Consider the following 115,343-nt stretch of genomic DNA (forward strand, 5'->3'; position numbering starts at 1 on the left):
TGGAATAGCTTTTCACATCAGGATTGTAATCCGATGGGGAAACCAGACCATTGAGCACGCCAGGCAAGACCTGATCTTTATAACCAGAGCGGAAGATTTGCGAGAACATGGTTGTCCAGTTGCCTTCTGTGTAGGTCACATAAGCAGTGTGCTTCCAACGCAGACCTAAATCACCGGTAAAGGTGAAACGACCGACTTCGCTTTCGCCATAAGGTGCATTCGCAGTTGGGCGGGATTTTTTCTCCAGCAGATAAGAGCCGTCAATCGCCGCTGTCCATTTGCCATTCCAGATGCTGCCATTCGCATTCGCACCGACTTCCAGACCACGGGTGATACTTGAACCTGCATTCACCCAGCGCTGGTCGATCTGCACAATCGCACCGCTGGCGTCACGGATAAACTGTGCGCTGAACAGATTGTAGTTTTGCAGCATGGTGGTTAAATCCAGCGAGGTAATGGTGTTTTCCTTGCGGATTTCCCACAAATCCATATTCGCGCTGAAACTTTTACTTGGTGCCCAGACCACGCCGACAGTCGCTTGTTTCGCGGTTTCCGGTCCCAGATTGGCTTTGCCGCCGGTCAGGGTATTTGGTGTGATGATGCCGCAGCCGGATTTAGTGCTGTCTGCTTTCAGGCCAGGGCACGTCGCTGGATCGACCAGATCTTTACCAGCGTATGGCGACTCGGTAATGCCGTTAAACAATTGGTTGAATGAAGGTGCGCGGAAGCCGGTGTTATACGAACCACGGAACAATACCTGTTCGACCGGTGTGTAGCGGAACGCGACTTTCGGGTTGAAGGTATTGCCGAAACCCGTGTAGTGATCCTGACGACCAGCGAGCGTGACTTCCATGTTTTTAAAGACCGGTACCAGGAACTCTGCATAGATCGCGCGGATATCGCGGCTGACTTTAGGCAAGGCATTTGCATCATCAAACGGTGCATTCAGAATCGCAGGGCGGGTATTGGCGGCGCGTGCATCGCCGTTAAACGTATATTCTTCTTTACGCAGATCAGTACCAACCGCTGCCATGACCGCACCGGCAGGGAGCTTGAAAATTTCACCAGAGATTGCCGCATCAGCTTGCGTCAACGTGGTTTTACCGCCGTACAGCACCACTCCTTTGGCTGAAGTGCTGGCGATCAGATCCAGCGCGGCCTGTGATTGCTTCTGGCCTGGCAACAGGAAAGGATTAATGATGCCGGTGCCGAGTGCATTCGCCAGCGCGACCGTGTAGTTATAACCGTTGCCCAGTGTTGATTGTGATTCGCTGTAGGCACGTGACAGACCGACGCGGTAATCCCAGTTACCGATCTGACCATCGGCGCCGATTTGCAGGCGGGCGGCATCGGTGCGGGTGCTGATTTCACGGTTGCCGCATTCCATACAACGCCAGCGATAAGCGATAGGCGCGCCGTAGTTGGATTTAATGCTAGGCAAAACGGCAGCGATGGAATTGAATACCATGTCATACGCAGCGCCGGTCTTAGGATAGAAAGATGAGACCGGGAAATTGCTGCCTGGCGACACCTGATTCGGAGAGAAGCTTTTCGACACATCGACGCGGGAACCGACCAGTTCAGCGAACACCTGATGTTCACCGACTTTGAATGTGGCACGCGAAACGAAATTATCGTTGGTCACCGGTTGTTGCAAGACGGCGGCGCGACCGGTATCCCAGGCGCACGCATATTTGGATGAGGCGACATCCCAGATTTTGTAATCATAAGCAGCCATACCGTCGATGGAGTTACAACCCGCGCCACCCGGCAGATTCAGCACGTTGACTGCATTCATCGCCTGGTTTGTGCCCGGCAGGATAGGCCCGGTATTGCTCTTGTTACTCATGATGGTGTTGGCCAGCGACGTGGCAAACACGGTCGCAAACGGGGTACCGCGTGTATCGACCGACAAACCACGATTCGGCTGGAAGGTATTCACAAACGAACGCTGATCGCCGCGCAATGCCTGATTCTCGCTGTGGGTGCCGGTAATCAGCACGTTGTAGCCATCGGTATCAAGATTACCAAAGCCGCCGACCATCGATACACGATGGATGTCGGCGCCGCCTTGTTGCGTCAGATCAGTGAATGCCTGTGCTTCGATGCCGTTGTAGTTTTTACGCAGGATGAAGTTAATCACACCGCCGATCGCATCGGTACCGTAAGTCGCGGATGCGCCGTCTTTCAGAATTTCAACACGCTCAACCGCCGCCATAGGAATCGAATTCAGATCGACTGCGGAACCTTTCATGCCGTGTGTGGCGATACGGCGGCCATTCAGCAAGACCAGCGTGCTATCGGAACCCTGACCACGCAAGTTGGCGGACGTGGCACCGTTATTGCCGCGCTGCGCACCAGAGGTAACGTCGGCGTTACTTGCCAGATTATCGGAACCATTGCCATTGATATTGAGTGTTGAGATCAACTGCTCGGCTGTCACGATGCCTGAGGCTTCGAGCTGTTTGCGGGTGATGACTTCGACGGGTAACGCACCTTCGGCAGCGATACGCTTGATGCTGCTACCGGTAATTTCGATACGTTGCGTGACATCGGCAGGTTTTTCCTGCGCCACCGCAGATGTCGCAGAAACGCCAGTCACGCCAATAATGGCGATGCAATGGGCAATGGTTTTCAATTTCACGGGTCTCTCCTCAAATAATTCTGTTCAATGTGCGGTCAGGATGTGGGGCAATCGTCACGGGTTCAGAATGACAAATACCTTTAGCTGCAACATCCGGAAACAAGGCTCTTTTCTTTTTGCACCAATTTGGTTTCATGGTGTCAGGCAAAATCGTTATAACGATATACGCGTTGAGATTCAGACTAGGGTTTTCACTTTGCCGGTGACAAATGAAAAATTCTACGCGGGTAATAACTAAAAGATATAGATCAAAATACCGCTCAATCAGCCTGCATGGCACAGGCTGATTGAGGGGGCTTGATGCTGAAAATTAATTTTTTATGTGCTTAAAAAAACAGCAGTCTGAGGCTCAAAAAAACCACATTCCGTGCTGTTTTTTTGCTGCTGTATCAGGGGAACTGCACGCTTGCTTGCTGACTTTCCTGTCCTGAGCGACTGATCGCCATCACGGTAATTTGCCGGATTGCACCAGCCTGGGGATCGGCGCTGGTATCGATGCTCAGTTTTGTCGCAGGTTGGACTGAGAATAGCCATTGCTGATCGGTGCGTTTCCAGATCGCCAGCAACTTCGTGTTGGCGACATCGGCGAGCGCGACTTGCAGCGTTTTTCTGTCATCGGATAATTGCAACTGCGGCGCAGTGATATTGCTGCTGTTGAGCCACGGCATCGCCGGGATCAGCGCCTGCGAGGTGTATTTCTCAGCCATCAGACGCTTGCGTATGTCTTTGCGGTTCTGGTTCAGACTGATGACGCTGAAATGGATATGGCCGTTACCGCCGCGCTCACGCACAGCATCGACCTGATTCAGAATTTCTTCGGCAGGCCAGGATTTCTCGCTGTGATCAATGCGGCTGGTATATAAGCCAGGCCAGATCTGACGGCGTTGTACGTTCTGAGCTATCCAGTAGTCATGCAACACCTTGAATGCCTGCGGCGTCTGATTGATGGGCCAATACAACTGCGGCGCCAGATAATCAAACCAGCCTTTTGCCATCCAGAGTTCTACGTCGGCATACAGTTTATCGTACTGACTGAAACCGGCGATGCCCGCTGGTAAACGATCAGGGCGGCCGATGCCGAACGGGCTGATGCCAAATTTCACCCAGCTTTTTTCCTGATGCACGGTGGTGTAAATCGCTTCCACCAGATGGTTGACGTTGGCGCGCCGCCAGTCAGCGCGCATCAGATTGCCGCCGCTCTGCAAATACTTGATCCAGGCTTTGTCATCCGGGAATTCGACTTCGCTGCCATTCGCGGCTTTGATCGGATACGGATAAAAATAATCATCAATATGAACACCATCCACATCGTAGCGCCGCACGACATCGCTGATCACATTCAGCGTTTGCTGCATGGCGATGGGTTCCGCCGGGTCCATCCATAACTGATCGCCATACTGTTTCACGGCGTCAGGCGCGGTTTTGCTGATGTGGTTTTTTGCGGCGACGGTTTTTGCTTGCGCGGTGCGGGCGCGGTAAGGATTAAACCAGGCGTGCAGTTCCAGCCCGCGTTCATGCGCCTGTTCTATCCAGAATTGCAGCGGATCGTAATACGGTGACGGTGGGCGGCCTTGCTCGCCGGTCAGAAATTCTGACCACGGCTCAATCGCCGATGGGTAAATCGCATCAGCGGCTGGGCGGACTTGCAGCACGATGGCATTCAGTTTCATCTGTACTGCATTGTCGAGAATCGTGATGATCTCGGCTTTTTGTTTATCGCTGCTCAGGTCGCGGCGGCTGGGCCAATCGATGTTGGCGACGGTGGAAACCCAGGTGGCGCGGAATTCACGCGGTGTCGGCGGCGTTTCGCGACTCAGGGGCAGTGAAGGCGGTGGTGCGTTGGCAATGATGGCTGACGGTGCTGGCGGGGTTTTAACGCTGACGGGCGGCGAGCTGCAGGCGCTCAGTACAGCGATGAGCACGCCTGCCAGCAAAGCGCGCACGATGTCCTGATGACTGCTTTTGAAAAAAGAGGATGAGGCTTGAAGCGAGATCATGCGTCGATAACGGCGAAAACGAAAAGAGCTGTGATGCTACTGCATTCGCCCTGCACAAACCAGCGTTTATCCGCTGTATATGCATACTCCCCCCTGTTTTTTGAAAAACCAGTGAAATGTCTTAATAAAATAAAGGGTGTTTTTACATACCCCGGGGAGTATCTAAATGTCCCTGAGATGCCCCTGAGATGCTGCCGGAATACCGTTCAGCGGTAGCGGTCGGTATGGCGGCAATCCAGATGGGGCATTGTGGCAGACAGGCTGGGGCGTGAGGCACAGGATGGGGTTAATCTCAGCGGCACCATTGTTGCGACAGCACCAGTATCAGCACCAGCGAAATCACAGCAGCCGATGCGCTGATAATCAGGCTGATATGTTCTATCGGCAGACCGCGGCGGCGTTTATCGGCGAAGATCATTAACTCGCCGATGGTCGTCAGGCAGCTGACGGCAGCGATAAAGATCGTCATCAGCATTGCAAACGCCTCTTTGTCGCTGAGCTCGCGACAATGCGCTGAATACAAATGCGCCAGCTTAAAAATTCTGTCATAGCTGACCAATTCAAACAGCAGACCTGCCACGAACAGGGCAATAACCATCAACGGAATAAACCAGGTCAGGAAATACTTATCGCAGACAGCATCGATGACAATGTTGATACGGCGCTTGATGAAAGCAATCATGAGAGTCTCGTTGTTGACCGGGCTGGTTCGGATCGGAGTAGTTTTACGTGTTCTTTATTTGTCTTCTTTATTCATCTTTTTTATTCATTGTTGACGATGCTAACATTTTTCGGTCAGCGCCTAATGTTTCTATGGTGAAATGATCATCTTCGCGCTATGTTTGTCGCCGTTGCAACAACACATACGCATGGCGATAAAGAAGTGTTGCCGTCAGCGGAATAGAAATTCTATTAAGATAGGCGACTGAGCAATGGATTCAGACAAGAAATTCATACAGGAAATCACGATGTTAACGACGGAACAAATCACCCAATTTACACAAGACGGCTACGTCATCGTCCCGGATTTTAAAACTGCAGCCGAGATCGCTGCGCTGCGGGAACGTGCGGCGCAGATTGTCGATGCGTTCGACCCGGCGCAATCCCGTTCCATCTTCACGACCAAAGAGCAGGAACAACATATCGATCACTATTTCTTAAATTCAGCGAATAACATCAGCTGTTTTTTTGAAGAAGAAGCGTTCGATGCGCAAGGCAATCTGCGTCAGGATAAATCGCTGTCGATTAATAAAATCGGCCATGCGATGCACGATCTGGACCCGGTGTTCAGCGCCTTTTCGCGCGGCCCGGCGCTGGCACAGGTGGCGCAGCAACTGGGCTTGCAGCAGCCGCAAATCTGGCAGTCGATGTATATCTTTAAACAGCCCGGCATAGGCGGCGAAGTGCGCTGGCATCAGGATGCAACGTATTTTGAAACCGACCCGGTCAGTGTCACGACTTTCTGGTTTGCGCTTGAAGACGCAACGCTGGATAACGGCTGCCTGTGGGCCGAACCGGGCGGCCATCGCACGGCGATGCGCGAGCGTTTTGTGCGGGAAGGCGATCTGGTGCGCGTGGAAAAACTCGATGCCACACCGTGGCCGGATGACAGCACCGCCGTGCCGCTCGAAGTCAAAGCGGGCAGTCTGGTCTGTTTTCACGGGCTGCTGCCGCATTACAGCGCACCGAATCGCTCGCCGGTATCGCGCCACGCTTACACCTTGCATGTCACGGATGGCACAACGCATTATTCGCCGCAGAACTGGATACAGCGCGACGCCAGCTTTCCGGTGCGCGGCTTCTGATAAAAATCACCATTAAGATAATCAACAATAATCAAAACGAGAGACTATGACGACCGCAAATACGATGCACCCGTTTGACGAAGCAATACAACTGACGCCACAGGGCGATCATTATCGTGGCCAGACTTCTGCGAAATACGCGAATATGGTCGGCCCGTTTGGCGGCGTCACAGCAGCGACCTTGCTGCGCGCCGTGATGGATCATCCAAAATGCCAGGGCGAGCCGCTGGCGCTGACCGTGAATTTCGCCGCACCTGTCGCCGACGGCGCCTTTGATCTGGTGCCCAAGCTGATCCGCACCAACCGTTCGACCCAGCACTGGAGTATGGAATTGCTGCAAAACGACCAGATCGCCGCGACTGCTACTGCCTTGTTTGCGACGCGTCGTGAAACCTGGTCGGCGACTGAAGCGCAGTTCCCCGATCTCAGTAATCTTGGTGAGGGCGTGGCGATGCCTGCAACCGGATTGCCGGTTTGGGTGAATCGCTACGATGTTCGCACGCTGCGCGGTCATCTTGGACTGAACGCGACGGCGCAGGAAACAGCCAGCGACACGGTGACACAGCAATGGATACGTGATGAGCCGCCACGGGTGATGGATTTCTGTTCGCTGACAGCGATTGCCGATGCGTTCTTTCCGCGTATTTTTATCAAGCGCAAACAAGCGGTGCCAGCCGGAACGGTTTCACTGACCGTGTATTTTCATGCGGATGCAGCGACGCTGACTGCGCATGGTACGCAGCCTGTGCTGGGTTATGCGCGGGCGAATCGTTTTTATAATAATTATTTCGATCAGATCGCTGAATTGTGGACGCCGGACGGCGCATTACTGGCAACGACAACGCAGGTCGTGTATTACAAAGAGTAATTCTGCGTGTGCAGAAAAAAAGGCGGCGCCGCGAGAAATCCGGCGCTGCCTTTTTTATGGCGGTGTTGATTGTTGATTGTTGATTGTTGATGCTGAAATCCGTGCAGTCGTTGGCGTCTCAGGGGCGGCCAGCGGCAACCCAGTTCAGCAATTCATCGAGTGCCGATCTGGCTTTTGCGGCGTCGTCATGGTTAATCATGGCAACAACGATCCACTGCTGATCACGGATATCGCGCACATAGCCGGCAATCGCCGTGGTGTTTTTCAGTGTGCCGGTTTTGATGCGGGCACGCAGCTCGCCAGCGCTGCCTTTCAGGCGTTTGCGCATGGTGCCATCGAGTGCTGCGACCGGCATGCTGGAGCTGAATTCAGGGTTCCATAAACTGCGCGCACCGACCGCTAAAATCGCCGCCATCTGATTCGCGCTGATACGCTCCGTGCGTGATAAGCCTGAGCCGTTTTCCAGCACCAGTCCGGCATCATTGATACCTTGTTTTGCCAGCCAGTTTCTGACGCGGGCATCGGCGGTTTGCACGGTGTTGCCGTTAATTTTGTCGGGGGATTCTGCGCCCAGCGTCAGAAATAAAATCTTTGCCATCGCATTATCGGATTGCTTGTTCACGATACGCAGCGTGTCAGCCAGCGTTTCCGATGCACGTTCATGCAAGAGCGTGGCGTTCGCCGGTACCAGTCCGTCGCGCACCTGTCCTTGCCAGCTGCCGCCCATTTCCTGCCACAGCGTGCGGAACATGTGCGCAATGTACTGATTACGCTCGATGATATTCAGGTGGGTGGTGATTTTGCAGCGACGTGGAAAACCGCCGCTGAGCATGATCTCGATCTGATCTTTACGCTGAAATTCAATAACTGGCGATTTCCATTCGCTTTCCCACTCGGCGCAGGATTTTTCATTGAAATGCAGATGATTGGAAAATTTGATTTTGTCGAGTGGCGTCAGCAAACGGGTATCGATTTTTTCTGTGGTCGATTCGATGGCGAATGAGAGCAGATTACTGTGTATCAGCAAGGCATCGGGAATCACGTTGTAATACGCGTCGGGATGCTCATCAAACGGTGGCGCGCCGATATCGAGGCGTTCAGGTTGAAAATAACTGCGATCCAGAATCAGATCGCCATTGATTTTGCGTATGCCTTGTGTGCGTAAAGCGCGCAGCATGACGCTGAATTTTTCCCAGGTCAGATTCGGGTCGCCGCCACCGCGCAAATACAGATTGCCGTTCAGTACCTCTTTTTTGAGCGGCTTATCGGCAAGAAATTGCGTCTTCCAGCGAAACGTTGGCCCCAGTTCTTCGAGGGCAATCAGGGTCGTCAGCAACTTCATTGTCGATGCCGGGCTGAAGCTGGCATCCGCATTTTGCTGTAACACCGGCGTGGCGGTTGCAGAAGAAAGCGGTACCACCACCGCACTCATCGCCGCAGACGGAACCGGCGAATTGCGGAAAGCGTCTTCCACTTTCAGCGGCAGCGCCGTTTGTGCCAGCAGGCTGGTTGAATACAGCGTTGAAGATAATATTCCCAGCAAGCACGTCGTCAGTTTCAGCATGGTGATCCTCTTTCTTCGATGCTGCATTGTAGAGGAATGCAGCAGGCAGCAACAGTCTGCGGACGGCTTGCAAGCTATGACAGATTCGCTCTGACCTATGCCAATTCCTTATTCGCTCCTGTAAAAAACGCTGCTTCAGGACATAAGCCCTTGATTTCGTTATAATTTCGCCCTTCTTTCGTCACCGGTCACCGCCATGAGCTTGCTCGTTAATCAAACTGAACTTTTATCCCCCGCCAAGAATGTTGATATCGGGCGCGAGGCGATCCTGCATGGCGCAGATGCGGTGTATATCGGCGGCCCGTCGTTTGGTGCGCGCCACAATGCAAGTAATGAACTCAGTGATATCGCCGGGCTGGTGCAATTTGCCCATCGCTACCATGCACGTATTTTTGTGACCATGAATACGATATTGCATGAATCCGAACTCGAACCGGCGCGCAAACAAATCCATCAATTGTACGAAGCGGGTGTCGATGCGCTGATCGTGCAGGACATGGGCATACTCGAACTCGACATTCCACCGATACAGTTACACGCGAGTACCCAGTGCGATATCCGTGGTGTGGAGAAAGCAAAATTTCTCGGTGATGTCGGTTTCTCGCAATTGGTGCTGGCGCGTGAACTGACGATAGAACAGATCAAGGCGATCAAAGCCGAGGTGAAAACGCCGCTGGAATATTTTGTACACGGCGCTTTGTGCGTCGCTTTTTCCGGCCAGTGTTATATCTCGCATGCCGACAATGGTCGCAGCGCCAATCGCGGCGATTGTTCGCAAGCCTGTCGTTTGCCTTATACCCTGACCGATGGCGAGGGCAGGGTGGTGGCGTATGAGAAACATTTATTGTCGATGAAAGACAATGACCAGAGCCGCAATCTGGAAGCGTTGCTGGATGCGGGTGTGCAATCGCTGAAGATTGAAGGCCGTTACAAAGACATGGGCTACGTCAAAAATATCACGGCGCATTATCGTATGCTGCTCGATGAAATTTTAGAACGCCGCCCGGAATTTACCCGCGCCTCCAGCGGCCATAGCCAGATCGCTTTTACACCGGATGTTGATAAAAATTTCCACCGTGGTCACACCGATTATTTTGCCAACGGCCGCCTCGATAATATCGGCGCGTTTGATTCGCCGAAATATGTCGGTCTGCATCTCGGTTACGTGACGAAGATAGGCACGACCTGGTTTGAGATCGAAGCGAATGAGCCCATGGCGAACGGCGATGGCTTGAACTACATGCACAAACGCGAAGTCATGGGCATACAGGTGAACACCGTCGAGCACATGGGCAAGAATGAGAATGCCGACGTCTGGCGCATTTCTCCGAATGAAAAAGTCAGCGAATTGATCGGCCTGAAAGTCGGCATGCTGATCAATCGCAATCGCGATCAGCGCTGGGAACAGGCACTGACCAAAAAATCGGCGGAGCGCCGCGTGCCGGTCTGGCTGACGCTCAGCGACGAAGGCGATGGCCTGACGCTGACCACGCATGATGAAGATGGTGTCACTTCATCAGTGCACACAGCGCTGGCGCTGGAACCGGCGCAGCAGGCCGATAAAGCCGAAGCATCGCTGCGCGACAGTCTCGCCAAACTGGGCAACACCATGTTTGAAGCGGCGAACGTTGATCTGCGCCTGCACCAGCCGTGGTTTGTCCCTTCCTCGGCAATCAATGCCTTGCGCCGCGATGCGGTTGCTGCGCATGAGGCGGCGCGCGTCGCGGCATGGCCACGCCAGCCGCGCACACCGGCAGTCGAGCCGCCAGTTACTTATCCTGAAACCACGCTCAGTTATCTGGCGAATGTGTATAACAGCAAGGCGACGGCATTCTATAAAAAGCATGGCGTACAACTGATCGCTGCCGCGTATGAAGCACATGAAGAAGCGGGCGATGTTTCGCTGATGATCACCAAACATTGTTTGCGGTTTTCTTTCAACCTGTGCCCGAAACAGGCGAAAGGCGTGCAGGGCGTTCAAGGTCAGGTTAAAGCCGAACCGATGACACTGGTGACGGGCGAGGAAAAGTACACCCTGAAATTTGATTGCAAGCCTTGCGAGATGCATATCATCGGCGCGATGAAAAAACACATCCTGCAATCGCCACCACCGTCGTCTGTGCCCTACAGCCCTATGGTGTTTCACAAAACCAGACCTGCTGCAAACTAGTTTTTACAGTATGCATTAAGGTATGCGTTAAGCGAAAAAGCGTAAAAAAAGGCTGAACATGTTCAGCCTTTTTTTATACCTTTGCTGGATCAGCGCATGTCGAATAATTCCTGATGAAAGTCATTCGCAGAAAGACCTTTCGCCAACAAATCCTGGCGCAGCGCTTTGCCGAAATTTTTCGGCCCGCAGAACCAGACGCTGGCAGATGACCATGCCGGTACCGTTGTGCAAAGGCGATCCGCGTTCAGTCTGCCATCGGCATCCGAACGTAAGACATGCAAACGCACGCCAGCTTTGTCGGCACTGGCCTGCACCTTCGCAATGAAGCCTTCATCCGGTGCTGCCGTGCTGTAAAACAAATCGATCTCACGCGCGTCGGCCTGCTCTGCCAGTGACTGCATACGGGCGATGAACGGGGTGATGCCGATGCCACCGGCAACCCAGATCTGGCGCGATTTATTATCGTCAAAGGCGAAGCGTCCATACGGGCCTTCCACTTTGACCAGATCACCGGTTTTCAATGTTGCCGGTAAGCTTGCGGTGTAATCGCCTATGCCTTTAATCAGAAACGTCAGCCTGCCATCATCATTCCAGGCTGAAGAAATTGTGAACGGATGCGGGCCTTCGCTGCGGTTAAACGTCAGGAACGCAAATTGTCCGGCGGCGTGGCCACTCCAGCGGTCTTTCAGATTGATCACCACTTTCAGGACGCGATTATCGGTGTGATACTGAATCTCTTCGATCGCACCGACTGCCTGCCGTTGCGCGCCAACTTTACGGAACAGCGACATCAATGCAGCGATGGTGCCACCCGCCATCAGGACTGCCATCAGCGGCGCGATCAGGTGATCCCAGTAGGTGTACTTCATCAATACCGTGGAATGGAATACCAGCACCAGATATGCAATCGCCAGCAAGCGATGCGTTTTAAAGAAATAGCGATACGGAAAACGTTTAATCAGAGCCAGAGCTATTAACAGCACCATCGCGTAAAACGCCCATTCACCGATCTCTTCAGCAAAGTGACGCTGGCTTTGAAAAAACTGAAACAAGGGCATGGTTTGCTCGGCTGCCGGTTTGCGCGCTGGCCGCGTCAGCCAGCCCCAGCCGACCATCCATTTCGGCCCTTTCGCCCACAGCCAGTGGATAACGGCAATCACTAACGCCGTGATGCCCAGCCATTTATGCAGGCGATACGATTTATCCAGGCCGCCCAGCAGGTTTTCCGCAATCGCCGGTCGTATCGCCAGCAGCATGCCTATACTCATCACACCGATGCCGATAATGCCGGTGTAATTCATGACAGAAGTACGTAAGGCGAAGAAATTATAAGGGTCGCTCAGCACCGTATCGGCGAGCAGCCACAGGACGCTCAACAGCGCGATGAGCAGCAGATATATCCTTTGAATATTTTTCATTGTTAACTTTCAGCATCAGACTTTCAGCCAGCCCTGTTTCATGGCATAGCTAATCATTATCAGCATTATTGCGCTGTAATATATGACTTTCCAGACGAGGCCAGGTTTCTCTTGCGGTGCATTGCCGGCACGGGTTGAAAACTGGAAAGTACCGCGATACGAGAACGCGCAAAATGCAAACATGATGAAGGCCACACCTGTGAGTGTTTGCGGCAGTGACTGAGTTTCCCAAGCGGTGTACAAATCGTAAGCGCCTAGCAGGCCGAAAAAAATGAGCCAGAACCAAGCATGTGGTGCAGTGATTTTTTTTGTTTGAGGAGTTGTCATGCAGAGTGCCTTGAGTTTTTTTAATACCAGTGGCGACGCCGCTAAAGCGGGCTGAAGGTCGCCGGATTTTGCCGGACATTGATGCCTGCGTTGATGCACGACGCTGAGCATTCCAGCATCTCGCCAACGACATCGTCTGCGGCATTGTTGGCGCCGGCAGCGGCGGTTGTTACTGCAGATTATTGCTTCAATATACTACCGGGGAGTGTATTTTAAACCCCTTATTCTACGCTGAGAATAAGGGTAAAACCGAAGATACTCCCCTGTTTTTACTCTATGCCGGGCATTTGGCGCGACATATTTATGGCATTTTTTATCTGATGCCGTTTGTGTTCTGCTTCACTTTTTCCACGGCAGCATACGCAGCATCGTGCCATCTTTGACGATGAAGTGATGCCACAATGCCGCCAGAACGTGGAAGCCGACCACAAAATAAATCGCTTCGCCCACGGTTTCATGGATTTCCTTGATGCTGCTTTTCAGTTCAGGATTCGGTGCGATCAGTTGCGGCAACATCATGCCGAAGAAACTGACATCGCGCCCGCCCGCCTGATAAAACAGCACGCCGCTCAAAGGCAAACCCAGCATCATCAGATACAGCACCAGATGCACCAGATGGGCACTACCGGTTTGCCAACGCGGTCCCGGTAAAGCGGCCGGTGCTTTGAAGGTGAACCGCAGCGCCAGACGAACCAGTACAAATAAAAACACCAGTTGCCCTGCCAGCATGTGTACCGACTTCAACGTGTCGCGCAAAGGCTCGCCTTTCGGAATATCTTCCCTGACCTGAATTGCTGCGAGCGCGACGGCGATCAGAATGAACATCAGCCAATGTAAGGCTGCCGAGAGTGGGTGATAACGTGAAGTTTGCATATTCTTTGTACCTGGTGAAACACTGTGAAAACACAGCGGGTTGGGGAAAAGAAATGGAATGAAAGCATAGCGCATGGCATCCAGTCAACCCGGCATCATGCGGCGGTGATTCATACTAACCGACCCGTCAGCGGTATGACCAGTACAAAGCTATGATCTGCATCAATACATGCGGAGTAAAAAGCCCTTGATGAATGAGAAGTATTCGCGTAGCCAATCGTTATAACGTATGTAAAGCGGCGTCGTTGCGCCGGCAGTCTGCACCGACGACCAACCCAGCCGACGCGCAATCATGCGTGCCCGCAGCACATGAAAATCACTGCTGACGATGAGTATTTCATCGTGCGGTGTCACCGCATTTTTTTCCAGCAAAGGCTGGCTGAACAACAGATTTTCATACGTCGTGGTGCTGCGTTCTTCCTGAATGATGCGTCCGGCCACCAGCCCATGCGCGCGCAGGTAATCGCCCATGATCTGCGCTTCGGCACACGGCAGCGTCCAGTTTTTTCCACCCGTCACCAGTACCTTCGCCGCAGGCAAACGCCGCGCCCATTCCAGCCCCAGATCCAGCCGCGCCGCCAGCGTTGGCGATGCACTGCATTTCAATGAACCCGAGCCCAACACCATGATGGCTTTGACCGCCGCCGTATTTTTGTCGGTCAGCCCGGCGGCATCATTGGTGCGTTGTAAGAAAATGAAAAACAGAATCAGGCTCAGCAACCACGCACCAGCCAGCAACTGCGCCAGCATCCAGACTTTCTGTCGCCACACTCTTTGCGAACGCCAGCGCCCGAATTGCTGCCATTTCCAGCGTAAGACAATCAGCCCGCAACCGATGCACAGCGGCAGCACCACCCCGAAATTCACCAGCCCGGTGGACATCAGAAAAACTGCATCAACGACGAGCAGTGCGGCGATCAATAAAGTGACGGTGGAAAATAACTGACGTAGAACACTGGCAGGCATGGTGTATTTAAAAAGGAAGGCGACAGAGGTGTGAGACCTTAGCACGCCGCGTCGGTAATTTCATCCGGAATAAACGCGGTGTCGGTTTGTCGCCTGCGTCGGGTGGCGACATATACTTCAGTTCAACGAAAAATAAAAAGCAATCCGGGATTTATAAATCAGCATCAATAAACCTTCCGTTTTTTATGAGTAGTATTTGTATGTGATTTGACCTGAATTTATTTTTTTTGCCGTCATCAGCGATATTTTCTGCAACCTCAACATTTAGCTATCTCACTAAGGAATTAACCATGATTTCCCGGCGGGTATTTACACTTTCTACGCTGGCTGCGGTTGGCGGTTTGACGACGTTAACATCGTGTTTTTCGGGAGCAGAGGGGCGTTACGACGTTGCGAGTCGCGATCTTTGGCGGCACAGTGCGGCGATGCCGAATGAAAAAGCGGCGCTCTTGCGTGAGCTGGTGCGCTATGCGACGCTGGCACCGTCGAGTCACAATACGCAATGCTGGAAATTTCATATCGACGACAACGCGATTTCGATACTGCCGGATTTTTCGCGCCGATGTCCGGCAGTTGATCCGGATGATCATCATCTTTTCGTCTCGCTTGGTTGTGCCGCAGAGAATCTGGCGCAGGCTGCACTGGCGCATGGGCTGATGGCGCACAGCAGTGTTGATGCAGCGGCGGGGAACGCACTGCGCTTAGCGCTGGAACCGACGCGTGCGCTGGCGTCTCCGCTGTTTCAGGCTATTCCTGCGCGTCAGAGTACCCGTACTGATTACGATGGCAAACCCTTGACGACACAGGAACTCGATTTATTGCAGCGCGCTGGCAGTGGCAACGGTGTGCGCCTGATCTTGCTGACGCAACGGACGGCGATGGAGAATGTGTTGGAATACGTTGTTCAGGGCAATACCGCACAGATGCAGGATCATGCTTTCATTGCAGAGCTGAAGAAATGGATGCGTTTTAATGCGGACGATGCGATGCAAATGGGCGATGGGCTGTACTCGGCTTTGTCCGGCAATCCATCGTTGCCTTCGTCGCTGGGCGGCGTTTTATTTGATTTGTTTTTCACGCCAAAAAGCGAGAACGATAAATATGCGAAACAGGTGCGCAGTTCTGCGGGGATTGCGGTGTTCGTTGCCGATGGCAGCAGCCCTGCCGATTGGCTGGCGGTGGGGCGCTGTTATGAACGCTTTGCGCTGCAATCTGCGGCGCTGGATATACGTAATGCATTTTTAAATCAGCCGGTCGAGGTGTCTGCATTGCGCCCCCAGTTTGCCAATTTTCTTGGTATCGCGCCGCGCAGACCTGATCTGGTGGTGCGCTTTGGCCACGGCCCCAGAACGGCATCGGCTATGCGGCGACCAGTGCAATCGGTGCTGATCTGAGATAATTGAACGCCGTGAATGGCATCATTTCATGACGACGGCACGTTTTTCAAGGACTTTTTTTTGATTGCTCAGCGTTCAATTCGCCGCCTATGAAAAATCTCTGCCTCATATTTCTTATACTGTTTCCCCCGTTCTGACTACACGCGTCAGCGTCGACGATGAGGGTGTTTTGTGCGAACATCACAGTTACTTTTGAAGTTCGCTTGCCACCCTTTTTGAAAGCTTGCCTCAACATGATCAAACGTATTGTGCTTGTGATCGCTGGTCTCAGTGTTTCTGTTTCTGCGCTGGCGATGTGTGAATCCGAAGAAAAATCTGCTAAATATCATGGTGTCTTGTTTGATGCGATGGCGCAGATTGATCGTGGAATGTACGATCAGGTATTGGCGAAGATGGACAAGTCGGGTGTGCAGGGGATGGCACTGTTCGGGCGTCTGACTCATAAAAGTAATGGCGATGCCGATGTTCTGGCGCTGAAGAAAAATTTTCCGCAGAAATTTATTATCGGTACGCCCAAATGGTTTGATTTGAGGGGCGATGTGTCAGCGATGTATCTGCGTCAGACTTTGTCCGGGTTACGGGACGGGCCGTATCAGTTTGTCGGCGAAATCATGTTTGCGCATGGCGATAAATCTCATGGTGAACAAACCACCAGCGGGGAGCGTTACGTTTCCGCTGATAAACCGAATGTCTTGCAACTGATGCAGGAGCTGCAAGCATTGAAGTCACCGGTGATGACGCATTGGGAAGTGTATAACTGGAACCGCGACTGGCCTGCGTTTCATGCCTTATACGGAAAATTTCCACAACTGACATTCATCTGGCCGCACGCTGGCTTTGGCTCGGCGGCGCAGGTAGAAACGGTGTTGTCGCAGCATGAGAACGTTATTATCAGCTTGTCGAAAACGGAAAAAGACCAGCGCAGCCTCAGCAGCGAAGAAAAATCTGCGCAACTTGGCGGCGCGATGATTGATGACTGTGGCGTGATTCTTCCTGAATGGCGCGCCTTGCTTGATCGTTTTCCGACACGCTTTATGTTTGCCACCGATGCACACAAAGATTTTCGCTGGGATAAATACGGTCACATCGTCAGTCGCTGGCGCCATATTCTCGGCCAACTGCCAGATGAACAAGCGCAAATGATCGCCTGGAAAAATGCAGAACGCGTTTATGGCAAGCCGCGCTGAACGATGCGTTTGGATAGTCGGGTATAAACAAAAAAGTGTGAATAAAAGAGGTCGTACGACGGAACGACTTAGGTCGTTCGTGAGCAATGACGTATGCCGAAACGGGTTTTGATGCCTTCAATATACTAGGGGGAGTATATTTAAAGCCCCTTGTTTTACGCTGACAATAAGGCGAAAAACGCAGATACTCCCCTGAAAATGCTGATTACGGGAGTATCACCAGACCCGAATGCTGATGGGAATTGCGGTCGCCGCGACGGTAGCTGCGATACAGAAATTTGCCATCGGTGTGGCTGCTGCACAGCGTGCAGGAATGGCCTTTATCGATATGCTGCAAGCCAGCTTTTTGTAATTCGATGACCGCAATCGCGTTCAGCGTCAGATGGCAACTGCATGTTTTCCCGAAGATACTTCCTTTATTTCCTGTGAGCCGCATGGGGGGAGCCAGACTGCTTTTCGTGACGTACGTTGATAAAGTCATGGATATTACTCAGCACGTACTCAGCACAAACGCTGGAAGTAGATACGGTCAGGCCAAGTACTCATCTTAGAGAAGTCGATATTGATCAATAACCCAATTTTTCCTCGCTAGTCAGAATTGGCTAACAGATAACTCAATAAGTCAAATTAATTTCTAAAGTGAGTCAAAATTGCAACTATTGCCACGAAAAACTTAAATTTAATTGATTTTGTGCAACAATAAAAATGTGTTTTTGGTAATTGTAAATATCAAATGGTCACTTTTATTGATTAACTTATTTTAAAAAATATGTCTATTTTGCATAAAAAAATGATGCCGCTAAGTAGCCGCATTCCTGCAATGGTATCGTCAGCGCTGTTTGTTTTCGTCATTCAATACGCACCAGGCGCATGGGCAAATGTTGGAGGCACGGTGGTTATCTCCGATCAGACAGACTGCTCTGACGGTCACCAATCTGCTGCATGCGGGTGGGATGGGATGCCCGATCTCTCGCCGTCAAATGGCGGTGGCGGCATTGGTGGCGATGGCGGCGGCGGTAGTGACGGCGGTCGTTCGGAAGCGCCAGCGAAGCGGACAGCTCAACAAAAGGCCGCAGAACAAGCAAAGTGTGATGCTCAGAAAAATGATGACCTGACCGATGCGCGCCTCAAGTATACGCAAAGTATGGGCGTTTGCGCGTCAAAAAATAGCAGTTGGCCGGGCATGTTGTATCAGCAGTGGCTGGAATTGTCGGCAACATTAGATTTGCGATATGAGAATGGCACTATAACAATTGGCGGGGTAGGAATGGACTGTGCATCTACAAGCGGCAGAGCATTCGACAATGCGAAGTGGGGTATCAACCTAAAGTATGATTTTTGTTCTGCAAAAGCACAGAAAGACTAGCGATGATTATCCGACGACCATACTTAGTCATATTGGCGATCATATTGGCGAGCAGTGCGCTTCTTTTTTTCACCCGACAGACGGACGATGTGGCGGTGATTAAACAAATGCACGATACTGGGTCAGCTGTTATTTCCGGAAATACTGCATTTCCTTCGATCGCCGTTAAAACCATCAGCACTGAAGGTGAAAGTAAAAAACAACAGCAAGCCCCACTTCCAGAAGTTGGCAGGCACTTAGACTGGAACAAGTATCCCGGCACACTGGATAGCCAAATCCATCGTGCACTAGAAAGTCATAACGGTGAAATGGCTATGGATGTTGCTGAAAAGTTATGGGAGTGTCCATTCGTCGCTCGCATGCTGAATTCAACTGATTTCCCGCAACAACCTCCATCGCAAGATGTCGCAGTTCAGGCAGCAAGACTTAAACGCATTCAAAATGATCAAAGAATTAATGCTGACTGTCAAACTATTGCCGGAGACCCGGATCAATGGCGTTTGCGATTGCTGGAAGTGGCGATAGAAAAGAGGGTCGCTGGCGCTGCGGTAGAAAGTTTTAATCTCGGTGTGCGCAGACCGGAAGTACTTCAGGCCGTTGTGCAAGACGCTCAGGTTGGGGACATCGCGTCGTTGGTTAATGTGGCTTCTCATAAGACTACCGATTTTGATATATCTCCTGATAAGCAGCGTGCGATCCGCTATGCGCTGGTAGTCGCGTCGGAAGACCCTGATGTGGGGAAAATGGTGGGTAAATATCGACGTACAGCTGAAGTATCCTCTGTGTCACTCGGCGGGGAGGTGAAACCAAAATTTGATGATGCCAATCTGAGCGACGATATGCGCAAGGAAGCCAATGCGATCGCAGAACGCCTGGTTAGTCGCATCAAAAGAGGAGGGCAGTAACATCAAGCAAGGCTCCTTTTCACCGGAGCTTTGCTTATCCGTTCAACTGACCACGATATCGCAACGTATCTAATTCAAAGAAAGAAGAATGATCACTATCCAACGAGCTTGCTTAGCCATATTGGCGATCTTATTGGCGAGCAGTGCGCTTCTTTTTTTCACTAGGCAGTCGGAAGACGTATCGGTGACTACGCAAATACCTGATACTCGGTCTGCCGCTACTTTCGGAAATACAGAATCTCTTTCGACCAATACCAGAACTACCACGGCAGAAGATGAAAGTCGAAATAAACCGCAAGCTCCACTCCCTGGAACTGGTCGACACTTAGACTGGAACAAGTACTCCGGCACACTCGATAGTCAGATTCACCGCGTACTCGACAGTCATGATGGACAACTGGCTATGGATGTCGCTGCGAAGCTGTGGGAATGCAAGGTCGCGACTCTGATGCTCGATCCAGCATATTCCTCGCCATTGGAAGATCCTGGGATTCGTGCTGCAACGGTTGAACGCACTCAAAAATATCAAAGGATAAATGCTGATTGTCAAACCATAGCCGGGGATCGGGATCAATGGCGATTACGTGTGCTGGATGTGGCAATAGAACAGAAAATAGCGGGTGCGGCAGTGGAGAGTTTTAATCAAGGTGTGCGCCGACCGGACGTGCTGCAAAGTGTGGTGCAAGACGCACAGGCTGGTGATATTAAATCGCTTACCAATATCGCTTACCATAAGGCTGCAACTTTTGATATATCGGCTGATACGCAACGTGCAAGCCGATATGCGCTTGAAATCGCTTCGAAAGATCCGGTTGTCGGAGAAATGGTACGACCATATTTGCGGACAGCCGAAATAATTTCCGTGTCGGTCGGTGGGGAAGCGAAAGCAAAATTTGACGATGCCAATCTGAGCGATGATGTGCTCAAGGAAGGTAAGGTGATCGCAGAACGCCTGGTCAGTCGCATCAAAAGAGGAGGGCAGTAACAGCAAACCGGGCTCCTTTTCACCGGAGCCTAGCTCATCCTGTAAACTTGCCGTACGACCGATTGTATTGCGTTAGGATGCCGGGAGTATCACCAGCCCCGAATGCTGATGGGAATTGCGGTCGCCGCGGCGGTAGCTGCGATACAGGAATTTGCCATCGGTGTGGCTGCTGCACAGCGTGCAGGAATGGCCTTTGTCGATATGCTGCAAACCAGCTTTTTGTAATTCGATGACGGCAATCGCATTCAGATCCAGATGCCGGTACGACGGCGTGATGAGCTCGGCCGGATGGTCTGCAAACGCGCTGACAAATTCCTGCGCGAGTTCAGCGCTGACTTCAAAACAGCAGGCGTTGATATGCGAACCGATGGCGGCAACCCAGTCTGCCGGGTCTTCCCCTTCGGCGCGCAGTCGTTGCCACAGCGCGCCAATCACACCATAACGCAGACCGCGCCAGCCCGCATGCACAGCGGCAATCGCTTTGCCATCGCGTCGTGCAAACAGCACGGGAACACAATCGGCGGTAATCACGGTGACGGGGATGCCCGGCTGGCGGGTATAAAAGCCGTCGGCACCGCCGCACATTTGTTGTCCGGTGGTGATCTCGACGATCTGCGTTCCATGCACCTGCGTTTTCTCCGGCACGTGATGCCAATAGGGGCTGAGTGCGCTGGGCACCAGATGGCGCGCCGTGCCGAAACCATATTGAATACCGGGAATAGCAGCGAGCAACGGAGAGGTCAGGGACATGGCAATGGTCGTGTGCAAAAAAAAAGGAGTGTTGGAAAGTGATGTCGAAAATGAAGCGTCACAGATCATCGGCTATTTATGGGCTATTTGGGGCGGCATCTGGCGCAGCGAAGCCATTTTAATGCATGCCTGCGATCAACATAAATTGGCGAACCAGATATTGATCTCTGGTCTGGTTCGCTTCTTGCATGCCAGCTTCCTGTTTTTGTCTTTTCTTTTGAATCACTCCGCTGACCATGCCATTTTCCAAGCCTGATCCCTTGCCAGAACACAGCAGCCTGAAGATCGTGGTCGTCAATACTGTGAATTTGCAGGATGACGCGCATCAGCCGGATGCGGATGCACGCGCGGCGCTGGAGGCTCAGCAGGCGCGGTCGCGGGCGCTGCGGATAGGTTTGCTGCAGGCGGGCTACAACATTATTGCCTCGATCCCGGGTGATATTTACATGATAGAGCGCATTGCGCAGTTGCAGCCGGACATGATTATCATCGATGCCGAATCCGACGCCCGCGATGTGCTGGAACACATGGTGTTTGCGACGCGCGATGCGCCGCGTCCTATCGTTTTATTTACCGAAGACGGCAATCCTTCGCAACTGGCGGCGGCGATGGAAGCGGGCGTGTCGGCGTATGTGGTGGCGGGTTTGCAGACGGAGCGCGTGAAGCCGGTGCTCGACGTGGCGATGGCAAGGTTTCATGCGGATCAGAAGCTGCGCACGGAATTATCCGATACCAAGGCGCGGCTGGCGGAGCGTAAAACCATAGAGCGTGCCAAAGGTTATCTGATGGAGCGCCATCATTTATCCGAGAACGATGCTTACCAGCGTTTGCGTAAGCAGGCGATGGAAAAAAACATGAAACTGGTTGATCTTGCCCAGCGTCTGCTGGATGCCTCGGATTTATTGGGATAGCGCCGCAAGGATGTTCTGCTTTGGTGCGCCGCACAACTAAAGTGCGTTGGGCGTTGCTGGCAACCTCGCTTTTTCACCGTATTTCACTCTGGGCGCTTGCTGGCACAGCAATTGCTCATACAAATTCAAGCGCCAACGATGGCGTCAGTAAAATGCAGGACCAATCAACCGGCGAACGAAATTGCCGGGAATACAGCGTTCACCGCTAACGGCGGCGGTGTCGTTCAGACAAAGGTGTCTTTCCATCTGTTTTTTAAAAACGGATGGCAGGCACCTTTTTTGTTTTTTGGGATTAATTTTTATTCGCTGGAGTGCACATGACTAAGCCGCAACAACCTCAGAATCAGGAAGCCCACCATGATGAAGCAACGATTAATTTGCCGCGTCGCAGCTTGTTGCAAAGCGCGGGCGTGTTTGCGGGAGCCAGCATGATGGGCTTATCGACCGGCGGTGTCTGGGCGGCGGGCTCGGATAAACCAGAAAAAACAGAAGTGCGCATAGGCTTTATTCCGCTCACGGATTGCGCTTCCGTGGTGATGGCATCGGTGCTGGGCTTTGATAAAAAGTATGGCATCAAGATCGTGCCGACCAAGGAATCATCCTGGGCGAGTGTGCGCGATAAGCTGGTCAATGGCGAGCTGGATGCGGCGCATGTTTTATACGGTTTGCTGTATGGCGTGCAGATGGGCATAGGCGGTGCGAAAAAAGATATGTCGGTGCTGATGACGCTGAATAACAATGGTCAGGCGATCACTTTGTCGAAAAAGCTCGCGGATCAGGGTGCGGTGGATGGCGCTGGTCTGGCCAAACTGATGGCACGCGAAAAACGTGAATACACGTTTGCCCAGACTTTCCCTACCGGTACGCATGCGATGTGGCTGTATTACTGGATGGCAGCCAATGGCATTCATCCCTTGAAAGATGCCAAGGTCATTACCGTACCGCCGCCGCAGATGGTGGCGAATATGCGGGTCGGCAATATGGATGGTTATTGTGTCGGCGAACCGTGGAATCACCGCGCGATTGCCGATGGCATCGGCATTACGGCGGCAACTACGCAGGATATCTGGAAAGACCATCCGGAAAAAGTGCTCGGCACCACCGATGAATTCACCAAAAAATATCCGAACACAGCGCGCGCGATGACGGCGGCGATACTGGAAGCAAGCCGCTGGATCGATGCGTCCTTATCGAACAAAACCAAAATGGCAGAAACGATCGCCGACAAATCGTATGTGAACACCTCGGTCGATGTGATTAATCAGCGCATTTTAGGGCGCTATCAGAATGGTCTGGGTAAAACCTGGGACGACCCGAATTACATGAAATTCTTTAATGATGGTGCGGTGAATTTCCCGTATCTGTCAGACGGCATGTGGTTCATGACCCAGCATAAACGCTGGGGCTTGCTGAAGGCCGATCCGGATTATCTGGCGGTGGCAAAAGCAGTGAACCGGATTGATATCTACAAAGACGCGGCGGCGATGGCAAAGGTGAATGTGCCTAAAGACGTGATGCGCAGCAGCAAGCTGATGGATGGCACGGTGTGGGATGGTAAGAATCCTGCAGCGTATGCCGCCTCGTTCAAAATCAAAGCCTGACACGCGGTTTCGGGAGGAAAGTATGACGACCTTAGTTCATGATGCAATCGGTTCCACAGAAAAACTGACTACCGCTGAGATCAGCAGCGTCACTTCAGCAAGCGCAGTAACAGCGGTAACAGCCACAACAACGGTAGCAGCGGTAACCGCAGGCACAGTCGCAAACACAGTTGTAGCGCCGGTAAAGCAGGTGCAGCGTTCATTCCGGCCTTTGTTACTCAAAGTATTGCCACCTTTGTTTGGCATCGCACTGATGATGTTGATCTGGTCGATTATCGCGGTGAAAGATTCTTCTTTTCCTTCGCCGTGGGTGACTTTGCAGGAAGCGATCAAAGTTTTTTCTGATCCGTTTTATCAAAACGGGCCGAATGATCAGGGCATAGGCTGGAATATTTATGCCTCGCTGAAACGCGTCGCGGTGGGCTTCGGGCTGGCAGCGATTGTCGGTATTCCGCTGGGTTTTCTGATCGGGCGTTTTCCGTTTTTATCCGGCATGTTTAATCCTGTCATCAGCCTGCTGAAACCCGTCTCGCCGCTGGCTTGGTTGCCTATCGGTTTGCTGGTATTCAAGTCGGCGCATCCGGCAGCGATCTGGTCGATTTTCATTTGCTCGATCTGGCCTATGGTGATCAACACCGCGATCGGTGTGCAACGTGTGCCGCAGGATTATATGAATGTAGCGCGGGTACTGAATCTGTCGGAATGGAAAATCGTTACCCGCATTTTGTTGCCGAGTGTCTTGCCTTACATGCTGACCGGTGTGCGGCTCGCGATCGGCACTGCATGGCTGGTGATCGTGGCAGCAGAAATGCTGACCGGCGGCGTCGGTATCGGCTTCTGGGTCTGGGATGAATGGAATAACCTGAACGTACCGCACATCATTATTGCCATCATCGTCATCGGCCTGGTTGGTCTGATACTCGAACAGATACTGGTTGCTGCGGCACGCGCATTCACCTACGAAGATACGGGAGCATGAACATGGAAACGATGAGCAATGCCGCAGGCAATAAAATGCGCGAAACCGATCAGAAGTACATAGAAATCAATCAGGTCGAGATGCGTTTCGATACGCGCAAAGGCAGCTTTCATGCGTTGCGCGAGATTAATCTGAACGTCGCTAAAGGTGAGTTTGTGACCCTGATTGGTCACTCCGGTTGCGGCAAATCGACCTTGCTGAATCTGATTGCCGGTCTGACCAAAGCCAGCTCCGGCACCTTGTTGTGTGCGCACCGTGAGATTGCCGGGCCATCACCGGAGCGCGGCGTGGTGTTTCAGAATCATTCGCTGCTGCCGTGGCTGACGTGCTTTGAAAATATTTATCTGGCGGTCGAACGTGTATTCGGCGCGTCTGAAAATAAGACCAAGCTGATCAAGCGCACCATGCATGCCTTGTCACTGGTGGGGCTGACGCATGCGGAAAAAAAACGTCCGAATGAAATTTCCGGCGGCATGAAACAACGCGTCGGCATCGCCCGTGCGCTCGCCATCGAGCCGAAAGTCTTGCTGATGGATGAACCTTTCGGCGCGCTTGATGCGCTGACCCGCGCACACTTGCAGGATGAATTGCTGAAGATCGTCGCCAAAACCGAATCTACGGTTGTGATGGTGACGCACGATGTGGACGAAGCGGTGCTGCTGTCGGATCGCATCGTCATGCTGACCAATGGCCCGGCGGCAACGATAGGCGAAATTCTGCATGTCGATCTGCCACGTCCGCGTGATCGTGTGGCGCTGTCACAGAATCCGCAATATGCCGCGTATCGCAGTGAAGTGCTGGAATTTTTGTATCACCGCCAGTCGCATCCTGCCAAAGATGTGGCGTAAGCCCGGCAATCAAAACAGAACAGGGACATACAATGAAAAAGCTCAAACTGGTGATGGTCGGGAATGGCATGGCGGGTGTACGCACGCTCGAAGAATTGCTGAAGATCGCCCCCGATCTGTATGACGTCACGGTCTTCGGTGCCGAACCTTACGCCAATTACAACCGGATTTTATTGTCGCCGGTACTGGCTGGTGAGCAGACCATCAAAGACATTATGCTCAATGATGTGGATTGGTATGAGGAAAACCATATCACGCTGCATCTGGGGAAAAAAATCGTTCGTATCGATCGTGTGAAACGGCTGGTGATTGCGGAAGACGGCACGCAGACCGAATACGACAGACTCTTGCTGGCAACCGGCTCCACGCCGTTTATGTTGCCAGTGCCAGGCAAAGATTTGCAAGGCGTGATCGCCTATCGCGATATCCATGACACGAATGCGATGATTGCTGCTGCCGAGCAGCATACGCATGCAGTGGTGATCGGCGGTGGATTGCTCGGACTGGAAGCGGCGAATGGCCTGAAAATGCGCGGCATGCAGGTCTCGGTTGTGCATTTGCCGGGCTGGCTGATGGAAAGGCAGCTCGACCCGGTGGCAGGCAAGATGCTGCAAAAGTCACTCGAAGACCGTGGCCTGAATTTTTTACTCGAAAAAAATACCGAAGCCATACTCGGCGATGAACAAGGTCAGGTCAAGGCGATACGTTTTACCGACGGGTTGGAAATTCCGGCGCAACTGATCGTGATGGCGGTGGGTATACGTCCGAATACGGCGCTGGCCGAATCCGCAGGCTTGTACTGCAATCGCGGCATCATCGTCAACGACACCATGCAAACCTATGACCCGCGTATCTATGCCGTCGGCGAATGCGTGAATCATCGTGGCACGGTGTATGGTCTGGTTGCCCCTTTGTTTGAAATGGCCAAGGTGTGCGCGAATCATCTGGCGAATTTCGGCATCGGTCGTTATCAGGGATCGGTGACATCCACCAAACTTAAAGTCACCGGCATTGATCTGTTTTCTGCCGGTGAATTCATGGGCGGCAACGATACCGAAGAAATCATTTTATCCGACCCGATAGGCGGCGTTTACAAAAAGCTGGTACTCAAAGATGACAAACTGATCGGCGCTTGTTTGTATGGCGATACGGTGGATGGCAGCTGGTATTTCAAACTGCTGCGCGAAGGAAAAAATATCGCAGAGATTCGCGACACGCTGATGTTTGGCGAATCGAATACCGGCGATGTCGGCCACGAAGGTCATACCAAAGCCGCAGCGATGCCGGACAGCGCCGAGGTCTGCGGCTGCAATGGCGTGTGCAAAGGCACTATCGTCAAGGCGATCAAAGAAAAAGGTTTATTCACGCTGGAAGATGTGCGCAAACACACGAAAGCCTCGGCTTCCTGTGGTTCGTGCACCGGGCTGGTCGAGCAGATCATTATGTTCACGGCGGGCGGCGATTATTCATCAACGCCGAAAGCCAAGGCGATGTGCAGTTGCACCGATCATTCGCACGCTGTGGTTCGGCAAACGATTAAAGAGCAGCATTTACTGACGGTGGCAGCGGTACAGCAATTCATGAACTGGCGCACGCCGAATGGTTGTGCGAGCTGCCGTCCGGCGCTGAATTACTACCTGATTTCCACCTGGCCGCGCGAAGCGATTGATGATCCGCAATCACGATTCATCAATGAACGCTCGCATGCGAATATTCAGAAAGACGGCACTTACTCTGTGATTCCGCGCATGTGGGGCGGCGAAACCAATGCGTCCGAATTGCGCCGGATCGCCGACGTGGTCGATAAATATCAGATCCCGACAGTGAAAGTCACCGGCGGTCAGCGGATAGATTTACTCGGTGTGAAAAAACAGGATTTACCGGCGGTGTGGAGCGATCTTGGTATGCCGTGTGGCCTGGCGTATGCCAAAGGTTTGCGCACAGTGAAAACCTGCGTCGGCAGTGAATGGTGTCGCTTCGGCACGCAGAATTCCACCCTCATGGGACAACAACTGGAACGCGAACTGGCACGCATGTATGCGCCGCATAAGGTCAAGCTGGCGGTGTCCGGCTGCCCGCGTAACTGTGCAGAGGCGGGGATTAAAGACGTTGGCGTGATCGGCGTCGATTCTGGTTGGGAAGTGTATGTCGGCGGCAATGGCGGTATCAAAACCGAGGTTGCGCAATTCTTTGTGAAGCTGAAAACGCATGAAGAAGTGATGGAATACACCGGCGCGTTTTTGCAGCTGTATCGCGAGGAAGGCTGGTATCTGGAACGCACCGTGCATTATCTGGCACGGGTCGGTCTCGACTACGTGAAGAAGATCATTCTGGAAGATGAAGAGCGTCGTCAGGAACTGTACCAGCGCTTGTTGTTTTCTCTGGAAGGCGAGAGCGATCCGTGGCATGCACCTGAAAAAGCGCAAGTCGATACGCGCCAGTTCACCGCATTGACGGTGTGATTTTTTCGTCGCTGCCAGCAAAAAAATTAAAGGAAACAGCATGTCAGAACAATGGAAAATGGTGTGCCGGGTTGAGGATATTCCTGTGCTTGGTGCACGTGTGGTTGAACGCCAGATCAAACCGGATGTGGCGATTTTCAGAAATAGTGAAAACAAGATTTTTGCCTTGCTGGATCGTTGCCCGCATAAAGGCGGCCCTTTGTCGCAAGGGATTGTTTTCGGGGAGCGGGTTGCCTGCCCTTTGCATAACTGGAATATCGAATTGCCGACCGGCTGTGCGGTATCGCCGGATGAAGGTTGCACCCAGCGCTTTCGTCTGAAAGTCGAAAATGAGCAGGTATTTCTGGATGCCGAAGAGTTGCGCACGGCAGCGCCAGAATAAAGAAATACAGATACTCCCCCCTATTTTTTAATATTTATGCTTAATGTCCTTATAAATAAAGGGCGTTGAAAAATACTCCGGGGGAGTATATTTATAGAGTGCAGGCAGCAAGGGGCAAGCATGACGGAAATAAAATCGACCTGTTGCTATTGTGGCGTCGGCTGCGGTGTGCTGATTGCGACCGATGGCGTGCAGATCACCGGTGTTCGCGGCGACCCCGAACATCCGGCGAATGCAGGAAAATTATGCAGCAAGGGCAGCACTTTGCACTTGTCGGCACAGCCTGTGATTCAACAGCAAGTGCGGGCGCTGTATCCTGAAATCCGCACACAAAAAAATTTACCCCGCGTGCGCAGCGACTGGGACAGCACGCTGAATCTGATGGCAGAAAAATTCGCCGCGACGATACGCGAGCATGGGCCGGACAGCGTCGGCTTTTATATCTCGGGACAACTGCTGACGGAAGATTATTACGTCTTCAATAAACTCGCCAAAGGCTTGATCGGCACGAATAATATCGACAGCAATTCACGCCTGTGTATGTCGAGCGCCGTTGCCGGGTACAAGCAGACGCTGGGTGCCGACGCGCCGCCGTGCAGTTACGAAGATATCGATCACGCTGAAGTGATTTTTATCGCCGGTTCTAACACGGCTTTTGCGCATCCGGTTTTGTACCGCCGCATCGAGGAAGCACGCAAAAATAATCCGCAGCTTAAAGTTATCGTTGCTGATCCGCGCCGCACCGATACCGCGCGTGACGCCGATCTGCATCTGGCGATTTTACCGGGCACCGATGTGGCGCTGTTCAACGGCATGTTGCATCTGTGTTTGTGGGAAGAATTGACCGATACCGCGTTTATCGCAGCGCATACCGAAGGCTTTGCCGAGCTGCGGCAAACCGTGCGCGATTACACTCCGGCGATGGTCGCGCAAACCTGTGGCATCAAGGAAGCCGATTTGCTGCAGGCGGCACGCTGGTTTGGCGGCTCGGCAGCATCCTTGTCTTTGTATTGTCAGGGCTTGAATCAGTCCTCATCCGGCACTGCAAAAAATGCCGCGCTGATCAATTTGCATCTGGCAACGCGTCAGATAGGCAAACCAGGTGCCGGGCCGTTTTCGCTGACCGGACAACCGAATGCGATGGGCGGGCGTGAAGTCGGCGGTATGGCGAATCTGATGTCGGCGCATCGCGATCTGAGCAATGCCGCTGACCGTGCCGAGGTCGCGCAATACTGGGGTGTGGATGAGGTGCCGGCAACGCCGGGGAAAACGGCCGTTGAATTATTTGAAGCTGTGCGGGCAGGGCAGATCCGCCTGCTCTGGATCGTCTGTACCAATCCCGCGCAATCCATGCCCGAGCAAAATCTGATTCGTGAAGCGCTGCAAAAAGCTGACATGGTGATCGTGCAGGAAGCCTATACAACGACGGCGACGGTGCCTTATGCCGATGTCTTGTTACCGGCGACCAGCTGGGGTGAAAAATCCGGCACGGTGACGAATTCGGAACGACGTATTTCGCGTGTGAATGCGGCACTCGCGGCACCGGCAGAAACAAAACACGACTGGCAGATTGCGACTTTTTTTGCGCAAAAACTGGCGCTGTTGCTGGATAAAAGCAAGCCGGATTTTGCTTATGAAACGCCGGAACAAATCTGGAATGAACACCGCGACAGCACGCGTGGCCGCGACCTCGATATCACGGGCTTATCGTATGCATTATTAGAAGAAAAGGGGCCGCAGCAGTGGCCATATCCGCAAGGTGCCAGCGTCGGTAAAGCAAGACTGTATGAAGATCATATTTTCGCGACGCCGAATGGCCGCGCGCGTTTTGTGAATACCGTGTATCAGGCGACTGCCGATAAAGTGGACCCACGCCATCCGTTTGCGTTGACGACAGGGCGGCTGCGTGATCAGTGGCATGGCATGAGCCGCACTGGCACTGTGCCACAACTATTTGCACATGCCGCTGAACCCGTGATCCATATGCATCCGCAGGATATGCAGCGGCGCTTCTTGAAAAACGGCGATCTGGTGCATGTCAGCAATCGTCGCGGCACGCAGATTTTTGCCGTCAGCGAGAGCGATGATCTGCGCGCCGGGCAGACCTTTATCGGCATGCATTGGGGTGAGGAATTTATTTCCGGTCGCGGCCACGGACAACATGTGGCGTATGGTGTGAATGCCCTGATGTCGCCAGCGACAGATCCTGTGTCGCGCCAGCCGGAACTCAAACATGCCGCAGTGAAAATTATCAAAGCCGAATTGCCGTGGCGCTTTGTGGTGTTTGGCTGGATGGAGCAGGCGCAGGTCTTTGCCTTGCAACAGGCCTTGCGCCCGTATCTGCGGCAATTTGCGTATGCGAGTTGCGTGCCTTTCGGGCGTGAAAAAAGCGGCTTGCTGTTTCGTGCGGCCGATGATGTCGCGCCTACTGCTGAACTGGTACAGGAAATCGAAAAATTATTCGGCATCGCTGGCGCTGCCGTGCTGCGTTATGACGATCAGCGGCGCGGCACCGGGCGACATATTGCGATTCGTGACGGACAGTTGCAGGCCGTCGCATTGACAGGCGATGTCTCTGCCGAAAGCTGGCTGAAGCCTTATCTGATGGAGCAGGAGCCGGTGGCAAAACTGGGACGTTTGCTGCTGATGCCAGGCGCGAATACGCCACAAGGTTTTCAGGCCAAAGGCAAAGTGATCTGCACTTGTCTGAATGTCGCTGAAAGCCAGATTGAAGATGCTCTGAATGGCGAGTTAACACAGTCCGCCACGACTCCCACAGATGTCTTGGCTGGCCTGCAAAGCCGCCTGCGTTGCGGCACCAGTTGCGGCTCCTGCGTACCGGAAATCCGCCGCATGATTGCATTGAAAAAAACGGAAGTGCTTAGCGTATAAAAACACCGCATGACGACGGAGTGCGTCGTGCGGTGTTTTTAAACTAATGAACGGATGAATGGCGTGCTGTTGTTAACGAAAACGGCGTGTCGTTTCGCGTACGATGAGTTCCACCGGTGGCAGTTCGACATCGACTGGTTTGCCGCCGATCAGACCGAGCAGGGCGGTGGTGGCGATCAGACCCATATCGTACAAAGGCTGGCGTATCGTTGTCAGCGGTGGCGTGGTGTAGAGCGAGCCGGGTAAATCATCGAAACCGATTAAGGAAATGTCTTCCGGTACGCGTATGCCTTTGCGGTACAGACTCAGGCGTACACCGTAAGCGATCAGATCGTTACCGGCGAAAATTGCGCTGAATTGTTGTTGCGTATCAAACAAGCGATTGACGGCCATCAGACCGCTGGCTTCATGGAAATCGCCTTCGACCACGAGACCCGGTTCAAATGGAATATCTGCACTTTCCAGCGCTTGTTTGTAGCCGGTAAGACGTTCATTCGCATCGGTATTATTCGAGGGGCCGGTCACAAAAGCGATGCGACGATGACCCAGTTCAATCAGATGGCGTACTGCCTGATAGGCACCGTTCTGGTTATCGAGTTTAAAACCAATGGCCGTCGGGCTTTTCAGGGAACGCCCGGTCGCAACGATGGGGCGTTGGGTGGCAAATTGCAGCACGGCTTTGTCTTCGATGCGGCCGGATAACAGGATCAGGCCATCGACTTTACGCGCCAGCAGCAATTTGATGCGTGCCGCTTCTTCACTCGCGTTCCAGTGTCCGCTGACGATCACAGAGGCATAGCCTGTGCTGTTCAGACCATCATCAACCCCGCGCAGAATTTCAGAGAAAAACGGGCTGGAAATATCCTGCACCACAATGCCGACGGTCATGGAGCGGCCGCTTTTCAAACTTTGTGCGAGAGGGTTGGGTTCAAAGCCCATTTTCTTGATCGCATCTTCGACCGCTTTACGTTTTACGGCAGAAACCGTTGCGGTGCCATTTAAAATGCGTGATACCGTGCTTGGCGAGACGCCAGCTTCGCGTGCAACATCGAGCAGGGTAACGGGATTGCTGCTAGTTTCATTCTCAGGCACTACTGATTTCTCCATCCTAAAAAAACGACAACTGAAACGATAAGCTGAAACAACAAGTGAAACGACAAGCTTAATGATGATCGCAAGCCGGTTAACACGGTACCGGCTGGTCTGACTTCACGCCAGAAACAGCCTTGATCAGCCACATTATCATCTGAAATGCGCCGCAGATAGTGAAGTTTTCTGCGGGTACTGTCAATGTGGTTTCAGGCGACTTTGCTATGCGGCGTTGCCATCGTATTCTTGTTGCACAAATGTTCAACCAGCATGCGATGGTCTGGCAGGTTGCCCAATGCCCGTTCCGCCATTTGGGCGATGGTATGAAATTCCCTGCGTGCTTCTTCAAAGCGCGGATGCGACACGGGGTTGGCGTACATCTGCGTCTGAAATTCCATGCCGTACAAGACATATTGCCAGCTCGAAGGCGGATACATTTCAAGATCGGTGATGAAGTCCATTCGGCCGGGGGGGCGGCATTTCCACATCGCCAGTTTTTCCTGCAGGCTTTCCGGTATCGATGCTGCGGCAGCGTTGTCATGCCAGAAAGCGTGATCCTGGCGTTGGGTCAGACAATAATGCATCTTGATAAAATCGATGATGCGTTCGTAACGCGCTTTCATATGTGCGTTAAACGTCTTTGCCACCGGCGCGAGATCGCCGTTAAACGGAAACAGATAGCCGATCAGATAAGCGGCGGTTTCTATCAGTCCGACACCGGACGATTCCAGTGGCTCCAGAAAGCCACCGGACAAACCAACCGCAACGCAATTTTTTATCCATTGTGTTTCGCGATAACCGACATTCAGCTTTAACAGGCGCGGCTCCAGATTGTCGGATGCCGCCCCTAAATAATTGCGCAGGATGTGTTCTGCCCGCTCTTCGCTGGTGTGGCGGCTGGAAAAAACATAACCGGTGCCACGTCTTTGTTGCAGGCCGATATCCCAGGTCCAACCCGCTTCATGCGCAGTGGAAATGGTGTAGGACGGAATAGGTGTGGTTTCCGTTGCATACGGAATCTGCATCGCAAGCGCGCGGTCAACAAATAGCACGTCGCTGAGTGAGCGAAACGGGGAGCCCAGCGCTTCACCGATCAGGTTGGCGCTGAAACCGGTGCAGTCAATATACAGATCCGCGCTCAGGCGCTGGGCATCGGTGGTGACAATGGCGGCGATCGCGCCATCAGCATCGAGCTCGGTATTCTTGACGGTTGCCAGCACATGTCTGACGCCAAGTGAACGAGCGTGTTCACCGAGCAAACGGGCAAAACTGCCAGCGTCAAAATGATAGGCGTAATTCATCGGGCCGAGGAAATCTTCATCGCTGAAACGCTTAGGTGCGCGGAAGGCATCGGCAACCCGTTTTTGCATACTGACCGCCTGCGCAAATGGAATGTCGCTGCCGGCAGCGCCTTGCAACCAGTAGCTTAATAATTCAGGTCCGCCGGGGCGCTGACTCGGACTATTAAACGGATGAAAATAATGATCGTGTCCGGGCGTTCCGTGCGGGCGTACCCAGTCTACGAATTTGACACCTTGCTTGAACGTCGCATTGCATTCGCGCACAAAACGCGCTTCATCGATACCGATGGCGGCAAGCGTGCCGCGTATCGAGGGAAAACTACCTTCGCCGACACCAATGATGCCGATTTCCCTGGATTCGATCAGTGTGATCTGTATGCCGTTCTGTGCCTGACTACCCAGCGTGCGTGCGAGAAATGCTGCAGTGAGCCAGCCTGCTGTGCCACCGCCGACGATGAGGACATTTTTGATTGGTTTCATCCTTGTCTCCTGTAAATTTATTCACGCACTGCTGCGCATTATTGTTGTAATAACGTCATACTGAATTGATTTTACGGTATTTTTGAAAACGTTACCATTTTTGATTTGACACGGATTTAAAACGATAGGTATTATGAAAACGATTTCAAATTAATTCAGCTTAACTAGAAATCACGGCCGGATAAATTACATCGATCGACGAGTTCATCGCGACAAACATTAATATCAGGAGACATATGAAAAACCGCATCCATCAAGCCCCGATGCCCGTGGGCAGTCCTATCCAACTGGCGATCCTTACCCTGATAGCGAGCATAGGCTCGGCACAGGCGCAAGAACAAACGCCAAGCGCTGCAGAGAAAAAGGCAGCCAGCGACAGTACGGCAATTTCTGAAGTGATCGTGACAGGCACCAAGCGCGCCACATCCTTGCAGCGCACGCCAGTGGCAATTACTGCCATCGGTGCGGCAGCGCTGGATGATGCGCACGTACAGACGATTCAGGACGTGGTCAATCTGGTGCCTGGCTTTCAGGCAACCTCGCAGGGTGACCATGGTGTGATTACGATGACTTTGCGTGGCGTCGGTAACGACAGCGCAAAGACAGAGTATGCAGATCCTGAAGTCGCATCCTTCGTCAACGGCGTGTATTCACCACGTCCGGAAGGCGCAACTTCTTTGTTGTTTGATCTGGAAGGTATTGAAGTGTTGCGCGGCCCACAAGGTACGTTGTGGGGACGGAATGCGACAGTTGGTGCGGTCAATATGCAAACAGCAAAACCGGTTATCGGTCAGTCTTCCGGGACTTTTGAAGGCGGTCTGGGTAGCTACAAACGCACAGGTGTGCGTGGCGCGTTCAACGTGCCGGTCAGCGACACCATGGCGTTACGCTTTGCTTTCGTGAATGAAAAGCATGATGGCTATGTCGATTATCAAGGTGTGCCAAATATTCCGCTGGCAAGCCAGCAGGCCGCGTTTCTGGCGGGTGGCGGCAAGTTAGCCGATTTCAAACCCATCGATCCTAATCTGTTTGTACAAGATGGCGCTAAATATGGCGCGCAGGATCAGAGTGCAGCGCGGATCAGCGTATTGTGGAAACCGACGCCAGCGCTGAAAATCGATGCTTCCTATGAGAAGTTTATGGATCGCGGTACACCATCCATGAATCTGTTGCAAACGCCACGCGCAGGTTACTCATTGTGGTCAGCGTTGATCGACACTGCACCGGCGCTGAAACGTGATACCGACGCGGTGCGCGGCCGTATCGAATATGCGCTGAATGATTCTATGAATGTGGTCTATGTCGGTGGCTATTCGAAATTCAGCGGCTCGTCGAAATTCGATCAGGATGGCGGCGCGAAAGTACCGACCAGCTTCACAACTAATGGCGTGTATCAGGCGAATAACACGGTGTCGTCCAACTATACCAATTACAGCCACGAACTGAATCTGCAATCGGTCGGCAAACGCGATATCGATTGGCAGCTTGGCTTGTACTATGGTTCAGAAACGAACGATATGCGCTTCGACATTCCTATCATGAATGGTACGCAACAGGGTACGGTCAGCTGGCAAGGTTCTTTCATCCAACCAAAAGAAACCGTGGAATCTTCTGCGGCATTTGGTCAGGCAACATGGAATGTTTCCGATGCGTTGCATCTGACTGGCGGATTGCGTTACACCTCTGATAAGCGTGCAAACATTGGCGGGCGTGGTTATGGCTGGACTGGCAATGCTGCGCTGACACAGGCAGCGATCACACCGAATGTGGATCCACGTGATCCTAATAGTAACTTCGCTGTCAGCTCTCTGAACGACGGTAATTACAGCAGCAACAAAGTCACTGGCTTATTGCGCGCCGCTTACGATGTCAATCAGGATCACATGATTTATGGCAGCGTTTCGACTGGCTATAAATCTGGTGGCCTGCAAGACGGCGGCAAACCTTACGGCCCTGAGACACTGACCAGCTATGAATTCGGTAGTAAGAGTTCGTTCCTGGGTGGCAGCGTAAAATGGAATAACGCGCTCTACTATCAGGATTTCAAAGACTTCCAGTTCAGCGCACCGATCACGAATCCGGATGGTTCGCATGGCCTGGCAACCAGCAATGCAGAAGGGGCGAAGATTTACGGTTTCGAATCTGAATTGGCAGCCAAGCTGACGAAAGAAGATAAGCTGCAGATTTCGCTGGCAATCACCAAGGCAAAACTGGGTAATCTGATCGGTGGTTCTAACGACTACTCTTTGCCAGTGTGTAAAGTGCCAGGCATCAGCAACTGTCTGGACGTCAGCAACAACACCATGCCGCATGCACCAACGTTTTCAGCGCAGGTCATGTATCAGCACACATTTAATCTGAGCCATGGCACTCTGACACCACGCATCAGCCTGCATTATGAAACCAGCAGCTGGCTCAGCGTGTTTAATCTGGGTGAGGGCGACAAGCAAAATGCTTACACTCGCACCGATCTGGGATTGCGCTACGCCGCTTCTGGCAAAACTGCGTGGTATGTCGATGCGTTTGTTCGCAATGCTGGCGACGGCAACGTCAAGACCAGTGCATTGAATGGCTTTGGCCCATGGATGGCGCAGTATCTGCCACCACGTACTTATGGCATCAATGTCGGGCTTGATTTCTGATTGATTTCTGATCAGTGAAAATCTGGGAAAACCTCGCAAGTACTGGCGAGGTTTTCTTTTTTTATTTATGTAAAAATAGCGCTCTTTTACGTATTGAACGGCGTTTTTTCTGACGGGAACTGGTTGCCGCACGTAATACCCCATCGCTGGGATCACAAATGAAACCCGGCCAGGCTTCAAAGTAAGCTCGCCATAGCAAAGATAATTTCGCAGATGACTTCGCAGATAACATCACCAACCCCATCGTCTTTCCCAGCTTCATCCTTAGCAGAAAAATCAACCCGCATCGCATTTTTTATCGCAGGCTTCGGCACTTCTGCCTAGGCACCGATGGTGCCTTTTGTGAAAGAGCGTCTGGCGATTCATGAAGGATATCTGGGCCTGTTATTGCTGTGCCTGGGCGCGGGTTCTATTCTGACGATGCCAGTCGCGGGTGCACTGACATCACGCATAGGCTGTCGCAAGGTGCTGCTATTCGCGACACTGGTGATGTGTGCTGCCTTGCCTTTGCTGACGCAGATGTCATCCGCCATCGGCTTGGGATTGATCTTGTTTATTTTCGGCACGGGTGTCGGTGCCCTCGATTGTGCGGTGAATATTCAGGCGACGATACTGGAACGTGGCAGCAGTCGCCCACTGATGTCAGGCTTTCACGGTTTATTCAGTCTTGGCGGCCTGATTGGGGCGGGCAGTGTCAGTGCTTTGTTGAGTCTGGGCTGGTCTTTGTTCAACGTGACCGTGGCCGTTGTGGCAGTGATGGCGGTGTTGTTGAGCATCAGCGTCAGGCATTGCTTGCCGTATGGCGGAAGGAAAAGCGGTGCTGCCTTCGGATTGCCGAAAGGCGTCGTGTTTTATATCGGTGTTGTCTGCTTTATTTTATTTTTAACAGAGGGGGCAGTGCTGGACTGGAGCGCCGTATTTCTGACCGATGTCCGCGAGATGTCGCCAGCGCATGCCGGACTTGGGTACGCAGCGTTCGCGGCGACGATGACGGTAGGGCGCCTGACCGGTGATCGTCTGGTTCAATTTCTGGGAGCCAGGTTTACGGTGGTGGCTGGCGCTTTACTCGCAGCGGCAGGCCTGATCTGCGCCACAGCGTTGCCATCGTGGGAGTTTGCTTTGCTGGGTTATGCCTTGCTGGGAATAGGTTGTGCGAATATCGTTCCGGTGATGTTTTCTCTTGCAGGCAAACAGAGCGTCATGCCTGAGAGCGTTGCTGTACCGGCCGTTTCAAGTATGGGCTATGCCGGCATATTAATGGGGCCAGCCTTTATCGGTTTCGTCGCACAAGGGATCAGCTTGTCGATTGCCTTGCTGGCATTGTCTGTCTTGCTCATCGGCGTTGCTGCAGGCATTCGCATGTTGCGTATGTTGCCGTAACGGTTTTATAACGGCAGAGAAAAAAGGCAGTGCATCTGAATTCAGTGCAGCGCAGATGTTCAGCGTAAAAAAAAGCATCAGATACCAATTTTCCGGGGCGGTATCTGATGCTAAAAGTCAGCATCGTTGCAGTGAGTAATTTGCTGCGACTGGAGTGCTCGCTCAGGTAAGCTTACTCAGTTTTCTGCAACTGTTGACTCACAAAATTCCGATACCAGTGGGCGCTGGCTTTGAGGGTGCGTTGCTGTGTCGCGTAATCGACATAGACCAGCCCGAAGCGTTTCGCGTAACCGGAATTCCACTCGAAATTATCCAGCAGACTCCAATAAAAATAGCCTTTGACGTTAACACCTTGTTCTATTGCTGCATGGATTGCATCCAGATGCGCATGAACATAGGCAATGCGAGGCTGATCATCGATCTCGCCATCGATGAGTTTGTCCGCGACTGCCATACCATTTTCAGTGATATAGATCGGTGGCAAATTCGTATAATCATTCTTATGGCGCAGCAGTATGTCCGTCAGCCCCAATGGGTAAATCTCCCAGCCCATATCCGTGACACCCATCGCCGCTTGTGGCTTTTTTGGTGGAGAATCGGTGCTGATAAATTCCCGTGTGTAGTAATTTACTCCCAGAAAATCGATAGGCTGGTGAATGATATTCATATCCTCTGCTTCGGTATGAAATTGCGACATGTCCATGCGATCCAGCGCTTTTTGCGGATAGCGACCTTTAAATATCGGATCCATGAACCATTGCACTGAGCGTGCGTATTCCCATTCTGCCTCCGCTACATCGCGTGCAGAATCGGTCGCCGGCATGGCTGGCCATTGATTCAGCACGATGCCTAGTTTTGCAGAGCTAGCCACGCGACGCATGGCTTTTATCGCCAAACCATGTGACAGTAATAAGTGGTGGGACACCTGTATAGAGAGCGCTTTATCCGCAACGCCCGGCGCAAATTGCGCATTGCCAAAACCCAGATTTGCGGTACACCACGGTTCATTATGTGTGGCAATTGAAGCGACTCTGTTACCAAAGCGACGGGCGATTTCTGCTGCATAGTCGGCAAAATGAGCGGTCGTATCGCGATTCAGCCAGCCACCCTGATCTTGCAACGCTTGTGGTAAATCCCAGTGATACAAAGTCAGATGAGGTGTGATGTTTTTTTCGGCCAGCTTATCTAATAAATTGGAATAGAACTCAAAGCCCTTTTCATTCCATGCGCCATAACCCAAGGGCTGCACACGAGACCATGAGACCGAGAATCGATAGGCTTTCACCCCGAGTGAGGCGATGATGTCCACATCTTCGGGATAGCGATGGTAGTGATCACAGGCGATGTCGCCATTGCTGCCGTCAATAATTTTTCCGGGAGTATGAGAAAACGTGTCCCAGATTGATGGGCCGCGACCATCTTCTGCTGCTGCGCCTTCAATCTGGTAAGCACTGGTCGCCACGCCCCATTCAAAGTCATGGGGAAAGTGATTCATTGGATGGGCGTTTGTCATATAAGTGTGTAGATAAATCGGTTATTTGAAAACGTTTTCTTTTGCTTGTTTGCATGGGTGAAACGTAAAACCTACATGCGTTTTTCATCGTAAAACCGGAAAAATGTATCGATATGCGGTGTATTTACCGTCGGGTGATTGTAATTGAAAACGATTTCAAGTCAAATAAATTTTTCGCAAAATGATATTGATCGCGGTGCGCGCTCTGGCGACAGGTCTTTGAACGAAGAAAGTAAGGTATTTGAGTTGAAACAGGGATCTGTACGACCCATTGTTGAAAAGATGTTCAATTTAGCATCTGCTCAGAAACGGGCTTCAAACATGCGGATATGCAAGATTTGCGGTCAGAATATCGATGAAATGGCCGTGATGCGGGACGTTAGAACGGTTTTTCGTCTGTACAAGGAGAACCGTGATTATTTCGTGCTGTTGTCAGCCCTTAAAAAACTTGAATGATGCAGCGTGCTAAAAATGGTTTTAAAAATAAAAAATTATGTTATTCTGTTTATGAAAAGGTTTTCATAAAATTGAATTTCCTTTTTAAAATATAAGAAAACTGCAGCAATTTTTCGTTCCAAACGGTTGTCCGACAGAGCTACCGCACGGTATCAGATGAAATTGGTGACAAGTGAATAAAATGAGAAAGCAGACATGCTAGAGACAAAGTTAAAAAAATCCCCTTTACTGTGGGTGCCAACGACCTATTTCACGATGGCACTGACCTACATGACGCTGACCAGCGTTACTGCCATCATGTTCAAAAACATGGGCATGGATAATGGCAGAGCGGCTGAATATGCGAGTTACCTGATTCTCGCATACACCATCAAGCCGCTGTTCGCCTCATTCGTCGAGATGTACCGTACCAAAAAGGCTTTTGTGATTCTGACTGAAATCGCGATATTTTTTGGCTTTCTGGCGGTTGCACTGGCGATGGCATTACCGAACTATATGGTGTTGCTGATGGGTTTATTCTGGGTCATCTCGTTTCTTGGCGCGACCCAGGATATTGCCGCTGACGGCGTATACGTCACTTCTCTCGATAGCAAAGCCCAGTCTTTATATTGCGGCGTGCAGAGCCTCAGTTGGAATCTTGGTCCTATTATTGCATCCGGTGGCCTGGTGTATCTCAGTGGCAAATTGCATGCAGAATATTTTCATCATGATCCTGCGGTTTTTGGTGCCGATTGGGTGGATGCCTGGCGTGTGATTTTCTTCATCGTTGCTGCGATCACGGTGTTGATGGCGCTGTGGCACTGGCGGATGATGCCGGATGGCGCACGGGCTGAAAATACTCCCACCAATTTTTCTGCGGCAATGGATATTTTGAAAGATTCTTTCGTCAGTTTCTTTCAGAAAAAAGATGTCTGGCTGATGATTGCCTTCGCTTTTTTATTTCGCCTCAGCATAGGTTTTCTGGAGAAAATCGGGCCTTTTTTCATGGTTGATCCTGTCGCCAAAGGCGGGCTAGGGCTCAGTAACGAGCTGCTTGGCATCATCTACGGAACGTATGGCTTACTCGCTGTATTACTTGGATCGTTGTTAGGTGGCTGGTTTGTAGCGCGTCGCGGTTTGCAGCCGACCTTGTTCCTGTTGTGTTGTGCCGTGAATATCCCGAACGTGACTTTCCTGCTCATGAGTATTTATCAACCAGAGAGCTTACTGGTCGTTACTGCAGGTGTCGCGATAGAGAAATTCTTTTTTGGCTTTGGCTCTGTCGGCTTCATGATTTATCTGATGCAGCAATTAGCACCAGGAAAATACACCACAACGCACTACGCATTCGGCACTGGCCTGATGGGACTTTGCATGATGTTTACCGGTGTGATCAGCGGTCATTTACAGCAAATGCTTGGATACAAGAGCTACTTTGTTTTTGTAATGCTGGCGACGATTCCTTCGTTTATTGTCTGCTGGCTGGCACCTTTTCATCAAAAGGAGAGCGGTGCAACCGATTGAATAAAGCGTCGTATGCAGGTTGTTCGTCGCTGTTAATGAAGTTTCAGAGATTATAAAAAATGAAAAACGTCTCGTCCCAACCGGGTCGTTTTAACGCTTCAATATCCCCTCTTTAAGCCGCCTCTGAGCGGCTATTTTTTTTGACCGATGCCTGCCAGGCGACGATCACTTTACTCTTTAAAGATCACTGATTTAAATTGTTTTAGCTTCGGGTGCACCATGGGCACAGTCAGCATCGTACTGCCTATCGCCATCAGTAACAGCGCGGTAAATGTTTCATTGGTGATGATGTGTTTATCCAGCAGGATGTTGGCGAAGATAATCATGATCAGTGCTTTGGTTTGCAGCAGCCAGCCAATAATGGAAGCCTCTCCTTTTTCCCAGTGGAGTATTTTTCCCGCAAGGTGAATACCGGCTAATTTACCGCCAACCGATGCCAGCAATAACAATGCTGCCGCAATGAAGACCGCTGTTCCGCCAAGATCCCAATTGGTGCGTAGACCCGTACTCAGGAAAAATACTGGCATGATGGTCAGTAACACATGCTCACGCAACAGATCCATCTTACTTTGGTCAAACCAGTGTGCATCCATGACCGCACCGGAAAGAAATGCGCCGACCATAAAATGCAAACCTGCCCAATCCGCGGCAAAACTACAAGCGGCAAGCCAGATCAGGCTGACATACCAGCGATCACGTTCAGATAGCTTCACCATCAATTTGCGGAAGCCGATCGTGGCCAAGGCAAACAGAAACAGAAACCCCAGTTGGCGGCCGACGCGCGTCCAGTCCATAAGAATAATCGCGAGGACAGCCCAGATCGCAATATCGTCCAGACTGGCGTAACGCAAGATGCGCTGACCGATTGCTTGTCGCAAAATCGTTAACTTTTCCATGAGCAGAATTAGTATCGGTAGCGCAGTCACCGCGCAAGCCATTCCGATACCCAGAACAAATTGCCATGAATGTGCATTTGCGCCTTGCCAACCGTCAAACTTAAGTAAGCAGATGGCTGCAATGCTGCCAAATAAGAGTGGCATACCGAGTGCCAGACTGCCGGTAACGAAGCTTTCCCGTCTGTGTTCCCAGACTTTCTTCAGATCGAGTTCGATACCGGCGATCATGACAAAAATCATCACAGCCCACCACGCGATTCCGTTCAGCGACTGAATGATTTGTGCGTTAAAAACGAATTGATAATAGTCGGGAAAAATCCGACCAAGGACACCCGGCCCCATCAGTATGCCGGCGATGATTTGTATGACGACCAGCGGTGCAAAGTAATCTGTTTTGCCAAGACGCCAGATTAAATATGGAAGGCTGAAAATGAGCAATATCGCGATTAAAAAAATCTCTGTCATGCTCATAGGTAAGTTCATTGTTATCCTAAAATTGAACGACGATTTTGAGTTTATAAAATTCAAATCTTAATGTTGCAAATAAAATCACTTAAATAAGTTATGATATTATAAATATAAGTTATATTTAAATTCCTCAAAATCAGAATAAAAATCTGTCATGAAGGTTGTCTGCTCGCTATAACAATTGAACCACGGCTATCATTTATGAAATTTAGAAATATCTTATTTTTGTGTATTTTAATAAATACCCAAATGGTGTCTGCAGAAACACCCTTGGTAGATAAAGTTGAAAAAACAACCCAAATTTCGAAAATGCAATTGGCAGAAAATTTGGTAATGCAGCTGAATTTGTTGAACGAATGCCAAAAAACAATTCCTTACCAGCTAAGTAAACTTACGGAGTTGGTTGATTATATGAATCAAACTTACGCAAAGTATCAGCTATTAATCGACCGTGAGACGACACTATCTAAGGCTTCTGCCAATTATGATGTCAGTCAATTAAATTTGGCCAAGAAAGATCTTGATTATTTAGCCGAAAACTTTGGATTCCTTAGTGTTATGTACAGAAATCTTGGTGGTACTGACAAGTTAATGAAATCTGTAAAACGATTGGCGAATCCCTGCCTATCCATCGAGGCAGAAGTTAAATTAATCGCTGCACAGCAGAAGAATCTTGACGATAATGAAGCTTCTGCATATGTCGTATCACGAATAAATTTCGAAAGCTGCATTTCTCCTGGATATCCTAGAATGTCGCTCAGAAATGGCGAGATTGGTACTGTAGGGTTAATGTTTCTTATTGAGCCTGACGGTACCGTTGCACATGCTTTAAATCGAATTTCTTCAGGCTACCCTTTGCTAGACTTTTCGGCTCTAGATAATGCGAAATTGTGTAAATTCAAGCCAGCGACTTTGAATGGAGTTCCCCAGCGAGGCTGGGCATATGCTAATTTTGATTTTAAGCTGCCGGATTGACACATTGAAATTTATTCTTGATGGAAGTTTTTACGAATCAACTCGAATGAATTGCATTTAAGCGCAGAGGTGGAGTCAAAACGCCATGCACGCCCCGCGCCTCGATGCCTAGCAAGAGATAAAGACCTCTACCATCGTGAAGCTGCTTTTTGCCGTTGTAGGTAGTGTCACTTTCTTTTGGCGATCTGAGTGTTGTATCTGATAGAAGCTCTTTCGCCATTACCCCCCCTGGTGCAGTAACTTTTATAAACAGTAACCGCAGAATCAGGTTTACTGCGTTAGTTACTGCATATCAGCATTGCAGTTACTGGTTAACAATGGGCAATAAAAAACCCGCTCTCCTATGAGGAAGGGCGGGTTTTAGTCAAACTTTGTGATGCATTTGCAGTATTCTGGTGGAGTCGGCGGGAATCGAACCCGCGTCCAGAAGCACTCTACAGACAGTTCTACATACTTAGTGCTGCCATTTAATTTAATCCAGACGACGCGGACGCACACGCTGCGGCTGGACGAGTTACCTTTGATTTAATCCCGAGCCAAGTAACCCGATTCAGGACGATTCCCTATGAATGACTCTACTGCTGTTGCCAGCCCGCCCTAGGGAAGAGGCGGTGTAGAGTTAGCAAGCAATTAAGCTGCTAATGCGTACGAGTTATCGTTTGCAGTTATATAGTTCAGATTGTATTTACGAGGTAGTCTGGCCTCGGTATGCCCTGCGCTGCTTTGCAACCCCTGTCGAAACCAGGTCGACCCCAAAGCTTTGCTAGTATAACCTATATGCGGTGTCGCACGAAAAATTCAAGAGGGGATGACTTGTAAATGTTTAGCTCTGATTAATTCCAGTAATTCGAGCGGACTGTCGATGATGGCATCTGCTTTCCATTGCTTCGGCTCGGTGGCACCACAATATCCCCAGGCAGCGGCGATACTGGTCATACCAGCGGCTTCAGCAGCCTGAATATCCCGCAAATCATCACCGATGTACCAGCAATGTTCTGAGCGTATGCCTAGTCGTCTTGCACCTTCCAGTAAGGGAGCCGGATGTGGTTTCGCATGAGGCGTCGTATCCCCGGAAATCACGCAGCGGGCTTCCTGAAGGTCAAGCAAAGAGATCAACGGTTTGGTAAAACGCGTCGCTTTATTTGTCACTATGCCCCATGTCAGGCTCAGGGCGTTCAACCCATGCAGCAGCGTCGTGACATGTTCAAATAAGCGGCTGTGTACCGCCATTGCACATTCATATTGATTCAAAAATTCAATGCGCATCGATTCATAATTCGCATCTTCAGGCGTGATATTAAAACCCGCTGCCAGTAAGCCACGGGCGCCGGCAGAAGCAAATGGTCTTAGGCTGAGATAATGTACGGGAGCTAAGCTACGGCGTACGCGCATAGCATTAATGGCAGCAGCCAGATCTGGCGCGGTATCGGCTAAGGTACCATCGAGATCGAATAAAATTGCTTGAGGATTGTGCATAGGCGAATTGGTAAACGTACAAACGGAACTCGGTGTCCGTTTGTACATGATCAGATTTAGGCTGGCTTGGTGCAGGCAATCATGTAGTTGACGCTGGTATCGTTATTCAATGAATAGATTTTTGTCAGCGGATTGTAGCTCAAACCTTTCATGGCATTTAATTCAAGACCCGCATTGCGAACATCTTGCGAAAGTTCTGCCGGAGTGATGAATTTTGCATAGTCGTGCGTACCTTTTGGCAATAATTGCAAAACGTACTCAGCACCAAGAATTGCGAACAGATACGATTTGACATTACGGTTCAAGGTGGAGAAAAAGACATGCCCACCTGGTTTCAATAGTTTTGTGCAGGCCCGAATGATGGATGATGGATCAGGGACGTGTTCCAGCATTTCCATGCAAGTGACAACGTCGTACTGACCAGCTTCCGCTTCGGCCATCTCTTCGGCGGGGATATTTTTATAACGTACGCTGACGCCTGATTCTAAACCGTGCAAGTCGGCCACTTTCAGTGCTTTTTCTGAAAGATCGATGCCAGTAACAATGGCTCCCTTTTTTGCCATCGATTCGGCGAGTATGCCGCCACCACAGCCGACATCAATGACATTTTTACCTGATAGCGGAACCCGTTGATTAATCCATTCCAGACGCAGCGGGTTAATTTCATGTAAAGGGCGGAACTCTGAACTTGGATCCCACCAGCGATGAGCGAGGTCACTGAATTTCTGAATTTCTGCTGGATCTGCATTTAGTGTCGGCATGATGTGTGCGGATATTTCTGTGTTGAGAGGGGATAGATTAATGGCGTATTGTAGGCGATCCGGATATTTACCGCACTTAGTCAGATCAAGACAAGTACAGTTTCAGGATCTTCTTCGGTAGCTGTGTTTGTTGCAGGGGTATTGAGGTTCTATTTAATCTATTCTTATGGCGTATTTTTGCGGGGTAAATGCAGATTTGGTACGAGAAACAAAAAGTAAAAAACCCCGCCGAAGCGGGGTTTTTACATAATTAAAACGGAGTTTAATTATTTGTTACGTGTACCAACAACTTCGATTTCTACGCGGCGGTTTTTAGCGCGGCCTTCTGCTGTTTTGTTATCAGCAACTGGTTGTTTTTCGCCTTTGCCTTCAGTGTAAACACGGTTAGCTTCGATACCTTTGCTTACCAAGTAAGCTTTAACTGCTTCTGCGCGGCGGATAGACAGTTTTTGGTTGTATGCATCTGTACCAACGGAGTCAGTATGACCAACAGCGATAACAACTTCCAGATTGATCGATTTCAATTTAGAAACCATATCGTCGAGCTGAGTTTTACCTTCAGCTTTCAATACTGATTTGTCGAAGTCAAACAATGCGCTGGCAGCGAAAGTCACTTTTTCAGATGTTGGAGCAACAGGAGCAACAACAGGAGCTGGTGCAGGAGCCGCAACAGGAGCAGGAGCAGCAACAGGAGCTGGAGCAGCTTCTTTTACCAATGGAGCGTCGCAACCTGGCACTGCATCAGCAGGTGTCCAGTAGCCAGTACGCCAGCACAGACCGAATGCATCACGAACAATGACGCCACGACCATCTTGTACATAAGCACTGTGTGGTGTGTTCGCTTTGATGTCTTGTTGTGCGGATGCAGAAAAGGAAGCAACTGCGGACGCTGCGATAACGAGCTTAACTAGAATTTTCATATTTATCCTCTCGACTGAGATTTAATTATCGCAGATAAACTGCGCAAATTACTGCTTAAAACCTGATGATACCACGCGCTTGATGACATTACTATTTCGTCAAACGAACAACGCTGTTATTAATCAATATTTTGCCATAGATAACGTCAATCCGGCATGACTTGTTAAATCGCTAAAGTAACACTTCGTTAAATATGTCGTGCATGGGCAACAATTGCACAGCGGTTTTCAGGTGAAATCCACTTAAGAAATTGCAAAAAAATAACTTGCTTTGATGAACGCACTTATTGAATTTATCGATTTTGGGGTGTTTTCGATTGTCAGAGTCAGTTTGTTGACTTCTTATTGATAGTCGAGATGGCGAAAATTATTCAAGTAATTTGCCTTGTGTTGCTGTCAGGTTGTTTATTGGTAATGAATCCTTAATCTCATGGGAATATTTTCTCGGACACGATCTGACGCCAGAGCTTAGGCTCCGCAATTGCTTGGGGGTATTTGTGTTTTGCTATTTTGTGACGTTTGGCCTGTTGAGCATGGTAAAATCAAGAGCTAAACATTCGAAAAAACGTGCCATTGACTTTCGTATTGCTTCTGTGAAAGCGATGTTTTGCTGACATGGTGCATTACGGCACTACGATTAGCAGCGACTGTTTTTCGTGATGTTATCATTTAACCAAGCTCTAATTTGCCGGCATGCCAATGGATCAATTCGCAAAAGAAACACTCCCGATTTCCCTTGAAGAAGAAATGCGCAAGAGCTACCTCGATTACGCGATGAGCGTGATTGTTGGTCGAGCCTTGCCGGATGTGCGTGATGGCTTGAAGCCTGTGCATCGACGCGTTTTATTCGCGATGCATGAGATGAACAATGTCTATAACCGTCCATTCGTCAAATGCGCGCGCGTTGTCGGTGAGGTCATGGGTAAATACCATCCGCACGGCGATGCTTCTATTTATGACACATTGGTACGTATGGCGCAGGATTTTTCCTTGCGCTACACGCTGGTCGATGGTCAGGGTAACTTCGGTTCCATTGATGGCGACAGTGCCGCTGCGATGCGTTACACCGAATGTCGCTTAGATAAAATTGCTAACGAAATCCTGGCGGATATCGAAAAAGAAACGGTCGATTTCGTACCGAACTATGACGGTAAAGAAAAAGAACCGTCGGTTTTGCCTACCCGTATTCCTAACTTACTGATCAACGGTGCCTCTGGTATCGCGGTCGGTATGGCGACCAATATTCCGCCGCACAACATCACTGAAATTATCAATGGTGCCCTGCACTTATTGCGGAATGATGATTGCACGATAGATGAGCTGATAGAGATTATCCCTGCACCGGATTTCCCTACCGGCGGCATTATCTATGGTGTTTCCGGTGTGCGTGACGGTTACCGCACTGGTCGCGGTCGTGTCGTGATGCGTGCGAAAACGCATTTTGAGGAATTTGGCAAAGAGAATCGTACCGCGCTGATCATTGATGAGCTGCCGTATCAGGTCAATAAAAAATCTTTGCTTGAGCGTATTGCAGAATTAGTGCGCGATAAAAAGCTCGACGGCATTTCAGATATCCGCGACGAATCTGATAAATCCGGTATGCGCGTGGTGATTGAGCTCAAACGTGGTGAAGTGCCGGATGTTGTGCTGAATAATCTGTATAAGCAGACACAATTGCAGGACACTTTCGGTATGAATATGGTGGCGCTGGTCAATGGCCAGCCTAAGCTGCTGAACCTGAAAGAGATGTTGTCGTGCTTCCTGTCACATCGCCGCGAAGTTGTTACGCGTCGTACCGTGTTTGAGTTGCGCAAAGCGCGCGAACGCGGTCATGTGCTCGAAGGCCTGGCAGTAGCATTGGCGAATATCGACGACTTCATCGCTATCATCAAAGCGGCGCCGACACCTCCACTGGCGAAACAGGAATTGATGACGCGCGCCTGGGATAGCTCCATGGTACGTGAGATGCTGACGCGCACTGCTGCTGATAATCCTGGTGGTATTGACGCTTTCCGTCCGGAGAGTTTGCCTAAGCATTACGGTATTCAGCCGGATGGCCTGTACAAATTATCCGATGATCAGGCGCAGGAAATTTTGCAAATGCGTTTGCAACGTCTGACTGGCCTGGAGCAGGATAAGATCGTCAACGAATACAAAGACGTGATGGCTGAAATCGCCGATTTGCTCGATATTCTGTCTAAGCCTGAACGTGTCACAACGATTATTACGGATGAACTGACACTCGCCAGAAATGAGTATGGCGAAGGAAATAAAGACGTTCGCCGTTCTGAAATTACACACAACGCGACCGACCTTGAAACCGAAGATCTGATCACGCCGGTTGATATGGTGGTGACCTTGTCGCACACCGGCTACATGAAATCGCAACCCTTGTCTGAATACCGTGCGCAGAAACGTGGCGGCCGTGGCAAGCAAGCGACTGCAACGAAAGATGATGACTGGATTGAGCAATTATTTGTCGCCAATACCCACGATTACATCCTGTGCTTCAGTAACCGTGGCCGTCTCTACTGGCTCAAAGTATGGGAAGTGCCGCAAGGTTCGCGTAGTTCACGCGGCAAGCCTATCGTGAATATGTTCCCGTTGCAGGATGGCGAAAAAATCACTGTCATTCTGCCTTTGTCGGGTGACAACCGCAGCTTCCCTGAAGACCGTTATATTTTCATGGCAACCAGCCTTGGCACTGTGAAGAAAACACCGCTGGCCGATTTCAGTAATCCACGTAAAGCCGGCATTATCGCGGTGGATCTGGATGACGGCGACTTCCTGATCGGTGCGGCGCTGACCGACGGCAAGCATGATGTGATGTTGTTCTCCGATGCGGGTAAGGCTGTACGTTTCGATGAAAATGATGTGCGTCCTATGGGGCGTACTGCACGTGGTGTGCGCGGCATGAATCTCGATGAAACGCAACAAGTCATCGCCTTGCTGGTGGCGGAAAACGAGCAGCAATCGGTATTGACTGCAACAGAAAATGGCTTTGGCAAACGTACACCGATTACTGAATATACCCGTCATGGTCGCGGTACCAAAGGCATGATTGCGATTCAGACTTCTGAGCGTAACGGCAAAGTTGTTGCTGCGACTCTGGTTGAAACGACCGATGAAATCATGCTGATCACGACCGGTGGCGTTTTGATCAGGACCCGTGTCTCTGAGATTCGTGAAATGGGACGCGCAACACAAGGCGTCACACTGATCGCGGTTGAGGATGGAACTACCTTGTCCGGCTTGCAGCGTATCGTTGAAACGGATGCTGATCAGGATGAAACTGAATCAGGCGCAACGTCTGTCGATGGCGACACTAATGCCGCTGATGACGCGACTGGCGATGTAGCGGAGTAAAACCATGACCACCATCTACAATTTTTCGGCGGGCCCGGCAGTTTTGCCTAAAGAGGTTTTACAGCAGGCTGCTGCAGAAATGCTGGATTGGCATGGCAGCGGTATGTCGGTCATGGAGATGAGTCATCGCGGCGCAGAATTCATGTCCGTCATGGATGCCGCCCAGCGTGATTTACGTGATTTGCTGGCGATTCCGGACAATTACAAAATCTTGTTTTTACAAGGTGGTGGTCTCGGTGAAAATGCCATCGTTCCCATGAACCTGATGGGGCGTCGTCCCGATGCGCCGGTAGATTTCATTCATACTGGCTCATGGAGCGGTAAGTCAATTAAAGAAGCGCAAAAATACGCCACAGTGAATGTGGCGGCATCCGCTGCCAGCAATGGTTTTACGGCAGTTCCGGCAAGAGAAAGCTGGCAGTTGTCGAAAGACGCGGCCTATGTACATCTCTGCACCAATGAAACGATAGACGGTGTTGAATATCATTTCGTGCCAGATGTAGCGGAACAGACCGATGGTGCACCCATTGTGGCGGATATGTCTTCGCATATTTTGTCGCGCGTGATTGATGTGTCTGCCTATGGTGTGATTTTTGGCGGCGCGCAAAAGAATATTGGCCCGGCTGGCCTGACGCTGGTGATCGTGCGCGAAGATTTGCTCGGACATGCTTTGCCTGTATGCCCATCCGCCTTTGACTGGAAAATTGTTGCCGACAACGGCTCCATGTACAACACGCCACCAACCTATGCGATCTATATTGCAGGTCTGGTGTTTCAGTGGTTGAAGCGCCAGGGTGGCGTGGCAGCGATGGAAGCGCAAAACATTGCGAAGGCAACGTTGTTGTATGACTACCTTGATTCCACTGATTTTTATGAAAATCGTGTGGCGAAAGAATGTCGTTCACGTATGAACGTACCGTTTTTTCTGAAAGACGAATCCTTGAATGCTGAATTTCTGACTGCTGCAAAAGCGCAGGGTTTGTTGCAATTGAAGGGGCATAAATCGGTTGGTGGTATGCGTGCTTCGATTTACAACGCGATGCCTCTCGCCGGTGTGCAGGCACTGGTTGGTTTCATGCACGAGTTTGCCAGCGCGCATTCCTGAGTGTAAAAGTAATAGCGTGTAGTCTTCTCCTCAAGCGGCAGCCCTTTCTGAACATGGCATAACCCATCACCTGGAAACCGTGGCGCTGTCGCACCAGATCAAAAGCCTGGTGAGGAATCAAATAATACATAGCGGCAGGCGCGACTATTCACTGTCGTGCGCCGCTGTCACAGTGTACAAAAACGGTTTTTAGGTTAGTTATGAGCGACAACAAATTACTTCCCCTGCGCATTAAGATTGATACGATCGATGCCCAGATTCTCGACTTGCTGAATCAGCGTGCCCGTGTGGCTGAAGAAGTCGGTCACGTCAAAGCCGAAACCAATGCACCGGTGTTTCGCCCTGAGCGCGAGGCGCAGGTATTGCGCGGGGTCGCTGAGCGTAATCCCGGTCCTTTGCTGAACGAAGATATCCAGTTGATTTTCCGCGAAATCATGTCCGCCTGCCGCGCATTGGAACGACGCGTGGTGGTGGCATTTCTCGGGCCGGTCGGCACTTTCAGCGAACAAGCCGTGTACAAGCAGTTTGGCCACGCGATTCAGGCTTTGCCTTGCGTTTCAATTGACGAGGTTTTCCGCGCGACGGAAGCGGGCACGGCAGATTTCGGCGTCGTACCGATTGAAAACTCTTCCGAAGGCGCGATCAATCGCACACTCGATTTATTGCTGCAAACCAGTCTGGCGATCAGTGGCGAACTGGCGATTCCGGTGCAGCACAGTCTGATGAGCAAATCCGGCAACATGGAAGGCGTGAGCCGCATCTGCGCCCACTCGCAGGCATTGGCGCAATGCCAAGCCTGGCTGAATCAGCATTATCCGCATATCGAACGGCAGGCTGTGGCATCGAATGCTGAAGCCGCGCGCATGGCCAGTGGTGATTACACCGTTGCTGCGATCGCCAGTGAAATCGCTGGTACCCAATATAACCTCGGCATTGTCAGCGCACACATTCAGGATGATCCGCATAACCGTACGCGCTTTGCGGTGATTGGCCGTCTGCATACCACACCGAGCGGTAAAGACCAGACCTCGATTGTGCTGGCGACGCCGAATAAAGCCGGTGCTGTTTATGATTTGCTGGCACCCTTATCCAAACACGGCGTTTCGATGACCCGTTTTGAATCGCGTCCCGCCCGCACCGGTAACTGGGAATATTACTTCTATGTCGATGTCGAAGGACACGTCATGGATGAAAGAGTTGCAGCGGCGATGGCTGAGCTTGATGCAAAAGCAGCGTTCTTCAAAGTCCTGGGTTCTTATCCTTGTACGTTGTGAGATCGTGATGGATAAGGTCCCGAATTTTTTTAAGCGTGTTGCGATTTTTGGTGTTGGCCTGATCGGTGGCTCATTTGCGCTGGCATTGAAAAAAGCTGGCGCTGTGCAGCATATCATTGGCGCCGGGCGTAGTCAGGCTTCGCTGGAACGAGCATTGCAGCTCGGTATTATCGACAGCATTGCGACTTCGCCCGAAGCTGCAGTCAAGGATGCTGATCTGGTGTTGATTGCTGCGCCGGTCGCGCAAACCAAAGCAATTCTGGATTCCATACAGCCGTATTTATCGCCAACAACGATTGTTACCGACGCTGGCAGTACCAAATCCGATGTCGTTGATGCCGCAAAAGAAGCGCTGGGCGCAAAGTTGCGCCAGTTTGTCCCTGCGCATCCGATTGCAGGTCGCGAGTTGAATGGGCCAGAAGCGGCACTCGTTGATTTGTATGTCGGTAAAAAAGCGGTGATCACACGCCTGCCGGAAAACAGCGATGCGGATGTGGCGCGCGTTGCCTGGGCATGGCAACAATGCGGCGCGATTATTCATTATCTTGATCCGGCCGGGCATGATGCGGTGTTTGCAGCAGTCAGTCATTTGCCGCACCTGCTTGCTTATGCATTGGTGGACGATATCGCGCGTAAAGAACATGCCGATACCCTGTTTCAATATGCGGCGAGCGGCTTTCGTGATTTCACCCGGATTGCCGGTTCTTCGCCGGAAATGTGGCGCGACATCACGCTGGCAAACCGGCACGCGATGTTGCAGGAACTGGATTCGTACACCGCGCGTCTGGCGGTGTTGCGCCAGCATTTAGTCAATGCTGATGCAGCGGGTATCGAAGGCATTTATGCAAACGCACAACGCGCCCGTCACAACTGGATTTCCGCGATTGAAGCCGCAGAAAAGCAGCAGCGTGAAGGTGGCGATTAACATCGGTAATGTTCTCGGCTTCATCCCGGATGACGACGGACGAATTCTGATCTGTTCAGATTGCCACTGATCGGGGTTCATCTGTCATTCGTCTGTTATTCTTTTAGGATCGATGAAAGGTTGTCCCGGCAAGACATGGCGACGAAGACAGTACGAATAGTACGGCGAGGAGTCATAACGCCGCTGGGGCGGTTTTACATCAATCCTGTCTTTGTCGAAAATAAATTATCTGCATTCCGGATCAGGTTCCGGATGCTTTCCGAATAAGTTCATCACTATGACGCAACAAAGCAAACACTATCCGCCATACATTGATTTGCAGCCAATAATGCAGGTGCAGGGCACGGTGCGCTTGCCCGGCTCCAAGAGTATTTCCAATCGCACCTTGTTGCTCGCAGCACTGGCGCAGGGGACGACGGAAATCAAAGATTTACTGGCGTCCGACGATACGCTGGTGATGCTGAACGCCTTGCAGCAACTGGGCGTGCATTGGGAGCAAGAAGGTGACAGCCAGAACTACACGGTCCGCGGTGTTAACGGTCAGCTTCCCCGCCATCAGGCCGATCTGTTCATGGGAAATGCGGGCACTGCGATTCGCCCATTGGTCGCGACGCTGGCTGTGCTGGGTGGTGATTACACCGTGCATGGCGTCGCGCGTATGCATGAGCGGCCGATTGGCGATCTGGTCGATGCCCTGAATGCCGCCGGAGCGCAGGTTGAGTACACCGGCAATCCTGGCTATCCGCCTTTACACATTCGTCGTGGTCATATTCATGCGCAGCGTTTACAAGTCAAAGGCAATGTCTCCAGCCAGTTTCTGACGGCCTTGCTGATGGCGGCGCCATTAATGGCGAAAGAGCATGACATCGTGATTGATGTCGTTGGTGAATTAATTTCCAAGCCGTATATTGAAATCACGTTGAATCTGATGCAGCGTTTTGGTGTTGCCGTCGAACGCGATGGCTGGCAGGCGTTCACCATCAAACGCGGGCAGCATTATGTGTCGCCGGGCGTGGTGCATGTTGAGGGGGACGCTTCGTCTGCTTCCTACTTTCTGGCCGCTGGCGCCATTGCAGGCGGGCCGGTGCGGGTGGAAGGCGTCGGCCGCGACAGCATACAGGGCGATGTCCGCTTTGCTGAGGCGCTGGAAAAAATGGGGGCAACCATCACCCGTGGCGATAACTGGATAGAAGCCACGTCGAATGGCGCATTGCAGGCGATAGACATGGATTTTAATCATATTCCTGACGCCGCGATGACGATCGCAATGGCGGCCTTGTATGCAAATGGCACTACAACGCTGCGCAATATTGCGAGCTGGCGCGTCAAAGAGACGGATCGTCTGTCGGCGATGGCGACAGAATTAAGGAAACTCGGCGCAACCGTGGAAGAGGGCGCGGATTGCATGCGCGTCACGCCACCGGCGCAGATCTTGCCCGCGACCATCGATACCTATGATGATCACCGTATGGCGATGTGCTTTTCGCTTGCCAGTCTGGATGGCAAGGCGCGGCGCGGCGCAGCGATGCGGATTAACGAACCGCATTGCGTCGCCAAGACTTTCCCTGATTATTTTGAGGTTTTTGCCAAAATCAACCATCAGGAGCTGTTTTAATACTCCCCCCAGTATATAAAAACGGCCTTTGTTTATGCCGACAATAGAGCAAAATTGAAGGATACTCCCCCAAAATGACAAATAAGTATGCCGTAATTACGATTGATGGGCCGACTGCTTCCGGTAAAGGAACCGTCGCCCATCGCGTTGCCAAACATCTGGGTTTTCATTATCTCGATTCTGGCGCGTTGTACCGTTTAACTGCCCTGATGGCGCAACGCAAAAATGTCTCGCTTGACGATGAAACCAGCATTGCTGCATTGGCACGCGCCTTGCCCTGTCGTTTCGTTCACGGCCACGTCATGCTGGAAGACGACGATGTGACTGACGATGTGCGCGCCGAAGCGATAGGCGTTGCCGCATCACGCATTGCCGTGTTGCCGGAAGTCCGCAAAGCTTTGGTGGACTTGCAATTGTCGTTCCGCAATACTCCCGGCCTGGTGGCGGACGGGCGCGACATGGGCAGCGTGATTTTCCCCGATGCCAGTCTCAAAATTTTCCTGACAGCAAGTGCCGAGGCGCGCGCGAGTCGTCGATATAAGCAATTGATTGAAAAGGGAATTTCTGCTAATATGGAAGACTTGGTAAAAGATTTGATGGAACGTGATGCGAGAGACAGTACCCGCGCAGCCGCTCCACTCAAACCTGCATCAGGTGCAATTATTCTGGATACCTCAGAAATTACTGCTGAACAAGCGGTGAATCAGGTGCTGGAATGGTATGCAGAAGCACAGGAAAGCAAGTCGTCTCAATAGTAAGACTGTTTGATTGCTGAATGTGCGAGTAAGTCCCTTTGATAAAGCAAGTTTATTGAAGGGTTGTTCAACCTAACCCGGTAAACAGCGCCTTTGTTCTGTTCCGGCTAACTCAAAAATATTATGTCTACTGTATTCATGTCCCAAGATTTCGCAACCGGTGCAGACAGCTTCGCAGCTTTGTTCGAAGAGTCCCTGTCACGTCAGGATATGCGTTCCGGTGAAGTGATTTCTGCTGAAGTCGTTCGTATCGACCACAACTTCGTGATCGTGAACGCAGGCTTGAAGTCTGAAGCCTTCATCCCTGTTGAAGAATTCAAAAACGACCAGGGCGACCTGGAAGTTAATATCGGCGATTTCGTTTCCGTAGCGATTGATTCGCTGGAAAACGGTTTCGGCGACACTATCCTGTCCCGTGACAAAGCAAAACGTCTGGCATCCTGGCTCGCGCTCGAAAAAGCGCTGGAGTCTGGCGAGATCGTTACTGGTACAGTTAACGGCAAAGTTAAAGGTGGTCTGACTGTTCTGACGAACGGCATCCGCGCTTTCTTGCCAGGTTCTTTGGTTGATACACGCCCAGTGAAGGATACAACTCCTTACGAAGGCAAAACCATGGAATTCAAAGTCATCAAGCTCGACCGCAAGCGTAACAACGTTGTGCTGTCCCGCCGCGCTGTTGTTGAAGCGTCTATGGGCGAAGAGCGTCAAAAACTGATGGAAACCCTGAAAGAAGGCACAGTGGTTACTGGTATCGTTAAAAATATCACTGACTACGGCGCGTTCGTTGATCTGGGTGGCATCGATGGCTTGTTGCACATCACTGATCTGGCATGGCGTCGTGTACGTCACCCTTCCGAGGTGTTGACAGTTGGTCAGGAAATCACTGCAAAAGTATTGAAATTCGACCAAGAGAAAAACCGTGTGTCCCTGGGCGTAAAACAATTGGGCGACGACCCATGGACAGGCTTGTCCCGTCGTTACCCAGCGAACACACGTCTGTTCGGTAAAGTAACTAACCTGACCGACTACGGTGCGTTCGTTGAAGTCGAACAAGGTATCGAAGGACTGGTTCACGTTTCCGAAATGGACTGGACTAACAAAAACGTTGCACCAAACAAAGTTGTTCAATTGGGCGACGAAGTTGAAGTTATGGTTCTGGAAATCGACGAAGAACGTCGTCGTATCAGCCTGGGCATGAAACAGTGCAAAGCTAATCCTTGGGATGATTTCGCGATCAACCACAAGAAAGGTGACAAAGTTCGCGGCGCGATCAAGTCCATCACTGATTTCGGCGTATTTATCGGTTTGTCTGGCAACATCGATGGTCTGGTACATTTGTCTGATCTGTCCTGGAACGAAACAGGCGAAGAAGCAGTACGTCGCTTCAAGAAAGGTGACGAACTGGAAGCCATCGTTCTGGCGATCGACGTTGAGCGTGAGCGCGTTTCCCTGGGTGTTAAACAACTCGAAGGCGACCCATTCAATAACTACTGCGCAATGAACGACAAAGGCGCAATCGTTACTGGTACAGTGAAATCTGTTGAGCCAAAAGGCGCAGTGATCCAACTGGCTGACGACGTTGAAGGCTACCTGCGTGCATCCGAAATCTCCCGCGATCGCGTGGAAGATGCTGGTACACATCTGAAAGTCGGCGACAGTGTTGAAGCGTTGGTGTTGAACATCGACCGTAAAGCACGTGGTATCCAGTTGTCTATCAAAGCAAAAGACAGCGCTGAAACACAAGAAGCAATGCAAAAAATGTCTACTGCTGTAGATTCCAATGCAGCTTCCGGTACTACCAGCCTGGGCGCGTTGTTGAAAGCTAAACTCGACAACAAAAACTAAGCTCAATCTCAGTCATAAGGTTTTATAAATATGACGAAGTCGGAGCTGATAGCTCGTCTGGCGGAGCGATATCCACAACTGGTTGCAAAAGATGTGGATGTCGCTGTCAAAACCATCTTAGATGCAATGACCGATGCTCTGGCAACAGGGCAGCGGATAGAGATCAGGGGTTTTGGCAGTTTTTCTCTGAACAGTCGTCCACCACGGATAGGTCGTAATCCTAAATCTGGTGACAAAGTGATGGTGCCTGAAAAACGGGTACCGCATTTCAAACCGGGTAAAGAATTGCGCGAACGTGTCGATGCCATGGTTGGGCAGCCGATACACGATGACTAGACGGGTCATCGGGCCTCGCGATTGATGCAAATTAAAAAACGGTATATCGGTTTTTCCGGTATGCCGTTTTTTTTCAGTACAATGGTCGCTTTGCAGACACAGTAAAGCAACAGCGTTCGTTAATGCCGCTTTTACTCATTAGGATGTAACCATGAAATATATTTCCAGATTGCTTGCTGCGATACTTTTCGTCATCTTTTTTGGCTTTGCCTTAAAGAATGATCAGATCGTCACGCTTCAGTATTTCTTCGGTTATCAACAATCAGCACCTTTGGTGATTATGCTGTTGGTTTTTTTCGTAGCGGGTGCCGTGTTGGGCGCTCTGGCGATGGTTCCTATGGTGTTCAGACACCGTCGTGATCTCTCTCGTCACAAGAAAACGCTGGCGGAAATTGAGAAAGAGCGTCTGCTTGCCGAGCAGGCAAGTATGCAGGCACCACAACCAGATAGTGTCCGGAACGATTAGTCTTCACGTGCCTGCTTTACCCTGAAATGTGAATGCAGAGAGGAACGAAGCTGGTCTCTCGCTGACATTATTCAGGCAGATACTTACTATCTTGAAAAACATTACAGAAAATAAGAAAAATGGAATTTGAAATTTGGTGGTTGCTTGGCATCCCCTTGTTTTTTACTCTTGGCTGGCTGGCTGCCCGGATCGATATCCGCCAGTTGCTCTCCGAGTCGCGCAGCCTGCCGCGTGGCTATTTTAAGGGGCTTAATTTTTTACTCAACGAACAGCCAGATAAAGCAATTGATGCATTTATCGATATTGTTCGTCTTGATCCTGAAGCTGTTGAATTGCATTTTGCGTTGGGAAATTTATTTCGCCGCCGTGGTGAAACCGAGCGCGCAATTCGTGTGCATCAAAATCTCGTCCAGCGCCCTGATTTGCCTTCCGATCAAAAGACGCAGGCAATGTTCGAGCTGGGGCAGGATTACTTAAAAGCAGGCTTATTAGATCGTGCTGAGGAAACATTTAATCAGCTTGTTTCCGGACCTTTTGAAGTACAGGCTCGCCGTGCTTTGCTCGAAATTTATCAGCGCGAAAAAGAATGGGCACGTGCGATAGACGCAGCATACGCGTTGCAAGAAGCAGGTGCCGGTGGCAGACAAAAAGAGATCGCGCAGTTTTATTGTGAAATTGCGCAGGATGAGCTGGCGCGCTGCAATACTGAGGCAGCGCTTGCCGTATTAGAAAAAGCGCTGGCGATAGACCGTTTGAGTGTCCGTGCCGTGATATTGATGGGCGACGTCTATCAGTCAATCGGTGAAACAGAAAAAGCTGTTACTGCCTGGTTGCGTGTTGAGCAGCAAAGTGTGCCGCACGTGGCGCTGGTTGCGCAACGCCTGATGGATGCATATCGTAAGCTGGAGCGCCCGCAGGAAGGCCTGAATCTGTTGAAAAATTATCTCGAAGAAGCACCGTCTGTGGATCTGCTCGAGGTGGTCTTTAAAGCGACGATAGAGCTTGATACGGTAGCGGCAGCAAATCAACTGGTTAGTGATGAATTACGCAGAACACCAACTTTGCTCGGGCTGGAAAAATTACTGGACGCCCGTTTGATTGAGGTTTCTCCGGAGTTCCGGCCAGAACTGTCGCTGGTCAAAAATCTGGTACATGGTTATGCGCAGAAATTGTCACGCTATCAGTGTTCTCATTGTGGCTTTAAGACGAGGCAGTTTTACTGGCATTGTCCAGGTTGCAGTCGCTGGGAGACTTATCCGCCGCGACGTACAGAAGAGTTAAATGTAATGAATTAATTGTATTCCTCTGCATACGGCATCTTGTTCGTATCAAGGAACGATGGCTCTCGCAGGAATACGGCACTATTTATTTGGGACTGAGATCGCAAAATGAAAATTACTATTATTGGTACTGGTTATGTTGGCCTCGTGACGGGTGCCTGTCTCGCGGAATTGGGAAACGATGTATTTTGTCTTGATGTTGATCAGCGCAAAATCGACATCCTGAACAATGGGGAAATTCCTATCCATGAACCCGGACTGGAAGAAGTGGTAGCGCGGAACCGCGCCGCCGGTCGCATCCGTTTTTCGACTGATGTCGAGGCAAGCGTGGCACATGGCGATATCCAGTTTATTGCGGTCGGCACACCTCCCGATGAAGACGGCTCCGCTGATTTGCAATATGTGCTGGCAGCGGCACGTAATATCGGTAAATACATGACCGGCTTTAAAGTCATCGTCGATAAATCGACCGTTCCTGTTGGTACCGCTGATCGCGTCAGCGTTGCTGTGCAAGAGGAGTTGGCTGCGCGCGCAGCAACTGCAACTTTTTCGGTTGTGTCCAATCCTGAGTTCCTGAAAGAAGGAGCCGCAGTTGAGGATTTTATGCGTCCAGATCGTATTGTGATTGGTTGCGACGCGACACCTCAGGGTGAAAAAGCGCGCGATATGATGAAAAAGTTGTACACACCATTTAATCGCAATCGCGAACGCACTTACTGGATGGATGTTCGTTCCGCCGAATTCACGAAATATGCAGCAAATGCGATGCTGGCGACGCGTATTTCGTTTATGAATGAACTCGCCAATCTGGCTGATCATGTTGGTGCTGATATCGAAGCCGTACGCCACGGGATAGGCTCTGACCCCCGTATCGGCCATAGTTTTTTATATGCGGGCTGTGGTTATGGCGGATCTTGCTTTCCAAAAGACGTACAGGCACTGGAACGTACTGCGCAGGACTATGGTCTGAACCTGTTGATTTTGCAGGCGGTTGAAGAAGTGAATGCGCGCCAGAAGCAAATTCTTGGTGCCAAGATCATGCAGCGCTTTGACAATCAGATTGTCGGTAAACATTTTGCAATCTGGGGTCTCGCATTTAAGCCAAACACGGATGATATGCGTGCTGCCTCATCGCGCGTGTTAATCGGTGAATTGCTGCGCAATGGCGCGACGGTGGCTGTCTACGATCCTGTCTCTATGGATGAAGCTAAACGCGTGTTTGAACTCGATTTTTATGACGCACCGGAATTACTCGCATCGATCCGTTACGCTGAAAACCCTATGGATGCGCTGAATGACGCAGACGCGTTGGCGATCGTTACGGAATGGAAGGCTTTCCGCAGCCCTGATTTTGATCAGGTTAAGCAGCGTTTGAAACAGGCAGTGATTTTTGATGGCCGAAATCTGTTTGAACCCGCGGTGATGACAGAACTTGGTATTGAATACCACGGCATTGGCCGTTCCGTACTCACGCGTAAGTGAGGTTGTTTTTGATGAATGAGCAAGTGAAAAAGCAAATTCTGATCGCTGGCGATGTCATGCTTGATCGTTACTGGTTTGGTGAGGTGAACCGGATATCTCCCGAAGCTCCGGTGCCCATCGTTCGCGTCGAGCGTCGTGAAGAACGTCTTGGTGGCGCTGCAAATGTGGCTTTAAATGCAGTTGCTCTTGGCGTGAACGCAGGACTGATGGGCATCATCGGTGATGATGAGGCGGGCAACAGTATTGAAAATCTGTTGAAAAAAGCCGGTATTTCCAGTTACCTCAGCCGCGATAAGCAGATATCAACGATCATCAAGTTACGTGTGATCGGTCGCCAGCAACAACTGATACGTATTGATTTTGAGGAAAAGCCGACAGAAATTGTTCTCAGAGACAAACTGAATCGTTTCAATGCCTTGCTGAGTGCGTATGACGTCGTCATTTTTTCCGATTATGCCAAAGGCGGTCTGATGAATGTGAAGGCGATGATACAAGCCGCAAAGGATGCTGGTAAGCCTGTTCTGGTGGATCCTAAAGGCAGTGATTTCGCCCGCTATGCAGGAGCAACATTATTAACGCCGAATAAATCAGAACTGAAACTGATTATCGGCGAATGGGCGAACGAGGCTGAACTGACTGAAAAAGCACAAAATTTACGGCGTAAATTAGATTTGCAAGGTTTGTTATTGACGCGTTCTGAAGAGGGAATGACCCTATTTACCGAAGAAGATGTCACGCATGTGCCTGCAATGGCTCGCGAAGTCTTTGATGTTTCCGGTGCAGGAGATACCGTCATCGCGACGATGGCAGTGATGATGGCGAATGGTATGCGTATGCAGGATGCCGTAGTGATCGCTAACAGGGCTGGTGGAATAGTGGTTGGCAAACTGGGTACTGCGACCGTGACAAAAGAAGAATTATTCTCAGAGGTGTAGTTTTCTCTCAATCTGGTGAAAATAAGTCAACCCTTATGTGCTTTTACCGTTAATAATCATGTTTCGTTTTCTGGCATTTTAGAAAATGAAACATGATCATTAAAGTTCATCACTTTTTGGGGAGTCTTCATATGTTCAAGAAATTATTATTGGCAGTGGCTGCAATGGTTGCCACCATGGGTTTTGCGTTTGCCGACGTTGATGTCAATAAAGGCGATCAGGCTGCTCTGGATGGAATTAAAGGCATAGGTCCTGCCAAATCCAAGGCGATTATCGAAGAGCGCACAAAAAATGGCAGTTTCAAAGACTGGGCTGATTTCGAAGCACGTGTGAAGGGAATTGGCGATAAAAATTCTACCAAGCTGTCCGAAGCTGGGCTGACCGTGAATGGACAGGCAAAGCCAGGCGCACCAGCTAAACCAGCTGCTGCAGACAAGTCAGCAAGCAAACCTGCAAAAGCAGCAAAAGAACCTAAAGCGGATGCTAAGCCTGCGGATGCACCTGCAAAAGCAACAAAAGCCGATGATAAGGCGACAGAAAAAACACCGGAAAAACCAGTAAAAGCATCAAAAGCAGAGAAAAAAGCAGCGAAAGCAGAAAAAGCGGATGCTACTGAGAAAGCGGCCGCCAGTGCAAAAGAAGGCAAAGCAAAATAATCTGATTAAATAGTCTTATTTTCAGATCTCGATCTTCACCGTCGTCGCCTGTGTTTTACGTAAAAGCCTCCGATTTTGAATCATCGGAGGCTTTTTTATTAGCTTATGCGAATTATGTATAAGGAATATATCTGTTTCTGAATGCTGTCAGCTGCGATATTTACCTGTGAAAACAGTGAGATAGCGCTGTTTTGTGGTCTGACACGCCGCAATAAGCGCCATGCGTCAGAATTCAAGTGCGTTTAGAATAAGCCTGTGTTTCACGACTATTGATAACTATGTCTTACCTGACTATTGAAGACACGATTGGTAACACCCCTTTAGTACGTTTACAAAGAATACCGGGTGAGGAAAATCGGCGTCGCAACAACATTATATTAGGCAAACTGGAAGGTAATAATCCAGCTGGCTCAGTCAAAGACAGACCCGCATTAATGATGATCAGGCGCGCTGAAGAGCGGGGCCAACTGAAACCTGGTGACACCCTGATTGAGGCGACCAGTGGCAATACTGGTATTGCACTGGCGATGGTAGCCGCCATGCGTGGTTACAAAATGATTTTACTGATGCCGGAAAATCTGAGTATCGAGCGTCGTCAGAGTATGGCTGCATACGGTGCCGAGATCATACTGACACCAAAAACCGGCGGCATGGAGTATGCGCGGGATCTGGCCGAACAAATGCAAAAAGAAGGCAAGGGTTTGATTCTGGATCAGTTCGCGAATCCGGATAATCCTCTTGCGCATGTTGAAGGTACCGGACCGGAAATCTGGCGGGATACAAAGGGAAAAGTCACTCATTTTGTCAGCGCAATGGGGACGACCGGAACGATCATGGGAGTTTCTGCTTATCTGAAACAGCAAAATTCGCAGATTCAGATTATTGGCGCACAACCAGAAGAGGGTTCGCAAATCCCCGGTATTCGCAAATGGCCGGAAGCGTACATGCCTAAAATTTTCGATAAAGCCAAAGTTGACCAGGTGGAATCAGTAAGCCAGGGGGATGCCGAGCACATGGCGCGCAGACTCGCTGCGGAAGAGGGAATTTTTTGCGGTATTTCAGCGGCGGGTGCCTGTGAAATTGCACTGAGAATTGCGGAGACAGTAGAAAACGCAACGATCGTGTTTATCGTATGTGATCGCGGCGATCGTTATTTATCGACTGGTGTCTTCCCGGCCTGAGTCTCCGGCAAGTCTGGGTGCAGATACGCTCAGTTAATTTTGTCACACCCCAAAAAAAATACCGAAATTACTCTCACAAGTAGTTTCGGTATTTTGCTTTATCTGTCGCCGGGGATTGCCCGGAAAGCATTTAAGCTGCGTCTTTTGGCTTGAATTGCTTGTCGCTGATGCGGAATTTCGCACGACGGTCACCCATCAGTTCGCGTAATTCTTTGATGCTGATATCGCTGATTTCATGCATGCGGATCAACAACGAAGCGCCTACAGGCAGACGACGATGTCTGATTTTGCTGATGACCGGTGGTGCAACTTCTAACGCTCTTGAGAGTGCTGCGTCATTTTTCAAATGCAATTGCTTGATCAGAGTATCTAAAAGATTGTTGGGATCGTAGTCGATCTCATCTGATTCAAGCTGGGTTAAATTTGCCATAATTACCTCGCTGTCTAGTCTATTGATGCTGGATTTAATTGCTTCAATGAGAATTAATCAAACGGTAACATTGTAACTTTAAAATAGAATTTGCTTTTAGCAAGAATAGCAAACCATTGTTAAATCCCTATTCACACTTAGCATCAAACATGCATTAGTATTAATAAGACAATATCACTGTAGATTAATTTACAATTAATCGCAACGCTTGTTTTTAAAAAAGCACGCAATGGATGGTTATTTCCGTCTTTTGCATGCTAGCAATTACTTACGAATATAGTATTGGGTAAAAAGTACCTTAAATCAATTGGTGAAAACGAAACATATTGTTAAAAAGTTTTGTTCAAGCTGACATATACCTATTTTTCTTTTGCCGCACTAATGATTCGCCCCAGATCAAACACCGACATGGCATAAAAATAACTGCGGTTATATTGCGTAATCGCGAAGAAATTATCGGTTGCCAGCCAGTATTCGGTGGCTTCGTCACCATTTTGCAGGTCGATAACGCCATACTGTATGTTGCTCGGTGCATCACTGCTTGCCGTGCTGATAAAGGTTTTTAATTCCGCCAGAGAATAGCTGGCACGTAATCCCTGGCTCAGCGCTGTCTGTAATAACGCTGGGTTTGTTTCGCTTGAAATCAGGGTAGCCGGGAAGGTGACTGGGAGATTTCTTTTCCAGCCATGCATCGCCAGGTAGTGAGCAACGCTGCCGATAGCATCGATGGGGGAATCGGTCAGATTGATGCTGCCATCGCCGTCAAAATCGACAGCAAATTTACGTATGCTGCCTGGCATGAATTGCGGCCAGCCTATCGCACCTGCGTAAGAGCCTTTAAATGCAAAGGGATCGACGCCAGATTCTCTTGCCATCAGCAGCATGTTTTCCAGCTCATTGCGGAAGAACTGCATGCGGGCATCTCTCGTTGGCGTGTCAGGATAGTCAAAGGCCAGCGTTGTCAGCGCATCCATGACCCGGAATTTTCCGGTGTTTTTTCCAAAAATGGTTTCCACACCGATCAGGCCGACGATGATCTCCGGTGGTACACCGTATTGCTGCCGTGCGCGCTCCAGCGCATCTGCATATTTATTCCAGAATGCGACGCCAGCCTCGATCCTGTAGGGTTCCACAAAACGGGCGCGATAGGCTTTCCAGTTTTTAGGTTTCCCTGCCGGAGCGGGTCTCATCAGTTGCCTTGCGCTTTCAACGTAGCGCACTTGTTCAAATACGGTTTGTAACTGCGCTTTATCAAACTGATGTTTATCCACCATTTCCGTAATGAATGCAGAGACTTCTTTCCATTCATTGAAGCGAACATTTTCTTGCATCACTGGTGTCGCAGGCGTCGCCGCAGCGTTACGCTTCGCAGACGTTTTGTTTGCTGAAGTTGTCGCGCTTAATGCGGGCAGAGCGATGCTGCTGATGATCGCAGCACAGAAGCAACTGCGGACGAGGTATTGAATAGATTTCACAATGGTCGATGTCAAGTGCGTGTTCAGTAAATTAGCGACAGGCTGCTAACAGGATTTTCAGTTGGCGTATACGCTGGCTTTCCGGAGCGGTGGTTTGTCCATATTTCGCATTGATATAGGTGCGCAGGAATTTTTCCACCGGGGGAATATCTTTTGCTGGCAATGTTTTTTTCAATCTTTGCAGATATGCATATGGCCCTTCATCCACTGCGCGGGGCGGTGTTTTCTTTGCCATTTTTTTGCAGAACGCCAAGTATACTCTATCCATTGCCGGGATCGAAGGTCTGTTCAGCATCAACGGCAGGGCAATTGCGCCGATAATGAGACTGCCCGCGATAAAAAACAGCAAACTGATGCTCGACCAGTCTATGTCTTTAAAACCGAAGGAACTGAGAAAGTTTTTCTGCGTTTGCTGGTTGTAATTGAGTACCCACTGATTCCAAGAGTTATTGATGGCGTCGAGGCGCATGCGCATAGATTGGCTCCATGAATTGCCGGACAAGGCAAAATTCATCAGCCCTGCAAAGCCGCGTTTGGGAATCGCCTGATTCAGATTTTGCATCACCCGCTCCGGCGCGACGGCGGCAGTCGGGTCGACGCGGACCCAGCCCTGACCTTCGAGCCATACTTCTGTCCATGCATGGGCATCGGATTGCCGGACTTCAAAATAGCCATCAACTTCATTTAGTGTGCCACCCTGATAACCCGTCACGATTCTTGCCGGAATACCGGCCAGCCGCATCAGATTAACAAATGCACTTGCATAATGTTCGCAAAACCCGGCTCTGCTCTTGAACAAGAAATCGTCAATACTATTGATGCCGAGCAGAGGTGGTTCTAGCGTGTAAGTAAACGCTTCCTTGCGAAAGTACTGTAAAACCGCATTGATCAGAGCGCTGTCATCGCTGTATTGACGCCTTAGCGTGTCCGCAAAGGCAGCGCTACGCGGGTTGTAACCGACTGGTATTTCCAATGCCCGGTGTAAATCTCTCAGATTGTTTTCGACGAGGTAACGATATTGCGGATAAGACGTCACCTGATAACGCAGACGCTGGCTGATGATGTCATTGCTGCGCAGTTCCATTTGCCGGTTGATCGTGGCGATAGTGTTGCCATCTGTCTGCGGTGCTGCCGCTGGTAAATCGAGAGCAAACAACCAACGCTGGCTCTGTGGTTCCAGGATAATTTCCTGCGTGATCGGTGTTCCAGCGTACTGCGCAATATCGCCGCTATTTTTTTGTAAAAAGCGGGCTGGCGACCAGGTTTTGCCATCGAATTCCGTCATTACAATCCCGCGCCAGTACAGCAGTGATTTATTCGGTACCGGCTGCGAAAATTTCACCCTGAACGCAATCTCTTCTGACAACACCAGATCACTGATGCCGCCCGGTGACATCGTTTCCGACAGACCTGAGCGTCCGCTATGCGCATCACCCGGCAAACCCCAGAGCGGGCCTTGTATTCTGGGGAAAAGAAAGAACGCACACAAGGTCAGCGGAATTGCCAGTGCCATCATGCCGAAGCCTAATTTCAAGCGTTGTTTCAGGGATGGGAAAAGACCTGTGTAGTGGAACGACAATTGTGCTGTGAGCAGCAGACTCACTGAGACTAGTGTCATGAATGCTGCCGCGATGGTTTGCTGATAAAAAAAGCTGGTCAGCAATAAAAAAAATCCGAGAAACAGTACGACAAACAGATCCCGCTTTGCATGCATCTCTAATAATTTACAGGTCAGCAGCAGCACCAGCATGGTGACGCCAGCCTCACGTCCAAAGAAGGTTTTATGATTCAGATAGACGCCCAGCATCATCAGCGCCGACACCGGAATCAGTATCCATCCCGGTGGCAGGCGGCGACCTGTCAGCGTCAGCCAGCCACGCCACATCAGCAGCCCAACGCAACTGACACTGACCCATATTCCCAGATGCGAAAAATGCGGCAGCAGCACACACAGACAGGCAACGATTAACAGCAGCGTATCTGCTTTATCGCGACTGAAAACGGGCAGGGAAAAAGGCCGGCGCATAGTCATCCGATCACAATTCGTAAAGCGCTAAGGCGCGCAGGCACGCATCGCGATGTGCCGGTCCTTGTGCCGGGGCGTAATCTTCCTGCCCGAGCTTAAAACCGTACTGCAACCCGGCCTGATCTGCTTCCAGCACCCATCGGGTCATGCGCGAGAGTTTGAGTTCCAGATTCATCGTTCTTGGCAGGGCAGAAAAATCCAGCAGAATATCGTTGCCAGCACCACCGGTAAATTGTTTGGTCACCAGTTGCCCGCCGAGCGCAGGATCGACGCGGGCGATTTGTTTCCACGCCAGATGTTTGAGTGCGTCGCCCGGCTGATACGCCCGCACGCCTGAGAAATCCTCGTTGCCACTCTGGCCTTCGAGTTCATTCGATGGTGCGCCAGAAGTCGGTAGCGGCGGCGCGTGTTCTTCCGGCTCCGGATACACCAGCGCCCGTGCGTCTGGCAGCCAGGTGCTCCAGGCGCGTAACAAGCCAAGTGGGAACCAGGTTTGCAGGCGCACCCGCGGAATTGCCTGCCAGCCACGGCTGCGCGTCGGATAGTTCAGGTGTATGCTGGTTCGGCTGTCCGGGGCAATATCCACCGCTTTTTCCGGTGCATTTTTTTCGTTGAAGCCGACCCAGATCGCGTAGCGCTGATATTTGCGCCGATTGATCAGAAAAATGGTGAAGTGCGTTTCTTCGCCAGCAAACACGGCTTGCGCCGGGCCGGTATCGAGATGCAGGTAGGCGAGATTTCTAAAGCAAAAGAAAACATTCACCAGCGCGACGCTGCCGAGCACAAACGTCAATGCAAAACCCAGACTGAGATTGTAATTGGTGGCGGAAATAAACAAGATCAGCAGCATCAGCAAAAACATCCAGCCTGCCTTGCTTGGCAACGTGAAGACGCGGCGTTGTTTCAGAAAAACTTCACCACTCTCAGGTTGATGCTCAAGAAAAATGATCTTGTGCAGGCGGGCTTTCCAGCGTTCAGATAAAGCGGTCAGCATTGCATCCGGTTCCCGGTTCAGTGGACATCAGACGGCAACGCGCTTGATCACTTGCGCCAGTAAATCTGCGCTGGCGCTGGCTTTACCATTGACTGATTTAAGCGGGCGCAGGCGATGAGCAATCACCGGAATCATGATGGCCTGCACGTCTTCCGGCAGTACGTGATCACGCCCCTCAAGTGCCGCCCAGGCGCGCGCCGCCTGTAACAAAGCGAGCGATGCGCGCGGACTCATACCTTCGGCGAAGACATCGCCCTGACGGGTTGCCTGTGCCAGCGCCTGCACATAATCAACCAACGAAGGCGAGGTGTGTATTTGTTTGAGCTGCTGCTGCGCCTGCAATAACTCGCTGGCCTGCATCAACGCTGGCAGCTTTGACAGCAAAGCGCGACGGTCTTCACCCAATAACAGCGCACGTTCTGCCGCCGCATCCGGGTAGCCGAGTGACAGGCACATCAGAAAACGGTCCAGCTGTGATTCCGGCAAAGGAAAGGTGCCGACCTGATGCGCCGGATTTTGCGTTGCGATCACAAAAAATGGGGAGGGCAGTTTGCGTGTCTGGCCTTCGGCGGACACCTGATGCTCTTCCATCGCTTCGAGCAGGGAAGACTGTGTTTTTGGTGTGGCACGATTAATTTCGTCAGCCAGCAAGACCTGAGTGAATACCGGGCCGGGGTGAAAAATAAATTGATTTTTTTCGCGGTCAAAAATCGACACACCAATGACATCGGCGGGTAGTAAATCGCTGGTGAATTGCAGACGGTTAAATTTCAGACCCAGCGAAATCGCGAGAGCGTGCGCGAGTGTGGTTTTACCAACGCCGGGCAAATCTTCGATTAACAAATGACCACCAGCGAGCAAACAGGCCAGCGCCTGACGGATTTGCAGCTCTTTACCGATAATGACGTTATTGACTTGTTTTGCAACTTTATGCAATTGGGAAAACATGTATTTCCTCGCGTAAAAATCAGCGCACAGTGTAGCCGAATTAAACCGGCTTGTTGTAATCCCTGCACTGGCCGGACTGGCGCATTTGCAAAAGCAGCTAAATAAGGTGAAACTGATAGCTAAATCTACAAAAATCCGAGACATGACAACCGCGTATTACACCCATGCAGATTGCAAACGCCATGAAATGGGATCATGGCATCCGGAATCACCAGAACGTTTGCAGGCGATAGAAGACCAACTGATCGCCAGCCGCATCAGCACCTTGCTGGATCACCGCGATGCACCGTCGGCAGAAGAAAGCGACCTGGCACGGGTGCACACAGCGGACGCGATTTACCGGATACGCGAAAATTGTCCGTCCGAACATTCCGAATACGATCACTTTCCACTCGATGCCGACACTGCTTTAAATAGCTACACCTGGCGCGCCTGTCTGCGCGCGGCAGGGGCGGCGATCGCCGCAACCGATGCGGTGATCGATGCCGAAATCGAAAATGCTTTTTGCGCGGTACGGCCACCGGGACACCACGCCAGCCGCAAAGAATCCATGGGATTCTGCATGTTTAACAACGTCGCCATCGCTGCCCGTCACGCACTCGATGTGCGCGGCTTGCAGCGTGTCGCCATCGTTGATTTCGATGTGCATCACGGCAATGGTACCGAAGATATTTTCCGTGATGACCCGCAAGTGCTGATGGTGAGTTTTTTTCAACATCCTTTTTATCCTTATTCCGGCGACAGCGAACCGGCCAGCAATATGGTCAACATACCGGTGCCGGCCCACAGCTATGGCGACGTGATCCGCACGCTGGTCACGGAAAAATGGTTGCCAGCCTTGCGCGCGTTTCAGCCAGAAATGATTTTTATCTCGGCCGGGTTTGATGCACACCGCGAAGACGACATGGGGCAACTGGGGCTGACCGAAGCCGATTTCGCCTGGCTCACCAGACAGGTGATGGCGGTCGCGAAAGAGTATTCCAAAGGCCGCATCGTCAGTTGTCTGGAGGGCGGCTACAACTTATCGGCGCTGGCCCGCAGCGTGACTGCGCATTTGAAAGTTCTTGCTGATCTTGAATAAATGACGGTAAGCCATCGTTTTTCTGCTGTTTTGCCTCTTTAAATACTGGGGGGAGTATTCTGCAAAGCCCTTTGTTTGTAAGGACAATTGAGCGAAAACAGCAGATACTCCCCCTTTTTTCTTTTCGCAGACAATTTTTCGGACCGCTTTTCAGCGGCTGACACAACACGCCGATGTCTTTCTGAATGGCGTTGTGCCCGTGCTGTTATCTGCAAATTGGTTTCGTTGCAGGTTGGCGACAAAATGATGTCAATGACGATATCGTTTCAAACTTCTTTAACATTTGTACGCTGTTATTCCGCCTGCATACTCCTTACACTCAGCATCGTTTACATTATTTCGTATGTATTCGTATCGCATTTGCGGTGCGACGATTCTGAGGGCAAATCTGTCGAAAGGCAGAGACGCAAAGCCTCCGGCCTACAGCGCTGACGCGCCACGGTAGCGGGGTTGCTGACTATCCTGTGATGTCATCAGGTATTTCGCGTGGCCCTCGCCAACAACAGAGAGCTGAGCCCATGCCTGTCACCCGTCCCGTCATCAAACCTGTCCCCCGGATTCTTACTGCCAGTCTGCTTGCCTTGCTGAGTGCCTGTGGCAGTAATTCTGGCAGTAATTCTGATAATGCGTCGCTGAATCAGGCACCTGCCGCGATTGCGACGGCGACCACGACACTCAGTGCGGATGTTGCCCAATTGCCGGAAACGGCAGCGGCGCAGATTGCACAACCGACATTTCACGTTGCCCCTGTGTTGCTCGATACGCCAACCGATATCGATGCCTTTAACAGCAGCGCGTCTGCACTGATGGGGCCGCGTCAACAGGCGATACCAGAGGAGTTTCAGCAATTATCGGATCGCGGCCTGACCGTGACTGCGATGCAGGAAGTGCAGGCGCAACAGGGCGCGCAGGGGGCACGTGTGCGCTCCTTACCGGGCAACAGCGTGATACAACCGCAAGCCACGTCCAGCGTTGTGTCGACTTATACGCCGGCGCAAATCCGCGCCGCATACGGTCTTGCCGCATTGCCTGCAAGCATGACCGGGTTGACAGCAGCGCAGGCCGCGCAACTTGGCGCAGGTCAGACGATCTATATCGTTGATGCGTATCACGATCCGAATGTTGCCGCCGAACTGGCTGCATTCAATCAAAAATTCGGTTTGCCTGGTTGTACTGCGAAAAACCTGGCGGCCACCAGCACCTTGCCGTTGGCAGCACCGGCGACCAACGCTTGTGAATTAGTGGTTGCCTACAACACCGCAAGCGGCACTCTGACAGGCACTGCTCCGGCATACAACTCTGGCTGGGCGACTGAGATCACACTCGATGTGCAGTGGGCGCATGCAACCGCACCGCTGGCGCGCATCGTTCTGATCGAAGCCGCCGATGCTTCGCTGAACAGTTTGCTTGGTGCGGTCAAATTGGCGAATGCGATGGGGCCGGGCGTGGTGTCGATGAGTTTCGGCGCGGCAGAAGGTAACTGGACGGCATCGGTCGATGCTGCTTTCAGCGCGGCAAAAATGACTTATCTGGCAGCGACCGGTGATTCCGGTGCTGCCGTCAGCTGGCCGTCGGTTTCGCCGTATGTGGTGGCGGTTGGCGGCACTTCGCTGACGTATTCCGGCAGCGGCTCGCGAGTTGAAAGCGGTTGGGCTGGTACCGGTGGCGGCACCAGCGCCTACACGGCTTTGCCGGCTTATCAGAACAGCAGCGTTCCCGGCATGGGCACGCTTGCCCGTCGCACTGTCGCCGACGTAGCGTTCAATGCGGATCCATCGACTGGTCAGTATGTGGCTGTCATCAATCCTGGCAGCACGACCGTCAACTGGATCAGCGCCGGTGGCACCAGCTTATCGACACCGCAATGGGCGGGTATCGTCGCGGTGACAAATGCGACCCGCGCGCAACTGGCAAAAGCCCCGCTGGGTCAGCCACACAGCCTGTTGTATGGTCAGATTTCTACCGTGCCGGGAACGTATGCCAGCACGTTTGCTGACATTACCAAAGGTTCAGACGGAACCTGTGCCAGCTGCTATGCGAAGACGGGTTACGATCAACTGACGGGACTGGGGACGCCGAACATCGGTAATCTGATCAGCACGCTGACAGGAACTGCAATCGCACCGACTGCACCGGTGGTGACTGGCGCTGCGATCAGCGGGCAGGTTGGTACAGCATTGACTTTCACTGTTTCGGCAACAGCGACAAATCCGCTGACGTATGCGCTGAGCGGTGCACCGTCGGGTATGACGATTGCCAGCACTGGCGTCGTGACATGGACGACACCTGTCGCGGGAACGTATGCGGTGACGGTCACTGCAACCGACAGCAAAACAGCGCTGAGTGGCAAAGCGGTTTACAACATCACGATTGCTGCGGCGAAGGCACCGGTGGTAACAGGTGGCACGATCAGCGCGAAAGCAGGCACACCATTGTCATTCTCTGTCGTGCTGACTGCTGCTAACCCTGTGACGTATAGCCTCAGTGGCGCACCGGCAGGCATGGCGGTCAGCACCAGCGGTGTCGTCAGCTGGACAGCGCCAGTGGTCGGCACGTATAACGTGACTGCAATCGCCAAGGACAGCAAAACCGGACTCAGCGGTCAGGCGGTATACACCATTGTTGTATCGGCAGCGGTAGTCAGTGGTCCTGTGATTACGGCTCCGGCGATGAAGGGTGTGGCAGGTAAAGCACTGACAGGGCAGATCAGTATTTCTGATCCGGGCGTCAGCTGGGTATCGATATCGATTTCCGGCGTGCCTTTGGGTATGAGCTTTTCCATGAACAGCAGTCTGGCGATCACGGCCAGCTGGCCATCGCCAGTCACCGGCAGCTACACCCTGAAAGTGGTGGTGACGGATTCAGCAGGGAAAACGGCACAGGCATCGGTGCCAGTCACGATTACAGCGAAGTAAAACAACACGGCTGCGCATCGTCACGATGCCAGCCGATGAGATTGAGACAAAAACGCCCGTGTGATTCAGACACGGGCGTTTTTTATTTCGCTATTTGATGAGTTGAATTATGCGTTGAACTCAACGATATTTCCCGGCAAATTTATAGCCAGCGCGCCTCTGCATCAAGGATGTGGCGCGACCACCATCGCCGTCATTTTTCTGACCACGGGCAGAATCAGCAGCAAGACGGGAAAGGCAACCAGCCATGAAATTCCCCATGAACCCATCCACATCGCGACGAAATTATTTGCCAGACCGACGCTGCGCAAAGTGCTGATGGCAGAGACGATGCAGGTCATGATGACAGACAAAAAGAAGGGCATGACGATGCCGGCATAACGTGCCGGTAGTCTGGGTAAACCGGATGGCTTGCTTGGTGACGTTGAGGGCATAAAAAATCCAAAATTCGGGCGATGTTCTGGCAACGAAGTCAGATCATCACAGCATTTGTTTTCAGGGTATTGCGGCGACAGCGCTGCTGACAGTTTTTCCGCCAGATGCAGAGTGCGCTTATGTTACAAGAGCACAGAAAAAGACGCAGACATTTACTTTTCGCCGCTGTCTTCCTGTTGGCACAGACGATCAACCGGTATCGGGCCGAATACTTTTTGCAGGCCGCCGATACCACCAACCTGTTTGATAAATACCTGCTGGCGCGACTGGTGCAAGGCCAGCGTGTAATGATAGCTGTCTGAAATTCTCGGGCCGGTCGTCGGCATCGCAGTCACCACGATGAGTTCGCTGTCCGGCGGCAAGGCGGCGCTTTGAGGAAACGCATGAGCCGCTGCCTGCGTCACACCGACAGTCTGAAAGCAGGGCGATAAATTGCGGATGATTTTTTCTGTCAGCTGGCGATCGCTGGAATTCGCAGGCTCTTTCATCATGGTCTCGGCATAGATATTGGTGGATAGCAGTGCGGCGTACATTAAAGCCGCAAGGTGTTTAAGTATGCGTGTCAGCAGAGTGGTGGTGGACGGCATCATTTTTCCTGGCGATGTGGAGAAGACAGGTTCAGCCGGATATTGCATCGGCAATATCACAATATAAACGAAAAACCGCCAGCGCATTGCCGCATCATTGCCACATAACAGCGATCAGCGTACCGGTTGCGCTCAGCGGCTCAGAATAGCGTTATTCCGGTCGCCTAAGGCCAAAAAATACTGGGGGGAGTATATTTTAAAGCCCTTTATTTACTTAGAGATTAAGGCAAAAATCGCATATACCCCCCGATTTATGCCTATTTCTGGGGTAAAACACAAACTTCTGCGCAGATTCTGCGTGGAGCAGGGCAGAGTTCCGTACAATATCGCTTTGTTTTTGCTGATAAGAAGAATACGCATGTCGATACAATGGTTCCCCGGCCACATGAACGCTGCCCGCAAGAAGGCGGCGGAAACCATGGAAAACACCGATCTGGTGATAGAAGTGCTGGATGCCCGCATTCCGCAGGCGAGTTGTAATCCTATGGTGGAGCAACTGCGCGTTTTCCGCCAACGCCCTTGCCTGAAAATTTTAAACAAAGCCGATCTGGCTGATCCGAATGCCACTAAATTCTGGCTGGACTACTACAACGCCCAGAAAGACGTGTTTGCGGTCGCGATGAGCTGCAAAAAACCGGCGGACGTCGCCAAGGTACCCGGTTTTGCGCTGAAGCTCGCGCCGCATCGTGGCGTGCCGACCAAGCCTTTGCGCATGATGATCATGGGCATTCCTAACGTTGGTAAATCGACGCTGATGAATGCCTTGCTGAAAAAACGCGTCGCCAATGTCGGTGATGAACCTGCGGTGACCAAGACGCAGCAACGCCTGTATCTCGGTAAAAACATGATCCTGACCGATACGCCGGGTATGTTGTGGCCGAAGATAGAACATCCTACCGACGGCCTGATGCTGGCAGCCAGCCATGCGATCGGTATCAATGCGCTGATCGAAGAAGAGATCGCGACTTTCCTTGCCGAGCAATTGCTGATTCACTATCCGAAGTCATTAGTGACCCGCTATGGTTTCAATCTCGAAGGCATGGATGCGGTGGCTGTGATTGAAGGCATCGCACAAAAACGCGGCTACAAACTCAAGGGCGGTGACTGGGATTTTGAAAAAGCCTCGCATACCTTGCTGCTCGATTACCGCAGCGGCGCTTTGGGCCGTATCAGTCTGGAAACGCCCGCCAGCCGTGAGCATCTGCTGGCGACCTATGTGCCGCCAGTCTTGCTGGGACAGGGCAAGAGTGTGCAAACCGGCATGGAGCCGGAAGCTGACGAGCAAGAGTAAGCCACGCCATCGTTAGCAGTAACGATGGCAGACCATTCAGACTACGCCGCGTCCGCAAGTGTCAGCGGCGTATTTTTTTATCCAGCTTAAACACCGCCAGAGCCTGTACGACTTTGATGGTTTGCTCCTGCAGACTGTTGGCGGCAGCAGCAGCTTCTTCGACCAGTGCGGCATTTTGTATGGTCACATCATCCATGTGACGGACGGCGGCATTCACCTTGGCGATACCGGCACTCTGTTCGCGTGATGCCGAGGCAATTTCACCCATGACATTGCGGACATTTTGTACTGAGCTGATGATGTCGCGCATGGTGTCGCCGGCGGCTCCGGCCAATGACGTTCCCGCATCAATTTTTTCGGCAGAGAGCTGAATCAGATCTTTGATTTCTTTTGCGGCGTTCGCACTGCGTTGTGCCAGATGCCGTACTTCGGTGGCAACCACGGCAAAGCCACGCCCTTGTTCGCCTGCGCGCGCCGCTTCAACGGCCGCATTGAGCGCCAGAATATTTGTCTGGAATGCGATACCCTCAATCAGGCTGATGATATCGACCACTTTTTTGGAAGACGTATTAATGTCATTCATCGTCGAGACAACCTGTGACACGATGGCGCCGCCTTTGTCAGCGACCTGAGAGGCATCGCCTGCCATCTGGTTCGCCTGTACTGCATGCGCCGTATTGTGATCGACGGTCGCGGCCAGTTGATTCATGCTGGAAGCAGTCTCTTCCAGTGCCGCAGCTTGCGATTCGGTACGTTCCGATAAATCCATATTGCCGGCGGCGATTTCGCTGGTGGCGATGCGGGTTTGATCTGAGCTGCGGCGCACATCACCGACAATCGAATACAGATTGATATTTAACTGGCGCAAGGCGCGCAGCAATTGACCCATATCGTCTTTGCCGTGGCTGTCTATCTCCTGCGTCAGATCGCCGCCCGCCATGATCTGACTGGCTTTCAGCGCCTGATGCAAAGGCACGATCACGGCGCGATGCAAGGCGTGCCAGAAATTGAACGCGGTGACAATGCCAATCGCGGACAAGGCTGTCAGCCAGCCCGAGGGCTCAGAATTAAAAAACAGATTCTGTACCAGCATGGCACTCATCAGCAGAATCAGAAAGCCAAGATTCCAGTTGGCGCGTTGTTGCAGTGACAGATAGCGCAATGCATTCCATACACCAGCGATGCCGGTCAGTTTGACACTGCCGCGACTGATTTTAACTTTACGTGGATTACCCGCTTTGATTTCTTTATACAAGGCCGCGGTTTGCTGCACCAGTTCACGTCCCGGTTTCGTCCGCACCGACATGTAGCCGACCGGACGACCATCTTCGACGACAGGCGTAACATTTGCCAGCACCCAGTAAAAATCACCGTTCTTGCAACGGTTTTTGACCATGCCGGTCCAAGGCTGCCCGCTTTTGATGGTGGCCCATAAATCGGCAAATGCTTCGGCTGGCATATCCGGATGGCGCAGAATATTTTGCGGCTGACCGATTAATTCATCTTCGGTATAACCGCTGACCTGAACGAAATAGGGGTTGGCGTAGGTGATGTTGCCTTGCAGATCGGTAGTGGAGACAATGGTTTCAGTGTCGCTGAGTATGTACTCGTGATTGGTGACAGGCGTGTTAAGACGCATAGTATTTTATTCTGCATGTAAAGGGGAGACGGATAGCCGGATACTAAGCCCGGCCGTTTTTTTTTAGTTCACGCGATGTCCATTGAACATCGCAGCCAACGTGAGGCAAATATTGGCGCAGGTTCAGGGCGACCAAAGTAATATCCCTGTGCGTGATCGCAATCGAGCTCGAGCAAGCTTGTTGCCTGCTCCGGAGTTTCTACTCCTTCGGCGATCGCTTTGAGACCGAGGTTGCGCGCCATACCAATGATGGTGGTAACAATGGTATGGTCATGATGCTCATTGAGCATGTCACGAATAAAAGAGATATCAATTTTTAATGTGTCCACAGGGAAACATTTTAAATAGGAAAGAGAAGAATAGCCAGTGCCAAAATCATCGATCGACAAAGAAAATCCCATTATCTTCAGCGATTTCATGATATCGATAGACTGCGCTACGTTATGCATCAGGCTGCTTTCTGTCAGTTCCAGCTCTATGCATGCCGGACTGAGGCCTGCGTTCCGCACGGTTTGCAGGATTTTGTCGGCCAGTTCCGGGTCGCTGAGTTGCTGGGCTGACAGATTGATCGCCAATCGGCCATGAAAATGGTAGCCCGCCGTTCGCCACGCACAAATCTGACGACAGGCTCGTTCGAGCACCCATAAGCCTAACTGCGCCATCATGCCGCGCGCTTCTGCAATCGGAATAAATTGCGCCGGGCTGATCCAGCCGCGCTCTGCATCGTTCCAGCGCAACAAGGCTTCCGCGCCGTCAATCTCGCCGGTCTTCAGATTGATTTTGGGTTGGTAATACAACTCTAATTTATCCGCGTTCATTGCCTGATTCAGATTTCTGGCAATGTGCATCTGCTCATTCAGGTCGGCACTCATTTTCGCCTGATAAGCGATATAACCTGCGCCTGTCGTTTTCGCTTTATACATGGCGATGTCGGCGCACTTCATCAGGTCATCGGCATTGTCGCTGTCTTCAGGATAAAACGATAAACCTATGCTGACCCCGACGGAAAAATGATCATTGCCGAGGTGCAGCGGGGTCGCCAGCGTCTGTTGCAGACGCTCGGCTATCATCGCTGCGGCAACCTGATCTTCAACTTCGGTGACGATGATGAATTCATCTCCGCCCAGCCGCGCCAGTGTCTTTTCGCCGCGTAGCGTTGCTTCAAAACGCTGTGCGACTTGTATCAATACCTGATCGCCGACATCGTGGCCTTGCGTATCATTAATTTCTTTAAAGCGGTTCAGGTCCAGGAACAGGATCGCCAATCGTCGTTGATAACGGCTGGCATTGCTGATCGCTTGCCTCAGCCTGTCCATGAACAGCGTGCGGTTTGGCAGTCTGGTCAGGCTGTCGTATAAAGCCAGATGACGGATTTTTTCTTCAGTCGCTTTACGCTCGGTGATATCGGTATTAATAATAAGAATCGATTTGGGCCGCTTGTTTTCATCCCTGACCAGCGTGCGCTGGCTCTCCACAACGAATGGTGTGCCATCTTTGTGTCGCTGTGAAATTTCACCGCGCCATTCACCGTCTTCTATCGTTAGACGCGTTACTTCATTAAACGCTGCTTCATCATCCCACAATAAATTTTCCGGGGAATTACCAAGCGCTTCGTTGCACGTCCAGCCATATAGCTTTTCTGCCGCCTTATTCCAATACGAAATATGATGGTTGATACCAATCACAATAATCGCGTCGCTGGCTTTATCGAGCAACGATGCCTGATTGCGGTGGTGGGCGGCATTGGCCAGAGTCTCTTCGCGCAAGCGATGCTCTTCGGTGATGTCTTCGACTGTGATCAGTGAGTGTTGTTGCGCATGGTCGCCGACGATATCCGTGAGGGTGATGCGCAACTGGCTTTTTTCGTGAGGAATACTCAGATAGCGTTTTCCTGTTTTACCCGACAGAAACGGATGTAACACCTGTGGAGATTCAAGAGCCGGTAATAGTGTGCGCAAATGCTGGCCTGCCATCTGATTGGCATGATCAAGTCCGAGGATTTTACAGACGCCATCATTCACGCTCAACACCTGCAGAGCTTCATCGATAATGATGAGCCCCACATTCAGGCTGGCGACGATACTGTCTGCATACGGTTGCAGCAAACTGCCTGGCCTTGTATTTTCCGGTTTGTTGATGGCGTGCGAGGGCAGTGATGCTGGCGCTGATGATGTCGTATCAGCGACAGGTATTTTCTTGAGCAGTCTGGCTATCATGATCAGCTTCTGTTCTGTCCGGCCATCACATTCACCTCGTATAGTTTATTTCTTCATGCAATACGATTGAACCGGAGAGGGCGCTGTCATGCTGCGTTTCTCCGGAGTTCCGTTATGATCAGTTGCGGAGCATCTTGTGAAGTGCGAGCTCCGGCCAGGATAGTTAAGTATTAGTCAGACGTTTTGCCGGATTCTGCTTCATAGGACGCCGGACTACTGCAGTGGCTTTTTGCGTGTGCGATGCCGCCGTGCTGGCTGCGCTAGCTGCGTTTGCCACAATCTGTGTGCTGTCTATCCGGAATACATCAACTAATTCCGACAGATTCGCTGCCTGATCTTCGAGACTGGCCGCCGCTGCAGCCGCTTCTTCAACCAGCGCCGCATTTTGTTGTGTCACTTCATCCATCTGTGCGATGGCCTGATTGACCTGTTCTATGCCTGTGCTTTGTTCATGGCTCGCTGCGGTAATTTCCGCCATGATGTCGGTGACGCGGCGAACGCTGTTGACGACCTCGCTCATCGTGGTGCCGGCTTTATTGACCAGCAGCGTACCTGCCGACACCTGATCGACGGAGTCACCGATCAGCACCGTAATTTCTTTCGCGGCAGCCGCACTGCGCTGCGCCAGATTGCGCACTTCGCTGGCAACGACGGCGAAGCCACGGCCTTGTTCGCCGGCACGCGCAGCTTCGACAGCGGCATTGAGCGCCAGAATATTCGTCTGGAATGCGATGCCATCAATGACGCTGATGATATCAACGATTTTTTTCGACGAATTATTGATGGATGACATGGTGCTGACGACTTCAGAGACCACATCGCCGCCTTTCATCGCCACATCAGACGCTTCTGCTGCGAGTTGATTCGCCTGACGCGCATTATCGGCATTCTGCTTGACGGTACTGGTCAGCTCTTCCATCGATGCAGCGGTTTCTTCTAATGAACTGGCCTGTTCCTCGGTGCGCGATGACAGATCGAGATTACCGGCAGCAATCTGTGTTGAAGCAGAAGCGATAGTGTCGGTTCCTGTTCTGACCTGCGCCACGATTCTGACCAGGCTGCTATTCATGTCTTTCAGCGCCTGCAACAACTGCCCTGTTTCATCGCTGGATTCGACTTGAATCTTGCTGGTGAGGTCCCCATCGGCAATCGTGCGGGCGATCTGCACCGCCTGATTCAATGGCCGGGTAATGCTGCGGGTGGTCCAGTAAGCGAAACCGCAAGCCAGCAGGATCGCGATGATTGCGATGCCCGACAGCATATTTCTGCTGTTCTGATAATTTTTCTCTGCATCTTCACCACTTTTGACCATGATGGTGCCAATCAGCGCGATCAGGTTTTGTACCTGAGAAAAATATGCAGTCTGCGCCTGTACGACAGACGACAACAGATATTCACCCGCTTCCTGTTTTTTTCCTTCGCCGATTAATTTCAGATATTCGTTTTGAGTCACTACATATTTACTACGAGCTTCTTTCACCTCATTGAAAACCTGCTTGCCCTTTTCAGTTGAAATCGTTTTGTCGAGTTGGGCAATTTTTTCGCCGACACGGGTAACGTTAGATTTAATTTCGCTGAGCGCTGCTTTAATTTTTTCAGGATCTTCAGTGATCAGTAAATTTCGCATCGCAAGTGCATTGAAATTAATTCCATCAAGTATTTCATTGGCAAGTACCACTTTAGGGTAACGGTCGTTGACCAGCAGACTGGTGCCGTCGTTGAGAGAACTCATGCGATTAACGCCAAACAAGGTCATACCGATCAACAGCATCACGACGATACCAAAACCTATGCCTAATCTTGTGCCGACTTTCATATTCATGTTCATTTGTATTCTCTTCTGGTGAGTGAGTTGATACGGGCTCGACTGTCTTCATCCGATGACGAAGCTTATTCAGAGAGCTGTTCTATTAAACCCATGTCACCGCTGGAAATGAGTTTGTCTATGTCGATCAGAATCAGCATGCGGTCATCTAATGTGCCGACGCCAATTAAATGGCCGGTATTGAGCGCGCCGATATCGGGGGCTGGCTTGACTTGTTCTTGCACCAGATTGATGACGTCGGAAACACTGTCGACGACCATGCCTATCACACGCTGGCAGACGTGAAGAATAATGACAACGGTGAATTCATCGTAGGCCGGATTGTCCAGATTAAATTTGATGCGCATATCGATGATGGGCACTATCACACCGCGCAGATTGATCACGCCTTTGATAAAGTCCGGCGCATTGGCAATCCGTGTCACCGCCTCGTAGCCGCGAATTTCCTGCACCCGCTGAATATCGATGCCGTACTCTTCTTTACCCAGCGTGAATGCCAGAAATTCCAGCGAGCCCAGTCCGGCGACGGGGTTCTGGGTGGCGTTGATGTTGTCGGTCAGTTGCATCACTATCCTTCGCATTCAGTGAAAGATATTTCTCTTTTCATCTGATTCAGCGGTCATGCGGCAAAGCATGTTGCTCACCTGTGAGGAGAGTGGTGTCCTGCTGGCAGATATGTTGAGGAAAATATCGGATCAGAATCGTGCTGCTAGCACGCTAACAGCACAGAATTTATTTCCAGATAGCAATGCTAAGGCTTTTGATTATATCGAGTCAATCGAATTTATCGATTTGTTGTTTGCGGGAGAATCTGCGATTGCAAAGTGTGTATTGTTTTACATCAAGGTTTTTTGTTGTTGATGTCGAAAATATCGGCAATGGTTGTCAGTAGTGCTGCGGTGGCAACCGGCTTGGTGAAGTAATGCCTTATTCCTTTGCGAAGGGCTTCATCGCGGTCTAAGCCATCACTGTATCCAGTGCACAGTATCACTGGTAAATCGGGTTGCATGCTGTGCAGGTAGCGGGCCAGGGTCACGCCAGTGATGCCTGGCATCGTCTGATCGGTGATCAGTAAGTCGATGGCAATCTCTTCGTTGGCAAGTGCATTCATCACCTTGTACGGATCGGTAAATAGTTCCACCTGATAACCGGCACCTTCGAGCAATTCCCGCAGAAATCCGCCGACGGCGGGTTCGTCATCCACGACCCAGATGCGTTGTCCGGTTCCGGTGACACCGACTGCACTGGAATTTTTTGCGGCTGGCGATTTGCATTCTGACGCCGGAACGATGGAAAACAGAAGCCGGAAGCGGCTTCCGAGGTTAGCACCGGACTCCACCAAAATATGGGCGTCCGAGCGCCGCAGTATGCCCTGTACCATAGACAAACCCAGCCCGGTTCCTTTGCCCACTTCCTTTGTCGTAAAAAAGGGATCGAATAAGCGCGACATATTTTCGGGAGAGATGCCGCCGCCATTGTCAGAGACATCGATCGCCAGGTATTTACCGGATAACCTTTGCTGACTGATGGCGCATATTTCCCCGTGTAACTCTGTCTGATGCAGATGAATGTCAATCACGCCATGGGTATCAATCGCATCGCGCGCATTGATGACGAGATTCAACAGGATCTGGCTTAATTCTCCTGCATCCATACGGATGCACAGATCATCTTCGATATGGCTTTGTAACTGTATGCTGGAAGGTAGCGACGGCAACATCATTGCCACCACTTCCTGTATTACTGAGGCGGGAGAAATCAGGTTCACGCCTGTGCTGGCCTGGGTGCGGGTGAAGGTCAGCATTTTGGCGATCAGATCCCGCGCGCGTTCGCTGGCCGTGATGACTTCTTTCAGATAGATCGCCAGTTTGCTTTGTTTATCCGGCACGAAGCGTTCCAGCGCCAGATTGGAATAGCCAAGAATAGCGGCCAGAATATTATTGAAATCATGCGCAATGCCGCCCGTCAATTGCCCCAGCGCCTGCATCTTTTGCGACTGCTGCAATTGCCGTTCCAGTTCCTGCTTGACGCATTCCGCCTTCTCTCTTTCAGAGATGTCGCGCGTGAAAATAAAGAAATGCCTGGATTCCGGATCGTAAGTTACGGAAACTTCAACACGGAAAATATGACCGTCTTTATGGCGATGATGTGTTTCAAACTGATCGCGATATTGTGTCCTGATTTTTTGCAGATGATTTTGGGCGTTTTCAGCACTCTGCATAACATGTAACTGACTGATGCTCATCGTCAGCAATTCCTCCATGGAATAGCCGGACATTTTTACGTAGGCTTCATTGACTTCCAGCAGATCTCCTTTGGTATCAACGATGACGAAGCCATCAATCGCGGTATCGAGCACGCGCTTGTGCCGCAATAAAGCTTTCGTGCTTTCTGTCACATTTTCACCAACCGAAACATAACCCTCAATGATCCCATTGTCGTTCAGCAGCGGCGTGACGGTGCGATTGATGATGAAGCTTTCGCCGTTACTTCGGGTAATGGTGATCGCGCCGCGCCAGATACGCCCCGCTTCTACGGTTTTTCTTAATTCTGCTGCGATCCTGGGGTCTGGTGTGATCGGTGCTGAAAATAAACAGGCCTGCCCAGCGACTTCCGATGCATCCGGGGGAAGAATGGCGCGTGACGCCGGATTTCTCCAGCGCAGTAAGCCATTTTCGTCGGTAAGAAAAATCGGCGTTGCGGAGGATTCCAGTGCCATTGCCTGTGAACGCAAGGTTTCATTGATTTTTTGTACTGTTTCCGCATGCATCGCCAGCGTCTGATATGGCTTGCGCACAATCACTACAAACATCGCGCGGTAAATCAGCGCATAACTGACGACCTTGTAAAAATGTCCGATGACATTCGATGTGTCACTGATGACGACGTAGTCTGCAAAAAAAAATTCACTCATCGCCGAGATGGCAATTGCCGCGAACATCAGTGTTGAAAATTCCTGACCAGATGCGCGTGCGAGACGATAGTAACGGAAGGCGGCGACGGACAGTGCTGCGGTGATCAGCCATTCAGTGACGATCTTGAACTGGCTTAATCCGGTGTTTTCATTGTATGTAATGATCAGGCTGTTTTCCTGAAAAAAGACCAGCCACAAAATCCCCAGGTTAATGACGCTGAATGCGACCAACACGGTATATCTGAAGCGCCGTCCGGGCGGATGCAGATTGGGAAAAAAGCTGATGAACAAAATAATGCCAGCAAACAGTATTCGCGCAAAAAGCCAGAAAGCAATCGACTTTTGTGGCGAGGATGGCGTGATCAGATCAGGCATTCCTTTGTAGGACATGACATGCGCAAAATCGAGCCAGCCAGCGGCGAGTAAAGTGACGGCGATCAGCAGCAGGGAAGTAGAGACTTCTTTTTCCGGTGTGTGCCAGACTGCCGCAAAAATCAAAAACGCAAACAGAATGGCCGCAAATTCCAGCAAGGTATGCAGAGGAAGATAATACTGGTGCGGAATATGAATATCCGTCAGAGGCAAAAACATCGCCAGCAAAAATAAGGAGGCAAAGACCGCGACCAGATATAGCTGCCGGTTTAACAGCTGGCGCTTTGCGTCGACTCCAGAGATGAGCATGATGTCATTCATTCAGCGTCCATTCAACGTTCATCGTGGCATCAGTTTTATTCATCGTCGGCATGACCGTAAGAATAATTCAAGCGAAGCAGAAAGAAGATCATCGATGGCGACTGTATCGATGTATGAAGCCTATTCTGACATGGTCAGATGTTGAAGCCTATGACCTGAAACAAACGTGCAGTATCGATAGGTTTTGAAAAGCAGCATTCGACACCGACGGAGAGAAGCTCCGCTTCGTTTTCCGGGCTCAGATATCCGCTCATGGCGATAATTCTGACATTGGCTTGCCCCGGTATTTCCTTGATCTGACGGCAGACTTCGGTACCTTTGATGCCCGGCATCATCAGGTCGAGCAAGACAATATCCGGGGAAAAAGTATGCACTTTACGGCCTGCATCAAAGCCATCGTAGGCGGCTTCGACCACCATAGGCTGTTCGCCTTCACCAAGTAATTCCATCAGGAAGCCAGCAAAAGCCTTATTGTCATCGACGATCAGAATTCGCTGTGGCCCCTTGTTTCCGGCGGGATTCCACTGGCGGGCAAAGCGTTCGACTTCTTCCAGACGAAAACGACGATGTCCACCCGGCGTGACTTCGGCCTGCAATAAACCTCTTTGTGCCCAGCTACGCACAGTAATTGGCGACACCATCATCCATTGCGCGACTTCATTCGGCGTCAGGTAAGGTTTCTTTTTGTAGTCTTCAGTCATAAAAACGATTAATTCGATAATTTACAGATGTGCCCAATTATGTCACTTTATTGATTTTGAGAAATAAAATAATATTTCTGTAGCCCTCTGTCAGCGTGCTTTGAATGCAATGATCACGCGTATCAGCGTATGCCCCAGACAAACGGATCTTCCTCATTCAGCAGTATGTCTGCCTCCATGTTGACAAAGGCCATTCCACGTAAGCTCGGCAATATCTGTCCGCTTGCCTGACGCTCAGGCGAGGCTGGCAACTGATACGACGCTTCGAAGACGCTGCCGATAATACTCTCCTGACGCCACACTTCGCCCGGAGCCAGTTTATTGTCTGCCGCGAGGCAAGCCAGCTTGGCGCTGGTGCCGGTGCCGCAAGGCGAACGGTCATAGGCTTTGCCTGGGCAGAGCACAAAGTTCTGGCTGTGATTATTCGCTTTGGTCGCGGCGCCGAACAATTCAATATGATCGATGAGCGCATTGTTCTCGCCAGTAATCTGGCTGGCTTCCAATGCTTGTCTCACGCGCCATGCATAGTCGGTCAGGCGCTCAACGTTCGACAGATACAATTCTTGCCCATGCTGATTGATCAGGAAGAACCAGTTGCCACCCCACGCGATATCGCCGCAGACTTTGCCTATCCCCGGCACATCTACGCTGACAGCGCTTTTGTAGCGATAAGCGGGAACATTGTGGACGGTAACGCTGTGATCGTCATGTAACTCAACATTCACGATACCTACCGGCGTTTCTACGCGATGTTGTCCGGCCTTGATCTTTCCCTGGTGGGAGAGAGTTGCGACAAAACCGATCATGCCATGACCGCACATGCCGAGATAGCCGACATTATTAAAGAAAATAATTCCCGCCACACAAGACGGATCTGCAGGTGTGCACGCCAGTCCGCCGACGACGACATCTGAGCCACGCGGTTCGCAGGCGGTGGCGCTGCGATAGTGGTCAAACTTGTCGCGAAAAACTTGCAGACGTTCAGCGAGTGAACCGCTGCCTAAGTCGGGGCCGCCACCGACGATAATGCGGGTGGGTTCGCCACCGGTGTGTGAATCAATGATGGAGATTTTTTTCAACATGCGTTTCTTTCTGCGTGCGGATATCAGTGATGGTATGGTGCCATAGTATAAATGCCTGACGTTTGTTTTATCCGGGACGTTAATTTTTTTCCGGCAAACGCCTGCAATTCTCAGGTCAGAATCTGCAACAATATGGATTGCCGAGCATGCGATAATGAGGCTTGGCGACGAGCGCATCATAAGACAACATCGCCAGTTCCCAGTTTTTGATTAACTTGCAATTTAGCCGAATTTTCCACTATCTGCTGCATGAATCTGTTTCCAGCCAAAACTGAACATCAATTGCCTGATGAGATTAAAAAACGCCTGACTGGCGGCTTGTTGATTTCTTTGTTGGTGCATGCATTCATCCTGTCGTTGCAGTTTGGCTTACCGGGTGTCGGCTTACCGGGTCTCGAAGTACCCTGGGATAAACGCCGTGCAGAAACACCTGAACTCAGCATACAAATTGCGGATGTTGTTCCTGCGGCAGCCACGACAGCCTCACCTGCTGGGGTGACCAGTTCTGACCCTGTTGCAAGTGCAACCCTAAAAGCTGAAACGAACACCGTTTCGCCATCAACGGAGCCCGCAGTCTCTGCGGCTCCGCTTGCTTCCCCGCCCGCCCCGGCAATGGCTGGCGCGCCGAAATCAACGGCGACGCAGGGCATACAGTTGTTGGCACCGTCGATTGCTGTTGCCAGCGTCGCTGCACCGGAGAAAAAAACGCGCACCAAAGCCGCGAAAGCGAAAAAATCTGTGACCCGGATACCTGTTGCTATGTCACGCCCGCCACGGGTTGTCGCGGTGGATGTGCCTGACATTATTACTCAGAATAATTTCAGAAACGACACTTTCAGCGTCGCGGTTCGTGATCCGGAAGAAAGCAAAAAAGAGCTTACGCAGAATGAAGAGCAGAGAATGTTTCCTGACCCCGTAAGCCAGTCAGTTGAAGAGCTGACTGATCTGCCGTCGGTCGCGGTCAGTCGCTTTGAGCCGGATGCGCAGCAGCGTGAACGGCGCGAACAAAAAATACTGCAGGCGACGAAAGAATTGTTGCAAGAAAAAATTGCAGCACCTGCATCCACGCAGCAAAGTGTGAAGCAGATGGAAGACGCCAGCCGCAAGCAAATAGCTGAAGCAGTGCGCAAGGAGGCTGACGCTGCGTTGGCACTGAAACAGCAAGAAACACAGCAACAGCATGAAGCCGAGCAGCAACAGCAACGTATTTTGCAAGAAGCCAGCAAAGCCAATGCCAGTGCCCTGGCGGCAACCGCGTTACAACGTATCGATAATATGAAACTTGTCGATGACAGCCTGAAGCAGCAAATGCAGACTGAGCTTGTTCAGCGCGAACAACAACGCAAAGAGCGCCAGACAGCCATGCTCACTGCGCGTCAGCAGGCAGAGGAGCGCGAGGAAGAATTGAAGCGGCAACGCGAAGAGGCATTGCGCAAACAACAGCAGATGGAAATGCAAATTGCTCAGGCAAAAAATGAGGAATTGCTGGAACGCCAGAAAATGGAAAAACTGGCAGAACAACGGGCACAGCAACAAGTGCAGCAACAAGTGCAAGAGGCTCAACAAAAAGCGCAACAAGAGCGTCTTGAAAAACAGCGTGCCGAGTCCGCTCGCCAACAGGCTGAACAGGTGCTGGCGCAGCAACGTGAGCGCGAACAGGCTGCCATCGCCGCAGCAAAATCTGCCGGTACGAATAAGCTGGCGAATGCCAATGATCATCCGCTCACCGCTGGCAAGGCGGATGGCAATAGTGCCGTTGGCAAGACCAGCGCGTCCGGTAGCCACAGTAATTCTGCAGGATCAACTGCCAGCAATGCTGCGGGAAGTGGCGACAAGACTGCTGCTTTTGTTTTGCCGCAAAGCTTACTCAGCAGCGATCTGGCGAACCGTTCGCGCGAACAGGCGCGTGGCTTAGATTTGTTGCGTGGCACGCCGCCATTGCCGCGTGCCGACACTGAAGAACGGCCACGCCGTCGCAGTGTGTTAGGCAGTGCGGAAAAAGATATCCAACTGCGTATGTACATCGATAGCTGGAAGCAAAAAATCGAGAGAAACGGGAATCTGAATTTTTCTCAGACATCACGCGATAAAGCGCGCGGCGATCCTGTCGTCACGGTGGCGATCCGCAGCGACGGCAGTGTTGAGGAAATTACGATACACCGATCAAGCGGGCGAGCTGATCTGGATCAGGCAGTGCGCAATATTGTTCGTATCAACGCCAAGTACGCTGCATTTCCACCGAATATCGCTGCACAATATGACGTGATAGAAGTGCGTCGTGTATGGAATTTTGATGATGGTTTGCGCATACTCGAAGAGTTGCGCTGATCGCCGACGAAGCTGATTCTTTGACGCACTTTTGTTTCATCACCGCCATTGCTGTTTGCAATTATGCCGTTCGGCGCTGATTGTTCAGCGCTGTGAACTGAGAACGGTGATGGGAAAGTGATGCAAGGTCTTCTGATGAAAAAATATTTAACGAGGCTGATATGCGTATTCTGATCACAGGTGGTACCGGGTTAATCGGCCGCCGTTTATGCTCGTCCTTACTTGATCACGGACATGTGCTGACTGTGTTCAGCCGCCATCCCGAAACGGTCAGATCTTTGTGTGGTAATGCCGTCCATGCGATGCAATCGCTGGATGAATATCATGTCGATACCGAGTTTGATGCCATCATTAATCTTGCTGGCGAACCTATCGTCGATAAACGCTGGACCTCCGCCCGGCAAAAAGTTTTACGTGACAGCCGGATCGCCCTGACTGAAAAGCTGCTGCAAAAAATTTCTGCCGCCAATTTCAAGCCTGAAGTTTTTCTGAGTGGTTCTGCGGTGGGCATTTATGGAAATGGCGGTGATCAGTTGTTCAGTGAGCAGGCCGCTGTGGCTAAAGATTTCGGCGCTCATCTGTGTGCCGACTGGGAAGCGGCTGCAAACAGGGCAGCAGACATGGGAATTCGTGTTTGCATCTTACGTACAGGACTGGTGCTGGACGCTGCCGGTGGCATACTGAAGAAAATGCATCTGCCATTCAGTCTCGCTCTGGGCGCGCGCATTGCTGATGGCAAACAATGGATGAGCTGGATTCATGTGCAGGATTACGTGGCCATCGTGCGCTATTTACTGGACGATAAAAATGCAGCTGGGCCCTACAATATGGTGGCACCGCATCCGGTAACGAACCGCGAATTCACCCAGACCCTGGCCGCTGCTTTACACCGCCCCGCGCTGTTTGTTGCGCCGGCATTTCTGTTGAAACTGGCGATGGGCGACATGGCCGAGTTACTGACCGGCGGGCAACGCGTGCAGCCCATGCACGTTGCTGAGTTGGGCTACGAATTTCAGTATCCGTATCTGGCGGAAGCGCTGCATGATTTACTTTGAGCGATATCTGGCATCAATCAGTTCAGTCTGTAGCGCATTGACATGAACAGTCTTATTGCATGAATTTTTCTGCGATTTCCCCGGCATCAGCTAAACGTGCGATTTGTCGGCGCTGCCTCCGTCCGCAATCTGCTTGTATCTGCAACTGGATAGTACCTGTGAATAACAGGGTAGAGGTATTGATACTGCAGCATCCTCTGGAAGTGAATAATGCGAAAGGCAGCGTACGTCTGCTGGATTTGTGTCTGCAGCATTCACGTGTTCTGACGGGCGAGGTTTTTACCGCCCAAACTTTGATGCAGGCCTTGTATGCACCCGCTGATGTGCTTGCCGATGTAGCTGCAGATGCGGCGATGGATGTCTCAAATGATACGCGGCCTGTGGCGCAAATTCGGCCTGTGTTGCTCTATCCTGATACGTCTCTCATCGAAGCCACAGATCTGGCCTTGCCTGTGGCCGAAAAATATCAGGAAAGTGAGCAAATACAAGGACTCCGGTTGGTGATTATCGATGCGACCTGGCGTAAAAGTCGCAAAATGTTGTATCTGAATCCCTTACTGCAAGCCTTGCCACGCCTGAGTCTGGAGCAGATGCCTGCATCGCATTACCGGATACGTAAAGCGCACAAAGCAGATCAATTATCGAGTCTGGAGGCCTGTGCTTATGCGCTGATGCGTCTGGAAAACGACGAAGACAAATATCAATGTTTGCTGCAGGCATTTGATGGTTTCGTTGATCAGCAGCTCGGCAGTATTCCGGCAAACCTCAGATAAAAAAAGCCCCGCATCGTGCGGGGCTTTTTTAATATATCAATACTTCAGTTATTACATCAGCACATTGATGATCGCATTACCGATCCCCATCAATGCCGCACCTGAAATCAGGCCGGCACAGATAGGCTCGCAGCCTTCGACCCAGAATTGATGACCAGTCGTACCTTTCTCGGTATGCTTGCGCCCCATCCACCAGAATACGGCAGCACCTATCCACATCGCCAGACAGGCATCCGGTGGTAATACAACACCAAGACCAATCGCTACTGCTGACAATGGAACTTTACCCTTGGTGATGATTTTAGCGCCTTCGATGACCACCGCAGCAATGGCGGCAATCACCATTGCGATGACGGCTGACGTCGGCAAACTGCTGATGCCTTTGGCAATCAGTTCGGCCATGCCTTTCCACTGCATCGCGGATGGATGCGAAAACTGGTCGCTGACGATGCTTGCCGTGTCGCGCACACCTTGAGCATCTGCAGGTAAGAACAGCAGGTAGTAAATTGGCACACAAGCGAGTGCGCCAGAAATAATCCCGATGATGTGACCAATCGCCTGTTGGCGAGGTTTTGCACCCAGCATGTAACCCGGTGTAATGTCGGATAACAGATTAGAAGCATTCGATGCTACTTCGGCGGTCATCCCGGCAGGGATCATGTTGCTGGCTGGGTTGACTCTGTCGATCGCACCCATCGTGATCTGGGTGATTTTTGAGAGCGCGCCGGTTGGTGTCCAGGATGTCAGTGCCATCGAGTTCGCACAAATCACAGACAGCAGAAGAACTAATGGTAAGGCCGCGAACGTCAATACCATAGGCACGCCGAAAAAGCTGAAATTCAGCCACGCGCCGAGCATACTGAAAGCAGGAATGCCGACATAGGAAATCATCAGCGGCAATTCGATATTTTTCAGCAAATCGTTGTTGCTGCTGATCTCTTTCTTTTTACCGAAAGATTTAAATAAGCTGGTAAAAATCTCAGGCTTCGCTGCCAGCGTGACGATAGAACCGACGACCATGATCGATACCGCCCACCACAGACCCCATTGATTCAGAATTTCGACGCGGGAAATCGGTACGGCTTTACCACTGGGAGCGATACGCGCGACGATATCGCCTTTTTGTATCATCAAGGGGCCAAGTAAAGCAAAATTCAGCAAGCTGCCGAACAACAAACTGCTGGCAACCCGGATACCCATCAGACCACCGACGCCAAACATCGCCGCATCGACGGTAAAGCGCAAACCCAGTGTGCGGAAATCGATTCCCAGGATTTTTGGCACCCATAAATCAAATTTCACCGCTGCCATGTAATAGTATTCGTCAAACCTTTCCTGCAGATGCCAGGCTTCTTTCATACCAGCCCATTTATCCATTTGCAGCAGTTTGAATTGCAGCAGTCGCATCCAGCCATCGCTGATCAGGAACTGATAGGCGCCAGCAAACAGCGTCGTCAGGCCCAGCAGTTTGGCCTGGCGCATGCCTTCTTTGCCATCACCGGAATACAAAGTGTCGAGCACCACACCGCAGGCGCGGCCTTCTGGAAACGGCAACTGATCTTCGTTAATGAAGCGGCGTTTCAATGGAAACGCAACGAGCACACCAAGCACAGAGCAGACCACCATCCAGATCATCATGTGCCACCACGGAATGATTTTGCCGGTCACCAGCATGTACGCGGTAATCGGGGCCACCATCGGCATGGTCATATAACCTGCGGCAGTGGCAATCGATTGAGCGCAGTTATTTTCGAGAACGGTAAAGTCTTTGGCGATACCGGTTTTGGACAAAATCCGGAACAGGGCAAAGGCCAGGATCACGGAAGTCAGGCCAACGCCGATATTCACACCGGATTTAGCGGCGATATACAGCGCTGTCGCGGCCAGAATGCCACCTAATAAAAAACCAGTCAGTGCTGAACGAAATGTCAGCTGTGGCATATCGCCACGATAAATATTCTTGAACCACCACTCGTCTTTCTGAGCTCGGGTCCAGGTGCGTACCTGCTCTTCAGATAATTGTTGCAGCGCCATTATGTCTCCGGGATGAAATAGGATACCAACCGCATCAGCGTGCAGATGGCGGGCATAGGTATTTGCCAGTTTTATCAACGCTGATGTCGAAATAATGAAAATAATTTTTCAGATGCCGCAGTATCTGAGTCATCAATCTTGCTGTCAAGATGTGTGACGACAAATATCGTTGAACGTAGATTGCCTTCACGGTGATTTTTGACGTAACGCAGCAGAGCGGATGCCAGAGGTATCAGCAGCAGGATGTTGGCGGGGGAGACGAGTGAAAGGAAGAGGGAATGAAAGTAGTACTGAAAGCAGAATTGACATTCGCAACGAAGAAGGAAATTCTGGTTATTTATTTTCCCTACAAATATGCTGCACGCTGAAATAAAAAAAGCTCTGCAAAATAATTGCAGAGCTTTTTAGTATGCAGCTCAAACTGAGCAGCAAGCGGTATTACATCATGCCGCCCATACCACCCATGCCGCCCATACCACCCATGTCGCCCATGCCACCAGCTGGTTTGTCTTCAGCCAGTTCAGCAACCAGAGCGTCAGTAGTCAGGATCAGGCCGGCAACAGACGCTGCATTTTGCAATGCAGAGCGTGTTACTTTTGCTGGATCCAGAATACCCATTTCAATCATGTCGCCGTAAGTGTCATTAGCAGCATTGAAACCGTAGTTGCCTGTGCCGTTGATGATCGCGTTGACCACAACAGATGGTTCGCCACCAGCATTTGCAACGATTTCACGCAATGGTGCTTCGATTGCTTTCAACACCAGCTTGATACCAGCTTCTTGATCTGCATTGTCGCCTTTGATCACGCCAGCTGCTGCACGAGCGCGCAACAGAGCAACGCCGCCGCCAGGAACGACGCCTTCTTCTACTGCAGCACGAGTTGCGTGCAGAGCATCTTCAACGCGCGCTTTTTTCTCTTTCATTTCAACTTCAGTTGCAGCACCGACTTTGATCACAGCAACGCCGCCTGCCAGTTTGGCAACGCGTTCTTGCAGTTTTTCACGGTCGTAGTCAGAAGTTGCTTCTTCGATTTGCGCGCGGATTTGTTTTACGCGTGCTTCGATAGCGATAGCCTGACCAGCGCCGTCAATCACTGTCGTGTTTTCTTTACCGATTTCTACACGTTTAGCCTGACCCAGATCTGTCAGCGTTGCTTTTTCCAGTGTCAGACCGACTTCTTCAGCGATCACGTTACCACCAGTCAGGATAGCGATATCTTCCAACATCGCTTTACGACGATCACCGAAGCCAGGCGCTTTTACAGCCGCTGTTTTCAGGATGCCACGGATGTTGTTAACCACCAGAGTTGCCAGTGCTTCGCCATCAACATCTTCAGCGATGATCAGCAGTGGGCGGCCAGATTTAGCCACTTGTTCCAATACCGGGAGCAGATCACGGATGTTCGAGATTTTTTTGTCGAACAACAGGATGAATGGGTTTTCCAGAATAACGGATTGTTTTTCTGGGTTATTGATGAAGTATGGTGACAGGTAGCCACGGTCAAACTGCATACCTTCAACGATGTCGAGTTCGTTGTTGAGGGATTTGCCATCTTCAACAGTGATCACGCCTTCTTTGCCCACTTTGTCCATTGCGTTGGCAATGATGTCGCCGATGTCAGCGTCAGAGTTTGCAGAGATAGAACCAACCTGAGCGATTTCTTTATTCGTTGTCGTTGGGCGGGACAGTGTTTTGACTTCAGCAACCAAAGCGGTTACTGCTTTGTCGATACCGCGTTTCAAGTCTGTTGGGTTGAAGCCCGCTGCAACGTATTTGAAACCTTCGCGAACGATGGCTTGTGCCAGAACTGTCGCTGTTGTTGTGCCGTCACCAGCGTTGTCGGAAGTGCGGGAAGCCACTTCTTTCACGAGCTGCGCGCCCATGTTTTCCAGCTTGTCTTTCAGTTCGATTTCTTTCGCAACAGAAACGCCGTCTTTAGTTACTGTAGGCGCGCCGAAAGAGCGTTCCAGAACAACGTTACGGCCTTTAGGGCCCAGAGTGACTTTTACTGCATTTGCCAGAATATTTACGCCGTTAACGATTTTCGCACGTGCGTCATCGCCAAAAATTACTTGTTTAGCTGCCATGTTATTTTCTCCAGAATCTTGTGGATTTCTATAGTGCTACAGGGAAAGAATTACTTCTGTACGATCGCGAAGATATCTTCTTCACGCATGACCAGCACTTCGTTGCCGTCAACTTTGACAGCCTGGCCAGAGTATTTGCCGAACAAAACGCGGTCGCCGACTTTCACTTCCAGTGCGCGGATCGAACCGTTATCCAACTGCTTGCCAGCGCCAACGGCCAATACTTCACCTTGATCTGGTTTTTCAGCTGCTGCGTCTGGCAGAACGATACCGGATGCAGTTTTTGTTTCTTGATCCAGACGTTTGACGATAATGCGATCGTGCAGGGGACGAAGATTCATATTAACTCCTAAAATAATTACAAAAGTAAAACTACCGAAGTAAAACGGGGCTCATCACAAATTCAGACAGAATGACATTGAAACATCACCTGATTTTGCATAAGTCCCATCAGCAAACAAACAAAAATGTGCGCCGTAGATGGTGTCAGTGTTCGCCACTTTCAAGCCCCTTACTTCACACATACATGTGCTGCACAAGAGCCACCACGCTAACAGCGGCTAAGTTGCCTGCAATGCTGAAACCAGTCGATTTTAACATTGTTAGCACTCTCTTGTGTGGAGTGCTAATTGTATGGACGAGGTCAGGTTTTTTCAAGGAAGAATGTTGAAAAAGCAGTTTTATTTTAAAAATCAGAGGCTTAGCGACGCTTTTGGCTGGTTCTCATTTTCAACGTCCACATAACAAGCCCGGCAAGCTCTCGCAAACTGTCTGATAGGCGATTAGGGCAGGGGCATCATCGCGGCAAACTTATTCCATGTTTTGATTTCCCCTTCTTCACGTACTGACCACTTTAAGCAGATGGGCGCGATGTATTTTTGTGCCCGGCGGTGTCAGGCAGTCTCAGGCGTGTTCCATGCCCTAAAAAACCGGAAAATATACTCCCCGGAGTATGTATACAAGCCCAATGTTTCTGCTGAGATTTGGGGTGTTTTGCCAAAAACAGGGGGGAGTATGCGGATTTTCGCTTTTTCTTTACCATGCTGTTTGCCCATACAGGCTTGCTGTGTCGCGGCTGGTGTGATCGCGTCGGGTGTTGTTGCGTTCGCGAACGATAAAAACTGCCTTAGAGGGCGCGGCGTGATCTGTCAGTGTATGATGGGCTGGCGCTATCGGTGTATGCCGTAGTTTTGGCTGCAACCAGCGTCTGGAATGTGGATAGGCATGTGCATGAAAACGCGTCAAAGGCGGCGTCAGGAAGAGTCATGCGAATCGTGAAATGTTGCCACGTGGAAATTAATTGTCTAGTATACGCACGCTTTAAAATACGCACGCTTTGAAACTAAGGCAGTTTTTAATATCAGGCTTTTCCGCTCGCCAGCTTCATTTTCCGGTTGACTTCTGACAATATGAGGGCAAGAGCCTTCAATGCACGAACATGCGCCGGGAAAATTCAGAAAGCTCATTTTCTGATCAAACACAGTTCGGATATTTCTTGTGGTAACAAGACCGGTTTTACGTTCTGTCAATTGCTGCTTACTACAATGAAATGCACAGAGAGACGTGGATACTCAGACATTTATTATTTTTTCACTGGTGGTCGATGTCATTCTGATCATCACCATGATTCTGCCGTGGCTACATGAGCGCGATGACTGGCATGCGCTATTCTGGGCCGCAGGTCAGGCTGGCATTACCTGTGGCAGTGGGCTGGCATTTCAGCAATTGCCGCAACAGCTGAATCCTTTGCTTTCTGCCGGTTTGCTGACCATCAGTATCAGCGGATTCTGGGCAGGCACCGAATATTTCATCGGCAATCTGCGCCGTAAACATGTCGTGCCTATCGCGGCTGCATCTGCACTTTTTTGTCTTCTTCTCACGCTGTTTTTTTTCAACGTACCAGCCATGAGAGAGGCAACAACGAAGATGTTGCTTGGCACCGTGATTTTGTGGTCCGGCATCCGTGTGTTGTACATGCAGCGTCACTTTCGTCTTTTGGGGATGATTTTAATCATTCGCGGTGGCTACAATTTGCTCACTGTGCTGAACCTGATCCCCGACCGTTTGGACGTCTGGTTCATGTTTGGATTAATCGTCAAAACATCGTCAACCCTTTGTCTGATTTATGCGGTACTCGAAAAAATACGTGAGCGTTACGCAAGTACCATTGATTGTCTGAGTAATGGCCTGTTGATTCTGAACATGGATGGCATCATTCATGTCATTAACGAACGCGGCGCGCGTTTGCTTGGATATTCCTCAACGAAAGGCATGGCCGGCTCGCATGTGGTGAACCACGTGAACGGGCTGGATGCTCATGCGGTCAAGAGCTATTTCAAACGATTCGCCGCTGCGGCCGGTAATTATCCTTTGGTCGAGAATATTGTTGTTTTGTTGCCAGACAAGGGGCAGGTGCCCTTAGAGCTGATTTCCTCGCCCTACTATGAGCGTGGGCGTCCTTACTGCATGGTGCAGATGATGGATATCAGCGAGCGCAAACAAAAAGAGGCAATACTGCACAAGGCTGCGCACTACGATGATCTGACTGGACTCTTCAATCGTCATGGCTTTTCCCAGGAGCTGGCGCGGGTGATTGCACAATCGCAGGAAAAGGGGCAAGAGTGCGCTGTGTTGCTGGTGGACATCGACAGGTTTAAACGAATCAATGATTCCTTCGGGCACCTCGCCGGTGAACAGTTGCTGCGGGAAATCGGGGGGCGATTACAGCGGGCGTTACCAGATAACAGCCTGGCCGCCCGTTTCGGCGGCGACGAGTTTGCAATTGCGATGTATGGTCTGGAGCCCGGTTCCGCAGCACAAACAGCAGCAATCTGTGGCGACGATCTGTTTCAGATACTGACCAGCGGAATACCTTTGTTGCAGCAAAACATACAGTTCTCGGCAAGTATTGGTGTTACATGTATTCCTGAACATGGTACCGATACCGACTCCGTTATTCAGCACGCCTATATCGCGATGTATGACGGAAAAAAAGCGGGACGGAATCAACTGCGCTTTTTTTCTTCCAGCATGATCTCTCACGCGCGGGAGGCTGTCATCGATACCGCGTTGCGCAGTGCTATTTCTTCCGATGAACTCTATCTTTTATTTCAACCGGTCGCGAATGCGAAAACGGGCAGAATTGATAAGGTGGAAGCTTTACTCCGTTGGAACAGCCGCACACTTAATAATGTTTCGCCGGATCATTTCATTCCGATTGCAGAGGAAAGCGGCATCATAGTCGAAATCGGCACCTGGGTACTCAATCAGGCATGTCGGCAGCTGGCGGAATGGCAGGGCAGTGGCGTGCATCTGACCATGTGTGTCAATGTATCGGCGAGTCAGTTGCTCGACACACGATTCATTATCTATGTGGAGCGCGCGCTGCAAATAAATCAGTTAAATCCGGCGCAGCTTGAACTGGAACTGACCGAGCGTGTGCTGATCGACGATGGTGCTCATGTGAGAACGACCTTAAATCATCTCCGCGCGATGGGGGTACGATTGTCGTTGGATGACTTTGGCACCGGATATTCGTCGCTGAGTTATCTGACACAGTTTCATTTGAATACGCTGAAAATCGATCGTTCATTCGTGATGGCGCTGGAAAGCAGTGCGCGACACCAAAGCCTGGTTTCCACCATTATTGCGATGGGACACAATCTGGATCTGGAACTGGTTGCCGAAGGGGTCGAGACAGAACAGCAAATCAGTATGCTGCAGAAAATGGGATGCCACTATTTGCAGGGGTATTACATTTCCAGACCCATCGCTGCGGAAAACATCCCATTGATCTGTTCGTCTCCAGTGAAAATTCATTGATGTCAGCGGAAGAAACATTCCACCGTCGATAGTCCGCAATCGATCATTTTCAGGCACGTCGTTGGCATGCATAACGTCGATGTTGCTCGGACTACTCCGCTTGGAGCCGCGGAAGTGTTTTATAATCTCAGCTTTCAGCAGTCAACTTCAGCATTCCACCGCCATCGTCAGTTTATCGATCACCGGATCAACAACTCGGCACCGGCCAGATGCTTCCACATAATAATCCAGAGAACTTGCACCGCCGCTTTCACCAGCGGTGAATACGGTGACGAGGAAAGTTCCGGCAACCGGGCATATCGTCCGGTTTTTGAATCGCTTTGAATAATGCTGAAGCTAAGACTTGCGGCGCGTTCGCGTGCAGTTGACATAGCTTCTTCAGATGAACAGGTCAGGGGAGTGACATGGCGGGTGAAACAACTGGCGCAGTGCGCTGGATTCTGCGGCTGGAAGGGATATGCGTGCTCGCTGCCGCCATCTTTTTTTATCCAGCACCTGATTTTGGCTGGGGATGTTTCGCACTATTCTTTCTTGCACCCGATCTTTCTCTGCTTGGATATGCGTTCGGATCACGTGTTGGTGCCGTCGCTTACAACGCGGCGCATTCTTATGCCGGCGCTATTGTTTGCCTCGTCGCCGGGTTCTTGTTCGCGTCACCAGTGTTCTCTTGTGCGGGTGTGATTTGGTGCACACACATAGGTTTTGACCGGGCGTTGGGCTATGGTCTTAAATATCCGGGCGATTTCAACATGACGCACTTAGGCAGAATTGGTTTGCAATCTGACCCGAGGTGAAAGGTCGGTATGTTCGCAAATGATCGCCTATGAAATTTTTGTGTTGTGTTCAATTATCTGTGATGCACAACGGACAAAAGAGGCTGCAGACTTTGCTTTTCTATGCAACGGTGCCTGCACAGCAAAGCATTGTGCAATAGAGGTTTGGAAGCATGATGATCGCCCGCTTTTGTGCCGATAGGCATTGACTAGGTTTTATTTCGGGAGAAGATATGTGTTGGCTTCGCAGCGTGATCATTTTTAGTCTCAGTCTGGGATATTTCCTTTGCTGTGACGCCGCTGCGATGTCGGTTACATTTCTGAATCCCGGGAAGCCGGATGAAATCTACTGGCTGACGGCAAGTAATAGTATGTTGGCCGCAGCGAAAGATCTGGATGTCAGGCTGGAAGTGCTGTACGCCAACCGTAATCACCTTAATACTTTGACGCAGGCAAAACAGCTGGCAGCCCGTGAGGTGAAAGACCGGCCTGACTATGTCATTCTGTCGAATGATCATGCCGTGGGATTTGAAGTCATCCGCATTCTGGATGCAGCCAATATCAAGACTTTCCTGGCATTCAGCGGTTTGCGCGAACAAAGTGAGCGTCTGCTTGCCACAGTTCCGCGACTACACTTTCCGGGATGGCTGGGTTCACTTGAGCCACGCGCAGAAGAGGCCGGTTATCTGACAGCGCGGGCGCTGATTCTACACGGTCAGCAACATCACATGCAGGGATCAGATGGTCGTCTGCACATGCTGGCGATTGCCGGAGATCGTTCTACGCCGGCTTCACTTAAACGCAATGAAGGTATGCGCCGAGCGGTCGCCGAAGCAAAAGATGTGGTGGTTGATCAGGAAGTGTATGCAGAGTGGAGTCGCGCCAAAGCGCAGGAACAAAGTGAGTGGCTTTTTCAACGCCACCCCCAGGCAAGGCTGATCTGGGCAGGAAGCGATCTGATGGCATTCGGTGCGATGGACAGCTGGAAAAATAAAGGCGAGCAACCAGGCAAGGATGCTTACTTCAGTGCTGTCAATACTTCATCTGAGGCATTGGCTGCGCTGGAATCGGGTAGTCTGACTGCTCTGGCTGGCGGGCATTTTATCGCTGGTGCCTTTGGTCTTGTAATGCTGTATGACTATCATCATGGTAAAGATTTCAAAGATGAAGGGCTGGAACTGGATCGCTCTATGTTTATTCTTTTTAGCAAGGATGATGCGCGCAGATTTCAGCGTCATTTTGGCAGACTCGATTTTAGCCAGGTTGATTTTAAAAAATTTAGTAAAGTGCTGAATCCGAAGTTAAAAAAATACGACTTTAATTTCCGGCAGATATTAACGCAGGTCGAAAAACATCAATGAAACTCCGATTGTCACAACCTATTGCAAGCCTGCTGTTCCGGCGGGTGTTTAAATGGGTCATTCTGTGTATTTTGCTGTTCAGCAGTTTGCAAGCCTATCTGAATTACAGAGCGATAGAGCGTAACTTTGATATGACCATCAGGGACGTTGCCAACACGCATATCCCCTTGTTATCTCTGGCGATTTGGGACATCGAATTACAGGCAATACACAAACAGATTTCTTTGCTGACGAAAAACACGAATATTGCTTACGTTGTTATCAAGGCCAGCACTGGACAACAGTTTGTCGGTGGGAATGGTGGGCAATCAATTTCAGATGAACATCTGATGTTTGATATTCCGTCGCCGGACGGTATTGGTCCGCGTGTCGGAACGATGGAATTAGTTGTTGATCGCAGCGTATTACGTCATGAGGTGATGCGCAGCTTTTTTATTGTCCTCGCTGAAGTACTCTTACTTACGGCATTTATTTTTGCTGCTGTCTTCGCAATCTTACGACGCGATCTTGAACGTCCTATGCGTCAATTGGCCGATTTCGTCAAAAATCTTCAGGCAAATAAAATAGCTACGCGCCTTGATTTAGAGCTCGGGCCGCGGCACGTCTACAATGAAATTGATCTGGTTGTGGATGGTTTCCGCACTATGCAGGATCGTTTGCAGAAACACATAGAAAATCAGGATGCCCTGGTGTCAGAGCGGACTACCCAGCTACAACAGGCGATGGACAGATTAAAAAAACTATCGGTGACGGATGTTCTGACCGGCTGTTATAACCGTTTGTTTTTCAACGAACGCATGCCCGGCGAAATGCACAGAGCGATACGCTACGAGCGGGATTTGGCTGTGGTGTTTTGCGACATCGATTTTTTCAAGTCGGTGAATGATCAATATGGCCATGCTGTCGGTGATGATGTGCTGATCGTTTTCGTGGAGTCCTTGCAAAGAGAGTTGCGCGCGGAAATCGACTGGCTGGTACGGTATGGTGGCGAAGAATTTCTGATTGTCTTGCCTGAGACTTCGCTTCCGGCTGCCATTGAGGTCGCCGAGAGAATGCGCCTGAACGTCGAACGGGATCTGAAGGTGCCTTTGCCGGATGGGCAGTATCTGAATATCACCGCAAGTTTCGGTGTTGCCGAAAGATTGGCAGATGACACGCTGGAGACACTGGTTCAACGTGCTGATCAATGGCTCTATTTTTCAAAATCGCTGGGGCGCAATCAGGTGCAGCCGGTGAGCAGCCGTGTGACGCGAGATGTGGAGTCACTTTGATGTCGTTGGTGGTCGCGCAGACTGAATTATGGTAAGTTCTCATTCATGAAATCTGGTTCCTGGCGTTTTCTGTTGATTTGTCTGATGCTGGTGCTGCTGCCTTTGCAAGGCTTTGCAGCCACTGGCATGTGGGCATTTGTGCATGGAAATAGTACGCAAACGGCATCAGGTGCAGAGACAAACGATACTGTGAGTCGTCCTGAGCATTGCGATACGATGAAGCAAAGCCAGCAGGTATCTGCGCAGGATACACACTTAGTGAAGCCCGATACCCAGAATCATTGCAAAGGGGCGTCACCTTGCTGCATTGGCATCGCCTTACTACTGCAGCAAGCGGATCAATGCTGTTCACCCGGCACGATCACGGTGTATCCGCTTGATTTTCACTCATTTTCATCGGCTCCTGCGCGTGCGCTGGAACGTCCGCCTAAACATTTTCCCGTTTAAATTGTTTTTGTAACTCAGTTGATTGCTGCCAGACTTCATGTTTTAGGCACGACAATACTGAGTTCAACTATGCCTGAGAGTATCAGGTCAGATTTGACTTTTTAACGAGGACGACATGTCGCCACCTTTACCAAGTTCTTTTGGTGTTGTACTTCCATTCGTGTCAGCAATGTTGCTGGTTGGCTGCACCAGTTTTGAACCGGAACAATCTGTTGATCAAATCAATCAGCAGTTTTCTGCGTTCACACAATCGTCGCTGAAACCAGCGTTCAATTCCGAACAAAAATCCCGTTTGCAAGCGACTGCGGATCGTTTGCTTCAAGAACCGATTTCACAAAACGATGCAGTGCAGATTGCACTGACGAATAGCCCGGCATTCCAGGCCATGCTTGCGCAATACTGGGCAAGCGGGGCGAACGCCGCACAGCAAGGGCGAATTGCTAACCCGCTCTTCAGTATCGAGCGTAGCCGTTTTGTCGATGAACTTGAAATTGCGCGCACGATCAGTGTTGGCTTGCTTGACGTACTGACCTTACCGCGCCGAAGCTCCATCGCACAAAGCAAAATAGAGGCGGCGCAATGGCAATTCAGCAGTGAGGTGATTGATCGGATCACGCAGGTGCGGGCAGCGTGGGTAAAGGCAGTCGCTGCGCAGCAAATCCTGAGTTATGCGATACAAGTCAGTGATGCAGCAGAGGCCAGTGCAGAGCTGGCGCAACGTATGCGCAGCGCCGGTAATTTCAATCAGTTGCAAGCCGCCAGACAGCGCGCTTTCTATGCGGATGCTGTCGCACAACTGGCTGCAGCGCGCCACAGCAATACGGCGGCACGCGAGGGATTAGTGCGCTTGCTGGGGCTGACAAGCGATCAGCTGGCACGTTTGCGTTTGCCCGAGCGTCTGCCCGATTTGCCGGCAGCCGTTTATCCAGCTGAAAAAATCGCGGCAGTTGCGACTGAGAATCGCCTCGATGTCCGTATGGCGCAAGCCTTACTGGATACCGTCGCAAAGCAGCAAGGTTTGACGCTGGCGACCAGCTTGACGGATATCGAACTTACGGTGAAGCGTAATACGATTTTTGATAACGTAAGTAAAACCAGCGATGTAAAACGAGGCGTGGAAATAGGCGTGCGTCTGCCTGTGTTTGACAGCGGACAATTGCAACGTGATGCGATGAATGCAGCGACGCTGGCAGCCAGTTATCGTCTCGAAAATATTGTGCGTAACGCGGCCTCTGAGTTGCGTGAAAGTTATTCGGCGTATCGCACCAGTTACGATATTGCACATCACTATCAACATGAAATTCTTCCTTTGCGCAAACGCATTTCTCAGGAAAATCAACTCCGCTACAACGGCATGTTCATCAGTGTTTTTGATCTGTTGGCAGATAGCCGCGAGCAGATCAGCAGTGTGATGGCGGCGATTAACGCTGAACAGCAATTCTGGCTCGCAGATGCCGCTTTGCAGGCATCGCTGATCGGGCGGCCTGAACGTATCAGCGTGACTGGCACTAACAACATCAATGAATCAGCCGCTGCGCACTGATAACGGGGTTGAGAAGGAATAAAAATGAACTCAAGAAGAAATTTTTTCAAATTTGCCGGCATCGCCGGTGGCGCACTGGCAGCCAGCGCTGTGAGTAAAGTCGCGTTAGCCGCATTGCCAGAAATTACGACACAAACCAGCCCGGATACCATGCTGCCTTTAGTGCCAGGCAATGGACGTCCATATAATCCTGTTGTCACTTTGAATGGCTGGACGCTGCCGTGGCGGATGAAAAATGGGGTGAAGGAATTTCATCTGGTCGCTGAGCCTGTCGTGCGGGAAATGGCACCCGGAATGAAAGCACATTTATGGGGTTATAACGGTCAGAGCCCGGGTCCGACGATAGAGGTGGTGGAAGGCGATCGTGTCCGCATTTTTGTCACCAACCGCTTGCCGGAACACACCAGTGTGCATTGGCATGGGCAACGTGTACCGAATGGCATGGATGGCGTCAGCGGCTTGACACAACCCGCGATTCAACCAGGTAAAACCTTTGTGTATGAATTTGTCGCCCGTCGTCCGGGCACATTCATGTATCACCCGCATGCGGATGAAATGACGCAGATGGCAATGGGTATGATGGGTTCGTGGATCACACATCCCAAAAATAAACATCCACTGATTGCAGATGTGGACAGAGATTTCGTTTTTTTGCTCAATGCCTATGACGTTGAACCGGGTGCATCGCGACCCAACATCATGACCATGACGGAATTTAATTTGTGGTCGTGGAATAGTCGTGTCTTTCCCGGCATCGATACCCTGAACGTCCGCAAAAATGACAGAGTCAGAATCCGTGTCGGTAATCTGACAATGACGAATCATCCGATTCATCTTCACGGACATGAGTTCACGGTCACCGGTACCGACGGTGGTGCGATTCCCAAAACTGCGCGCTGGCCGGAAGTGACGACCGATATCGGCGTCGGGCAAATGCGTCAGATCGAATTTATTGCGGATGAAGAGGGTGACTGGGCATTACACTGCCATAAAAGCCATCACACGATGAATGCGATGGGACATAGTGTGCCGAGCATGATAGGCGTTGATCATAAAGATGTTGCCGATAAGATCAGTCGCTTGATCCCGGCATATATGACGATGGGCGATAAAGGTATGGCGGATATGGGCATGATGGAAATGCCTTTACCGGAAAATACCCTGCCGATGATGACAGGCGAGGGTCCGTTTGGCGGAGTAGAAATGGGCGGCATGTTCAGCGTTCTGAAAGTACGTAAGGATCAGAAGCCGGGTGATTACAAAGATCCGGGTTGGTATGTGCATCCGAAAGGAACTGCTGCGTATGAATACCAGGGGGATGCCGCGGGATTAGGTGAACCAGTCAGACCTGCTGCTGCCGATCATGCCGGTATGCACCATCATCATCACGCGCCAGCATCTGCGGAAAAAGAAATCGAGGTGCAGGTCGTGAAACCCAAGGGGCACGCCGGACACTGATATGCGCAAGCTTGGTCGTGAATCCATGTTTTGATCATGCAGAACAGGATCAATGCGCTTCCCAAAACGTCAGTCAGCTTTGCTGGTCTGACGTTTTTTTTCTTCGAGCTCGGCCACCTTGGAGAGTAACTGCTCTATCGTCCAGTGTCTGCTCAGCCATATTGTCAGCGCGCCGCCGGATAACTGCTGCCACATGACACCCTCGTGTGCATGATGCTGGCGTTGATACGAGGAAGCGACACGCCACGCAAACAAAGTCACCGGTGGTGGCGCGTCTTGTCCCGCTGCCGACAAAATATACGATACTGGATTTAATGCGACTGATTCAGGCTGCCCCTCATAGCCGGACTCGGCCCAGATTTTTTGCTGCATGTCACCGGAGATCATGTGTGCCGGTAAGTCTGGCTTACCGTCGATATCTTTCAGACCAAGATAATACAAACCCCACGGAATACTGAAAACAAGAGCGATGATGAACAGAACGATGGCGATCAGACTGCGTTGCAGGATGCTTAATGTGGGCATGGTGGATGAGTCAACAGAGGTGGATATGGGTGATTAAGGGGGCGCAAAATACAGTGCTGATCTATGCGATATGCAGTTTTTTTGCCCAAAGCATCGTTGCCTGCTGCCAGAATTCATGCAGATTGCTTGCAGGACTGATCTGCAAGCCCAGAAAACGCGCGGCGGGCAGTAACGCTTCATGTAATAAGTCATTATCGCCGCGATCAAATGCCAGTGCGCCGGTTTGTTTCGATAATTTTTCACCGTTGGCATTGGTGACCACGGCAACGTGCAGGTAACTGGGTGTCGGCAAACCAAGTAAGCCTTGCAAATATATCTGACGCGCAGTGGAGTCGATCAGATCGGCACCGCGCACAATATGATTGATTCCTTGCGCCGCATCATCAACGACAACGGCGAGCTGATACGCCCAGTAACCATCGGCGCGCTTTAAAACGAAATCGCCGACTTCCGTTGCCAGGTTCTGACTTTGCGAACCGCATAAACGATCTTCAAAACAGATGATGCCTTGTTCCTGTTCAGGCACACGCAGACGCCATGCGCGCGCCGTTTTTCCTGCGGCGATGCCATGTCTGCATGTGCCCGGATAGATCTGACTGGCGGTATCGCCGAGACGCAGGCGTGAGTCAGCGATTTCCTTGCGTGAACAGGCACAGGGATAAACATAGTCGCCCAACTGTCGTAATGCCGCCTCATACAAATCCTGACGCGGGCTTTGCCAGACGACTTCGCCATCCCATTGCATACCGCAACGTTGCAGTGATTGCAGAATCTGCTGATCTGCACCGGCGACATTTCTGTCGAAATCCAGATCTTCTATACGTAACAGCCATGTGCCCTGATGCGCTTTAGCGTCGAGGTAACTCGCCATGGCGGCGACCAGTGATCCCATGTGCAGCGGGCCTGTCGGGGAGGGCGCAAAACGCCCGATGTAATCAGTCGTAGCAGACATGTCCGGTCTAATTCATTTTGTACTATGGCTCAGCGCAACGTCAGTTACCCATTAACATTTTCTGCACTATCGGGTCATTCAGTTTTTGTAAAAACCATTGCAGGGCTTTGCCTTTATTTGTACTGCGCCATACGATGCGGTTGTTACCCAGCAGGCGATTGGCGCTGGTTTTCTTTTCAATCAGCATGCCCGACTGCAAATAAGGTTGAGCAATTCTTCGGGGTAAGTGCCCGCAGCCCAAGCCTGCCAGTTGCGCGGACAGTTTGGCTTGTATTGACGGCACTGTCAGTGTGTCCTGCCCACTCAATAAACCCGCTGTCATTGATGGCAGTGTCAGGCTGGTATCGCCAACCGCAACGGCGCGGTGCTCCAAGATTACTGCATGGCTGAGTGGCTCCGTCGCGTTGGCTAAAGGGTGCTCGGGTGCAACCGCAAACACCCAATCAATGTTGCCAAGTGAGCGGGTCTGAAACTCTCCCTGCATGCGGATGGCATCGGGGCCATCGTATGCGGCACCGATGGCCAGATCGGCGCGCCCGGTGATGAGACTTTCCCAGACGCCGGATAAAATTTCCTGTGAAATACGGATGCGGGTGCCGCAGCCTTGTTGTTCAAATTCTTTAATTAAGGGGATCAGATCTTCAAAGCGGATGATGCCATCGATCACAATATGAAAGTCTGCTTCCCAGCCGCTCGCTGCGCGTTTGACGCGATTTTCAAGATCCTGTGCCGCATGCAATAAGTTTCTGCCCTGAGTTAACAACTCTTCGCCAGCGCTGGTCAGTTTTGCTCTGTGTCCCCGCCGGTCGTACAGCAAGACATCCAGATCTTCTTCGAGTTTGCGTATGCTGTAAGTAATTGCCGACGGCACTTTATCCAGCGCCGCTGCAGCTGCGGCAAAGCTGCCTTTGCGAGCGATGGCATCGAGAATTTGCAAGGCTTCCAGCGTCAGATTCATTTTATTCAATTAATTTGAATGATGTGTAGAAAATTTTACCCTTATCTTGCCTGGCCTGCATGTATATAGTGCAGGTGCGGCATCAATTATTTTGAATAAGACAGATTTGTCCGGGCTGGCTTTGTGCGTGCTTGCTTGATGCTGATCGGCCATGTGCTGATGATGGTTTGAACATCGGAATAAAAGATTGTTGACGAAATTCATCGGTTGTCATGGATGCGGATGATTTTTAATGAACCTAATGAACCAAAAGGAATATGACATGAAAAAAGTAGCGATTGTTTATCACTCAGGTTACGGACACACCACCAAAGCAGCTGAAGCGGTGCAGGCGGGTGTTGCCGCCAATGGCGCGGCAGCAGAATTGATACTGATTGATGCCGAAGGCAATATCACCGAAGCACAATGGGCCAGCCTGGCTGCAGCAGATGCGATAGTGTTTGGCTCGCCGACATACATGGGCACCGTTTCGTGGCAATTCAAGAAGTTTGCCGATGCGTCATCCAAGCCTTGGTATCACCAGCAATGGAAGAACAAGATTGCAGCGGGTTTCACGAACTCCGCAACGATGAATGGCGACAAACTAAGCACGCTGCAATATCTGTTCACGTTCTCACAGCAGCATTCTATGATCTGGGTCGGTACTGGTCTGATGCCATCGAACAGTAAAGCGGCGCAACGCAACGATGTTAATTATGTCGGCAGTTTCAGCGGTCTGATGACGCAATCTCCATCAGACTCTTCACCGGAAGAAGGTCCATTGCCAGGTGATCTGGAAACAGCGAAACTGTTTGGTCAGCGTATTGCTGAAGTGGCGAAAAAATTTAGTTAATCGCTCATTTTTGTTTGATCGTATATGAAAAAGTCCGCTGCAACAGCGGACTTTTTTTGCTTCTCAGTTACCAGATCAGTTGCCAGATTCAGTTACCAGATGCTGACGCGCTTGTTTTCCGGCAGGTACATGCCGTCACCCGGTTTCACGTTAAATGCGTCATAGAATGTTGTGTTATTTCTGAGGCTGCCATTGACGCGGAATTCACCCGGAGAATGCGGGTCAGTCTTGATCAGGGCAAGGGCACGTTGTTCGCGGGATTTGCTGCGACGTGCTTGCGCAAGGCCGAGGAACAGGCGTTGCTCACCCGACCAGCCATCGAGAATTGGAGATGGTTTCCCTTCCAGCGACAGACGGTAAGCTTTTAAGGCCATCACGATACCGACGTTATCCGCAATGTTTTCACCCAGCGTCAGTTCGCCATTCAGGAAATGACCCGGAACCGGGCTGTAGCCATTGTATTGTTCAACCAGAACCTTGGTTTTGCGGTTGAATTTTTCACGGTCTTCTTTGCTCCACCAATCACGCAAGTTGCCGTCACCATCGTATTGTGATCCGGCATCGTCAAAGGCATGACTGATTTCATGACCAATTGAAATACCGAGCGCGCCATAGTTAACCGCATCTTCTGCCTCGACGTTAAACAACGGTGCTTGCAAACGCGCTGCCGGGAACACGATTTCATTCATTTCTGGGCTGTAATAGGCATTCACGGTTTGTGGTGTCATATGCCATTCGCTGCGATCAACCGGGGTTCCCAGTCGCTTCACGTTTTTCTCGAAATCGGCGCTGCGGATACGTTTCAGATTACCAGCCAGATCATCTTTACTGATTTGTATTGCAGAGTAATCTTTCCACTTCTCAGGATAGCCAATCTTCACGCTGATTTTTGAGAGTTTTATCTGTGCCTGTTTTTTTGTTTCGGCGCTCATCCAATCCAGAGACTCTATGCTATCTTTGAATGCTGCCAGAAAATATTTCACCATCTTTTCCGTGCGGACTTTGGTTTCAGGGGCGAAATATTTTTCAACGTACAGCTTGCCAACGGCTTCGCCCAGCATCTGATCTGTCAATGCAACCGCGCGTTGTTCGCGTGTGCGGTTGACTTTGATTCCGGCCAGCGTGGTGCCACGGAAGGCAAAATTTTCATTCGCAAATGCGCTGGACAAGTAGGGGCTGTAGGCACTCAGCAGTTGCCATTCGGCATAACTTTTCCAGGCAGATAAAGGAAAATTTTTCAGTGCATGGCTGAATCCGCTCAGATAACTTGGTTGCTGTACCAGAACCTGATCCGCTTTTCCGGCGATACCGTTAGTTTGGAAATAGGATTTCCACTGATAGCCCGGCGCAAGCGTATCGAGTTTTGATACGGTCATTTTGTTATAGGTCTTGAGTGGATCGCGGTTTTCCACATTCGTCCATTGTGCTTTGGCGAGTTCCGTTTCTATCGCCAGTACCTGCTTCGCATTTACTGCAGCATCTTTATCGCCTGCCAGTGTCAGTATTTTTTCCACATGCGTCAGATAAGCAGCGCGGATATCGCTCATTTTCTTGTCGTCGGTTTTCAGATAATAATCGCGATTCGGTAAGCCTAATCCTGATTGTGCGATATCGACGATGTATTGACTGGATTGCTTGCTGTCTTGTTCAACACGCACCCGGAACGGGGTAGTGACACCGATTTTCTGGAGCTGAGCAAAAAGTACGGCAAGCCCCTCTTTATTTTTCACTGCTGCAATGGTGTCGAGTTCAGATTTCAGTGCCGCTGCACCCAGCGTTTCCAACTTTTCTTCATTCATGAAGCTGTTGAAAAGATCAGCAATTTTCTGTTTTTCTGTGCCGGCAGGATTTTTATCGTCCTTAGCGACATCGCTGATCAGCGCGTGCAATTGTCGCTGTACGTTTTCACGGGCTTCCATGAAGGAACCCCAGTCTGATTTGTCGGCTGGGATTTCATTGGCTCTTAACCAGCCACCTTGCGCATGTCTGAAAAAATTATCCTGGCCACGAGTCGTTGGTTCAAAATTACGCGGAATGATCCCGGAACCGAGTGTAAATGCGACGGCAGTTGTTGGTGCAGCGGCTGGTTCGGCGGCGTAAACGGCGTTAGACAACAGGCTAAGGGCGAGAGTACTCAGTAAAAAACGTTTCATGGATTAGTCTCGTTTGTATTGTGGATAGATGAAAAGAATGTAGCGCGATTGTGACATGGTGTGACGCCGGAAGTTCAGACCCGGAATGAAAAAAACTCATTTAACGGACTTGCGTCAAATGAGTTTTTATGAAGAAAAACGGAATTATCAAGCTTGGGTCTGCGCTGATTCTTTTTTGCAGTGAGGGCAGGATTTACCGGGGACGTACCACGGCGACAGTTGTTCACGCGGTGTGACGACGGCACGGCAGGCAAAGCATTGCTTGGTATCTGTAGCCTCTAACTGCGGATTCAGTGCGGTACGATAGTCAAACACAAAGCAATCGCCGTGATAATGATCGCCACCGACTTCTTCGAAATACTTGAGAATGCCGCCTTCCAGCTGATACACGCTTTCAAAGCCAACGTTTTGCATGTGAATTGCCGCTTTCTCGCAACGGATACCACCAGTGCAGAAGGTCACAACGGTTTTGTCATTCAACACGTCACGATTGGCAGCGATGACTTCCGGGAATTCCGTGAACTTGGTGATGCGATAATCGATCGTATTATCAAAACTGCCTACATCGACTTCAAAATCATTACGGGTATCGACCATCACGACCGGCTTGCCGTTATCGTCATGGCCCTGATCCAGCCAGCGTTTCAGAGTTTGCGCATCGACTGAGGGCGCGCGGCCTTCTTCGGGCTTGATCAGCGGCATGCGCATGGTAATGATTTCTGCTTTCAGCTTGACCAGCAATTTGGTAAACGGCTGACGATCAGAGTAACTTTCTTTGGCAACGATGTCGGCGAATCTTGGATCACTATGCAACCAGTCCATGTAAGCGTCGATCTCATGGCGCAGCCCTGCGAGGAACATATTGATGCCTTCCGGCGTCAGCAGAATGGTGCCCTTGAGATTGAGTTCCTGGCATTTATCAATAAACGCCTGCCGCTTTTCAGCGGTGTCGTTGAAGGTGATAAATTTGTAAGCAGAGATATTGACGTAAGGTGTTTCTGGGGATAACTGTGCGACCGGCATAATAGAAGAATTCACTCATTTTCAGTAAGTCATTGATTTATCTCAATTATAGTTGAATTCACTGGTCGCTTGCTGGCAGCAACATGATCAGGTGCGGAATCTCGTCTTCGAGGTAGATATCGGAAACTGTCTGAAAGCCGAAGCTGGCATAAAATTTCTCAAGATAGGCTTGCGCACCGATACGCACAGAGGCAGCTGGATAAAGCTGGCGCAGTGCCTTGATGCCGTTCGCAATCAATTCTTTTCCTACACCCGTCCGGCGCCATGCCTGCGTACTCAGAACACGACCCAGCGATGGTTCTGCATAGCTGACGCCGGGAGGAACTATGCGTAAATACGCGGCAATGTCACCGTTGTCATCCCAGGCTACAAGATGATGGGATTGCGGATCTTTGCCGTCAATATCCTGATACGGGCAATTTTGTTCAACGATAAATACGGCGCACCTGGCCTGATACACCTTGTGTAACTGCTCTGGGTTGAATTCTGAAAAAGCTGATAATTGCCAGCGTAGTTGAGTGAGTTGATTTGTCATGTGCGTTAGGGAATTAGGCAAAGTTGAAGCATTGCGATGGCGATTACATTTGCCGGAATAAATGTGAATAAACTCTGCTGACAGTCAGCTTATCATCGCTATCCCTCAATTTCAGCGTCATTTTTCCGCTTTCATCTTTGTGGGCGGCGAGAATTTTTTTACTGTTAACCACGGTGCTGCGATGGATCTGCCAAAACACATCGGAATCGATTTGCGGCAATAATTCGCGCAAGCTGCTGCGGATCAGTGATGAATGTTCTTTGGTGACAACGTTAATGTATTTGTCTGTCGCTTCAAAATATAAAACGTCTTCGACCGGAATCATGCGGATCTGATTACCAACGGCGGCACGTATCATATGCAAAGGTTTGTGCACAGCAGAGTCACTGGCGGTCATGTGATCTGGCATTAAGCTGCGTAATTGTCCCAGCACGCGTTCGAGTTCCGTACCGCTTTGCGACTGGTCAGTCAGACGCTTCTGCAGGCGCTGTACTGTTTTACTGAGACGCTCTTCACTGACTGGCTTGAGTACATAATCTGACGCCGAATGTTCAAATGCCTGAATCGCAAATTCGTCGTAAGCGGTCACATAGACGATCAAAGGGAACGCGCGGTTTTCCGGCCATTCTTCAGCCAGTTCCTGTGCGACTTCCAAGCCGGTTTTACCTGGCATTTTAATATCGAGAAATAGAATGTCCGGTGCTTGATGCAAGGCTTCCCGCACGGCTTCAACGCCATTTTCCACTACGCTGCACAATACTAATTCCGGCCAGAGTTTTTCCAGCATTTTTTGCAGGGTGAGTGAAAGTATGACTTCATCTTCAGCAATCAGGGCGCGTATATTCATGATGACGTATGTGGGATAAAAGGGATAGAAATCCGTGCAATCGCGCCTTCCGGCTGATTTGCTTCCAATGTGAATGCGGCTGATGGGCCAAAGAGTGCCTGTAGGCGTTCACGGAGATTGATATTGCCAAGCCCGAGCCCGGCGTGATGTGTTTCTGGCGACGCTGCATGAGGCGCAGATAATCCAAGACCGGTATCCTTAACGGTCAGATATAGAAAATGCGCATCATTTTCTGCTGCAACATGAATGTTTCCGCCGTTGATTTTTGGCTCCAGCCCATGTTTGATCGCGTTTTCTACCAGCGGTTGTAAAAGCATGGGTGGGATGGTTTGTTCCCGCAACTCTGCTGGCAGAGATAAGGTATAAGTCAGACGTTTTCCCATACGTATCGCGAGCAGCTCCAGATAGGCTTCGATCAGAGAAAATTCCTGTTGTAAGGTGGTTTTTTCTGCTCTGGAAGCACTCAGTGTATTGCGCAGATACACAATCAACTGCGACAGCATATGTTGCGCGCGTGGTGGGTCAAGTGCGATCAGTCCTTGCAGATTAGCCAGTGTGTTAAACAGCATATGCGGTTCTATTTGAGCCTGCAGCATTTGCAGTTGCGCTTGCAAGGCCTGTCGCTCTATCGCGGAAGATTTCGCTTTTTCTGCCTCCGCTTCCGCGGCCAGTTCTGATATTTTTGCTTTATTCCAGAACGACCAGACCGAAATCAGACTGATGACCATGGTCAGCCCGATGAAACTGCTGAAGTATGCCCATTGCATTGAAAAAATACTCAGCAGCGGATAGGAAAAAATAGCGGCAGCAAGCGTTGATCCTGCGACAAATCCCAGTGGGGTAATAAGCAAGCAGACCAGGAAAAAAAAGAATGGCTGTGGTTTACGTGTACGCCAGAATAAATGCTGGATGATTCGTACCAGCGCATAGCAACT

General features: G+C 50.9%; 94 protein-coding genes, 1 other RNA gene and 1 riboswitch (2 of these 96 only partly in view). Of the genes, 50 read left to right on the forward strand and 45 right to left on the reverse strand.

Going from position 1 to position 115,343, the window contains the following annotated elements; genetic code table 11:
- From H8K38_RS01520 to H8K38_RS01530, 3 genes are all read right to left on the reverse strand, one after another.
- On the reverse strand, positions 1-2,644 hold the 5' portion of the coding sequence (locus tag H8K38_RS01520) for a TonB-dependent receptor domain-containing protein (protein WP_186883015.1). 197 nt of this gene lie to the left of the window's left edge; 2,644 of the gene's 2,841 nt are visible here — the first part of the coding sequence; the start codon lies at positions 2,642-2,644; the stop codon falls past the left edge of the window.
- Positions 2,645-3,033: 389 nt separating this feature from the next.
- The gene (locus H8K38_RS01525; RefSeq protein WP_186883016.1) at positions 3,034-4,641 is read right to left on the reverse strand and encodes a glycoside hydrolase family 10 protein; all 1,608 of its coding nucleotides are present in this window, start codon (positions 4,639-4,641) and stop codon (positions 3,034-3,036) included.
- A 292-nt stretch (positions 4,642-4,933) separates the two neighbouring features.
- The gene (locus H8K38_RS01530) at positions 4,934-5,323 is read right to left on the reverse strand and encodes a hypothetical protein (protein ID WP_186883017.1); all 390 of its coding nucleotides are present in this window, start codon (positions 5,321-5,323) and stop codon (positions 4,934-4,936) included.
- A 250-nt stretch (positions 5,324-5,573) separates the two neighbouring features.
- Here H8K38_RS01530 and H8K38_RS01535 point away from each other — a divergent pair, with 250 nt between their 5' ends.
- Entirely contained in the window at positions 5,574-6,446 is an 873-nt protein-coding gene (locus H8K38_RS01535) for a phytanoyl-CoA dioxygenase family protein (RefSeq protein WP_255422784.1), read from the forward strand.
- 46 nt (positions 6,447-6,492) lie between these two features.
- Positions 6,493-7,314: an acyl-CoA thioesterase II gene (locus tag H8K38_RS01540; RefSeq protein ID WP_186883018.1), complete on the forward strand. Its 822-nt coding sequence runs from the start codon at positions 6,493-6,495 to the stop codon at positions 7,312-7,314.
- A 118-nt stretch (positions 7,315-7,432) separates the two neighbouring features.
- On the opposite strand, the gene dacB is transcribed toward H8K38_RS01540, so the two are convergent.
- Positions 7,433-8,878 (reverse strand): D-alanyl-D-alanine carboxypeptidase/D-alanyl-D-alanine-endopeptidase, encoded by a 1,446-nt coding sequence (dacB, locus tag H8K38_RS01545; protein ID WP_186883019.1) that lies wholly within the window; start codon positions 8,876-8,878, stop codon positions 7,433-7,435.
- Positions 8,879-9,074: 196 nt separating this feature from the next.
- Between dacB and H8K38_RS01550 the strand changes: the two genes are divergently transcribed.
- Positions 9,075-11,048 carry a U32 family peptidase gene (locus H8K38_RS01550; protein WP_186883020.1) on the forward strand — a complete coding sequence of 658 codons (1,974 nt, stop codon included), beginning with the start codon at positions 9,075-9,077 and terminating at the stop codon, positions 11,046-11,048.
- An 89-nt stretch (positions 11,049-11,137) separates the two neighbouring features.
- On the opposite strand, the gene H8K38_RS01555 is transcribed toward H8K38_RS01550, so the two are convergent.
- The 4 genes from H8K38_RS01555 to H8K38_RS01570 form a co-directional block, all read right to left on the reverse strand.
- A complete protein-coding gene (locus H8K38_RS01555; RefSeq protein WP_186883021.1) occupies positions 11,138-12,466 on the reverse strand; it encodes a ferric reductase-like transmembrane domain-containing protein in 1,329 nt (442 codons plus the stop codon).
- A 15-nt stretch (positions 12,467-12,481) separates the two neighbouring features.
- On the reverse strand, positions 12,482-12,793 hold the full coding sequence (locus H8K38_RS01560) for a hypothetical protein (RefSeq protein ID WP_186883022.1): 312 nt from the start codon (positions 12,791-12,793) through the stop codon (positions 12,482-12,484).
- 339 nt (positions 12,794-13,132) lie between these two features.
- Positions 13,133-13,666 (reverse strand): cytochrome b, encoded by a 534-nt coding sequence (locus H8K38_RS01565; protein WP_186883023.1) that lies wholly within the window; start codon positions 13,664-13,666, stop codon positions 13,133-13,135.
- A 162-nt stretch (positions 13,667-13,828) separates the two neighbouring features.
- Positions 13,829-14,632 carry a YdcF family protein gene (locus tag H8K38_RS01570; RefSeq protein WP_186883024.1) on the reverse strand — a complete coding sequence of 268 codons (804 nt, stop codon included), beginning with the start codon at positions 14,630-14,632 and terminating at the stop codon, positions 13,829-13,831.
- A gap of 290 nt (positions 14,633-14,922) precedes the next feature.
- Here H8K38_RS01570 and H8K38_RS01575 point away from each other — a divergent pair, with 290 nt between their 5' ends.
- Together H8K38_RS01575 and H8K38_RS01580 are read left to right on the forward strand one after the other, a co-directional pair.
- Positions 14,923-16,026: a Tat pathway signal protein gene (locus H8K38_RS01575; protein WP_186883025.1), complete on the forward strand. Its 1,104-nt coding sequence runs from the start codon at positions 14,923-14,925 to the stop codon at positions 16,024-16,026.
- 236 nt (positions 16,027-16,262) lie between these two features.
- On the forward strand, positions 16,263-17,216 hold the full coding sequence (locus H8K38_RS01580) for an amidohydrolase family protein (RefSeq protein WP_186883026.1): 954 nt from the start codon (positions 16,263-16,265) through the stop codon (positions 17,214-17,216).
- 205 nt (positions 17,217-17,421) lie between these two features.
- Here H8K38_RS01580 and H8K38_RS01585 read toward each other — a convergent pair whose 3' ends face one another.
- Entirely contained in the window at positions 17,422-17,697 is a 276-nt protein-coding gene (locus tag H8K38_RS01585) for a hypothetical protein (RefSeq protein WP_186883027.1), read from the reverse strand.
- A 309-nt stretch (positions 17,698-18,006) separates the two neighbouring features.
- On the opposite strand from H8K38_RS01585, the gene H8K38_RS01590 reads away from it, so the two are divergent.
- The 3 genes from H8K38_RS01590 to H8K38_RS01600 all read left to right on the forward strand — a co-directional run bounded on the left by H8K38_RS01590 (position 18,007) and on the right by H8K38_RS01600 (position 20,472).
- Positions 18,007-18,582: a hypothetical protein gene (locus H8K38_RS01590; RefSeq protein WP_186883028.1), complete on the forward strand. Its 576-nt coding sequence runs from the start codon at positions 18,007-18,009 to the stop codon at positions 18,580-18,582.
- A gap of 44 nt (positions 18,583-18,626) precedes the next feature.
- Positions 18,627-19,487 carry a hypothetical protein gene (locus H8K38_RS01595; RefSeq protein ID WP_222610714.1) on the forward strand — a complete coding sequence of 287 codons (861 nt, stop codon included), beginning with the start codon at positions 18,627-18,629 and terminating at the stop codon, positions 19,485-19,487.
- Positions 19,488-19,575: 88 nt separating this feature from the next.
- On the forward strand, positions 19,576-20,472 hold the full coding sequence (locus H8K38_RS01600; RefSeq protein WP_186883030.1) for a hypothetical protein: 897 nt from the start codon (positions 19,576-19,578) through the stop codon (positions 20,470-20,472).
- Between the two features lie 72 nt (positions 20,473-20,544).
- On the opposite strand, the gene H8K38_RS01605 is transcribed toward H8K38_RS01600, so the two are convergent.
- A complete protein-coding gene (locus tag H8K38_RS01605; protein ID WP_186883031.1) occupies positions 20,545-21,222 on the reverse strand; it encodes a polyphenol oxidase family protein in 678 nt (225 codons plus the stop codon).
- On the opposite strand from H8K38_RS01605, the gene H8K38_RS01610 reads away from it, so the two are divergent.
- From H8K38_RS01610 to H8K38_RS01645, 8 genes are all read left to right on the forward strand, one after another.
- Entirely contained in the window at positions 21,221-21,478 is a 258-nt protein-coding gene (locus tag H8K38_RS01610) for a hypothetical protein (RefSeq protein WP_186883032.1), read from the forward strand. The two genes, H8K38_RS01605 and H8K38_RS01610, sit on opposite strands and share 2 nt — an antisense overlap.
- Positions 21,459-22,133 (forward strand): ANTAR domain-containing response regulator, encoded by a 675-nt coding sequence (locus H8K38_RS01615; protein WP_186883033.1) that lies wholly within the window; start codon positions 21,459-21,461, stop codon positions 22,131-22,133. The genes H8K38_RS01610 and H8K38_RS01615 overlap by 20 nt, the downstream gene beginning before the upstream one ends.
- 428 nt (positions 22,134-22,561) lie before the next feature.
- Positions 22,562-23,734 (forward strand): CmpA/NrtA family ABC transporter substrate-binding protein, encoded by a 1,173-nt coding sequence (locus H8K38_RS01620; protein WP_370587045.1) that lies wholly within the window; start codon positions 22,562-22,564, stop codon positions 23,732-23,734.
- Positions 23,735-23,756: 22 nt separating this feature from the next.
- Positions 23,757-24,713: a nitrate ABC transporter permease gene (gene ntrB, locus H8K38_RS01625; protein ID WP_255422785.1), complete on the forward strand. Its 957-nt coding sequence runs from the start codon at positions 23,757-23,759 to the stop codon at positions 24,711-24,713.
- An 11-nt stretch (positions 24,714-24,724) separates the two neighbouring features.
- Positions 24,725-25,561, forward strand: coding sequence for an ABC transporter ATP-binding protein (locus H8K38_RS01630; RefSeq protein ID WP_370587046.1), 837 nt, complete (start codon positions 24,725-24,727; stop codon positions 25,559-25,561).
- Positions 25,562-25,593: 32 nt separating this feature from the next.
- A complete protein-coding gene (gene nirB / locus H8K38_RS01635; protein WP_186883035.1) occupies positions 25,594-28,023 on the forward strand; it encodes a nitrite reductase large subunit NirB in 2,430 nt (809 codons plus the stop codon).
- A 40-nt stretch (positions 28,024-28,063) separates the two neighbouring features.
- Positions 28,064-28,405, forward strand: a complete 342-nt coding sequence (gene nirD, locus H8K38_RS01640) for a nitrite reductase small subunit NirD (RefSeq protein ID WP_186883036.1) — start codon at positions 28,064-28,066, stop codon at positions 28,403-28,405.
- Between the two features lie 120 nt (positions 28,406-28,525).
- Entirely contained in the window at positions 28,526-31,297 is a 2,772-nt protein-coding gene (locus H8K38_RS01645) for a nitrate reductase (protein WP_186883037.1), read from the forward strand.
- Positions 31,298-31,369: 72 nt separating this feature from the next.
- Here H8K38_RS01645 and H8K38_RS01650 read toward each other — a convergent pair whose 3' ends face one another.
- Both H8K38_RS01650 and H8K38_RS01655 read right to left on the reverse strand, forming a co-directional pair.
- Positions 31,370-32,389: a substrate-binding domain-containing protein gene (locus H8K38_RS01650; RefSeq protein ID WP_317889265.1), complete on the reverse strand. Its 1,020-nt coding sequence runs from the start codon at positions 32,387-32,389 to the stop codon at positions 31,370-31,372.
- A 206-nt stretch (positions 32,390-32,595) separates the two neighbouring features.
- Entirely contained in the window at positions 32,596-34,167 is a 1,572-nt protein-coding gene (locus H8K38_RS01655) for a tryptophan halogenase family protein (RefSeq protein WP_186883039.1), read from the reverse strand.
- Positions 34,168-34,403: 236 nt separating this feature from the next.
- On the opposite strand from H8K38_RS01655, the gene H8K38_RS01660 reads away from it, so the two are divergent.
- Both H8K38_RS01660 and H8K38_RS01665 read left to right on the forward strand, forming a co-directional pair.
- Complete coding sequence (locus H8K38_RS01660; protein WP_255422786.1) at positions 34,404-36,809, forward strand: TonB-dependent receptor; 2,406 nt, start codon at positions 34,404-34,406, stop codon at positions 36,807-36,809.
- Between the two features lie 330 nt (positions 36,810-37,139).
- Entirely contained in the window at positions 37,140-38,189 is a 1,050-nt protein-coding gene (locus H8K38_RS01665; protein ID WP_370587039.1) for an MFS transporter, read from the forward strand.
- A 172-nt stretch (positions 38,190-38,361) separates the two neighbouring features.
- Here the strand turns inward: H8K38_RS01665 and H8K38_RS01670 are convergent, their stop codons facing one another.
- Entirely contained in the window at positions 38,362-39,702 is a 1,341-nt protein-coding gene (locus tag H8K38_RS01670; RefSeq protein WP_255422788.1) for a GH1 family beta-glucosidase, read from the reverse strand.
- 144 nt (positions 39,703-39,846) lie between these two features.
- On the opposite strand from H8K38_RS01670, the gene H8K38_RS01675 reads away from it, so the two are divergent.
- Both H8K38_RS01675 and H8K38_RS01680 read left to right on the forward strand, forming a co-directional pair.
- On the forward strand, positions 39,847-40,158 hold the full coding sequence (locus H8K38_RS01675; protein ID WP_186883040.1) for a hypothetical protein: 312 nt from the start codon (positions 39,847-39,849) through the stop codon (positions 40,156-40,158).
- Between the two features lie 195 nt (positions 40,159-40,353).
- On the forward strand, positions 40,354-41,661 hold the full coding sequence (locus H8K38_RS01680) for an MFS transporter (RefSeq protein ID WP_186883041.1): 1,308 nt from the start codon (positions 40,354-40,356) through the stop codon (positions 41,659-41,661).
- A gap of 170 nt (positions 41,662-41,831) precedes the next feature.
- On the opposite strand, the gene H8K38_RS01685 is transcribed toward H8K38_RS01680, so the two are convergent.
- Positions 41,832-43,040 (reverse strand): cation:proton antiporter, encoded by a 1,209-nt coding sequence (locus H8K38_RS01685; protein WP_186883042.1) that lies wholly within the window; start codon positions 43,038-43,040, stop codon positions 41,832-41,834.
- 186 nt (positions 43,041-43,226) lie between these two features.
- Here H8K38_RS01685 and H8K38_RS18315 point away from each other — a divergent pair, with 186 nt between their 5' ends.
- Positions 43,227-44,000 carry an energy transducer TonB gene (locus H8K38_RS18315; RefSeq protein ID WP_255422789.1) on the forward strand — a complete coding sequence of 258 codons (774 nt, stop codon included), beginning with the start codon at positions 43,227-43,229 and terminating at the stop codon, positions 43,998-44,000.
- Positions 44,001-44,393: 393 nt separating this feature from the next.
- Here H8K38_RS18315 and ssrA read toward each other — a convergent pair.
- From ssrA to ompA, 4 genes are all read right to left on the reverse strand, one after another.
- Positions 44,394-44,754: a transfer-messenger RNA gene (gene ssrA, locus H8K38_RS01695) on the reverse strand.
- Between the two features lie 44 nt (positions 44,755-44,798).
- A complete protein-coding gene (locus tag H8K38_RS01700; RefSeq protein ID WP_223826959.1) occupies positions 44,799-45,476 on the reverse strand; it encodes an HAD family hydrolase in 678 nt (225 codons plus the stop codon).
- A 56-nt stretch (positions 45,477-45,532) separates the two neighbouring features.
- Complete coding sequence (ubiG, locus tag H8K38_RS01705; RefSeq protein ID WP_186883044.1) at positions 45,533-46,237, reverse strand: bifunctional 2-polyprenyl-6-hydroxyphenol methylase/3-demethylubiquinol 3-O-methyltransferase UbiG; 705 nt, start codon at positions 46,235-46,237, stop codon at positions 45,533-45,535.
- Between the two features lie 266 nt (positions 46,238-46,503).
- The gene (gene ompA, locus H8K38_RS01710; protein WP_186883045.1) at positions 46,504-47,157 is read right to left on the reverse strand and encodes an outer membrane protein OmpA; all 654 of its coding nucleotides are present in this window, start codon (positions 47,155-47,157) and stop codon (positions 46,504-46,506) included.
- A 699-nt stretch (positions 47,158-47,856) separates the two neighbouring features.
- Between ompA and gyrA the strand changes: the two genes are divergently transcribed.
- From gyrA to cysM, 14 genes are all read left to right on the forward strand, one after another.
- Positions 47,857-50,523 carry a DNA gyrase subunit A gene (gene gyrA / locus H8K38_RS01715; RefSeq protein ID WP_186883046.1) on the forward strand — a complete coding sequence of 889 codons (2,667 nt, stop codon included), beginning with the start codon at positions 47,857-47,859 and terminating at the stop codon, positions 50,521-50,523.
- A gap of 4 nt (positions 50,524-50,527) precedes the next feature.
- Positions 50,528-51,628, forward strand: a complete 1,101-nt coding sequence (serC, locus tag H8K38_RS01720) for a 3-phosphoserine/phosphohydroxythreonine transaminase (RefSeq protein ID WP_186883047.1) — start codon at positions 50,528-50,530, stop codon at positions 51,626-51,628.
- A gap of 200 nt (positions 51,629-51,828) precedes the next feature.
- Complete coding sequence (gene pheA / locus H8K38_RS01725; RefSeq protein WP_186883048.1) at positions 51,829-52,902, forward strand: prephenate dehydratase; 1,074 nt, start codon at positions 51,829-51,831, stop codon at positions 52,900-52,902.
- A gap of 7 nt (positions 52,903-52,909) precedes the next feature.
- The gene (locus tag H8K38_RS01730) at positions 52,910-53,827 is read left to right on the forward strand and encodes a prephenate dehydrogenase/arogenate dehydrogenase family protein (protein ID WP_186883344.1); all 918 of its coding nucleotides are present in this window, start codon (positions 52,910-52,912) and stop codon (positions 53,825-53,827) included.
- A gap of 277 nt (positions 53,828-54,104) precedes the next feature.
- Positions 54,105-55,442 (forward strand): 3-phosphoshikimate 1-carboxyvinyltransferase, encoded by a 1,338-nt coding sequence (gene aroA, locus H8K38_RS01735; RefSeq protein WP_186883049.1) that lies wholly within the window; start codon positions 54,105-54,107, stop codon positions 55,440-55,442.
- 74 nt (positions 55,443-55,516) lie between these two features.
- The gene (gene cmk / locus H8K38_RS01740; protein ID WP_186883050.1) at positions 55,517-56,197 is read left to right on the forward strand and encodes a (d)CMP kinase; all 681 of its coding nucleotides are present in this window, start codon (positions 55,517-55,519) and stop codon (positions 56,195-56,197) included.
- Between the two features lie 138 nt (positions 56,198-56,335).
- Positions 56,336-58,042: a 30S ribosomal protein S1 gene (gene rpsA, locus H8K38_RS01745; protein ID WP_186883051.1), complete on the forward strand. Its 1,707-nt coding sequence runs from the start codon at positions 56,336-56,338 to the stop codon at positions 58,040-58,042.
- A gap of 30 nt (positions 58,043-58,072) precedes the next feature.
- The gene (locus H8K38_RS01750; protein WP_186883052.1) at positions 58,073-58,378 is read left to right on the forward strand and encodes an integration host factor subunit beta; all 306 of its coding nucleotides are present in this window, start codon (positions 58,073-58,075) and stop codon (positions 58,376-58,378) included.
- A 151-nt stretch (positions 58,379-58,529) separates the two neighbouring features.
- Positions 58,530-58,844 carry a lipopolysaccharide assembly LapA domain-containing protein gene (locus H8K38_RS01755; RefSeq protein WP_186883053.1) on the forward strand — a complete coding sequence of 105 codons (315 nt, stop codon included), beginning with the start codon at positions 58,530-58,532 and terminating at the stop codon, positions 58,842-58,844.
- A gap of 119 nt (positions 58,845-58,963) precedes the next feature.
- Positions 58,964-60,139 (forward strand): lipopolysaccharide assembly protein LapB, encoded by a 1,176-nt coding sequence (gene lapB, locus H8K38_RS01760; RefSeq protein WP_186883054.1) that lies wholly within the window; start codon positions 58,964-58,966, stop codon positions 60,137-60,139.
- Between the two features lie 93 nt (positions 60,140-60,232).
- A complete protein-coding gene (locus H8K38_RS01765; protein ID WP_186883055.1) occupies positions 60,233-61,606 on the forward strand; it encodes a UDP-glucose/GDP-mannose dehydrogenase family protein in 1,374 nt (457 codons plus the stop codon).
- A gap of 11 nt (positions 61,607-61,617) precedes the next feature.
- Positions 61,618-62,541 carry a D-glycero-beta-D-manno-heptose-7-phosphate kinase gene (gene rfaE1 / locus H8K38_RS01770; protein WP_186883056.1) on the forward strand — a complete coding sequence of 308 codons (924 nt, stop codon included), beginning with the start codon at positions 61,618-61,620 and terminating at the stop codon, positions 62,539-62,541.
- Positions 62,542-62,672: 131 nt separating this feature from the next.
- Positions 62,673-63,197 (forward strand): helix-hairpin-helix domain-containing protein, encoded by a 525-nt coding sequence (locus tag H8K38_RS01775; protein WP_186883057.1) that lies wholly within the window; start codon positions 62,673-62,675, stop codon positions 63,195-63,197.
- A 278-nt stretch (positions 63,198-63,475) separates the two neighbouring features.
- Positions 63,476-64,378, forward strand: coding sequence for a cysteine synthase CysM (cysM, locus tag H8K38_RS01780; RefSeq protein ID WP_186883058.1), 903 nt, complete (start codon positions 63,476-63,478; stop codon positions 64,376-64,378).
- 130 nt (positions 64,379-64,508) lie between these two features.
- Here the strand turns inward: cysM and H8K38_RS01785 are convergent, their stop codons facing one another.
- From H8K38_RS01785 to H8K38_RS01805, 5 genes are all read right to left on the reverse strand, one after another.
- Complete coding sequence (locus H8K38_RS01785) at positions 64,509-64,808, reverse strand: hypothetical protein (RefSeq protein ID WP_186883059.1); 300 nt, start codon at positions 64,806-64,808, stop codon at positions 64,509-64,511.
- A 359-nt stretch (positions 64,809-65,167) separates the two neighbouring features.
- Positions 65,168-66,298 (reverse strand): lytic murein transglycosylase B, encoded by a 1,131-nt coding sequence (mltB, locus tag H8K38_RS01790; RefSeq protein WP_255422790.1) that lies wholly within the window; start codon positions 66,296-66,298, stop codon positions 65,168-65,170.
- Between the two features lie 16 nt (positions 66,299-66,314).
- The gene (locus H8K38_RS01795) at positions 66,315-68,309 is read right to left on the reverse strand and encodes a DUF3488 and transglutaminase-like domain-containing protein (RefSeq protein ID WP_186883060.1); all 1,995 of its coding nucleotides are present in this window, start codon (positions 68,307-68,309) and stop codon (positions 66,315-66,317) included.
- Positions 68,310-68,319: 10 nt separating this feature from the next.
- On the reverse strand, positions 68,320-69,303 hold the full coding sequence (locus H8K38_RS01800) for a DUF58 domain-containing protein (RefSeq protein WP_186883061.1): 984 nt from the start codon (positions 69,301-69,303) through the stop codon (positions 68,320-68,322).
- A gap of 27 nt (positions 69,304-69,330) precedes the next feature.
- The gene (locus H8K38_RS01805) at positions 69,331-70,251 is read right to left on the reverse strand and encodes a MoxR family ATPase (protein WP_186883062.1); all 921 of its coding nucleotides are present in this window, start codon (positions 70,249-70,251) and stop codon (positions 69,331-69,333) included.
- A gap of 142 nt (positions 70,252-70,393) precedes the next feature.
- Here H8K38_RS01805 and H8K38_RS01810 point away from each other — a divergent pair, with 142 nt between their 5' ends.
- Positions 70,394-71,332 (forward strand): histone deacetylase family protein, encoded by a 939-nt coding sequence (locus tag H8K38_RS01810; protein ID WP_186883063.1) that lies wholly within the window; start codon positions 70,394-70,396, stop codon positions 71,330-71,332.
- 371 nt (positions 71,333-71,703) lie between these two features.
- Positions 71,704-71,790, forward strand: a riboswitch (cyclic di-GMP riboswitch).
- 60 nt (positions 71,791-71,850) lie between these two features.
- A complete protein-coding gene (locus H8K38_RS01815) occupies positions 71,851-74,247 on the forward strand; it encodes a putative Ig domain-containing protein (RefSeq protein WP_186883064.1) in 2,397 nt (798 codons plus the stop codon).
- A gap of 164 nt (positions 74,248-74,411) precedes the next feature.
- Here the strand turns inward: H8K38_RS01815 and H8K38_RS01820 are convergent, their stop codons facing one another.
- Both H8K38_RS01820 and H8K38_RS01825 read right to left on the reverse strand, forming a co-directional pair.
- On the reverse strand, positions 74,412-74,681 hold the full coding sequence (locus H8K38_RS01820; RefSeq protein WP_186883065.1) for a DUF2798 domain-containing protein: 270 nt from the start codon (positions 74,679-74,681) through the stop codon (positions 74,412-74,414).
- Positions 74,682-74,834: 153 nt separating this feature from the next.
- Positions 74,835-75,356, reverse strand: coding sequence for a hypothetical protein (locus H8K38_RS01825; protein ID WP_186883066.1), 522 nt, complete (start codon positions 75,354-75,356; stop codon positions 74,835-74,837).
- 271 nt (positions 75,357-75,627) lie between these two features.
- Between H8K38_RS01825 and ylqF the strand changes: the two genes are divergently transcribed.
- Positions 75,628-76,560, forward strand: a complete 933-nt coding sequence (ylqF, locus tag H8K38_RS01830; protein ID WP_186883067.1) for a ribosome biogenesis GTPase YlqF — start codon at positions 75,628-75,630, stop codon at positions 76,558-76,560.
- 61 nt (positions 76,561-76,621) lie between these two features.
- On the opposite strand, the gene H8K38_RS01835 is transcribed toward ylqF, so the two are convergent.
- The 5 genes from H8K38_RS01835 to H8K38_RS01855 all read right to left on the reverse strand — a co-directional run bounded on the left by H8K38_RS01835 (position 76,622) and on the right by H8K38_RS01855 (position 85,835).
- Positions 76,622-78,199: a PAS domain-containing methyl-accepting chemotaxis protein gene (locus H8K38_RS01835; protein WP_186883068.1), complete on the reverse strand. Its 1,578-nt coding sequence runs from the start codon at positions 78,197-78,199 to the stop codon at positions 76,622-76,624.
- Between the two features lie 68 nt (positions 78,200-78,267).
- On the reverse strand, positions 78,268-80,415 hold the full coding sequence (locus H8K38_RS01840) for an EAL domain-containing protein (protein WP_186883069.1): 2,148 nt from the start codon (positions 80,413-80,415) through the stop codon (positions 78,268-78,270).
- A gap of 163 nt (positions 80,416-80,578) precedes the next feature.
- Entirely contained in the window at positions 80,579-82,243 is a 1,665-nt protein-coding gene (locus H8K38_RS18615) for a methyl-accepting chemotaxis protein (protein WP_186883070.1), read from the reverse strand.
- 62 nt (positions 82,244-82,305) lie between these two features.
- Entirely contained in the window at positions 82,306-82,806 is a 501-nt protein-coding gene (locus H8K38_RS01850; protein WP_186883071.1) for a chemotaxis protein CheW, read from the reverse strand.
- A gap of 275 nt (positions 82,807-83,081) precedes the next feature.
- Entirely contained in the window at positions 83,082-85,835 is a 2,754-nt protein-coding gene (locus tag H8K38_RS01855; RefSeq protein ID WP_186883072.1) for an MASE3 domain-containing protein, read from the reverse strand.
- Between H8K38_RS01855 and H8K38_RS01860 the strand changes: the two genes are divergently transcribed.
- Positions 85,834-85,992 (forward strand): hypothetical protein, encoded by a 159-nt coding sequence (locus tag H8K38_RS01860; protein ID WP_186883073.1) that lies wholly within the window; start codon positions 85,834-85,836, stop codon positions 85,990-85,992. The two genes, H8K38_RS01855 and H8K38_RS01860, sit on opposite strands and share 2 nt — an antisense overlap.
- On the opposite strand, the gene H8K38_RS01865 is transcribed toward H8K38_RS01860, so the two are convergent.
- Both H8K38_RS01865 and H8K38_RS01870 read right to left on the reverse strand, forming a co-directional pair.
- Positions 85,982-86,548, reverse strand: coding sequence for a response regulator (locus H8K38_RS01865; RefSeq protein ID WP_186883074.1), 567 nt, complete (start codon positions 86,546-86,548; stop codon positions 85,982-85,984). The two genes, H8K38_RS01860 and H8K38_RS01865, sit on opposite strands and share 11 nt — an antisense overlap.
- Before the next feature lie 122 nt (positions 86,549-86,670).
- Positions 86,671-87,627 carry a 4-hydroxyproline epimerase gene (locus H8K38_RS01870; RefSeq protein ID WP_186883346.1) on the reverse strand — a complete coding sequence of 319 codons (957 nt, stop codon included), beginning with the start codon at positions 87,625-87,627 and terminating at the stop codon, positions 86,671-86,673.
- Positions 87,628-87,879: 252 nt separating this feature from the next.
- Here H8K38_RS01870 and H8K38_RS01875 point away from each other — a divergent pair, with 252 nt between their 5' ends.
- The 3 genes from H8K38_RS01875 (at position 87,880) to H8K38_RS01885 (ending at position 91,786) form a co-directional block, all read left to right on the forward strand.
- Positions 87,880-89,958: a TonB family protein gene (locus H8K38_RS01875; protein WP_186883075.1), complete on the forward strand. Its 2,079-nt coding sequence runs from the start codon at positions 87,880-87,882 to the stop codon at positions 89,956-89,958.
- A gap of 161 nt (positions 89,959-90,119) precedes the next feature.
- A complete protein-coding gene (locus H8K38_RS01880; protein WP_186883076.1) occupies positions 90,120-91,013 on the forward strand; it encodes a TIGR01777 family oxidoreductase in 894 nt (297 codons plus the stop codon).
- Between the two features lie 59 nt (positions 91,014-91,072).
- Positions 91,073-91,786, forward strand: coding sequence for a tRNA-uridine aminocarboxypropyltransferase (locus H8K38_RS01885; protein ID WP_186883077.1), 714 nt, complete (start codon positions 91,073-91,075; stop codon positions 91,784-91,786).
- A gap of 51 nt (positions 91,787-91,837) precedes the next feature.
- Here the strand turns inward: H8K38_RS01885 and H8K38_RS01890 are convergent, their stop codons facing one another.
- The 4 genes from H8K38_RS01890 to H8K38_RS01905 form a co-directional block, all read right to left on the reverse strand.
- Positions 91,838-93,820, reverse strand: coding sequence for an OPT family oligopeptide transporter (locus H8K38_RS01890; protein ID WP_186883078.1), 1,983 nt, complete (start codon positions 93,818-93,820; stop codon positions 91,838-91,840).
- Between the two features lie 438 nt (positions 93,821-94,258).
- Positions 94,259-95,908 (reverse strand): chaperonin GroEL, encoded by a 1,650-nt coding sequence (gene groL / locus H8K38_RS01895; protein WP_186883079.1) that lies wholly within the window; start codon positions 95,906-95,908, stop codon positions 94,259-94,261.
- A gap of 50 nt (positions 95,909-95,958) precedes the next feature.
- A complete protein-coding gene (gene groES, locus H8K38_RS01900) occupies positions 95,959-96,249 on the reverse strand; it encodes a co-chaperone GroES (RefSeq protein WP_186883080.1) in 291 nt (96 codons plus the stop codon).
- Between the two features lie 694 nt (positions 96,250-96,943).
- On the reverse strand, positions 96,944-97,153 hold the full coding sequence (locus tag H8K38_RS01905; RefSeq protein WP_186883081.1) for a hypothetical protein: 210 nt from the start codon (positions 97,151-97,153) through the stop codon (positions 96,944-96,946).
- Positions 97,154-97,471: 318 nt separating this feature from the next.
- Here H8K38_RS01905 and H8K38_RS01910 point away from each other — a divergent pair, with 318 nt between their 5' ends.
- Positions 97,472-99,730 (forward strand): putative bifunctional diguanylate cyclase/phosphodiesterase, encoded by a 2,259-nt coding sequence (locus H8K38_RS01910; protein ID WP_370587040.1) that lies wholly within the window; start codon positions 97,472-97,474, stop codon positions 99,728-99,730.
- Positions 99,731-99,909: 179 nt separating this feature from the next.
- Here H8K38_RS01910 and H8K38_RS01915 read toward each other — a convergent pair whose 3' ends face one another.
- Positions 99,910-100,101 carry a hypothetical protein gene (locus H8K38_RS01915; RefSeq protein ID WP_186883082.1) on the reverse strand — a complete coding sequence of 64 codons (192 nt, stop codon included), beginning with the start codon at positions 100,099-100,101 and terminating at the stop codon, positions 99,910-99,912.
- 33 nt (positions 100,102-100,134) lie between these two features.
- Between H8K38_RS01915 and H8K38_RS01920 the strand changes: the two genes are divergently transcribed.
- The 6 genes from H8K38_RS01920 to H8K38_RS01945 all read left to right on the forward strand — a co-directional run bounded on the left by H8K38_RS01920 (position 100,135) and on the right by H8K38_RS01945 (position 106,583).
- Entirely contained in the window at positions 100,135-100,524 is a 390-nt protein-coding gene (locus H8K38_RS01920; protein WP_186883083.1) for a DUF4260 domain-containing protein, read from the forward strand.
- A 212-nt stretch (positions 100,525-100,736) separates the two neighbouring features.
- Complete coding sequence (locus tag H8K38_RS01925) at positions 100,737-101,864, forward strand: ABC transporter substrate-binding protein (protein ID WP_186883084.1); 1,128 nt, start codon at positions 100,737-100,739, stop codon at positions 101,862-101,864.
- A complete protein-coding gene (locus tag H8K38_RS01930; RefSeq protein ID WP_222610716.1) occupies positions 101,861-103,135 on the forward strand; it encodes a sensor domain-containing diguanylate cyclase in 1,275 nt (424 codons plus the stop codon). Before H8K38_RS01925 ends, H8K38_RS01930 begins: the two co-directional genes overlap by 4 nt.
- 45 nt (positions 103,136-103,180) lie before the next feature.
- On the forward strand, positions 103,181-103,582 hold the full coding sequence (locus tag H8K38_RS01935; protein ID WP_186883086.1) for a hypothetical protein: 402 nt from the start codon (positions 103,181-103,183) through the stop codon (positions 103,580-103,582).
- Between the two features lie 115 nt (positions 103,583-103,697).
- Positions 103,698-105,125 carry a TolC family protein gene (locus H8K38_RS01940; RefSeq protein ID WP_186883087.1) on the forward strand — a complete coding sequence of 476 codons (1,428 nt, stop codon included), beginning with the start codon at positions 103,698-103,700 and terminating at the stop codon, positions 105,123-105,125.
- 24 nt (positions 105,126-105,149) lie between these two features.
- A complete protein-coding gene (locus tag H8K38_RS01945) occupies positions 105,150-106,583 on the forward strand; it encodes a multicopper oxidase family protein (protein WP_186883088.1) in 1,434 nt (477 codons plus the stop codon).
- 69 nt (positions 106,584-106,652) lie between these two features.
- Here H8K38_RS01945 and H8K38_RS01950 read toward each other — a convergent pair whose 3' ends face one another.
- The 3 genes from H8K38_RS01950 to H8K38_RS01960 form a co-directional block, all read right to left on the reverse strand.
- On the reverse strand, positions 106,653-107,108 hold the full coding sequence (locus H8K38_RS01950; RefSeq protein ID WP_186883089.1) for a hypothetical protein: 456 nt from the start codon (positions 107,106-107,108) through the stop codon (positions 106,653-106,655).
- A gap of 61 nt (positions 107,109-107,169) precedes the next feature.
- Entirely contained in the window at positions 107,170-108,060 is an 891-nt protein-coding gene (gene gluQRS, locus H8K38_RS01955; protein WP_186883090.1) for a tRNA glutamyl-Q(34) synthetase GluQRS, read from the reverse strand.
- Between the two features lie 40 nt (positions 108,061-108,100).
- Entirely contained in the window at positions 108,101-109,018 is a 918-nt protein-coding gene (locus H8K38_RS01960) for a LysR family transcriptional regulator (RefSeq protein ID WP_186883091.1), read from the reverse strand.
- 262 nt (positions 109,019-109,280) lie between these two features.
- Between H8K38_RS01960 and H8K38_RS01965 the strand changes: the two genes are divergently transcribed.
- Positions 109,281-109,850, forward strand: coding sequence for a flavodoxin family protein (locus H8K38_RS01965; protein ID WP_186883092.1), 570 nt, complete (start codon positions 109,281-109,283; stop codon positions 109,848-109,850).
- A gap of 92 nt (positions 109,851-109,942) precedes the next feature.
- On the opposite strand, the gene H8K38_RS01970 is transcribed toward H8K38_RS01965, so the two are convergent.
- From H8K38_RS01970 to H8K38_RS01990, 5 genes are all read right to left on the reverse strand, one after another.
- Positions 109,943-112,003 carry a M13 family metallopeptidase gene (locus H8K38_RS01970; RefSeq protein ID WP_186883093.1) on the reverse strand — a complete coding sequence of 687 codons (2,061 nt, stop codon included), beginning with the start codon at positions 112,001-112,003 and terminating at the stop codon, positions 109,943-109,945.
- 147 nt (positions 112,004-112,150) lie between these two features.
- On the reverse strand, positions 112,151-113,026 hold the full coding sequence (locus tag H8K38_RS01975; protein WP_186883348.1) for a sulfurtransferase: 876 nt from the start codon (positions 113,024-113,026) through the stop codon (positions 112,151-112,153).
- 58 nt (positions 113,027-113,084) lie between these two features.
- Positions 113,085-113,561 (reverse strand): GNAT family N-acetyltransferase, encoded by a 477-nt coding sequence (locus H8K38_RS01980; protein WP_186883094.1) that lies wholly within the window; start codon positions 113,559-113,561, stop codon positions 113,085-113,087.
- 43 nt (positions 113,562-113,604) lie between these two features.
- The gene (locus H8K38_RS01985; protein ID WP_186883095.1) at positions 113,605-114,408 is read right to left on the reverse strand and encodes a LytTR family DNA-binding domain-containing protein; all 804 of its coding nucleotides are present in this window, start codon (positions 114,406-114,408) and stop codon (positions 113,605-113,607) included.
- Positions 114,405-115,343: the 3' portion of a sensor histidine kinase gene (locus tag H8K38_RS01990; protein ID WP_186883096.1), read on the reverse strand. It continues 204 nt past the right edge of the window; only the last 939 of its 1,143 coding nucleotides appear in the window; its start codon lies off the right edge, out of view; the stop codon is at positions 114,405-114,407. Before H8K38_RS01990 ends, H8K38_RS01985 begins: the two co-directional genes overlap by 4 nt.

Origin of the sequence: Undibacterium sp. FT79W (assembly GCF_014284215.1) — a bacterium.
GTDB lineage: Bacteria > Pseudomonadota > Gammaproteobacteria > Burkholderiales > Burkholderiaceae_D > Undibacterium > Undibacterium aquatile.

Excerpts from the sequence above, each read along its gene's own strand:
- H8K38_RS01525 (WP_186883016.1), bottom strand. The coding sequence starts at position 4,641 with ATGATCTCGCTTCAAGCCTCATCCTCTTTTTTCAAAAGCAGTCATCAG.
- H8K38_RS01530 (WP_186883017.1), bottom strand. The coding sequence starts at position 5,323 with ATGATTGCTTTCATCAAGCGCCGTATCAACATTGTCATCGATGCTGTC.
- H8K38_RS01535 (WP_255422784.1), top strand. The coding sequence starts at position 5,574 with ATGGATTCAGACAAGAAATTCATACAGGAAATCACGATGTTAACGACG.
- H8K38_RS01540 (WP_186883018.1), top strand. The coding sequence starts at position 6,493 with ATGACGACCGCAAATACGATGCACCCGTTTGACGAAGCAATACAACTG.
- dacB (WP_186883019.1), bottom strand. The coding sequence starts at position 8,878 with ATGCTGAAACTGACGACGTGCTTGCTGGGAATATTATCTTCAACGCTG.
- H8K38_RS01550 (WP_186883020.1), top strand. The coding sequence starts at position 9,075 with ATGAGCTTGCTCGTTAATCAAACTGAACTTTTATCCCCCGCCAAGAAT.
- H8K38_RS01555 (WP_186883021.1), bottom strand. The coding sequence starts at position 12,466 with ATGAAAAATATTCAAAGGATATATCTGCTGCTCATCGCGCTGTTGAGC.
- H8K38_RS01560 (WP_186883022.1), bottom strand. The coding sequence starts at position 12,793 with ATGACAACTCCTCAAACAAAAAAAATCACTGCACCACATGCTTGGTTC.
- H8K38_RS01565 (WP_186883023.1), bottom strand. The coding sequence starts at position 13,666 with ATGCAAACTTCACGTTATCACCCACTCTCGGCAGCCTTACATTGGCTG.
- H8K38_RS01570 (WP_186883024.1), bottom strand. The coding sequence starts at position 14,632 with ATGCCTGCCAGTGTTCTACGTCAGTTATTTTCCACCGTCACTTTATTG.
- H8K38_RS01575 (WP_186883025.1), top strand. The coding sequence starts at position 14,923 with ATGATTTCCCGGCGGGTATTTACACTTTCTACGCTGGCTGCGGTTGGC.
- H8K38_RS01580 (WP_186883026.1), top strand. The coding sequence starts at position 16,263 with ATGATCAAACGTATTGTGCTTGTGATCGCTGGTCTCAGTGTTTCTGTT.
- H8K38_RS01585 (WP_186883027.1), bottom strand. The coding sequence starts at position 17,697 with ATGACTTTATCAACGTACGTCACGAAAAGCAGTCTGGCTCCCCCCATG.
- H8K38_RS01590 (WP_186883028.1), top strand. The coding sequence starts at position 18,007 with ATGATGCCGCTAAGTAGCCGCATTCCTGCAATGGTATCGTCAGCGCTG.
- H8K38_RS01600 (WP_186883030.1), top strand. The coding sequence starts at position 19,576 with ATGATCACTATCCAACGAGCTTGCTTAGCCATATTGGCGATCTTATTG.
- H8K38_RS01610 (WP_186883032.1), top strand. The coding sequence starts at position 21,221 with ATGGCAATGGTCGTGTGCAAAAAAAAAGGAGTGTTGGAAAGTGATGTC.
- H8K38_RS01605 (WP_186883031.1), bottom strand. The coding sequence starts at position 21,222 with ATGTCCCTGACCTCTCCGTTGCTCGCTGCTATTCCCGGTATTCAATAT.
- H8K38_RS01615 (WP_186883033.1), top strand. The coding sequence starts at position 21,459 with ATGCCATTTTCCAAGCCTGATCCCTTGCCAGAACACAGCAGCCTGAAG.
- H8K38_RS01620 (WP_370587045.1), top strand. The coding sequence starts at position 22,562 with ATGATGGGCTTATCGACCGGCGGTGTCTGGGCGGCGGGCTCGGATAAA.
- ntrB (WP_255422785.1), top strand. The coding sequence starts at position 23,757 with ATGACGACCTTAGTTCATGATGCAATCGGTTCCACAGAAAAACTGACT.
- H8K38_RS01630 (WP_370587046.1), top strand. The coding sequence starts at position 24,725 with ATGAGCAATGCCGCAGGCAATAAAATGCGCGAAACCGATCAGAAGTAC.
- nirB (WP_186883035.1), top strand. The coding sequence starts at position 25,594 with ATGAAAAAGCTCAAACTGGTGATGGTCGGGAATGGCATGGCGGGTGTA.
- nirD (WP_186883036.1), top strand. The coding sequence starts at position 28,064 with ATGTCAGAACAATGGAAAATGGTGTGCCGGGTTGAGGATATTCCTGTG.
- H8K38_RS01645 (WP_186883037.1), top strand. The coding sequence starts at position 28,526 with ATGACGGAAATAAAATCGACCTGTTGCTATTGTGGCGTCGGCTGCGGT.
- H8K38_RS01655 (WP_186883039.1), bottom strand. The coding sequence starts at position 34,167 with ATGAAACCAATCAAAAATGTCCTCATCGTCGGCGGTGGCACAGCAGGC.
- H8K38_RS01660 (WP_255422786.1), top strand. The coding sequence starts at position 34,404 with ATGAAAAACCGCATCCATCAAGCCCCGATGCCCGTGGGCAGTCCTATC.
- H8K38_RS01665 (WP_370587039.1), top strand. The coding sequence starts at position 37,140 with ATGGTGCCTTTTGTGAAAGAGCGTCTGGCGATTCATGAAGGATATCTG.
- H8K38_RS01670 (WP_255422788.1), bottom strand. The coding sequence starts at position 39,702 with ATGACAAACGCCCATCCAATGAATCACTTTCCCCATGACTTTGAATGG.
- H8K38_RS01680 (WP_186883041.1), top strand. The coding sequence starts at position 40,354 with ATGCTAGAGACAAAGTTAAAAAAATCCCCTTTACTGTGGGTGCCAACG.
- H8K38_RS01685 (WP_186883042.1), bottom strand. The coding sequence starts at position 43,040 with ATGAACTTACCTATGAGCATGACAGAGATTTTTTTAATCGCGATATTG.
- H8K38_RS18315 (WP_255422789.1), top strand. The coding sequence starts at position 43,227 with ATGAAATTTAGAAATATCTTATTTTTGTGTATTTTAATAAATACCCAA.
- H8K38_RS01700 (WP_223826959.1), bottom strand. The coding sequence starts at position 45,476 with ATGCACAATCCTCAAGCAATTTTATTCGATCTCGATGGTACCTTAGCC.
- ubiG (WP_186883044.1), bottom strand. The coding sequence starts at position 46,237 with ATGCCGACACTAAATGCAGATCCAGCAGAAATTCAGAAATTCAGTGAC.
- ompA (WP_186883045.1), bottom strand. The coding sequence starts at position 47,157 with ATGAAAATTCTAGTTAAGCTCGTTATCGCAGCGTCCGCAGTTGCTTCC.
- gyrA (WP_186883046.1), top strand. The coding sequence starts at position 47,857 with ATGGATCAATTCGCAAAAGAAACACTCCCGATTTCCCTTGAAGAAGAA.
- serC (WP_186883047.1), top strand. The coding sequence starts at position 50,528 with ATGACCACCATCTACAATTTTTCGGCGGGCCCGGCAGTTTTGCCTAAA.
- pheA (WP_186883048.1), top strand. The coding sequence starts at position 51,829 with ATGAGCGACAACAAATTACTTCCCCTGCGCATTAAGATTGATACGATC.
- H8K38_RS01730 (WP_186883344.1), top strand. The coding sequence starts at position 52,910 with ATGGATAAGGTCCCGAATTTTTTTAAGCGTGTTGCGATTTTTGGTGTT.
- aroA (WP_186883049.1), top strand. The coding sequence starts at position 54,105 with ATGACGCAACAAAGCAAACACTATCCGCCATACATTGATTTGCAGCCA.
- cmk (WP_186883050.1), top strand. The coding sequence starts at position 55,517 with ATGACAAATAAGTATGCCGTAATTACGATTGATGGGCCGACTGCTTCC.
- rpsA (WP_186883051.1), top strand. The coding sequence starts at position 56,336 with ATGTCCCAAGATTTCGCAACCGGTGCAGACAGCTTCGCAGCTTTGTTC.
- H8K38_RS01750 (WP_186883052.1), top strand. The coding sequence starts at position 58,073 with ATGACGAAGTCGGAGCTGATAGCTCGTCTGGCGGAGCGATATCCACAA.
- H8K38_RS01755 (WP_186883053.1), top strand. The coding sequence starts at position 58,530 with ATGAAATATATTTCCAGATTGCTTGCTGCGATACTTTTCGTCATCTTT.
- lapB (WP_186883054.1), top strand. The coding sequence starts at position 58,964 with ATGGAATTTGAAATTTGGTGGTTGCTTGGCATCCCCTTGTTTTTTACT.
- H8K38_RS01765 (WP_186883055.1), top strand. The coding sequence starts at position 60,233 with ATGAAAATTACTATTATTGGTACTGGTTATGTTGGCCTCGTGACGGGT.
- rfaE1 (WP_186883056.1), top strand. The coding sequence starts at position 61,618 with ATGAATGAGCAAGTGAAAAAGCAAATTCTGATCGCTGGCGATGTCATG.
- H8K38_RS01775 (WP_186883057.1), top strand. The coding sequence starts at position 62,673 with ATGTTCAAGAAATTATTATTGGCAGTGGCTGCAATGGTTGCCACCATG.
- cysM (WP_186883058.1), top strand. The coding sequence starts at position 63,476 with ATGTCTTACCTGACTATTGAAGACACGATTGGTAACACCCCTTTAGTA.
- H8K38_RS01785 (WP_186883059.1), bottom strand. The coding sequence starts at position 64,808 with ATGGCAAATTTAACCCAGCTTGAATCAGATGAGATCGACTACGATCCC.
- H8K38_RS01795 (WP_186883060.1), bottom strand. The coding sequence starts at position 68,309 with ATGCGCCGGCCTTTTTCCCTGCCCGTTTTCAGTCGCGATAAAGCAGAT.
- H8K38_RS01800 (WP_186883061.1), bottom strand. The coding sequence starts at position 69,303 with ATGCTGACCGCTTTATCTGAACGCTGGAAAGCCCGCCTGCACAAGATC.
- H8K38_RS01805 (WP_186883062.1), bottom strand. The coding sequence starts at position 70,251 with ATGTTTTCCCAATTGCATAAAGTTGCAAAACAAGTCAATAACGTCATT.
- H8K38_RS01810 (WP_186883063.1), top strand. The coding sequence starts at position 70,394 with ATGACAACCGCGTATTACACCCATGCAGATTGCAAACGCCATGAAATG.
- H8K38_RS01815 (WP_186883064.1), top strand. The coding sequence starts at position 71,851 with ATGCCTGTCACCCGTCCCGTCATCAAACCTGTCCCCCGGATTCTTACT.
- H8K38_RS01820 (WP_186883065.1), bottom strand. The coding sequence starts at position 74,681 with ATGCCCTCAACGTCACCAAGCAAGCCATCCGGTTTACCCAGACTACCG.
- H8K38_RS01825 (WP_186883066.1), bottom strand. The coding sequence starts at position 75,356 with ATGCGCTGGCGGTTTTTCGTTTATATTGTGATATTGCCGATGCAATAT.
- ylqF (WP_186883067.1), top strand. The coding sequence starts at position 75,628 with ATGTCGATACAATGGTTCCCCGGCCACATGAACGCTGCCCGCAAGAAG.
- H8K38_RS01835 (WP_186883068.1), bottom strand. The coding sequence starts at position 78,199 with ATGCGTCTTAACACGCCTGTCACCAATCACGAGTACATACTCAGCGAC.
- H8K38_RS01840 (WP_186883069.1), bottom strand. The coding sequence starts at position 80,415 with ATGATAGCCAGACTGCTCAAGAAAATACCTGTCGCTGATACGACATCA.
- H8K38_RS18615 (WP_186883070.1), bottom strand. The coding sequence starts at position 82,243 with ATGAACATGAATATGAAAGTCGGCACAAGATTAGGCATAGGTTTTGGT.
- H8K38_RS01850 (WP_186883071.1), bottom strand. The coding sequence starts at position 82,806 with ATGCAACTGACCGACAACATCAACGCCACCCAGAACCCCGTCGCCGGA.
- H8K38_RS01860 (WP_186883073.1), top strand. The coding sequence starts at position 85,834 with ATGATGTCATTCATTCAGCGTCCATTCAACGTTCATCGTGGCATCAGT.
- H8K38_RS01855 (WP_186883072.1), bottom strand. The coding sequence starts at position 85,835 with ATGCTCATCTCTGGAGTCGACGCAAAGCGCCAGCTGTTAAACCGGCAG.
- H8K38_RS01865 (WP_186883074.1), bottom strand. The coding sequence starts at position 86,548 with ATGACTGAAGACTACAAAAAGAAACCTTACCTGACGCCGAATGAAGTC.
- H8K38_RS01875 (WP_186883075.1), top strand. The coding sequence starts at position 87,880 with ATGAATCTGTTTCCAGCCAAAACTGAACATCAATTGCCTGATGAGATT.
- H8K38_RS01880 (WP_186883076.1), top strand. The coding sequence starts at position 90,120 with ATGCGTATTCTGATCACAGGTGGTACCGGGTTAATCGGCCGCCGTTTA.
- H8K38_RS01885 (WP_186883077.1), top strand. The coding sequence starts at position 91,073 with ATGAATTTTTCTGCGATTTCCCCGGCATCAGCTAAACGTGCGATTTGT.
- H8K38_RS01890 (WP_186883078.1), bottom strand. The coding sequence starts at position 93,820 with ATGGCGCTGCAACAATTATCTGAAGAGCAGGTACGCACCTGGACCCGA.
- groL (WP_186883079.1), bottom strand. The coding sequence starts at position 95,908 with ATGGCAGCTAAACAAGTAATTTTTGGCGATGACGCACGTGCGAAAATC.
- groES (WP_186883080.1), bottom strand. The coding sequence starts at position 96,249 with ATGAATCTTCGTCCCCTGCACGATCGCATTATCGTCAAACGTCTGGAT.
- H8K38_RS01915 (WP_186883082.1), bottom strand. The coding sequence starts at position 100,101 with ATGTCAACTGCACGCGAACGCGCCGCAAGTCTTAGCTTCAGCATTATT.
- H8K38_RS01920 (WP_186883083.1), top strand. The coding sequence starts at position 100,135 with ATGGCGGGTGAAACAACTGGCGCAGTGCGCTGGATTCTGCGGCTGGAA.
- H8K38_RS01925 (WP_186883084.1), top strand. The coding sequence starts at position 100,737 with ATGTGTTGGCTTCGCAGCGTGATCATTTTTAGTCTCAGTCTGGGATAT.
- H8K38_RS01930 (WP_222610716.1), top strand. The coding sequence starts at position 101,861 with ATGAAACTCCGATTGTCACAACCTATTGCAAGCCTGCTGTTCCGGCGG.
- H8K38_RS01935 (WP_186883086.1), top strand. The coding sequence starts at position 103,181 with ATGAAATCTGGTTCCTGGCGTTTTCTGTTGATTTGTCTGATGCTGGTG.
- H8K38_RS01940 (WP_186883087.1), top strand. The coding sequence starts at position 103,698 with ATGTCGCCACCTTTACCAAGTTCTTTTGGTGTTGTACTTCCATTCGTG.
- H8K38_RS01945 (WP_186883088.1), top strand. The coding sequence starts at position 105,150 with ATGAACTCAAGAAGAAATTTTTTCAAATTTGCCGGCATCGCCGGTGGC.
- H8K38_RS01950 (WP_186883089.1), bottom strand. The coding sequence starts at position 107,108 with ATGCCCACATTAAGCATCCTGCAACGCAGTCTGATCGCCATCGTTCTG.
- gluQRS (WP_186883090.1), bottom strand. The coding sequence starts at position 108,060 with ATGTCTGCTACGACTGATTACATCGGGCGTTTTGCGCCCTCCCCGACA.
- H8K38_RS01960 (WP_186883091.1), bottom strand. The coding sequence starts at position 109,018 with ATGAATCTGACGCTGGAAGCCTTGCAAATTCTCGATGCCATCGCTCGC.
- H8K38_RS01965 (WP_186883092.1), top strand. The coding sequence starts at position 109,281 with ATGAAAAAAGTAGCGATTGTTTATCACTCAGGTTACGGACACACCACC.
- H8K38_RS01970 (WP_186883093.1), bottom strand. The coding sequence starts at position 112,003 with ATGAAACGTTTTTTACTGAGTACTCTCGCCCTTAGCCTGTTGTCTAAC.
- H8K38_RS01975 (WP_186883348.1), bottom strand. The coding sequence starts at position 113,026 with ATGCCGGTCGCACAGTTATCCCCAGAAACACCTTACGTCAATATCTCT.
- H8K38_RS01980 (WP_186883094.1), bottom strand. The coding sequence starts at position 113,561 with ATGACAAATCAACTCACTCAACTACGCTGGCAATTATCAGCTTTTTCA.
- H8K38_RS01985 (WP_186883095.1), bottom strand. The coding sequence starts at position 114,408 with ATGAATATACGCGCCCTGATTGCTGAAGATGAAGTCATACTTTCACTC.